Consider the following 115,343-nt stretch of genomic DNA (forward strand, 5'->3'; position numbering starts at 1 on the left):
CGGAGGCCGAGCAGGTCATGCTGCTTCATCGCGATGCAGCACGGCTGTCGCCGGGCGACCCCAGGAAGCTCCAGTAGCCCGCCTCAATCTGATCCGAATGCCTTTGGTATGCTGTCCTGTCGCCGGATAGCGCCACTGGCGCCCGTTTCGAATCCAAGTTGCTCTAGGCTGGCAATGCGCTAGTCTCGCTTTCTGGGTCTGCCGCCCGGCAGGGTCGGCAGCAGTAGGGCTGGGGTGAAAATGAATTCGGGCGTTGATCTACTGCGGATCGAGGATGTTGGCATCTCTTTTGCCATCATCGGGGGACCGTTGCATGCCGTCAGGCGCGCAAATCTTCGCGTCCTGCCCGGCAAGGTGACCGCGCTTGTGGGCGAGTCCGGTTCCGGGAAATCGGTTCTCAGCCAGGCAGTGATGGGCATTTTGCCGAAGACAGCCCATGTTCGCGGCCGTATCCTATTTTCGGATCCTGAAAAGCCCGGCACGACGCAGGATATCCTGCAAATGCCGCGCGATGGACCCGAGATCCGGGCGCTGAGAGGCAGCCGCATCGGCAAGATCTTTCAGGAGCCGATGACATCGCTGTCGCCGCTGCACACGATCGGCAACCAGGTCAGCGAATCCCTGCAGATTCATACGCCCATGGCTCGGGCAGAGCGCAAAGCGCGGACCGAGGAAATGCTCAGCCTCGTCGGCTTTCCTAATCCCAAGCGCGCCTATGACATGTATCCTTTTGAACTTTCAGGAGGATTGCGTCAGCGCGCCATGATCGCCATGGCGCTTATCTGCCGGCCCGCCCTGTTGATCGCCGACGAACCGACCACTGCGTTGGACGTCACCATCCAGGCGCAAATCTTGCAATTGCTGCGCGAGCTGCAGAGCAAGCTGAATATGGCGATGCTGCTGATCACCCACGATCTCGGCGTGGTCGCCAATGTCGCCGACGAGGTGGTCGTCATCTACCATGGCGAGATCATGGAAGCGGGACCTGTCGAGGCGATATTCCGCCGGCCAGGTCACCCTTACCTGAAGGGCCTGATGGCAGCTGTTCCGCATTTCGACCTGAAACCTGGCGAACGGCTAAAGGCGCTTCGCGAGGTGCCGGTGAATGTCGAGAACCTGCTCGGCAAGCAGACGGCGCCGGGATCGAAAGGGGCGGACGACATCCTGCTCTCGGTCAGGGATCTGGAAAAGGTCTACACCACCCGCAAGTCCGGATGGTTCGGCGGGAATCAGCAAACCTCTATTCGCGCCGTGGACGGCGTGAGCTTCGATATCAGGCGGGGCGAGTGCCTGGGTCTGGTCGGCGAAAGCGGCTGCGGCAAAACCACTGTCAGCAAGATCCTCATGCGGGCTGTCACCCCCAGCGGTGGCTCTGTGATCTTCAATGGCCGCGATGGACCGATCGACGTCTTGGAAGGCGAGAGAGAGGCCCTGCGCCTGCTGCGCGCGAAGATCCAGATGGTTTTTCAGGATCCGGTTTCGTCGCTTTCGCCTCGCATGACGGTGGAAAACATCCTGAGCGAACCGCTGGAAATCCATCAACGTGGCAATGCCGCGTCCCGGCTCGCCACGGTCAAGAGCCTGATGCAGGCAATCGGACTCGATCCGCGCTTCATCAAGCGGTATCCGCACAGTTTCTCCGGCGGGCAGCGTCAGCGTATCGGCATCGCGCGCGCGCTGGCCCTGGGACCCGAACTCCTGATCTGCGACGAGCCGGTTTCGGCGCTCGACGTCTCTGTCCAGGCGCAGATCCTGAACCTCCTCAAGGACCTGCAGAAGGAACTGGGCCTGACCTACCTGTTCATATCCCACAACCTGGCTGTGGTGGACTATATGGCGGATCGCATCGCGGTGATGTGCGGCGGGCGTATCGTCGAGCTTGCGCCGCGCGAAATTCTGCTCAGGAAACCGATCCACCCCTACACGCGCTCGCTGGTCGCCGCAGTACCTTTCCCCGATCTCGACAGGCCGATGGATTTCAAGACGCTGAAGCTCAGCGGCGCTTCCGACAGCAGCGCATGGGGACCGCAATTCCGTGACGAGGGCAACGAGGATGTGCTGTCGCCGCTCGATCTTGGCGGCGGCCACCTCGTGCTGGCCCGACGTTCGGCCAATGTCAGCGAGTTACGCCCTTGATCAGCCGGCGCACCGTCCTTGGGCTCATGGCTTCGGCATTTCTGCCGGGCACGGTGCGCGCTGGCGATCTGGAGCCGGAATTTCTTCAGCCGCTGTTGAAGGCCAGGGCACTGCCGGCCCTCGCCGAACGCTTGCCCAAGAACCCGCGCGCGATAAATCTCGCTGCGATGGGCCGGCAGCCCGGCCAATATGGCGGCACGCTGCGCACGATCATCGGCAGCCAGAAAGATATTCGGCTGATGACGATTTATGGGTATTCTCGCCTGGTCGGGTATGATGAAAAGCTCAATTTGCAACCCGACATTCTCGAGCGCTTCGACGTTGCGGATGATCGGGTCTTCACGTTCAAGATACGGGAAGGGCATAAATGGTCCGACGGTAGCCTGCTGACGTCGGAGGATTTTCGCTATTGCTGGGAAGATGTCTGGCTGAACGATGAGCTGTCGCAAGGCGGGCTCGCGCCCGCCCTGATGGCGGACGGCAAGCCGCCACGTTTCGAGATCGTCGATCCGTTGACGGTCCGCTATAGTTGGGATGCGCCCAATCCCGACTTCCTGCCTAAGCTCGCTGCCGCTTCGCCGCTATCGCTTGTCCTGCCGGCCGCCTATCTCAAGCAGTTCCACAAGAAGTACCAGGATCCATTCCGGCTCGCCGGCCTGATGAAGGAGAACCGGGCCCAGAAATGGACGCTCCTGCATATCCGCATGTCGCGGCAATACCGTCCGGAGAATCCGGAGTTGCCGACGCTCGATCCCTGGCAGAACCGCACCAAGCCGCCGGCCGAGCAGTTCGTCTTCGAGCGGAACCCTTTCTTTCATCGAACAGACGAAAATGGCAGGCAACTGCCCTATGTCGACCGGATCGTTATGAATGTCAGCTCCTCGGCGATCATTTCCGCCAAGACCGGTGCGGGCGAGAGCGACTTGCAATGCATGGGAATTGACTTCAGCGATTACTCCTTCCTGAAGGATGCCGAAAAGCGTTACCCGGTGAAGATGCACCTTTGGAAACGCACACAGGGTTCGCGGCTGGCGCTGTTGCCCAATCTGAATTGCTCCGACCAGGTGTGGCGCGGCCTTTTTCGAGACGTGCGCGTGCGCCGCGCACTTTCGCTCGCTGTGGACAGGCGCGAGATCAATTTGGCCGTGTTCTACGGGTTGGCGCAGGAAAGTGCCGATACGGTGCTGCCGGAGAGCCCTCTCTATCGGCCGGAATTCGCGAAAGCCTGGATCGCCCATGATCCCGACCAGGCCAATGCCCTGCTCGACGAGGTCGGGCTTAAGACGCGTGACGATGACGGGCTGCGGATACTTCCCGACGGACGCTCGGCGCAAATCATCGTGGAAACGGCCGGCGAAAGCACACTGGAAACCGACGCGCTCGAACTCATCACCGATCACTGGCGCAAGATCGGCATTGCTTTGTTCATCCGAACTTCACAGCGCGACATCTTCCGCAGCCGCGCACTTGGCGGACAGATAATGATGTCGATGTGGTCGGGCATCGACAATGGCGTGCCGACCGCCGACATGAACCCGAACCAGTTGGCCCCCACCATCGACGACCAGCTCCAATGGCCGCTCTGGGGTGCTCACTATTTGTCTAATGGCACGATGGGAGAGGCGCCCGATCTTCCTGAGGTGGTCGAGTTGATGGCTTTGCTCAAGCGGTGGAACGCATCGACCGGAGCCACCGAGCGCGCCGAAATCTGGAATTCGATGCTGTCGATTTACACCGATCAGGTGTTTTCGATCGGCACTGTGAACGGAACGCATCAGCCGGTACTTGTATCCTCGCGGCTGCGCAATCTGCCTGACAAGGCACTCTACGGCTATGACCCGACCGCCTATTTCGGTGTCTATATGCTGGATACATTCTGGCTTGGAGAGTCCTGAGCGTGCTTCGATATATTGTCTGGCGCATCGCCGTGATGGTTCCAACCCTGCTGATCATATCGGCGCTGGTGTTCACTATCATCGAACTTCCCCCAGGCGACTATTTCGATAGCTACGTTTCCGAGCTTCGGGCTCAGGGCGAGGCGGTGGATTCCGATCGCATCGAGATGATGCGGAAGGAATATGGTTTCGACAAGCCGCCGGTCATTCGCTACTTCTACTGGGTCGGAGGAATGCTGCATGGCGATTTCGGCTATTCCTTCGAGTATGAGCTGCCGGTTCGCGACGTCATCGGCGACCGAATGTGGCTGACCGTGCTGGTTTCCTTCGTCACGATCATCTTCACCTGGCTCATCGCCTTTCCGATCGGCATGTATTCCGCCACACATCAATACAGCTGGGGGGACTATGGGCTTACTCTCTTCGGCCTTCTCGGCCTTGCCATTCCGAATTTCATGCTGGCGCTGATCCTGATGTATTTCGCCAATATCTGGTTCGGCACGTCCGTCGGCCATCTCATGGACCCGCAATATCTCAGCGAGCCGATGAGCTGGGCCAAGGCCAAGTCGATCCTCGCCCATCTCTGGATCCCGGTCTTGATCATCGGCACCGGGGGCACGGCAAGCATGATCCGGCGGCTGCGCGCCAATCTGCTCGATGAACTGCACAAGCAATATGTCGTGACCGCGCGCGCCAAAGGCCTTCATCCCTTCAAGGCGCTGGTCAAATATCCGCTGCGCATGGCGCTCAATTTCTTCGTTTCCGACATCGGCTCTATCCTGCCGGCCATCATCTCCGGCGCCGAAATCACCGCGATCGTGCTGTCTTTGGAAACGACCGGGCCAATGCTGATCAGAGCACTGCAAAGCCAGGATATGTATCTGGCAGGGTCGTTCCTGATGTTCCTCGCCTTCCTCACGGTCATCGGCGTCCTGATTTCCGACCTGGCGCTGGCGCTACTTGATCCGCGAATTCGTCTACAGGGCGGCAGCACCAAATGAACACGCAATCGCCGCTGCCCGCTCCGGGTGCTCCACTGCAACACTACGTTTCCATCGCCCCCTTTGACCTGCAGTCGGTCGAAGCGATGACGTCGGAGCAGTCGAAGGTGTTTCAGGCGTCGCAGTTGCGGCTGATGTGGTGGAAATTCCGGATGCACCGGCTTGCCCTTGTGTCCGGAATATTCCTTGCGGCACTCTATTTCGGGATACTGATCTGCGAGTTCCTGGCGCCCTACAATCTGCACACGCGCAACATGGACTACATCTATTCGCCGCCGCAGCGGGTGCACCTGTTCCACGACGGGCAGTTCGTTGGGCCGTTCGTCTATGGCCGCCAGATGACGCTGGATATGGACACACTCAAGCGGAACTACAGCGAGAAGCACGATGACGTTCAGCGTATTCGTTTCTTCTGCAAGGGCGACAGTTACCGGTTCTGGGGCCTGGTCGAAGGCGACACGCATTTCGTCTGCCCTGCCGAAAACGGCCAGCTCTTTCTGGCCGGCACCGACAGGCTGGGGCGCGATGTGCTCTCTCGCATCATCTATGGCGCACGCATTTCACTGACAATCGGCCTCATCGGCATCAGTTTCAGCTTCCTGCTCGGCATCGTCATCGGCGGACTGGCCGGCTATCATGGCGGCATCTTCGACCTGATTGTTCAACGGATAATCGAAGTTCTGCAATCGATTCCCAGCATTCCGCTATGGATGGCTCTGGCCGCGATCATGCCGATAACCTGGAGTCCAATCCTGATCTATTTCGGCATCACCGTCATCCTCGGGCTGATCCACTGGACCGGACTGGCGCGGGCCGTGCGTTCAAAGCTTCTGGCCTTGCGCGAGGAGGATTATGTTCTGGCCGCGCAATTGATGGGCGCCACGAGCAGCCGCATCATCGGGCGGCACCTCATTCCCGGCTTCATGTCGCATCTGATCGCGACGGCGACGATCTCCATACCCGGCATGATCCTGGGCGAGACGGCACTGAGCTTCCTGGGGCTGGGCCTGAGGCCACCGACAACCAGCTGGGGTATCCTGCTGACCGAGGCGCGCAGCGTCAGCGTGATCGCGTTCTATCCATGGCTGCTTTTGCCGATGTTGCCCGTTGTTCTCGTCATCTTGGCATTCAACTTCCTCGGCGACGGCTTGCGGGACGCCGCAGACCCATACAAATGACATCGCCTATTCCGACGCCCGCCGGGCCGCCAAGTCCACCCGGTACGACCCTCGTTGGCAGCCTGTTTGGTGGTTGCAGTGTCCATCGTCGGCCTCTATATGCGGCGAGGCGTGATCGGAGTTTAATCGCGGGCATTACCGATTTCTTTATCTGGTTCAGGACACACAAAAGCATATGAGTCGTCTCGAGAATTTCATCAGCAGGATGACCGCACAGCGTGACATTCTCGATTACGTCTGCCCCGAGGTGGCGAAGATGGAAGGGTTGGTGCTCGAGCTCGGCCTCGGCAATGGCCGTACGTTCCACCATTTGCGCGAACGCCTGCCCGGGCGCCGGATCGTGGTGTTCGACCGCGAAGTCGGCGCACACGCCAGCTCAATTCCCGAAGCTGAAAACCTCGTGCTCGGCGAAATACGCGAAACGGGACGCAAGTTCATTGGCATCGACGCCGCCCTTGTTCATGCCGACATCGGCACCGGCTATGATGACCGCGATGCAGTGACCGCCACATGGCTTCCCGATTTGATCGCCAGCCTGCTTCGCGTTGGCGGCTTCGCTGTCAGTGGCACGCCGCTCGACCACCCGCTGCTGCAACGCCTTGCAGCGCCGACGTCGGAGCCCGCCGATCGTTATTTCCTCTGCAAGCGCTTGTGAGCGGCCGTAAGCGCGCTTCACGGAAATGCTGCTCCAGCTCTTTGTTTTTAACGCATTTGCCAAGCGAAAGCGTTACGCGCTTTTTCCGGGAAACCGTTTCACGCTTGTCCTGAAATTGCTCTGAAATTCGTCACGGGATTGTATACACCGCGATCTCCCGCTCAATGCCGCGCAGCGAGACTTCGTGAGGCACGGGCGTCAGCGCGTTCCTGCGCAACAGATCGGCGGTGAGATTGTCGTCGACCACCGCACGGGTGGCGAAGATCGCCTGTGCGTTGGCCAGGTTCTGGACCCGTGAAGCAATGTTGACCGTCTGGCCAAAATAGTCCTGCCGCTCGTTCATGGACACGGCGATGCAAGGGCCGGCATGGACTCCGATCTTGAGCAGCAGGTCCTCGCGCCCGCTTTTTCCATTGAGCCCACGCATGGCATCGCGCATCCTGAGGGCCGCGGCAACCGCACGATCAGGCGTCGCGAAGGTCGCCATCACCGCATCACCGATCGTCTTGACTACCGCGCCCGCCTCCGCCGAGACGATCTCGTGCAGCACTTGGAAATGCTCGCGCACCAGATCGAAGGCTGAAAGGTCGCCTACCCGCTCGTAAAGCTCGGTCGATCCGCGCAGGTCGGTGAAGAGGAAGGTCAGGCTGGTGATCTTCAGCCGCTGGTTGATGTCGAGCGTGTCCGTGCGATAGAGATCACGAAACGTCTGGTTGGTGAGCAGGCGCTTGGCGGTCAGGAAGGGCCGGCGCTTGCCCAGGAAATCATGCAATGCGTGACCGGCGATGAAGACCGTCGGCAGCACGCGGGTGTCGGTCCTGTTTTCCAGGGAAATGCGCAAAGGGCCTGGTTGCATCTCCAACGTCTGGTTTTGGACATGGTCGCGGTCGAAAACCAAGGAGAGGCTTCGGCGCTCCCTTGTTGGTTCGCCCTTAACGTCGATGAACTGCGCTGAATGCGTGACCGGCTCGAACACGATGACGAATTCAGACGGAAGCTGTATGGGCAGCACCGCCTTTTCACCGGGCGCAAGCTCGATATCCTCCAGCGAGAACGCTTCCATCTTCTCCGCCAAATCCTCTTCCGGCAGATCGGCGCCGGACGCCAAGTAGATCTGGCGGAGATATTCCACCAACGGCAGTTCATGTGGAGTGTGGGCGGCAATCTTGCGTATGCGTGGACTGACGGTGAATGTTACCTCGACCATCTCGTCGAGGGTTGGCGAATAGCCCTCGGAGCACAGCGCGCAGGTATATTCGTCCTTCTGCATGGTTTTCAGCGTGGCGTTGGTGTCGAGCACGCCGCCGCAGCCGGGGCACAGAACATTCCAGGAGATGTCGAAGATGCCCACCCGCGCTGCATGCAGAAAGGCGCTGATGGCGCGTTCCTCGTCGAGGCCATTCTTGCTGGCGAAGGCCAGCGCATTGATGCGGCAAAGCTCGCGGTCCTTGCCCTCGGCGATGGTTTGCCGGATCGCGTCGATTGCCTGCGGATCGACATCGGTCGATTGCCGCAGAAGTGAGAACAGATCCTGAGCTTCGGTCATCGTGCAGGCTCCGGAAAATGCGCCTCGAGGCGTGTTGGCCGGACCGGTCTTCGGTCCGCGCACTCCATCTTACGTCGAAAGGGATCGAACGGCCATTCGAATGGATAGATCTGATGACAGCTCAATTTGTATTCGGCGGATTTTCACCGACCGCAAGCGGCACTATGATGGTGCATGGCGAATTCATCTATGGGGCTTTCTCCCGTGCCGACATCCGACAACCCGCCATTTCCCGCGGCGCTACGGCTTTTCTCGGCAGGGGTCATAATCGTTCTGATCGTCGGCGCCGGCCTGTTTTTCGCGCCTGCGCTGGTCAAGCCGCGCTGGCCCTGGCCCGTCACGCCGTTCAGTGCCCGCTTTCTCGGCGGCTTCTACACCGCCGAAATGGCAGTGATGGCGGCGCTCTTGTTCTGGAATCGCTGGTCGCCGGGCAGGCTCGTGCTGGTCATGGCCTTCATCTTCACCCTCATAGTGTCGGGGGTTTCGTTGATCAATCTCGGCTATTTCAACCTCGAGCGAAAAGCGACCTGGCTGTGGTTTCTGGTCTACCTTGGGTCGGTCGCAGTATCCGGGTTGTTCCTGTGGCGGGCCAGGGGCCGTCCGTCAGCAAATGGCGTGACCACAAGCCCGGCATGGCGCAGCTACATGTTGGCGGAAACGGCGATCCTTGGGCTCTATGGTTTGGGCATGTTGCTGTTTCCCCTGATGGTCAGCAGCACCTGGCCATGGACCGTCGATCCTTTCCACGCGCAGGTCTACAGCGCCATCTTCCTCGCCGGCGCTGGCGGCACCTATCTCATCTGGAAAAGCGCGCCGCGCGAAGAATTGCTGGTGCTAGGCCTAGCGCAGTTTCTGGTCGGCCTGCTTTCCATCCTTGGCCTCGTTATCACCGACGGCGCGGTGCACCGGATCCAGTGGACGGCGGCTGCTACCTTGGGCTGGCTCGCCCTTTTCGGCTGGATCGGCATCAGCGGCGCCTTCAAACTCTACACCGCCTCCTGGTATTTTGGTTCGCAAACGGCAGCATAGGGCTGCAGAGACCGCTGGATTTTCAGGTGACGTTCGGTGCATCGTGCCGGGCCGATTGCCTTCGCCGGGAACGCCATGACCAGCACGACCTCGCCATCCGAGAAGATCCAGCCGCAGCTCCGGGCCGTCCGGCCAAGCGATGCGGAGGCGCTTTGCGCTATCTTCAACATGCCTGGCTTCCGCTGGGGCACGTTCAGGATGCCCTTCGAGACGGTGGATCAGGTTGAGCGGCGCATCGCCAAGTCCGGCCAGGAAACCACCTGGATCGTCGCCGAATTGGACGGCAAGGTTGTCGGCCATGGCAGCCTGGTCGTGCAAAGCTCGCCGCGCCGTTCGCATATCGGCGAGATCAATATCGGCCTAGACGATGACTTTGTCGGCAAGGGTNGTGCAAAGCTCGCCGCGCCGTTCGCATATCGGCGAGATCAATATCGGCCTAGACGATGACTTTGTCGGCAAGGGTGTCGGCTCTGCCATCCTTGGCGCACTGCTTGACGTGGCCGACAACTGGCGCGCCTTGAAGCGGGTCGAATTGAGCGTTTATGTCGACAACGAACCGGCCATCCATCTCTACACCAGCCACGATTTCAAGGTCGAAGGCCGGCATGTGAAGGCCGGTTTTACCGACGGGCAGTACCGCGACCTCCTGAGCATGGCCCGGCTGCGGTTCTAAGATCCGCTGTTTTGCCTTAGGTGTTCAGCCGACTCACGCGCCGGCCTTGGTCTCGCCATCGTACATCCAGCGAGTGGATCGTCTTCATCATGCGAGCGCAGCAGGGTCTGCACGGCTGGAACCCAGCTTGCGGAACAAACATCATTTCCAGACCGAGCGCGCGAGCAATATTCATGAGCGTTGTCGCACGTGCCGCAGCGGCTCCGGTTTCGATGTCGCGATAGCGAAGGCGCGAGATCCCTGCCAGATCAGCGATCTGTTCCTGTGTCATGGCAGCAGAGAGCCTCTGCCCGCCTGAGAAGCCCTCCAATGTCACGCAGAGCCTCAGATTCAGAAATCACATTATGTAAACAGGTCAAGAAGCGGCTGACACTAACTGCACTGGCGACGAGGCTTAGCCATGGCAAGTGCCTGTGGTTGAAGGCAACCCCATGATCAGATCGCAATTTTTAACCCCTCAAGGCCCAATGAAAAGTCATTCCATCTCAGATTCAGGCGACCCTCCCCCGAAGCGGGTTTCGTGCGCGAGACTGAGGTCCGGCGGCGGCTTTCTTGGTCTGACGGCGGACCTTCGACCAACGCTGCTGGCGACACGAGGGCGGTCGACAGCAGGTATCCTCGGAGTGCCGGGACAGCGACAACACGCAATCCGAGGCTCAATGCCTCATCTCGCGACCAGTCCATGGGGTTGACGTAGACAATGCGTGCCGGATCCACTCTCACTTGGCGTTTGCCCCGGAAGCGGGTAGACGAAAATGATGACAGGCGTTTTTGATCCAACCCCGGCGCCTCCGGTGGAAATTCTGGCCGTGCTGTCGCTGCTCTGCCCGGAAGTCGTGCGCGACATCGAGCAAAACTGGAATGCTCCGGTTTCCGACTACGCCCGCCATCTGTGGCGGCCGGTGGCAAGGCCTGCATCGGGCCCGGCGATCGCTGCCCGTTCGATCCTGCGCGAAGTCCTGCATCAGCGCCTCGGTGTAACTATGGAGCCCGAAGAGATCGGCAAGGCCCTCGACNTCGATCCTGCGCGAAGTCCTGCATCAGCGCCTCGGTGTAACTATGGAGCCCGAAGAGATCGGCAAGGCCCTCGACGAGTTCGAGAACAGACCGGTGATTCAGTCCGGTCTGCACTGCCTGCTTCTGATGGACCGGATCACCTTCGATGCCCTCCTGTTTGCCTGGCTCGGCGCGTTCGAAAACGGGCTGTCAGCCTTCGTCGGCTTCATGGGAACGACTATGACCATGGAGACAATTGGCCGGGAGGGGCCTGGATGGCTCGATGTCGGGGACGACAAGATCAACCTGTTTGGCATGGGGCGCCACAAGCTGTGCCGCAAAAGCGCATGCGCGGCCGGTCCCGTCTCCCTTAACAAGCGCGCGCTCGGAGCGGTGGGCGATGAAACGGATGCCAACCGCTGGCTAGGTACACTGCTTGCCAGCCAGGATACGGTCTTTGGAACCGCCGCCGATGCCATGACAGCGCTTAACGAGGATCTGGTCGCCACTTGGGATCGTTCCGGCATGGCCCTGCCGGTTTTCACCGATGATCGGCTCGCCGCGGCTGCCATGGCGCGGCATCTACAATATGACGGCGGTCTTCTTTCCAGGCTGCTCATCGAACCCGCAAGACGCCTGCGTCTCGAACATGCCTTGCAAGAGGCCGCATCGGGCCCATTCGGCAGATTCCTGCCCAATGCCACGGACTATTTCTGGGGCATCCGCGAGCAGCGCGTACGCAAGCTCGTTCTAGAGAACGGGCAGCTGATCGAGCCTGACAAGCCGCATGGTCTTTCCATCCCGTTCGAGCGGCCACATCTCAGGCAGGCGCTGCTGGACGGCGTTTTGCTGCCGGACTTGTTCCTGACGTTCCTCGTTCTTGCCATATTGCCCCGGGTGCGGGTTGTCGGTGGCCTGAGACAGATTGGCTATGTAGCGCTTTTCCACTCGATCCTCCTGGCTGCGTTGGACGAAACCGCACCGGAAGAGCGTGATCTGGCTGCGGAGCTGCAGGTAAGGGAAAATGCCTGGGGCACCCGGGTCATCGATGAAAAGGTCTCGGTCCGCGAGCAGCTTGCCGACCACCCCGAAGGGGCGCTCTTCGCGGACCTGCTCCGGCAATACCGTTCGCGGACGCTCGCCGAGGCCACCGACAACCTGAGACTGGTTCGTGAAAATGCGCGATGGCGCAAGATCGGCCAAGCCTACAGCCTCTGATCCGGCCGAATGGCCTCACCTGTCATTGCACTATACCGGCCTTGCGGAGCCCCTCCTCCACGAGTTCGAAATCCGCAGGGTTCTTGTAGGGCAGGACTTTGCGACGGTATTCCAGCGAATAGTCGGGATTGACGCGAAGCACCTCCTGCCATGCGGCCCGGGCCTCGGCGAAACGGCCCAGATGGCCGTAGCTGGCGGCCAGAAGCGCCCGCGAGACGTCGGTAACAGCGTTGCGAGCCAGCCGTTGCATCAAGAGGTCAGCGGCCTCTTCGTACCTTCCTAGTTGAAACAAGGCCAAAGCCTGAAAGTGCAGAAGCACATCCGGAAAATATGGATTCAAGATCTTCGCCCGGGCAAAACTCTCGAGGGCGTCTTCGGATCTGCCCGAATAGTACAGCGCCTCGCCGAGGACGACGTGCGCTTCGGCGAAGTTCGGATTGAGGACTAGCGCGCGCTCGGCCTCGTCGATGGCCCCATCGTGTCGTCGTGTGTACAGCCTGGCAATAGCCAGCGCCCAGTGCGCCCAGGGATCGTTGCCATCTAGCGTTACCGCAAGCGTCGCGGCTTCTTCGGCTTGCGCCATCGATTCCGGAGGCGACGCACTCCACCGGTTCAGGTAATCGAGGCCGTGCGTAAGGGCCAGGAATGCGTGGGCAGAGGCAAACTTCGGGTCCAGTTCGATGGCGCGTTGCAAGAGGTCGCGCGCCGCGACGTTCGTCTCCCTCCTAAGCCGGTGCCACAGCTCCCTGCCCCGCAGGAAATAGTCATACGCCTCCGTGTTGCGCGGGTACTCGGGCGCTAGCCGCTGCCGATCACCCGCATCCAGACTAAGCGCCAGCGCGCCGACAATCTGTTGCGTCACGTCATCCTGCACGGCGAATATGTCGGTCAGGTCGCGATCGAACCGCTCCGCCCAAAGATGGCCGCCCGAGGTCGCGTCGATGAGCTGCGCGGTGATGCGCACCCGGTTGCCCGACTTGCGTACGCTACCCTCAAGGACATACCGCACGCCGAGTTTCGTGCCCACCTCCTGCACACGGACGTTCTGGCCCTTGAAGGTGAACGACGAATTGCGAGCGATGACGAAGAGCTGCGACAGCTTGGACAGGGCCGTGATGATGTCTTCGGAGATGCCGTCGGCGAAGTAGTCCTGTTCGGCGTCACCGCTCATGTTCGCGAACGGCAGCACGGCGATCGACAGCTTCGGCGGCACTGGCGTAACCGGCCGGCTCGTCTCGGCTTCCGGGCCCGCGGCCGCCTTGGTCCCGGCGCTGCCAACTTGTAGCGAATAGACTCGGATAGGCTCGGCAATGTTCTTGAGTTGTGTGCTGCCGAGATCGCTGACCGAGAGGTCGAGCCTCGCCTTGACCTGGCGATAGGCATCCTCGGACAGGCAGATGGCGCCGGGCGTCGCGAGCCCCTCCAAACGCGAGGCGATGTTGACGCCGTCGCCCATCAGGTCGCCGTCGCTTTCTTCGACCACATCTCCCAGATGAATGCCGATCCTGAACTCGATACGGCGGTCCTGCGGCACGCCGGCATTGCGCTCAACCATACCATCCTGAACCTCTATGGCGCAGCGAACGGCATCCACCACACTGCGGAACTCAACCAGCGCCCCATCGCCAGTGCGCTTGATCACCCGGCCGTGGTGCACTGCGATGATGGGATCGATCAGGTCGCTGCGCAGTGCCCGCAACCTCGCCAATGTACGATCTTCATCCGCGCTCGCGAGCCGGCTATATCCGACCACATCCGCAGCTAGAATTGCGGCTAGCTTACGATTCTCGCTCAAGGGTCCGTCTCCTCATCTTCACGATAGCAGGAAGACCGAACCAAGAGGGAACTTTCGCAACCGACAGCCACGCAGAACCGATTTGGCCGCCCGCTGCCACAGGCCCCAGCCGATCGCTCGATGCGCAGTTGCACTGCCGCTTGCCCGCCGACGGCTATGGGTTCATGCTTGTGAATACCTTGGCCGTGAAGTTGCGTAGGGAGATCACGCCGTCACAGCCCCTAGTGAGGTCTGGCCCGATGGACTGCTCAGGCTGCGGTTTCGAGGTTGAGGGCGGTTACGCTTTCTGTCCAAGGTGCGGCAAGCGCCAGCCCGTGCCATGCGCCAGTTGCGGTTATAGATGCGCACCTGATTTCGAGTTCTGTCCGAAGTGTGGGGCAAGCGTCGGCGCACCCGCAAAAGCCGTCGAACGGCTTGCTCCGACACCAAGCCGAACCATTGTGTCGCCTTCCCAAACTCCGTCACTGCTTACCAACATCGATAGCGACGAAGGGCTGCAGCCCATCTCTGACGCCGATCGCCGGACGGTAACCGTCCTCTTTGCCGACCTTTGCGGCTTCACGACACTGAGCGAGCAGCTCGACCCCGAGGTCATGCAATCGCTGCAGAACGAACTGTTCAAGGAATTGACGGCGGCGGTGCGAAACTTTGGTGGTTTCGTCGACAAATTCATCGGCGATGCACTGCTCGCTTTGTTCGGTGCGCCGGTCGCGCATGAGGACGATCCGGAACGTGCGCTTCGCGCCGCTCTCGACATGATCGCCCGGACGGCGCGGCTGGGTGAAAGCACCTCCCACTCCGGCTCGCCTCTATTACTTCATGTCGGCATAAACACTGGCCCCGTCGTTACTGGACGATTAGGCATCGGCACCGCCAAATCCTATTCGGTGACGGGGGATACGGTGAATACAGCGCAACGCCTGCAATCGCTCGCCGCACCGGGTGAAGTGCTGGTAGGTGAACTCACCCACAGGCTGACCCGGCATGCCTTCTCTTACGAGTCGATGGGTGATGTCGTGCTTCGCGGCAAGGCTGGCAGTGTGCTCGTCCATCGTTTGGATGCACCGCTTGCCGCGCCGCGTGCAGCGCGTGGGCTCGAGGCGCTCGGCCTCAGCGCGCCGATGATAGGTCGTGCTGCGGAGCTCAATAGAATGCTGGCGAGCCTTGACCAGGCGTGCGGCGGCTCGGCCCAACTCGTCCGCCTCGTCGGAGAAGCCGGTATCGGGAAATCGCGGCTGGTGAAGGAGTTCGCCGCCCGTGTCGGCGACGAGGATCGATTTCGCACCGTCGCGGTGCGACAAGCCACGTGCTCACCGCTGGGCGAACAATCATTTGGCGCCTTGGGTGCAGTGGTGCGCAGTGCTGCCGGGATGATGCAAAACGACAATGGGGACCATATGCGGGGGAAGCTCGCAGGCTTGCTTGCCGATCTTGGCCTGCAGGGCGAGGAGGCGAAGCGGCTGATGCCTTTGCTCTACCATGTCCTTGGCCTTGGCGACCCCGATGCCACCTTGCAGCATGTAGAACCCGAGCAGTTACGGCGCCAAATTCTCTACGCGGTCCGCACCATCATCGAACGGCGGCTTGCGTTGTCGCCGCTGTTGATTGTCGTCGAAGACCTTCACTGGGCCGACGCCGTTTCGCTCGAGGCACTACGTTTCGTGATGGACAGGTTGGAACGCTCGCGGTTGATGGTGCTGGTCACGCATCGCTCGGCGCCGGAGAGCGGCCAGCTCGACTCAAGTCGGGTCAGTCACACGGCGCTCAGGCTTTCGCCGCTCAACAGCGATGAAGGACACAGCCTGCTGGCGGCTCTTTTCGGTGAGAGCTGGGTAAACTCCGCAGCAGGGCTCGTCGATCAGATCCTCGACCGAGCGGGCGGTAACCCTCTTTTTGTAGAGGAGATCGTTCGCGGCCTTATCGATCGCGGTGTACTGATGCGCGAGGGCCAGCGATGGCGGACTGTGGCAGGCGAATTCGCAACCGACATTCCCGCCACCGTCCAGGCAATGTTGCTTGCTCGCTTCGACCGGCTGCCACAAGAGGTGCGCCGGTTGGCCCAGGAAGCCGCGGTAATCGGCCCGCGCTTCGATGCCACCCTTCTGAGGACCGTGACAGCCGACCCCGCCCGGCTAGAGGCCGGCTGCGAACTGCTTTGCGATGCGGAAATCATCGAGGAAGTTGCCGGATCAGGCTCTGTCTCGTCGCAAAGCTACCGCTTTACGCAAACCTTGCTGCAGGACGTGATCTACCAGAATCTGCTCCGGCAACGGCGGACCGAAATCCACGGGCGCATAGGTGCTGCCTTGGAGCGACTGTGCGGCGATAATCCGGAACGGCTCGAGGATTTAACCGTGCTTGGTCACCACTTCGCACAGAGCGCGGAGCGGGAGAAGGGCGCGCATTACCTGCAAGCGGCCGGCGATCGAGCTCGCACGATATACGCCAACGACGACGCCCTTCGTTTCTACGAGCGAGCACTGACTGCGCTGGAGGCGACCGGGCAAACACCGCTCAAACTGACAATTGCCGAGACCATTGCCGATTTGAGCGGCTCGGCGGGCCGCCGCGAGATCGCGCACCACCATTACGAGGCGGCGTTGCAGGCATACAGCGAGTCGGCCGATCGTGTAGCGTCGGCGCGAGTTTTGCGTAAGATCGGTCGGCTGCTCTGGGACGTCGGCAAGCGGGACAAAGCAGAATCCCGCTACGCTGAGGCCGCGGCGCTCCTCGATGGAGCGGATGCTCCGGTCGAGCAGGCGCATCTCTGGCAAGAACGTGGCCGACAGGCGTTCCGTAGCGGAGATCACGCTCTCGCGGCAAAATGGGCAGACGCTGCGTTGGATTGCGTACGCACTCTGACAACAGAGCATGTCTCCGAGGTGGGGCGCGGTGCCACTCTCGTAACCGCCGAGGCACTCAATACGAAGGCTGTCGCGCTGGCTCGCCTTGGGCGAAACCGTGAAGCCGTGCGTCAAGTCGAGCATAGCATTGAACTGGCCGAAGCCGCCGGTCTGCTGGGCGCCGCCTGTCGCGGCTACACCAATCTCGGTGTGCTTTACACGACCATCGATCCGGCACAGGCGATGGAAGTCTGTCGACGCGGTCTTGAAGTCGCTCGCCATATTGGTGATTTGGGCTTCCAGGCGCGCCTTCTCGCCAATCTGGCGGTTGCATGTTGTACTTTCACGGATCGTTGTCCAACAGAGGGCGTGCCTGCTGCCGAGAAAGCCATCGAGATCGACCGGGCACTCGACCAGCGAGAGCACCTGCCGGTGCCGTTGATTGTGCTTGGGCAGATCCACCAGTGCAACGGCCGTCCGGAACTGGCCGTTGGCTTGTTCCACGAAGCACTGGAGGTGGCCCGCGAAACGGGCGAGCCCCAGCTGCTGTTTCCGTGCTATGATGGTCTGGCAACGCTTAATCTCGACTTCGACAATCTTGCCGAGGCCGAACGCTACTTTTCCTTGGCGCAGGGTATATGCGCCCAGCACGGGCTCGATCCGGAAGCGCTTGTGGTGCTGCCCTTTCTCGATTAGCCGGGTTGGAGGTTGGAAATGTCCGCGCGTAGTGACTTGATACCGCTTCAACCGGGCGACCGTGCGCCGAACTTGGTGCTCGACGCCATTACCCAGGATGGCAAGATCGCGCTAGACGACTTTCGCGGACAAAAACCGGTGCTGGTCGGTCTGTTTCGAGGTCTGCATTGTGCGTTTTGCCGGCGCCATATCGCCGCTCAGGCGCGGCTTGATCCGGAGCTGCGCGAAAAGGGCGTGGAGAGCCTGACGGTGGTCAACACGCCGATCGAACGGGCGCGTCTCTATTTCCGCTACCACCCGATGCCGAATCTGCTTGCGGCATCAGATCCTGAACGCGCTTCACATCGTGCTTTTGGACTGCCCAATCTCGAATTCACCCAAAACGAGACGAACTGGCCGTACAAGGTCTCGATCGCAGCGGCAAAGGATATGCTGGTCGACATGCCAAGCGAGTTGCCTCGCCCCATGGATCCTTTTGCCGCCACCGAAATCCTCAACAAGAGGGACAATTATGAAGTGACCGAAGCCGACGAGCAGATGATGGCGACGGGACACGGACAACTCATTGGTCAGTTCCTACTGGACCGGCAAGGGATCGTCCGCTGGAGCTTCACGGAGGTCCCAGAGGGTGGGCGATACATGTTTGGGGCGCCAAACCCGCAGGAGCTGATGTCAGCCGTGTCCCAAGTCGCCCAATAGAGTCCGCAGACTGCATTGCTGGCATTTGCAATGTGGACAATGAAGGCCAGGGGCAAAGCTTCGCGTGGCAACTGAGATGCGTTGGCTCCAGGATCGGCACTGTTGCGCGGCAAATCAGGCCGGGAGCCGCCACATTCGCACACGACCTGTACCACGCAATTCCGTTTCCTCGAGTGGGTCGCAAGAAAAATTTGGTCCAAGCATTTGGCGAGTTGCATCCGAAATACGGATTTCATCGGGCTCCGCGGACGTTTGAATACGCGAGGCGAGATTAACCGTCTCGCCCCACAAGTCATAGGCGAACCGTCTCTTGCCTATTACGCCCGCGACGATTGGGCCTGAGTGAATTCCAATTCTCAGTCTCAGCGGTTCTCCTGAAAAGCGTTCGCGCTTAACCGCCTTCCGCAGCTCAAGTGCATAGCGCGCAAGTGCCTTTGCATGATCGGGTCGCGCCGTGGGCAGGCCGGCGACCACCATCACACAATCGCCGATTGTCTTGATCTTCTCGCACCCGTATCGTTCCGAGAGCCGATCCGCCGCCTTGAAGAAGTAATTTAAAATTGCCAGCGTCGTTACGGCTCCGACGCTCCGCGCTCGTTCTGTAAAACCGACTATGTCGGCAAAAAGCACGCTCACTTCTGCGTGGTTGTCAGCAATTTTTTTGTGCGCCTTTAACCGCTCCGCGATTGACGCCGGAAGAATGTTGAGGAGCAGGGTTTCGGCGCGATGGTATTCACGCGCCAATCCCTCCTGGCTCTTCCTCAACGCCTCGTTCGTCGCTTGTAATTTCTCGTTGAGTTGACGCTCCCTCTCTTGCAGGAGGGTCATTTCATAAGCCTTTTGTTGAAGCCGCTGCCTATTGTCGCGTTCGGCGGTGGCGTCAAGAAAGAGCAGCCACACGCAGGCATTATCGGCAAAAAAATGAAGGTCGGCGACACGCCCTCCGGGCAGTTCGACCATGGCAATGTGAAATGGAAGCTCCGGGCAAGGCAGCAAACCTTCCATGAATTCAAGCTGCTCGGCAACAGGCTCGCCAATGCGAAGCGATGAGAGCCCGTAATGCTCAACATTACCGCCCTTCGCAGCCACGCAAAGCTGAGTGTCGATTTTTAGATACGCGACGGAGTTCCCATTGTAGAAGAAGTTGAAAATCCAACTGCTAACTTCTTTCGGCAATCCATGCATGGTCTACTTGGTTACCATCAAAGCAAGTTGACGAAACGCATCATCGACATTCTCGCCCGAGAGCGCACTCGTTAGATAGATTTGCCATCCACGCTGCCTAAGTTCGTTGATATCTCTATCCGATATTGCCCACCGATCGGCCAGATCGGATTTGTTGATCAGCACTATGAACGGCATGGCGCCGAATTCGGCCTCGGCCCGTTCGCGCAGCGTGAGCGCCACGGCAAGCGTCGCAGCGCGGGTTCCATCGACGACTAGCACAAGCCCGGTTGCACCTCGAACATAGCTGACGCGGAATGAGCCGATGTCGTCTTCCCCGGCCAAGTCCCACAAAATCAGATCCACGGTTTTATCCGGGAGTGCGACATTCTTCTTGTCAATTTTCACCCCCACCGTGGTCAGGTAGGTTTCTGAAAAAATGCTTTGCACNAACCTGCGAACCAGACTCGTCTTTCCGACAGCGAACCCGCCCAGCATGCAGATCTTTTTTTGCAACATCTTGGGCTCCACTAGTCCAGGTTTACCGAAATCGAAACCCGGCGATTGCTGGAGCTCCCGGCTTGACTGTTTTCAGGCACCAGCGGCTCAAAAGTGCCCGCGCCCCGAACCAGCAGCAGTTCCGGCGCGACACCGCGTTTGTTGAGAAGCGCACGAACTGTCTCGGAGCGGGCTGCACTGATCGACGCGTTGGCCGTTTCACGGCCCGTGGCGTCCGAATGCCCGGTCAACATGAACCGCGCCGTGACGCCTGACTTGCGGGCATTTTCGGCGAATTCCTTGATCTGATCCGCCAGCCTGTCGAGAACCGGCAGTTGCTCTGGCCCGGGCACAACTTTGCCGGAAGAGAAGAAGATGTCGGTCGTCTGGATGGCCTCTCTCAAATAGTTGAGTTCTTCAAGGTTCATTTCGCGCAGCTGCGAGACATCCAGAACCACTCCGTCCGCCGAAAGCTGTTCGGCGGCGGCCTGCGCCCGGTTGATCCAGGCCGCAGGAGCCTCCCCCACGACTAGGATGCGACCTTGGATGATCGAAAGCTGAACCGATTTCGGCGGGGAGAGCGACGCCGTGAGCCGCTTCACCACGAACTTTGGATCGAGGCTCTGAAAGAATTGCCACTGTGAATGAACGCGCGCAGGATCAACCTGCGTTCCAGACAGCAGAGCTTGCGGGTCGGCGGCAAGCGGGTCTCTCAGGCCGGAAATGTAGAATTGGCCGCCCCTGATCGTTTGTTGGGCGACGATGATTCCCGATTGGGCCTCAAGTCGCGCCACATAATACTGCCAGTGCTCCGCCTCGCGTGCTTCGGGTGTTACATCACGAACCTTGGAGATGTCGAATTCCGGTCCGCCTACCGAAAGCTGTCGGGCCGCGGCGCGCGCGCGATCTATCCAGGTGTCGGGAGCCTCACCCTCGGCAACGATGCGATTATCGACGATCGAAAGCCGAACCGATTTCAGCGGATACAGCGTCGCCGTCAGCCGCTTCAACACGAACTCCGGTTCAAGGCTTTGATATAATTGCCACTGCGAACGAACACGGGCAGGGTCAACCTGCGTTCCAGACAGCAGGGCTTGCGGGTCGGCGGCAAGCGGGTCTCTCAGGCCGGAAATGTAGAATTGGCCGCCCCTAGTCGTTTGTTGAGCGACGATGATACCCGGCTGGCTCTCCAGTCGCGACACGTAAGCTTGCCAGTGCTCCGCCGCGCGTGCTTCGGGGCTTACATCACGAATCTTGGAGATGTCGAATTCCGGTCCGCCCGCCGAAAGCTGTCGGGCCGCGGCGCGCGCCCGATCTATCCAGGTGTCGGGAGCCTCGCCCTCGGCAACGATGCGATTATCGACGATGGCAAGTCGCACTGACCCCGGCGGAGCCAGCGACGCCGTCAGTCGCTTCAGCACGAACTCCGGTTCGAGGCTCTCATAGAATTGCCACTGTGAATGGACCCGGGCAGGATCAACCTGCGTTCCAGACAGCAGAGCTTGCGGGGCGGCGGCAAGCGGGTCTCGCAGCCCAGCAATATAGAATTGGCCATCGCGTATCTTTTGTTCGGACACGATGATGCCCGGCTCGCTCTCCAGTCGCGACACGTAAGCTTGCCAGTGCTCTGCCGCGCGTGCTTCGGGGCTTACATCGCGGACGCTTGCGATATCGAATTCCGGTCCGCCTGCCGAAAGCTCTCGAGCCGCGGCGCGCGCCCGGTCGATCCAGGTGTCGGGAGCCTCACCCTCGGCAACGATGCGACTATCGACGATGGCAAGTCGTACTGACTCCGGCGGAGCCAGCGTCGCCGTCAGTCGCTTCAGCACGAACTCCGGTTCAAGGCTTTGATAGAATTGCCACTGGGAGTGGACCCGGGCAGGATCAACCTGCGTCCCCGACAACAGGGCTTGCGGGTCGGCGGCAAGCGGGTCTCGCAGGCCGGCAATATAGTATTGGCCATCGCGTATCTTTTGTTCGGCAACGATGATGCCCGGCTGGCTCTCCAGTCGCGACACATAAGCCTGCCAGCGCTGCCCGGATTGCCATGAAATAAAGAACCAACCGCCTGCCAGAACCATCAGCAGCAGGCCCAGGGCCACCACCAGCCACGGAAATCTCTGGTTTGATTCCTCCTGCTTTAGCTCGACGCAGGTCTGCAACTGCGCCTCTATGCCGGCCAACTGCGAACCGTCGCCGTCAAACTCCATTAAAGCCTGCGAGTATTCCTCATGAACACGAAGCAATACATCGCGAACTATTTCATGCAATCCTTCTGGGGGGTTTCCTCGGATCACCGAGACTAGGGTCGCAAACGGTCCTACCTCTGACCAGAGTCGAAGGTCGCCAAAACGAATAGTGTCAAGGCCGCTTTGTTCTTTCTCGTTGAATGAGTCCTTCACAAAGTCTTGAATTGCACTCAGCATAGAAGAAATAAGTTGAGGATCTTCGCTCGTCGCATTGTCGGCAGCTACATGCGCTATCAAAAGTCCAGAAGTTCTGTTAATCAGAAAGACGTGCTCAACACGATAGACAAGCGAATGCTTAAGCACAACTTCCGAGAAGCTGGCTCCGGTTCTCCAAGATTCAAGTCTCCACTTGAGCCCATGCCAGGTAAATATATGCCTTAAGGTTTCATTCAGCGACTGAAAGGTCTGATCGATCTTTTCCCCGATCGACTTGCGAATTGCCGGCAGAAACACAGGGTATAATATATCCGTCAGCGTGCGCGGGCTCTTCTGAATCGACCGTTGCACAGCCCTTTCGACAGCCGGCGCAAGCGCCTCGCCGAGCTGCGCATGAGGCGCTCGTGCGGCCGCACTGGGAAGCACGTCGCCCACTGCTGCCGCAAGCTGCTCGGGCTCGTCAAGCAGATGCGTAACTCGTGAAAGCTCTGAAATTTCGCGGCTGACCAGCAACTGGCGCAGAGTTTCCATGCGAGGATCGGCGGTTGGAACTCCGTCGAGACGCGCACGGTAGTCCGGATCAACGTTCCGGGCGATTTCGATCAAAAGACGGGCCAGAGCCTCGCGATCAATCTCTGTATCGTTCGAGGCTGTTCTTTGTGGAAGGCTGATTGGGTCGACGGTGGACGTCAAATCCGATCAACTCACTTTCCAGCTACGGTCCGAGTTGTTCTTGCTGCCGACTGGATCCTGATTCAGACATTTTGCAACCTCGACGAACAGGCCAGCCAAAAGATTTCGGTCGGTCTTGACGTTGCCGAGATCGGAAAACATTTTTTCCATCAGCATCTGAATGCCTTCATTCTTTTGCTTGATTTCCTCACGCAGCAAATGATCGTTTCGATTTATCCGGTCGGCAATTTCGCGCTCAAGCTCGTTCAATTGATCAGACAATGCGCGCACCTGCTTTTCAAGCGCCTGATTTTGTTCGCGAAGATTTCGGTCAATCTCCTTGTCGGCGTCGGCTCGCGCGTCTTTTTCGTTCCGCAACTGCGCCGCAAGCGAGTCGATCTGCTTTTTCGCATTTGACTCGTACATTTCAAGATTGCGCTTGGCCTCGGATTCGACATCCTTGAAGCGCTGCAAGACCCGTTCTTCAAGCTTGGAAAAGCGGCGGTCATAGTCTTGCATCTGGTTGCCGAACAGCAGATCCCGAATCTTGTCGACACCTACAGCGTCGCCGGGGGTCCCGCTCTCGCGCGCCTGACCCGCCATGAATGCGAGCCCGTTTGCGTCCGCATTACTTGTCAGATTTCCGTCCGCTTTATTTGCCGGAGAAGCGGTACTCGAAGATTCCTTGGCCATCCCTATACCCTTCATTTAAACAGCGTGCTAATTTAGCGACTAGTAAAGATGTCAGCAAAATACCCGGCTCGCAAGCCGGAATTCGCCTAAGCCGGTCACGCGTAAATTTGACATGCGGCTCGAGCTCGACAATCTGCCCCGTGAACAGACCCTTTTGCGCCATCATGCGCGTAGATTGGCGGCGCCATGATCAGCAACCGCGGCGCGCTCGCACGGCCGCGGTTCCGATTAGTTCGATCAGGATCAGCTTGCCCTCGCGTCTTCGCCCGCGATCATCTTTTTTGGTGAGGCCGCAGATCTAAGGTGTCGGGCATGTGCGCTTTGCCATTCAAGCCTGTCTCGAAGTCTTTTTTCTTGCCCTAATCGGCCCCGATCTTGACAGGGCAGTGCAGCCATCCGATGCCGTTATCCGGTTTTGACATTCGGTGACTCTCCGAAGAAGACGAAAGCTCGATGATCCAGAATAATGCTACCGCAAGGCGGTGTGGTATCGATGTTCAATGTCGAGCAAAACATTCGGCACAATGCATGCCGGCATCCGCCGGCAGACCTACCGGATATTGGATATAGTTATGGTCGACGATGGGCTCGAATGGATCGGGGTTGATCGCGACGGCTTGCGCCGACAAAGATCAACGCATTTGTTCTACCTGAACGAACCAGGCGCGGGTGAGACACGTGGCGCATAATCCATTGGTTTCGATCGTAGTTCCTGCGCACAACGCGGAGGTAACGCTGACGCGCGCACTCGATTGCCTTGTCGATCAGGAAACCGCGGATTGGGAGGCGATCATCGTCGACGACGCCTCCACGGACCGCACCCCCGCGATCATCGCGGCTTATGTGGAACAAGATGCCCGATTTCGGACCTTGAATTCTTGCGCGAATAGCCCCGCCGGCGCACGTAACAACGGGATTTCGGCGGCGCGCGGCCACTGGCTGATGTTCCTGGATGCCGATGACTGGCTGGATGCCAGCTTCCTTACAAAAATGCTGGCTGCACTGAAAGCCGCTCCCGATGCAGTGGCTTGCTATTGCGGCGCGCGGCGCGTGATGCCCGATGGCGCGCTGACCCCGGCGAGCATTGCCCCCGAGATCGCAACCCAGCCCTTCGAAACATTCGCCCGCCGGTGTGCCATCGCCACTCACGCGCTGCTGGTCGATCGCGCGACAGTCGTCGAGTTGGGCAGTTTTGATGCGTCGCTTTGCACCTGCGAGGGCTGGGATCTGTGGCAGCGCGTCGCACGTCTCGGCAAAAACTGGGTGATGGTCGACGAGCCGCTCGCCTTTTATCGGACCAGCCCCAACGCGCTTACCCGCAATTCGAAGCAGATGCTGGCAGACGCGGAAATCGTTATCGCCCGCGGCTTTTCCACCGACCCCAGGGTCAAGCACCCAGCGCCGGCGCATGCCAATGGGGCGATCTCGGCGGACGACCGCACCGCTTCCGAAGCACTGGCGTGGTTCGCTTTGTGGAACGCTGCGTCGGATTGCGGCAGCGGCGGCAGCTGGATCAACCCGCAATCCCTGCTCGCGCTCCCGGCAGGGCGTAAGTGGGCGCGCGAGATCGCCAAGGTGGCCTTCGATGGCCTGATGGTAGGAAGCCTATCGGTGCCAGCGCATTTGGCTGCCCGGTGGGACAGGTTTGGCGGCGCCCTCACCGAGTTGATCGTCGAACTCGGCAAGATCTGGGGCGATCCGGTCGCGGGTCGTCGCGTCCAGTATCATCTCGAGCAAATGCTGCTCGATGCCGACGATCTTGCCGCTCCTCGCAGGCTGGCGCGGACACTCGGAATTCGTGTCGACGCTCAAAATCCGACCTGGACCGAGCTTCCGGAAGGAGTCGATCAAATCTATGCACACCTGATAATGGACGACCAGATCGAGGCTGTCGTGCAGTTCGGCGTACTCGGGAAAGTAACAAGGCGCCATTGGATTGAACTGATCCCGAATTTCAAACCACAAAGGGACGGTGCTGATACGTCAAACACGCTTGCAGCCGAGGCACTGTCGCCCACAGCGGAACGCCAGCCTGATCCGGACAGCCACTTCGGCAGACTCGCGCAATTGGTCTCGGAAGCGCGGGAAATGGTTCGGTCGAGCGCCCAAGCCACGCAGCCGCTTCCAGCGCCGCGCCGTGCACCGGCCTCGGATGGCCACGACAAGGATCGTACGTCGTTCTGGAACCGCTATTTCGCGACAGAGGATCCCTGGAACTACAGCTCGCCCTACGAGCAGGAAAAATATGAGCGGCAGCTCGAAATTCTGCCCGCCGGTCCCATAGGACGGGCGCTTGAACTGGCCTGTGCGGAAGGCCATTTCACGCGACAACTGGCGCCCCGAGTGGGCCATTTGACCGCCACCGACATTTCCGCCGTAGCCATCGAACGGGCGCGCGCGCGCTGCTCGGACCAGCCGAATGTCGAGTTCGGCGTACTGGATTTTTTTGCGGACACGCTGCCCAGCGAGATGGATCTGATCGTCTGTTCGGAAGTGCTCTACTACCTAGATGATCTCGCCGGCTTGCGGCGCATCGCCAAAAAATTCGTTGAGGCACTGGCGCCTGGCGGCAGTTTCATCAACGCACACGCATTCGTGCTACGCGACAATATTGAAAGGACGGGCTTCGACTGGAACACATTCGGCGCACAAACGATCTCGCAAACCTTCGCAGAGACCGAAGGTCTCGTCCTTGCGCAATCGATCCAGACCGAACTCTATCGCATAGACCGCTTCCGCCGCCTGTCGCCGGACCACGTGGCGACGGAGCCGGTGATTGATCACGTGCCGGTCCGCGCACCCATCGGCATCGGGGTCGCGCGAAACATTGTCTGGGGCGGGGCACGGGTCTTGCGCCGCGCCGTCGCTCGTAGCGAGCGGCGGCAACGTATCCCTGTCCTCATGTATCACAGCGTCGCCGATGAAGGTCCGGCCGCGCTCGCCCGTTTCCGGCTCACGCCCGCCGCTTTCGCGAGCCAGATGGCATGGTTGCGCGCAAATGGCTTTCACGCGGTCATGTCCGAGCAACTGGAATGGTCCATCGCGAACCGTGAGCCTTTCGCCGGCCGCCCGGTGCTCATCACCTTCGATGACGGCTTCCAGAACTTTGCCGACCATGCCTGGCCGATCTTGCGTGCGCACGACTTGACCGCCGAAGTGTTCCTGGTGACGGACTTGGTGGGTGAAAGTGCAAAATGGGACGCCGTCAGCGGTCCGCCGACGCGGCTTATGGACGCCGGAACGGTGCGACGTCTCGCCGCCGAAGGTGCGTTCTTCGGAAGCCATCTGGCGACGCACCGCGCCATCGATGGTCTGTCGAGCTCTGATTTGGCCGCCGAGCTCCTGCGCTCTCGTATGTTCGTCGAACGGTGGACCGGCCGGCCAACCACGGCCTTCGCGGCACCCTTCTCTGTCACCGACCGACGGCTCGGCAGGCTGGCCAAGGAGTGCGGCTACCGGATCGGCTTCGGCGGCAGACACGGACCGGCGGACCTTAATAGCGACCCCATCGACCTTCCGCGCATCGAGATTCGCGGGGATCGCTCGCTCGACCACTTTGTTGCTACCATCGAGGCCCTGCTGGTTTGAACGATAAACAATGTCAGCATCTCCCAAGCGCTCTATTCCGCGCCAGGCGTGAGCGACCCCTTGCCGGGCCACGCATTGTCGCTTTCGATGCGCCTCTTCGAGGTGTAGAGGTCGATGCGGCTGTCTATCGCGTTATGCGGGGATAGACGCACACGGTGATGCTTTTGGCTGCCCTGATGTGTATAGCCTGTGTGAGGGTCCCAGATTTCCATCACATAGTCTCGGCCGGCGGTGCGCAACGCGGCATACGCGCGTTCTGCTCTACTGGAAGCCCCGTAACGCCCAGCGTCTTTGAATTGCGGATCACATGACTGATTTGCGTGACCACACCCTACGCAATTGTCTAGCTTGAACGGTGGACTCTTGTACCACAACATCGGCTCCTTCAACCTAGGAGCAATGGCGGGCATGGATGTCGTTGCTTGCCGATTTGACCGGAAGGTTAACAGCACGATGCGTCTCATCATTGGACGATTGGGAACCAGGAACCTGGCGCGCCCGACACAACCTCTCCGACACCTTGGCGCGATGTTCGTCCTGGTTGCCAGGCAGCTCATCTTTGGAATCGCCCTCTTGTTGGCTGGTCCAGCGCAGGCGCAGGCGCCGGCGACCGTCCCGCCTGAAAGGGTCAAACAGCTACTCGAACTGCTCGACGATGCGTCAGTGAAGGCCTGGATGGCTCAACAGCGAAATCAGGACGCCGGGTCAACGAGAGCGCCTGCCGGGGCAGGAGCTTCTCCGGCCGACGCATCGTCCGGCGCCGCCGCCGCATCAGGCCAGATGAATACGATGGCATCCTCGACGCTCGATATGATCAGGGATCATATCGGAAGAATCGTGCGAACTTTGCCCCTGCTGCCGGGTCAGTTCGCGCGCGTTCGGGTAGAGACCATGGAGGATATGTCCAGCAAGGGATCTGCCGGGGTACTCTTGCTGATTGCGATGTTCATCGCTGCCGGCCTGGCGCTTACTTGGGCAACGTACAAGTTGAGCCGTCCATTTCGTCTCTGGATTATCGCGCAACCGAAGGATACGCCCGTTGGGCGGGCCAAGAAGATTGGTGGCCGCACGCTTTACTCCAGCATGCTGATCGTCTCGTTCGCACTGGGCAGCGCCGGCGCGTTCATGCTGTTCGACTGGCCAATGCTTATCCGCGAGATTGTACTGACATTTTTGATGGCGGCAGTCGTTACATGGGGGGTGCGCATGTACGTCATGGCCATGCTCGTCCCTTCCTTCATGAACGTCGAGAACGCCGTCGAGGTTCGTGCTTTGCCGATCACCAATGAAGCGGCTGACCATTGGTCTTATTGGGTACCCCGGATCGTTGGCGTCTTCGCCTTCTTCGGCGCCGCGTTCATCCTCTTGCCAGGTCTCGGCATCGATCAGGACGGCATGATGGTCCTGTCGCTGGGCGCTGATTTCGTGCTGCTGTTGCTCTTGCTGGTGGCCATTTGGCGTCGGCCAAGAACGCGGCGAGACGGTGCGCGCGACAGCGGTCACACGGAAGCGACATGGCTATTGACGGCTTATTTCCTCGTCCTGTTCCTGCAGCGCATCGCGGGCCTTTATGTATACTTCTGGTTTACCTTCGCCGCACTCTTCCTGCCTTTGGCAATCGTGACGACGCAGCGCGGGGTTAACTTCGTCCTGCGACCAGGTTCGGTAGATCTTGGCCGGCCTACGATCCCGGCGGTGGCGATCGCTGTCATCGATCGCGGAATCCGAATGATTTTCATCCTGGCTGCGGCTTACTTTCTCGCGCGTGTCTGGGGTCTGGACATGCAATCCATGCGCGGCAGCGATACGACGACGACCTTCATATTGCGCGGCCTGATCAATGTCGTCGTCATTGCCCTCGCAGCCGATTTCGGCTGGTCGATCATCAAAGCCTTGATCGAACGAAAGCTGGGCATCGAAACGCCACACCCTGTGATCAGCGACGAAGAGGTCCCGATGCTAGATCCGCAGCAGGCGCGGCTGCACACGCTGTTGCCGATCCTCCAGAACATCCTGCTCGCATCGATCATCGTTATGGCAGCGCTTATGATGCTAGCCTCGCTGGGTATCCAAATCGGCCCACTGATCGCTGGCGCTGGCGTTGTCGGCGTCGCGGTGGGCTTTGGCGCACAAACCATCGTCAAAGACATCATTTCGGGCGTGTTTTTTCTGCTCGACGACGCGTTTCGTGTCGGCGAATATATTTCCTCGGGCAATTACAAGGGTACCGTGGAAAGCTTTTCCCTGCGCTCGGTGAAGCTGCGCCACCATCGGGGTCCGCTGTTCACCATACCTTTCGGTGAACTCGGGGCCGTCCAGAACCAGAGCCGTGACTGGGTTATCGACAAATTCAACATCACCGTCGGCTATGACACCGATATCGAATTCGCTCGCAAGCTGATCAAGCGGATCGGCCTCGAATTGGCGGAAGATCCCGAGTTCAAGCACTGGGTGCTCGACCCGATCAAGATGCAGGGCGTACAGGAGTTTGGCGAATACGGCATCGTATTGAGGGTCAAGGCCACAACCAGGCCGGGAGGCGCCTTTGGTATGAAACGCAAATTCTACGTACGCCTCCGCCAAGTCTTCAAGGAGCAGGGCATCGAACTCCCATTCCCGACCGTCCAGGTCCAGGGGCTACAGACTCCACATGGGGCAGGGAATGCGCCGTTGGACATCACACCCGCGTTGAAAATGGCCGTCGCGCAATCGCACACCATTCGTCGCAGAAAAAAAGCCAGCACGACGGAATAAGGAAAGAGCGGCGTCACCGGACCAACGTCGGGGATCGCCACTAAGCGACAGGGTTCGTGCGCGCCTCGTGCAACCGGCAATCCTGTCTCCACAGTGCCGCCGGCGCCGACGCCTGGCGTCCACGAGTTCGGTGGAAGGAGCGCCGTGACCTGGCCGAGACATCGCGGCGAGGTTTGCAGGTGGTTGCTTATATCGCATCCCATGAATGGATTGAGACGCGCCAAAACTTGTGATCACCGGATCGTCTTGGCAGTGCGGAGGGAGCTACGTTACTACCTCATAGCGCGGCACGGAAATCCGATAAGGGTCGATCCGGAAGAATGGGCAAATCGATGGGGCGACGCCAGCGCTCTGCGCAAAACGGCTATTGAGGCTGGATTCTCCAAGCCCCTTTTGCTAGCGAAACAGGATGAGCAACCGATTGCCGCCCGCATGGGCAAAGCACCTGCGGACCCCACCCTCGCCGAAGGCGGCATCACCGAAGGCTGCGTTATCCAACGCGCAGTCCAAGGCAGGCCCCCACCGCAGCCACGCCGACGACTTGCTTTTACGGCAGGCGCTCGAGTTGCAGCAGGCCGGATGTCTGTCCGAGGCTGAGGAACTGTGCCATAGGGTCCTGGCTCGCACGCCCAACCATCCGCTGGCCCTGTATATCCTGGGAACGCTCGGGCTCGATTTCGATAACGAAAAGTCACTGCGGTACTTTGCTCGGGCGGTGGCAGAGGATCCGCAGAATCCCTACTACCATCTTAGCCTCGGCGAGACCTATTTGAAGGTCAGCGAATTTACGCCGGCGATCAAGCACTTTCAGTACGCCCTGGACTTGAAGCCGGATCTGGTGGAAGCGCTTTGCGCCTTGGGCGATGCCTACAATGCGTTTGACAAGGGGGAGATGGCGCTGCCGCTCTTCGAAAAGGCGCTCAGGATCGACCGAGATCATCCCGTAGCCCGGATGGGGTTGCCCCGCGCGCTCGCAAGCCTCGGCCGTATGGACGAAGCCGCGGTTCATCTGAAAGAGGCAATAGAACGGCGCATCGCGGTACCGGCTGCCCACAACGCGCTTGTACGCACGCGCAAATTCGCTGAAGAGCCGCCAGAACTCGGGGCAATCCTGACGGAGCTTCAAGACCCGGGCCATGGGCCGGAGGGAGCGGCAGCGCTCCATCACGCCGCAGGAAAGGTTCTCAACGACCTCCGTCGCTATAAGGAGGCGATGGATCACTTTAAGAAGGGGAATGAAGCCGGGGGCCATACATTCGATCTGCGATCTTACCGCCGCTGGGTCGACGGCATGATCGCAACCTTCACGCCGGAACTGGTGGCTTCAAGAGCCGCGTACGGCAATCCCTCGGAGGCGCCTGTATTCGTCGTGGGCATGCCTCGTTCGGGCACGACATTAACAGAGCAGATCTGTGCCAGTCACCCCAATGTTCATGGCGCCGGCGAGCTCAGCAAACTTAGGCGAACAGCCAATGGACTCGGTGTCGCAGACCGCTCCAGCGTGAACTTCGGCCAATCCATCGCGACGATTACTCCCGATCTGACCAGGACTTTGGCCGAAGAGCACCTTGCTTATCTGCGCGAGCGGGCTCCCGACTCGCTGCGAATTGTCGACAAGATGCCTCACAATTTCGAGCTGATTGGCCTGGTTGGCCTTCTTTTCCCCAAAGCGCGTATCATTCATTGTCGTCGCGACGCTATCGATAATTGCATCTCCTGTTTCGTCCTGCAGTTCAATAAAGCCCACAGCTACAGTGCCGATCTTGAGACGCTGGGGCATTACTACAGGGAGTATGATCGCTTGATGCGGCATTGGGACAAGGTTTTCCCGGGTCGTATTTTCGAAAATCGCTACGAGACGTTGATCGAAAATCAGGAGGAGCAGTCGCGCCGGCTCATGGATTATCTCGGATTGCCGTGGGACGATGCCTGCCTGCGCTTTTTTGACAAAGGCGGCTCCGTAAACACCTACAGCAATTGGCAGGTCCGCCAGCCGATCTATACGTCGTCCGTCAAGCGTTGGAAGAATTACGAAAGCGAGATTCAGCCGTTGATCGAAGCCTTGGGCGATCTTGCTGAGATTTGACCGGTAGTGCCTGATGCTGCGCGCATTTTGGTTGCACCCAATCCCGCCGGCGACGCTTTCCGCCGATAGACCAGTCTGACAGGCTTTCCTCAGGCTGAACGCCGCGTTCCTTCCCCTTTCCCGCCGGCGTATCCTGGCCACAAAGCCTCCCGCCGTTTCGCGCGTCACTTGCCAACAGTTTGGCTTCCTCCTTTCCTTTCGCTGCGAGGGTTGTTCTTCCACGTCTGCAAGCGTGGTAGCAGGCGGGCGGCCATGCCATCGGCTGTCCAATGTTCCATACAGACGACATGAAAAAACCCGGCGGTTGCCCGCCGGGTTTTCGATTTTAATAAGGCAGCGCCTGTTAGAACGAGCGCTGGAAGCGAAGCATGCCGCCGATTGCGTCGTCATCGCCAGGAGTAATACCCGTCCAGTTCGACACGGAGTCGTCGCCGAGATGCGAGTAGTCGACTTCGGCCGTGATCGTGAAGCCGGGAACGATGTCATAGGCAACGTTCGCGGCGATGCCGATGTTCTTGCCTTCGTCATACGACGCCTGGAGGTTGAACGAGGTCTTTTCGTTGAACTTGTAGGTGCCGCCGCCCCAGACTGCCCAATTGCCGCTCCACGGCTTGTAGAAGCCGCGACCGCCAGCCGGGAACGCCCAGGTGCCGTCCGTCAGGTTGTCGTCGGAGCCGTAGCCGCCCATGATGAAGAGCGAAATCTGGTCGGTGGCGTTCACGTCCAAGCGAACCTTGCCGGAGACTTCTTCATAGTTGCTGTCGTAAGCGATGACGCCAGTGACCGCGCCCCAGCCCTGCGTCCACTTCACACCACCGACGACATGCGGAACGTAGCTGTCGATCGTGTCCGAGCCCGAGCCTTCTTCGAGAGAGACGACGGCCGAGAAGCCGTTGCCGGCGTCGAAGTAGTACTGCACCACGTTGGTGTCGAAACCGCCATAGGGAACCAACGTATCCTGGATGACGTTGCCGGCGTAGCCGATGAACGTATCGAAGGCCGATTCGTCCTTACCGACGCGGAGACCACCGAGCTGGATCCAGGCGAAGTTCAGCGAGACGGTGTCGCCGTTGGCAGCAGTATTGAGCGTTCCGAGCCTGCCCGAGTCACGGTTGTTGTTCTGGAAGTTGAAGCGGGTCTCGGTATAGGTCTTCAAGGTGCCGAGTTCGGTTTCCTGGCCGGTCCAGGTCTTCAGCGAGAAACGGGCATGCTTGTAGAAGGTGTCGTTGCTGCCGCCGTCCTCGTGATCGGCGCTTGTCGCACCGTCGAACGAACCGACGTCGCCGACGCCGATGTCGTAACGGATATAGCCGCCGATGCGCAGGCAGGTTTCGGTGCCGGGGATGTAGAAGTAGCCAGCGCCGTAGACGTCGCAAATCTTGACGTATTCAGCGGGCTCCGGCTCGGCGACGACGACGGCGTCGGCGGCGCGCGCACCGGAAACTGCGATCAGGGCCGCAGCGGAGCCGAGAAGAAGGCTCTTGATGTTCATTTTCTGACCTCCAGTCAAAAGTTAAAAAACGGGTCTGGGTATTCTTTGCTGAAGGACAGCGTTCCCTGCCCCATCCCCACTACCGAAAAAGATGCGCACCGCGCCGCTCCTTCAAATTCGACATTACCCATGAGCCGGCGGCGTTCAACAACGATCGTACCGGCGAAAGGACAGTTCGGCTGCTATCCCCGACCTGTGTTGCAGAAACGTCACGATTTGGCCTCACTTGGAAAGCTCTCGTTAACCATTGCGCCAGCCGCGACCGCCGGTCTCCGGCCTAATCCGGCGATCGGCCGACGGAATCATGGCAAGGACTGGCTCATCTGCCAAGGAATTGCCGCGGATCCGCCGACAGGCAGTTGGGCAGCCTTGCCATCGCGTCCTCCTCCTGACGAACACCGTGGTAGGTCAAGCCGTCGGTGCCGCGCCGTGCCGCTCGCGCGCGGTCTTGCGGATAATTTCCGCGATTTCCGGGCTGCTGCTGCATAGCATCTGGAAATCCGCCGCGTGCAGCGACAGGAGCGAGACCGCCGTCACTGCGCTGACGGTCGCCGTACGCGGTTCGCCGCTCATCAGCGCCATCTCGCCGAAGAAGGCGCCAGGGCCAAGCTCCACGGGGTTCGACATCACGACGCTCACCCGCCCCTCCACAACAAAGAACATCCGGTCCCCGGTCTCGCCCCTGCGGCAGATCACGGCGCCGGCCGGCAAACTGCGAGGCCTCAACGCGCGCACGATCTCGACCAGCGCGGCCGGCCCGAGCTTCTGAAACAACGGCACGGCGGCGACCAATTGCCAATTGCGGACGAAGTCCTCGCGACGGATTTCTTGATAGAAGCCGGAGGCAAGAATGCCGGCCCAGAGCGCGAAGACGCCGATGCCGCACATCATGACCGCCCCAGCAAGGACGCGACCGGCGAAACTTTGCGGAATGGCGTCGCCATAACCGGTGGTGGACAGCGTGACCACCGCCCACCACATTGCCTGGGGGATGCTGCCGAACTTTTCAGGTTGGATGTCGCGCTCGATGACATACGCCGCGAGCGCGACACCGAACAGAACGACGCCGAAAAGCGTGGTGACGCCGATCAGGTTGCGCGCTTCGTTGGCCAGCACCCTGCCCAGTACCGGGAAGAAAGTCGAGTCGCGCAGCGGTTTGAGCAGCCAGACGGCACAGTAGAGGCTCCGGTCGGGCGTGCCTTCGAGCAGAAATGCAGCGAGTGGAACCAAAACCGCGAGCATATCAATGGCGATTGCCGGCGTCCTGTCGCGAAGGTCTCCCGCCCAGCGCTTGAGCAGCGTCTCGGCCATCTGCAGGAGATAAGCGCCCCAAATGACCGCAAGCACGGCAGTCAGTGCCAGCCTGCTTCTACCGGACATGTCCGGCATGGTGAGCGCGGCCACAGCCAGCAGCCCAGGCGCAGCCAGCACCGCGTTCAGCGGAGCGTAAATTCTCAAGAAAGGCAGTACCGACATTCCATGCCCACGAGCGGATGCTATTCCTCCAGGATAGGATGCCTTCAAGGCAAGCGCAAAGGTGCTTACCTTTCGCTGCGCCATAGAGAGCCCCGGCCTCGTACATGACGGCGGCAATGGTGAGGCTGCCGGCGACACCTAAGAAGAAACGCTCAATCCGCCTGGTTTCACGAGCGTGCGGTTCTCCTCGGCCCGTTCCCCACCACCAAAACGTGTGCGGCACGCCAGGCTGCAGGAAGATCGAGCGGCCCGGCCGGCTGGTTATTATACCGTCGAGCCAAAACTCATGCTGGCCTTCCGGCACTTGCAGGGTCGCCTCGTACTCATTCTGATAAACGTGGACAGGGTGCCATCGGCTGCTTCCACGCGGCCCTCCAACATTTCCAACTGGTCGGCTGTATCGGCGCTGGTGAGCGCGATCCGGAATTTGGCACCCACCCAGGAGACTCTCGCCTAAGGGCGCAAACTGACGATTGCCATGTCCATGGCTGGTGCCTTTGGTTCGGCTTGGCATAAGTTCTTGCAGACCAAAGTACGGTGCGGGCCGGCGACTGGATTGGCCTCTGCCACAGCCCGGCGGTCAGGTCCGCAATTGCCGGCTGGGCCATATTACTCGAGAGGCGCTGTTCGTAGGCGGCGGCAATGGCATGGTTCCGACGTTGCGTGCGCCCAAGTCGCAGGAGCCGGTGATGTCACCGCTGGCGCAACTCGAGGACGCCCTGTCGAGGTCTTGCGGCTTGGATCCCAGCCGCTCTGAACCGACTTGACGTGTCCAAAGCGATGCGATCCATAGATCCGATTCTCTTGCAGTCGTCCCGCCCAGTCCAGAATGAGCCGGCCTACCTTGACTTTGTGGTCCAATGACTGAGTACCCGCGCCTTAAATACAGCATACAAGCCGTTCGCAACGCAGGCGACCGGCTGGCAAAACCTATGCAGTTCGGACAAGACACCACTGCCGGCCAGTACGTGGACACGCTGCGAATCTTCTCGATCACCAATAGCTGGCGCGACTCGCACTTTCTGCCGATGCGGAGCGTTCGGTTCTCTGTCGGTCACCACATCAAAGCCCTGCGATTGAAGGGCGATATGGCATCGCGTCCGAAGCGTATGGCATCCATCTGTCGGAAGCTTCGAGAGTCCACCACCAATTTGGACACCATGAACGACATCGGCGGCTGCCGAGCGATCATGCCCGACATCCAAAGTGTTCGCTTGCTTCTCGCATCGATGCGAGACAAGTTCCCCCATGAAATCCNTCCGGAACACGATGACCGAGTGCGGGAATTGCGGGATATCAACAGTCGTATAGGTGCGACAAGTGTACTGGAAGACATACCGAATCTTACTCTCCACTCAAAGAACGTCGCACAGTCAGCGCGGAATTTTCGGCACCTTTTGGTGGAATATAGCGCGGATCGGAACGTTGCCATCCAGCCATTCCGAACTCTTATGTTGGGTGCGCGGAAGTTGGAAGACATAGAGAAAAAAATCGCGCTACGGGGGGTTGATTCGACGGCTGTCTTGGTTGAGGTGGACAACGTCGAAAGGCTTGTCGAGATATACCCAAATTACTTCGGCGATGTTTCATTGTTCGCTCGTATTCTGAAATCCATCTGCTCGGGAAAGGCGGCCGTCGAATACAAAGCATCCCGCACCGGATGGTAGCTCCAAAAAAGGCGCCCAGCGCCAGCGAGACGCCGAACAGTTTTGCCGCGCCGAAGGCGACGCCGAGCGCTATTGCCAGCACCGAGAGGCGGAACAGTTCGCGCGACCCGGTATGGGCGACATAGTGCAGGANGACGCCGAGCGCTATTGCCAGCACCGAGAGGCGGAACAGTTCGCGCGACCCGGTATGGGCGACATAGTGCAGGAAAGTCCTTGGAAACGCCCGACAATGGTTTGGCTAGGCGTCGTTTCCGTTTGAAGTAGCCGGACCATTGGCCTTCCTCGACAGAATTCGCCGTATAACCCATTTGAAATCCTTACCGCTTTCATCAGCCTCTCGCTCACGGAAGGCCTCCTCAACCGCTTGGATTGTTCTTTCTGACTAAGCTCTCCGGCCTTTCGCGCTTTGGCTTTGGGGCAGAATTTGGCGCGCGAGGTGAACCAACCGGCTTTTTCCGGGTCACACCAAGGGGCCGGTGAAGCTCCTAGAGTTGACTCGGCGATTGTGTCCTCGGGAGCATTCACCGGATCGCAGGCCCCGTGTTCCGGGATGCCGACGGCGAGGTGCTGCTTGCACTCGGGGCGGCCCCCTCTCATCGAGAACCCAGCACACCCGGCACTGGCCGTGAGTTACCCGCTAGGGGAACTGGTTGGCCTGTTCAGGCGGCCGATATGCTGTCTGGAATACGGAACGATGGTCTTCAGTTCTTTCCAGCTTATGCACCTCATCGCGGTAGGTCCTGTTATTGAGCATCGCGATGCCCAATGGAATACAATCCAATTGACGCTGACAAAGTATCATTTCATCGGAAGCTTGGCGAGCGTTGGTCGGAACCGAGACGCACGGCAGCATGCGCCCGCTTCACGTCTGTCGAAGAGTGCTGAGGTTGGTTTCGTACTTGGCCATGGCGTCGCGCATTTCGGGGAGGTATTTATAGATGTTGGGCAATGTCCGATTGCGACTGCTTGGACACTGATTCATGAACTTTCCTACGATGAGCTGCGGACTTTGAGCGCGGCCATGTGAGTGCCTAGCGACCGCCACAAGTCATGAAGAGTGTACGGTCGAACTCGCTCGAGTTCTTCGTCAAAACAAAAGTTTGGCCTTCCATCCATTGAACGTCGTCGTTGGCTTTCCCCTCACGTGGTCGCGTGATGCAAGAAAAGGATTGTGCATTGCCGACGATCGGGATGCTTTCCAAGACAGGGTTGAACGCCTTGCACATGAGATCAAAGCGTGGAAGTCCGTTACCATCTCGACCGATGGTTGACGGCGCTGGTATGGCAAAGGAACCGAAAACGCTTGCTAACCCGCAAGTAACGGAGCGACGCCGCTCCAGAACCGAGCCAATCAACAGAAAAATTTTTGTTGGTATTTTTGTAGGTTAGCCCTGCTGTCGCCTGGGCGCCAACCATTTGGAAACAAAGGCAGATCTCCATCACTTGGATTCCACCTCTGGCACCATTATTTCAAAAATCCAAGCGCTTATGGACCACCTGATCGCTATCAATCGCATGCGCCTGTTGCAGGGCCTTCGGTGTCGTCGCTTCGGCTTTCTTGTCACCATTGGGATTTGGTGCCGGTGCCTCTCGCACGTCTCGCGGTGGCGGATCGACATGCTCAGGCTCTGACGGTGCTTCCTTGTCCGGCCGGCGGACGGGTGGCTGCGGGCCGGACTTCGGTGGTGGTTCTTGGATCTTGGCTGGCATATCCAGTTAACCGCAACCACAGGCTCCTGTTCCCTTGTATCTTAAAGAACCGGGAGGCTGAAGCCTTCTGTCAGCTTGGTGCGGGTGCCCGCCCTGTCACAAAGATCGATGGAAGGGAACGACTTTGCCTTCGCCGGGCTTGTGGAGGATTCAATTTGCTTGGTGATCCCACAACCCTAGGGCAAACTCCCTGCCGGGGCTGCAGGAGGTGAAATGAGAGCACGCGCAGCAACGCTTGGGGATCTCGAGGATGTCTTCCATGGCCTGTCGAAGCGGATGTCGGACGAGTACGCGGCGGCCGGCAAGAACAGCAAGATCGCCTACGACAATCTGATGATGAATTTGAAGGAAGGCCGCGCGCATGCGCTTGTCGAGGGCGAGAAGGCGGTGGCGATCATCGCCTGGCATGAAAACAGCGACGCCGCCGATACGCTGTTCGCCGCGCAAGAGGATTTCTTCCGCGGCCCGACCGTCCGTTTTTGCAAGCGGCATATCAGGCATATCCAGGCGCTTGCCGGCAACCTTCCCATCCACTCGCGCAGTTGGCTCCAGGGGCCCGATGTCGCCAGGTGGTTCGGCGTTATCGGCTATGTCGAGCGCGGCCAGGAAACCGGCGCAAAGCTGTTCGAACTGCCGCCTGCGCGCTGAACAGAAATTCTACCGCACCGGCGAACGCCGCCTGCACCGCCCGCTTGACGGTCACCGGCAGGATCGGACATGTGGTTTTCGCCTGCATGGCGTTCGAAGCTTGCCCGCGGGCCCGGAAGCGCGTCGAGGCGGTCCGCCATCGCCCTGGCGAATTCGTGGGTGCGGATGAGCTTTTTCTAGTCAAGGTTTTAAGATGAGACCGACGGCGACAAACCCAAGAAGGCAGGTGACGCGATCTGGCAACAGCTCCCAAAATCCGTCAGCAAACCATCCCGAAAAGGGGCTGAAGGCGGTGTCGGGCGCATCCGCCACGGCGTGATCGGGTTGCGCTCGGCAGGCGTTGATGGTTTGTTGCCGGTCAGCGGAGATCAAGTGATGCGAGAATCCATGGGTCAAGACGAATACGGGTCGGCGAACCCGTTCGATCCAGACGACCTGCCGAATTTGAACGCGATCGGACCAGGGATCGGCAATAACGACTTCGAGAAATACGCGGTCGCCGTGATCATCGTGTTCGGCGCCCTGATCATCGGCGGGCTAATGGCCGCGTCGATGACTTTCGGCCACCGCAACGGCTTCCTGTTCGCGCTGGGCGGCGCCACGTCGGCCTGGATATCGGGAAACGCGCTGCTGCTCGACCGACCACGCATCTATGCGCTGTTCGTTGGCATCGCTGCCTTGATGCTGATCGCCTCGACCATCACGCTGGTGACCTGACGGCTCCGAGCCATGAGGCAGAGGCCGGTTCCGAAAGGCGGAATCCGGCCTCATCCGGAAAGCAACGGTCTTGCGGCCTATCAATATCCGAGCGCTTCGCCCGATGCCGCGCGGCTGTCGATGGCGCCATTGTAGCGCGCGCCGCCGCCCTTCTCGATTTCCGCCAGGCTCTTGCCGCCGACGAGAATGCCCGCCGCCTGGCCCCAGCTCTGGTCGCTGAGATCGAGGTGATAGCCCATCCCGGCCAGCAGTCTTTCTGTATCCGGCGAAAGGCCGAACGGCTCGACATAGACGGTATCGGGCAGCCATTGGTGATGAATGCGCGGCGCGTCGATCGCCTCCTGGATGTTCATGCCGTGGTCGATCACGTTGACGATGGCTTCCAGCGTGATGGTGATGATGCGCGAGCCGCCCGGGCTGCCGATGACCATGAACGGCTTGCCATCCTTGGCCACCACGGTCGGGCTCATCGAGGACAGCGGCGTCTTCTTCGGCTGGATGGCATTGGCTTCGCCCTGGACGAGGCCATAAAGGTTGGGCACGCCCGGTTTCTGGGTGAAGTCGTCCATCTCATTGTTGAGCAGGATGCCGGTGCCGTCGGCGACGACGCCGGCACCGAACGAACCGTTCAGCGTGTAGGTGACCGCGACCGCGTTGCCGTCCTTGTCGATGATCGAATAATGCGTCGTCTCCTTCGACTCGCCAAAACCCTTCGGCATCAGATCCTGCGACACGCCGGCGCGGAACGGATCGATCTTGTCGCGGATGTCCTTGGCATAGGCTTTGTCCAGCAGCCTGGAAACGGGGTTGTCGACGAAATCGGGATCGCCGAGCGCGGAGTTGCGGTCGACATAGGCGTGGCGCATCGCCTCGACCATGACGTGGACGGTCTCGGCCGAGCCGGCGCCGAGATAGGACAGTGGATAGCCTTCCAGCACGTTGAGGATTTCGCAGATGATGACGCCGCCTGAGCTCGGCGGCGGCGAAGAGATGATCTCGTAGCCGCGATAGGAGCAGGTGACGGGCTTCAACTCGCGCACCGCGTATTGTTCGAAATCACCCTTGGCCAGGATACCGCCCTTGGCGCCGCTCGCCTTGACGATGGCGTCGGCGATGGCGCCCTTGTAAAAAGCATCGAGACCTCTCTCGGAAATGGCTGAGAGCGACGCGGCAAGGTCGGGCTGAACCAGCTTCTCGCCGATGCCGTAGGGCTTGCCATCGGTTTTGAGGAAGGCCGCCGCCGCCGCTGGGTCCTTCGCCAACCTTTCGGCGCTGCCGGCGAACGAAGCCGCATCGCCTTGGTTGAGAACGAACCCATCTCTGGCATAGGCGATCGCCGGCGCCATCAGGTCCTGCCTGGAGAAGGTGCCGTATTTCTGGCGCGCCATCTCGAAACCGGCCACCGAGCCTGGTACGCCGACCGCGAGATAGCCGTCCAGGCTAGCGCGCTTCACCGGGTTGCCATCCTTGTCCAGATACATGGTCTTGGTCGCGGCAAGCGGCGCCCGCTCGCGGAAATCGAGGAAGGTCGATTTGCCGTCCTTGAAGCGGATGGTCATGAAGCCACCGCCGCCGATATTGCCGGCATTGGGATAGACGACGGCCAAGGCATATCCGACGGCGACAGCCGCATCGACGGCATTGCCGCCCTTTTTCAACACCTCGACGCCGACTTCGGAAGCCAGATGCTGGGCCGTGACGACCATGCCGTTCTCGCCCTTGGCCGGTGCTGGCGACGCGGCGAAAGCCGATGACGAAAAGGCGAAGGCGATGGAAAGGCCGAGGGCGATCAATGTCCGACGGGTGAGATGCATGGCGGGTTCTCCAAGTGGTGCTTGCCTAGAAAAGCTACTTGGAGCGATCGAGTCCATCTTCAATGAAGACATTCACGGGTTGGTGACTGCTCGCTTGGGGTGGGAGACGCAGGGCAGAGGAGGCGTGAAGGATCGCCAACTTTCGGACGTTTGTTCAGGTTTGACTATGAGGTAACTGGAATCAGCTGAGACGTCGACGCGACAGCGTCCCCTCTGCCGGACATCTTCCCGCAAGGGGGAGGTCGGCTCTACCTCAAACGATCCCGCCGGAACCACCCGCGACGGCTGGCCGCTCCGCCGCGACCTTGGCGCGGTAGCCCGCCGCCCGGTATGCGGCGACAGGATCGATGGCGCCACCTGTCTTCAGCCGTGCCATGGCAAGGATCGGCTCGACATCGGTTCGATAAGCCGCCTTCAGCGTCTGCGTCGCCATCAGCGCGTCATTGCCGTCCTGGAACCCTTCAAGCGCCTTTCGGTCGACCAGCAGCGCCTGCGCATAGGCGCGCTGCACCTCCACAGCGGACAGCATCAAGCTTTCGATCGGATCGGTGACATTGTGGCTCTGGTCGAGCATATGGGCGGGGTCGAAACCCTTGGCGCCTGACAGCTCGGCATCGACCAGCTCGTTGAAAACCAGGAACAGCCGATAGGGGTCGATCGACCCGGCATCGAGATCGTCGTCGCCATATTTCGAATCGTTGAAGTGGAAGCCGCCGAGTTTTTTGAACTGGATCAGCCGCGAGACGATCATCTCGATGTTGACGTTGGGCGCATGATGGCCGAGGTCGACAAGGCAGAAGGCCTTGTCGCCGAGCTCCCTTGATATGATGTAGTTGGTGCCCCAGTCCTGCACGACGGTGGAGTAAAAGGCAGGTTCGTACATCTTGTGTTCGGTGAACAGCTTCCAGTCATCCGGCAGCCCGGCATAGATATCCTTCATGGCGTCGAGATAGCGCTCGAACGCCTTGGCGAAATTGACCTGGCCGGGGAAGTTGGAGCCGTCGCCGATCCACACCGTCAGCGCCTTTGAACCCAGCGTCTTGCCGATCTCGATGCATTCGAGATTGTGCTCGACCGCCTGACGACGCGTGCCGGCATCGGCATGCGACAGCGAACCGAATTTGTAGGAAAGCGTCTGGTCCTTCGTGTCGGAAAAGGTGTTGGAGTTCATGGCATCGAAGCCAAGCCCGAAGCGTGCGGCCGCCTGCTTCAGCCGGTTCGGATCGGCCTTGTCCCAAGGAATGTGCAGCGACACGGTCGGCGTCGCCTGCGTCAATTGCTGGATGACAGCGCAATCCTCGATCTTGTCGAAGATGTCGCGCGGCTCACCGGCGCCGGGAAAGCGGGCGAAGCGGGTGCCGCCGGTGCCGACGCCCCAGGACGGGATCGCCACGGCGAATTTCTCGACTTTGGCGCGGATGGAGTCGATGGCGATGCCGCGGCGGTCGAGGCGCTCGCCGAGCGAGGCATAGTCACGCTCGAGGTCAACCTTGCGCGCGGCGTTACTGCTGGCGACGATGTCGCCGGAGATGATGGATTCGGACACTGCTGTTCCTCCCAAAATTGCGTTCGGCTGACACCGCCCCTCATCCGCCCATCGGGCACCTTCTCCCGTGGACGGGGAGAAGGAAGGCTAGCGCGTGAAGCTCTGCGCATTGCCGGCGTCGACGTTGATGATGTTGCCTGTCGACTTGGCCGACATGTCGGAGGCGAGGAAATAGATCGCCTCGGCGATGTCTTCCGGGAAGACGGAGCGCTTCAGCAGCGAACGCGAGCGGTAGTGCTCTTCCAGATCGTCGGTCGACATCTTGTAGGCGGCGGCACGCTGTTCCTTCCACTCGCCGGTCCAGATCTTCGAGCCGCGCAGCACCGCATCCGGGTTGACGACATTGACCCTGATCTGGGCTTCCGCGCCCTCCAGCGCNAGGCAGCGGGCGAGATGAATCTCGGCCGCCTTGGCGGTGCAATAGGCGGCGGCGTTGGGCGATGCCGCCAGACCGTTCTTGGAGGCGACAAAGACGACGTTGCCGCCGATCTTCTGTACCCGGAACAGCCGAAATGCTTCCCTGGAGACCAGGAAATAGCCGGTGGAGAGGATGTCCATGTTCTTGTTCCACAGCGCCAGGGTCGTCTCCTCGATCGGCGCCGACGATGCCAAGCCGGCATTCGAGACCAGAATGTCGATGCCGCCGAACTCGACGGCCGTCTCGGCGAAGCCGGCGACGACCTGGTCCTCCGAGGTGACGTTGATGAGAACCGGGCGGACGAAATCCCTGCCATAGGCATTTGCCAGTTCCTCGTTGGCGCCGGCGAGTGCCGCCTCGTCGATATCGGCCAGCACGACGCAGGCGCCCTCGCGCAGCAGGCGGTTGGCCGTGGCGCGGCCGATGCCCCCGGCGCCGCCGGTGACCAGCGCGATCTGGCCGGCGAGAGACTTCGGCTTCGGCATGCGCTGCAGCTTCAAATCCTCGAGCAGCCAATACTCGATGTCAAAAGCCTCCTGCGCTGGCAGGCCAACATAGGACGAGACAGTGGAGGCGCCGCGCATGACGTTGATGGCGTTGACGTAGAACTCGCCCGAGATGCGCGCTGTCGCCTTGTCGCCGGCGAAGGTGAACATGCCGACGCCGGGCATCAGATAGACCACCGCGTTGGGGTCGCGGATGGCAGGCGAATCCGCATGCTTGCAGCTATCGTAATAGGCCTGGTAGCCGACACGATATTCGGCAATGTCGTCGGCGAGGCGCGCGATGACGGCGTCGACATCCGGTTTTGCGGGATCGAATTCGATCACCAGCGGGCGGATCTTGGTGCGCAGGAAGTGGTCCGGGCACGAGGTGCCGAGGGCGGCCAGCGAGCGCAAATTCCTGGAGTTGACGAATTCGAGCACGGCGGGCGAGTCATCGAAGTGGCCAAGCTTGTGGCTCTTTTCCGAGATCAGGCCGCGAATCCTGGGCATCAGCTTGGCGGCAATGGCGCGGCGATCGGCGGCGTCCATCGACTTCACCACCTCGCCACCGAAGATCGCCACGCCTTCGGAGCGGCGCTCGAACCACTCAATGGCCTGGTTGATCACCGAAATCGTCGTTTCATAGCATTCCTTCGGCGTATCGCCCCAGGTGAAAAGGCCGTGGCTTTCGAGGATGACGCCCTTGGCGGTGGGGTGTTCGAGGCAGAATTTCTCCAGCCACAGGCCGAGTTCGAAGCCCGGCCGCTTCCATGGCAACGAGCCGATGACATCGCCGAATATCTCCTTGGTCAGAGCCCTGGAATCCTTCGCGGCGGCGATGGCGATGATGGCATCGGGATGCATGTGGTCGACAAAAGGCTTCGGCACATAGGCATGCAGCGGCGTGTCGATCGAGGCCGCGCGCGGATTGAGGTTGAAGGTGCAGTGGGGAAGATAGCCCACCATCTCGTCCTCGTGCTCGGCGCCGCGATAAAGCCCCTTCAGCGCCCGCAGCTTGTCCATGTAGAGCGTTGCGAAGCCGTCAAGCTTGATCGAGGCGCTGTCGCCGCCCGAGCCCTTCACCCACAGCACTTCGACATCTTGGCCGGTGAGCGGATCCTTCTGCCATATCTTCGAGGAGGTATTGCCGCCGCCATAATTGGTGACGCGCTTGTCGGAGCCGAGCGTGTTCGAGCGATAGACCAGCAGCTCGGGCTCACTCATCCCCTTGGCTTTCGCATCGTCCCACAGATTGGCGAGGCGCGAGCCGGAGCGCTTGTCGAGCATAGGTAATCCTCCCTTGGAGCGCGCACCATGCGCTCCTTTTTCGCTCGGGAATGTCTACGCAAGAGGCGAGCTTGTCAATCACAAACGATCAATATCAATCATATTGCACTGCACAATGAAATTATATGATCGGAAATGATTGACACTGCTCGGTTTGGGTGCCTAGATGCTTAGGCAGGGAGGAACCATGCACGAAAAAGAGCGCCACAGGATCATTTTGTCCGCCGTCCAGGAAAAACCTGTGGTGACGGTGCAGGAAATGGTCGACCTGACGGAATCGTCCGAGGCGACGATCCGGCGCGACATCGCGGCTCTCCATGTCCAAAAGCGCCTGCGCCGGGTGCGCGGCGGCGCTGAAGCAATATCGCCGCCGCAGTTCATCGGGCTGGCCGGCCGGCCCTTTTCCGTCAACGAAACGCTCAACGCGGCGCAGAAGCGGGCGATCGCTCGTGAAGCAGTCGAGTTGTGCAAGGATGGCGAGCCGATCATCATCAATGGCGGCACCACCACCTTCCAGATGGTGCATTTCCTGGCCGGCCTCCGCATGCCGATCTTCACCAATTCGTTCCCTATCGCCGAGCACCTGCTCAAGCACTCCAAGAATACGGTCATGCTGTCGGGCGGCACCATCTATCGCGAGCAGAACATCATCCTGTCGCCCTTCGACAATGACGTGACGCGCAATTTCTACGCACGCCGCATGTTCATGGGCGCTCAAGGACTTGGGCCTCTCGGCCTGATGGAAGGCGATCCACTTCTGATTCAGGCGGAGCAGAAGCTGATCGACCAGGCCGACGAGTTGGTGGTGCTGGTCGATTCCTCGAAATTCCGCAAACGCTCCAGCCTGATCCTGTGCGGTCTTTCGCGCATCGCCACCGTCATCACGGACGATGGCATCGAGGACCGCGAAGCCAAGATGCTGGAAACCGCGGGGGTGACGCTGATCGTCGCCCGCAAGTCGACAAAGGAAGAATCTTCACTGCAGGCCTGAGACACCCTCACGCCGCAGCGGCGATGGAATGCAACACTCAAGGGAGGAAATTCGATGAGCTTCTTGAAGAAATTGATGGTGACCGCGGCTTTCTCGGCCGCCATGTTCGTGAATGCCGCCTATGCGGAAAACGTCAAGATCGCGCTCGTGGTGAAGTCGCTCGGCAACGGCTTCTTCGATGCCGCCAACAAGGGCGCGCAAGAGGCGGCCAAGGAACTCGGCGACGTCGATATCATCTACACCGGCCCGACCAAGGCGACCGCCGAAGCCCAGATCGAAGTGGTTAATTCGCTGATTGCGCAGAAGGTCAACGCCATCGCGATTTCCGCCAATGACGCCGACGCGTTGGTGCCGGTGCTGAAGAAGGCCATGGAGCGCGGCATCACCGTCATCTCCTGGGATTCGGGCGTCGCCAAGGAAGGCCGCCAGCTTCACCTCAACCCGTCCGACACCGGCCTGATCGGCGAGACCATTATCAAGCTTGCCGCCGACTATCTGCCGGAAGGCGGCGATGTCGCCATCCTGTCGGCTTCCTCGACCGCGACCAACCAGAATTCCTGGATCGAAGCGGCCAAGAAGGTGCTGCCGGAGAAGTTCCCCAAGATCAAGCTCGTCGCCACCGTCTATGGCGATGACGACTCGGCCAAGAGCACCGACGAGGCCAAGGGCCTGCTGAAGTCCTATCCGAACCTCAAGGCGATCATCGCGCCGACCACCGTCGGCGTCGTCGCCGCCGCCCAGGTCGTCACCGACGAGAACCTGATCGGCAAGGTCAATGTCACCGGTCTGGCGCTGCCATCGGAGTTCAAGAAGTTCATCGACAACGGCGCCAGCCAGGCGGTTGCGCTGTGGAACCCGATCGACCTCGGCTACTCCGCCGTCTACCTCGCCCATGACCTGGCGGTGAAAAAGGAAGAGGCCAAGCCGGGTGCGACGCTGTCGATCGGCCGCGTCGGCAAAGTCACGCTCGACGACACCAACTCGGCCGCGATGGCTCCGCCCTTCCAGTTCGACAAGAGCAACATCGAGAAGTTCTCCAAGATCTATTGATCTCTGGCTTTCAAGCTGGCGCGGCGGGACTCACATCCCGCCGCGACTTCAAACGGACCTAGTTTCAGGGCTTGACACGGAACGGATATGGACACGACGGCCCGACATAGCGAGACCGACGAGCGGCTTCCGGCCTCCGCTCCGCGCCTGGCGCTGTCCGGCATCTCCAAGAGCTTTCCCGGTGTCCGTGCCCTGCACAATGTCAGCCTGTCGCTCTATCCCGGCCAGGTGACGGCGCTGATCGGCGAGAACGGCGCCGGCAAGTCGACGCTGGTCAAGATCATGACCGGCATCTACCAGCCCGATGCGGGCACGATCAGCATCGACGGCCAAGCCGTCGCGCTGCCCAGCGCGCACGCCGCCTTTGGCCACGGCGTGACCGCCATCCATCAGGAAACCGTGCTGTTCGACGATCTCAGCGTCGCCGAAAACATCTTTCTCGGCCATGCGCCGCGAACGCGCCTCGGCACCATCGACTGGCGCACGATGCGCAAGAATGCGCGCGAAGTGCTCGACACCATGCATGCCGGCCATATCGATGCCGATGCGCGGCTCAGGGATCTCGGCATCGCCAACAAGCATCTCGTCGCCGTCGCGCGCGCCATGTCGATCGACTCCCAGATAGTCATCATGGACGAGCCGACCGCAGCCCTTTCGATGAAAGAGATCGAGGAGCTTTTCCTTTTGATCGAATTCCTCAAGGAGCAGGGCAAGGCGATCCTGTTCATCAGCCACAAGTTCGACGAGATCTATCGCATTGCCGACCGCTACACGGTGTTCCGCGACGGCGAGATGGTCGGCGAAGNCCTACACGACGCTCTTCCGATCTGTTCAGGGATATCGGCTTCGAACTGCACAAGGGCGAGATTCTCGGCTTCTATGGCCTGGTGGGCGCGGGGCGCAGCGAGGTGATGCAGGCGATTTCTGGCATTACCCGCGTAAGCGGCGGCACGATCATGCTGCATGGCAAGACGATCGCGCCGAAATCGGCCGCGGATTCGATCGAGGCCGGCATCGTCTACGTCCCGGAAGAACGCGGCAAGCAGGGTGTGGTTATCGGCCTGCCGATCTTCCAGAATGTTTCGCTGCCATCCCTCGCCCGCACCTCGAAATCAGGCATGCTGCGGCTGGCGGAGGAATTTTCGCTGGCCCGCTCCTACACGGAACGGCTCGACCTCAGGGCCTCCTCGCTCAGCCAGGATGTCGGCACGCTATCTGGCGGCAACCAGCAGAAGGTGGTCATCGCCAAATGGCTGGCGACGACGCCCAAGGTGATCATCCTTGATGAACCGACCAAGGGCATCGACATCGGCTCCAAGGCCGCCGTGCACGGCTTTATGGCCGAACTGGTGGCGCAGGGCCTGTCGGTGATCATGGTGTCGTCCGAACTGCCTGAAATTCTCGGCATGTCCGATCGCGTCATCGTCATGCGCGAGGGGCTTGTCGCGGCGGTCTACGACAACGAGGGACTGGATGCCGAGACGCTGGTCAGGACAGCAGCAGGGATCGCGGCATGAAAGCTTTCCTGAAATACCGCGAAATCTGGCTGCTCGCGGCCATCGTCGTCTTGATCGGGCTGATCTCGACGCGCTACCCCGCCTTTGCCGACCTCGGCAATCTGCGCCAGGTGTTCAACGACACCTCGATCCTGATGATCCTGGCGCTCGGCCAGATGGTCGTCATCCTGACGCGCTCGATCGACCTGTCGATGGCGTCGAACCTCTGTTTCACCGGAATGGTGGTGGCGATGCTGAACGCCGCCCATCCGGCGATCCCGATCCCGCTTCTGATCGTCATCGCGCTTGCAGTGGGGCTGATGCTCGGCGCTATCAACGGCCTGCTGGTGTGGCGTCTGAACATACCCTCGATCGTGGTGACGCTGGGCACGCTCACCATCTATCGCGGCGCCACTTTCGTCCTGTCCGGTGGCGCCTGGGTCAATGCCGATAAGATGAGTGCGGATTTCATCGGCTTCCAGCGCGCAGCTTTCCTCGGCATTCCGGTTCTGTCCTGGATCGCCATCCTGGTGATCGCGCTGTTCTTCGTGCTGATGACGCGCACCGCGCTCGGCCGCTCGATCCATGCCATCGGCGTCAATCCGACGGCGTCCGTCTACACCGGCATCGATGTCGGGCGGACCAAATTCATCGTCTTCTGCATCTCCGGGATGATCGGTGGCCTCTGCGGTTATCTCTGGATCTCGCGCTATGTGATCGCCTCGGTCGAGGTCGCCAACGGCTATGAGTTGAACATCATCGCCGCCTGCGTCATCGGCGGAATCTCGATCGCCGGCGGCATCGGCTCGGTCGGCGGCGCCGTGCTCGGCGCGCTGTTCCTCGGCATCATCTCCAACGCTTTGCCGGTCATCAACATCTCGCCCTTCTGGCAGATGGCGATTTCGGGCAGCGCCATCATCCTGGCGGTCGTGCTCAACGCGCGCGGCGAACGCCAGCAGGGCCGCATCATCCTCAAGAAAGTGGAAGCGGCATGACCGACGTCCCTGCCCCTCGCCACATTCCCGACCGGCTCGACAGACCGCTCTCTTCGGCGATCTTTTCCTGGGAAGCGCTGCTGGTCGTGGTGGCCATCGCCATCTTTGCCATCAACAGTTTCGCCTCACCCTATTTCCTCGACCCGTATTCGCTGTCCGATCTCACCTTCAATTTCACCGAGAAGGGCCTGATCGCGTTCGCCATGGCGCTGCTGATTATTTCCGGCGAGATCGACCTGTCGGTGGCCGCCATCATCGCGCTCGCCTCGACCATGATGGGCATGGCGGTGCAGGCCGGCGCCGGCACGCCGGGGCTTGTCCTGATCGGCGTCGTCGTCGGGCTCGGCTGCGGCGCCTTCAACGGACTGCTGGTCACGCGGCTCGGCCTGCCGTCCATCGTCGTCACCATCGGCACGATGAGCCTGTTTCGCGGCATCGCCTTCATCATTCTCGGTGACCAGGCCTACAAGGGCTATCCCGAAAGCTTCGCCTTCTTCGGCCAGGGTTATGTCTGGTGGGTGGTGTCGTTCGAACTGGTGCTCTTCCTCATCGCCGCGGTGGTCTACTGGTTCCTGCTGCACCGCACGAATTTCGGCCGCCGGGTCTTCGCGATCGGCAACAATCCGGTCGCGGCGCAGTTTTCCGGCGTGCGCGTCGGCCGCATAAAATTCATCCTGTTTTGCCTGACCGGCCTGATGTCGGGCATCGCCTCGGTGCTGATCACGTCGCGGCTCGGCTCGACGCGTCCGTCGATCGCACAGGGCTATGAGCTGGAGGTCATCACCATGGTGGTGCTCGGCGGCGTCAGCATCCTCGGCGGCGCCGGCAGCATCCTCGGCGTGGTGCTTGCCGCCCTGATCATGGGGCTGGTGACCTTCGGGCTCGGCCTGCTCAACGTGCCCGGCATCGTCATGTCGATCTTCATCGGCCTGCTGCTGATCATCGTCATCGCGCTGCCGATCGTCTGGCGGCGGCTGCGCGGGGGACGCCTGGCCTGATGCCCGAGAAATACGCATTCAAGATGATGCTCAAACCCGGCATGAAGGCCGAGTACAAAAAGCGCCACGATGAAATCTGGCCGTCGCTGGTCGCGTTGCTGAAGCAGGCCGGCGTCTCCGACTACTCCATCCATCTGGACGAGGAGACGAACATCCTGTTCGGCGTGCTGTGGCGGCGCGATGGCCACGGCATGGACGATCTGCCGAAGCATCAGGTGATGCAGCGCTGGTGGGCTGAAATGGCCGACATCATGGAGACGAAACCGGATAACGAGCCGGTGGCGGTGCCGCTGGAAATAATGTTCCACATGGGATGAGCGCGGTCCGCCACATCGCCGTCATCGACATCGGCAAGACCAACGCCAAGGTGGCGCTGGTCGATCTCGCCACATTGAGCGAGGTGACGCTGCGCCGGGTGGCGAACGCGCCGGCGCGACAAGCGCCCTACCCGCATCACGATGTCGACGCGCTTTGGGCGTTTATCCTCGACAGCCTTGCCGACCTCAATCGCGAACAGCGCATCGACGCTATCTCGATCACCACGCATGGCGCAACCGGCGTGGTGGTCGATGCCAGGAGCGAGCTGGTGCTGCCTGTCCTCGACTATGAATACGGTGGGCCCGATGGGCTCGCGGCCGACTATGACGCGATCCGCCCGCCCTTCTCCGAGACCGGCTCGCCGCGCCTGCCGCTCGGCCTCAATCTTGGCGCGCAATTCTTCTGGCAGCAGCAAAGTTTCCCGACGGAGTTCGCCCGGGCCGCCGCGATGCTGATGTACCCGCAATACTGGGCGCTGCGCCTGACCGGCGTCGCCGCCAACGAGGTCACCTCGCTCGGCTGCCACACCGATTTGTGGAACCCCTGGACGGGGGATTTTTCGGCGCTGGTCGATCGCCTGGGCTGGCGCGAGCTGATGGCTCCCGTGCGGCCGGCCAGCGATCGTCTTGGCTCGATCCTGCCCGCGCTTGCGCAGCGGACCGGGCTCGATCCACAAACCCCGGTCTTTTGCGGCCTGCACGATTCCAACGCCTCGCTGCTGCCGCATCTCCTGTCAGACGCGCCGCCCTTCTGCGTGGTCTCGACCGGCACCTGGGTGGTGTCAATGGCGGTCGGCGGCAAGACGGTGGCGCTCGATCCGGCAAGGGATACGCTGGTCAATGTCAATGCGCTCGGCGACCCCGTGCCCTCGGCGCGGTTCATGGGCGGCCGCGAATTCTCGCTGCTGACCGAAGGCTCGGCGCAGAGCTGGAGCGACAGCGATGTCACCACGGTGCTGGCGCGCAAGACTTTGCTTTTGCCTTCGATCCAGCAAGGCTCGGGGCCGTTTCCGCATCACACCACCGCCTGGCGCAAGGGCGAGGCGATCCCTCCCGGCCAACGCTTTGCCGCCATCTCCTTCTATCTGGCACTGATGACGGCGACCTGCCTCGACCTCGTCGGCGGCGATGGCCCGACGACCGTCGAGGGGCCTTTCGCGCGCAATCAATTGTTCACGCGGATGCTTGCCGCGAGCACTGGCCGCGCGGTCATCGCATCGGAGGCCGCTACCGGCACCAGCATCGGGGCTGCCCTGCTGGCATCCAACCAGCGCGCGGCGCATGGCAAAGGTCAAACACAGGAGCGGCCGGCCGATCCGGCCTGGGCGGAGTATATCATCTCGTGGCGGGCGGCCGTCGAGGCTATTGGCTGATCAGAGAATCCGCTTGCCAAAGGCGGACATGACGAAGTTGACCGCGTCGCTACCGATCCTGGGCTCCAGATCGGTACTCAGGCCGGAGACATCCATCGACAGCAGCCCGCCGGAAAGTGCGATCGCCTCCATCGCCTGATGCGTCTCGCGCACGGTGAGGCCGCCGGAGCCAGCCGCCCAGCCGGCGAATTCGGTCGCCGTGGGCGAATAGCTGACATGAAACCCTTGCGTGCCCGAGGTGGCGATGCGGATTGCCTCGTGCATCAGGTCGCGCATGCCCATGGCGTCGATATCGGTCATCGTGAAGGCCGAGACGCGCGAATCCTTCAGAACCCGCACTTCCGCCGGGTCGGCATGGCGCAGCCCGATGATTACGACGTTTTCCGGCGACAGCTGCGGCTGCAGCGCGCCGGCCTTGTGGTCGAGGCCAAGCGAGCGCGCCAGTACCGACGCCTCCGGCAGGTCGATGCCATCTTCGTCCTCCGGCATCAGCGCGGCGATGGAATCGATCCAGATCAGGCCGAAGGAGTGGGTCGCGCGGGCCGTTGCGGTCAGCGCCTTGTGCGCGATGCGACGATCGGCGCCGGCGGAGAACCGGATCAGGCCCGAGGGCGGCCGATCGATATCGGCCAGTTCGACGACGTCGAAATTCATCGCCTCCAACCGGGCGCCAGTTGCTTCGCGCGCGAGGATGCGAGCGGCTTCCGCTTCGGCCGAGATCGACACCATCTTGCGGCCGGAGAAATCCGCGACATCGTGCATAGGCGCCTTTTCGACATATTCCGAGGTCATCGCCAGCAGCATGGCGCCATAGCTCATGCGGAAGGCGACGCGGTCACCAACGGCGAGCGGCGGGTCCGCATCCTGCACATCGAGCAGCAGATGGTCACTGGAGGCTCCGAGCACCCTTATCCCCTTGGCGATCGGGATCAGCCCTTCGACCAGCACATCCTCGCGGCCGATATTGGCGATGGCGCGCAGCCTGTCGCCTTGGTCGAGAAAGATCGGCTGGTTGCCGAAGGCATCGTAACCAGAGGTGCCGATCGGCCGCGACGGCTTAAGCTTGACCTCGATGACGTCGCTGGTCAGCCGGCAGGCATCGGGTTCGAGTTCCGCCCATGGCACATCGCGGAAGGTTTCGACACCGCCCTGCAGGATCGCTTCGCCGACGCGCAAATTGTTGATGCCAGCCGGCAATTTGCCTTCAAGCAGCAGCGGCAGGGACGACGACGCGCCGCCGGAGATGAACTCCAGGCTTTTGCCGGACAGACGCTCGGTCTTGTAGGCATGGGCGACGAGCTGGCCGAGATTTTCCTCTGTCGGCATGATGGCGCCGAAGCAACCGAGATTGGTGCCGATGCCGGCGATGCGCACGCCCTTCATGTCGAGAATCCGCTCGACCGTGGGGATGAGGTCGTTCGGCCAGATGCCTTCGCGGAGGTCGCCGAGATCGATCATCAGCATGATGTCGTGGACGCGGCCCATACGCTCGGCGATACGCGAGATCTCGCGGATGATCGTCAGTTCCGACTGCAGGCTGACGTCGACGGTGCGCACCACCTCCTCGACGCGCGCCATAGGCGGGCTGCGCAACAGCATGATCGGCGCGCTGATACCGCTGTCGCGCAGCCGGCGGATGTTTTCGAAACGCGACTCGGCGATCCCGGAGACGCCGCCGCGCAGCATGGCGCGCGCCACTTGCGGCATGCCGCAAGTGCCCTTGGTGACGCCGAAAACCTTGATGCCCGAAAGCGCGCAGCGGTCCACAATGGTGCGGGCATTGCGCTCGATGCGGCCAAGGTCGATGGCGACTTGCGGTCCCGACATCTTATCCCCTGTAGACAAGCCCGTGCGGGTCGATCTCCGGCCTGCGGCCAGCGACGATGTCGGCGAGAAATTTTCCCGAGCCGCACGCCATGGTCCAGCCGACATGGCCGTGGCCGGTGTCGAGGTAAAGGTTACTGTATTTCGCCTGGCCGATGACCGGCACCGAATTCGGCATCATCGGCCGCAAACCCGCCCATAGCTCGGCCTTCCTCTGGTCGAAAGCACCGGGGAACAGGTCCTTGCCGGTCCTGAACATGGTGGCGAAGTCGCTGGGCTTGTGGGTGCGGTCGAAGCCGGTGAATTCGGCGGTCGAAGCCAACCGCAATCGATTGCCGAGGCGCGAATAGGCCATCAGCTGATCCTCGTCGGCGCCGCCCATGGTCGGGCCTTTGCTCTCATCCTCCAGCGGAATCGTCGCGGTATAGCCCTTCACCGGATAGACCGGCAGGTCGATACCGTAGCGCCGGCCGAGCAGGCCGCTCTCCGGCCCCATCGATATGACCACCGCATCGCCGGCGATCGGTCCGGCCGAAGTCATCACGACACGCACCCGGTCGCCTTCGATGTCGAGGCCCTCGACCGTCGTCCCATAGAGGAATCTCACGCCGAGCTTCTCGGCGGCATAGGCAGCGAGGTTCTCCACGAACTGCCGGGAATCACCGGTCTGGTCGATCGGCGAGTAGACACCGCCGGCGATCTTTTCCTTCACCCCGGCTAGACCTGGTTCAAGCTCGACCAGCCGGTCGCGGCCGACGATCTCGATCGGCAGGCCATGCTCGGCGAGATAGCGGTAATTGTCGGTGCCGGTGTCGAGACTGTGCTGCGAGCGGAAGAAGTAGAGAATGCCCTTCTTGCGCTCGTCGTAGTGGATGCCGGTATCGGCGGATATGGCGTTGATACAGTCGCGCGAATAGAGCGCCAGCCGCAGCTTGACCTGGCTGTTGGCCCGCAGGCGGGCCACCGTGCACTGGCGCAGGAAGCGCAGGCTCCAGGCGAGGAAATAGGGATCGAAGCGCAGCCGCACCTTGATGCCGAGATCATGATTGTAGAGCCCGCGCAGGAACGTCTTGAGTGCAGCCGGCGAGGCCCAGGCGGTGGCGTCGCCTGGAGACACCAGCCCGGCGTTCGACTGGCTGGTGCCTCGCGCCGGCGCGGCATGACGCTCGATGACGGTGACCTCGTGGCCGTCGGCGGCCAGATAGTAGGCTGCCGCCGTACCGACGACGCCGGCTCCAAGCACCGTTATCTTCATGCCATCCCCCAAACCTCTTCGCGGCACCGCGCCTCCACGCCGTGTCGCGAATACTTGCATAGCGCGTCGCCGCGCGCCTTGCGAGCCCTGGGCTTGTGAGCCCCCTGGGGAAAGCGCGCTCAGCCCCGCGCGGAGTTCTTGCTGGTCAGGATGCGTTCCCAGGCCAGCGCGTCGTTGACGATCTGGTCCAGATCGTCGCGCTGCGGGGTCCAGCCCAGTTCCGACCGGGCGAGATCGGAATTCGCAACCACCGCCGCGGCATCCCCGGGACGCCGGTCGCCCATCCTGACCTCGAAATCATGGCCGAAGGCGCGCCGCACGCTTTCGATCACCTCGAGCACCGAATAGCCATGGCTGTAGCCGCAATTGGCGACGAGGCTGGCGCCCCCGGCGCGCAGTCGCTGCAAAGCCAGGCGATGCGCTGCGGCCAGATCGCTGACGTGGATATAGTCGCGCATGCAAGTGCCGTCCGGCGTCGGATAGTCGGTACCGAAGACCTGCATGAAGGGTCGCTTGCCAAGCGCGGTCTCGCAGGCGACCTTGATCAGATGGGTGGCGCCCGGAGTGGACTGGCCGGTGCGGCCCTTCGGGTCGGCGCCGGCGACGTTGAAATAGCGCAGCGCCGTGTAGCTGATGTCGTGCGCAAGGCCTGCGTCGCGCAGCATCCACTCGCTCATCAGCTTGGACAGGCCATAGGGCGATTCCGGCGCCAGGCGCGCATCCTCGCGCACCGGCTCCAGCCCGGCGCCGCCATAGACGGCGGCTGTCGAGGAGAAGATGAAATTCGGCACGCCCTCGCGGACCGCGGTTTCGATCAACGTGCGAGTCTTCGAGGTGTTGTTCTCGTAGTAGGCGAGCGGATCGGCTACCGATTCCGGCACCACGATGGAGCCGGCGAAATGGATGATGGCGTCGACATGATTGTCCCGGATGATCCCGCCGACCAATTCCTTGTCGGCGACATCGCCGACAATCAGCTTTGCCTCTGGCGCCACTGCCCATTCGAAGCCGGTGGAAAGGCGGTCGAGAACGACCACGCTTTCGCCCGCATCCAGCAATTCCCAGACCATATGGCTGCCGATATAGCCGGCGCCGCCTGTCACCAAAACCGTCATCCCAAGTCCTCGCTTACCCAAGATTTATCCGAAACTGTCTCAACAACCGCCTTACTGGAAAGCCCGGCGGATGGCCATTAGAACGAGAGGTAACCGGCGTTCACTTGATGTGGAATCGTGCGGAAACAAAAGTGATCGACTGAGCGTGTCGTGAAGTGGAATAGGCCACGATCCGCCAACGTTAGAAACAGGTGCGGGGCGTGGCATTTTGACCAAAATGGCCCGGTGGACGGCCAAAAGGCCAATGATTATGATGCCGCGCAAAATTGGGAAGTCGACATGAACTATCAGCGGTTTTTCGAGGAAGCGATCGATCAGCTCCATGCCGAGCGTCGCTACCGCGTCTTCGCCGACCTGGAGCGTATCGCGGGCAAGTTTCCGCGCGCCATCTGGCGTTCCAACGGCCGCGCCGAGGAAATCACCGTCTGGTGCTCCAACGACTATCTCGGCATGGGCCAGCATCCTGACGTGATCGCCGCATTCCAGAACGCGGCCGGCAAGATGGGTTCGGGCGCCGGTGGCACCCGCAACATTTCCGGCACGTCCAACCCGCTGGTCGAGCTCGAGCATGAGCTTGCCGACCTGCATGGCAAGGAGGCGGCACTCGTCTTCACCTCCGGTTTCGTCTCCAACGAAGCCTCGATCTCGACCATCGCGCGGCTTTTGCCCAATTGCCTGATCATCTCGGACGAACTGAACCATGCCTCGATGATCGAAGGCGTGCGACGCTCGGGCGCCGAGAAAAAGATCTTCCGCCACAATGACGTCGCGCATCTGGAAAGCCTTTTGCAGACGGCGGGGCGCGAACGCGCCAAGCTGATCGTCTTCGAAAGCGTCTATTCGATGGATGGCGATATCGCGCCGATCAAGGAGATCGTCGAACTTGCCGAACGCTACAACGCCTTGACCTATATCGACGAGGTCCACGCCGTCGGCATGTATGGACCGCGCGGCGGCGGCATCACCGAGCGCGAAGGCCTGGCCGACCGCATCGACATCATAGAAGGGACGCTGGCCAAGGCGTTCGGGACGCTTGGCGGTTACATCACCGGCACCAGCGCCGTCATCGACGCGGTGCGCTCCTATGCGCCGGGCTTCATCTTCACCACCGCGCTGCCGCCGGCGATCGCCGCCGCGTCCACCACGTCGATCCGCCACCTGAAGCGCTCGCAGGCCGAGCGCGACGCCCAGCAGCAGCAGGCGAGCCGAACCAAGCAGATCCTGTCGGCGGCCGGTCTGCCGGTGATGGAGTCGCCGACACATATCGTGCCGGTGCTGGTTGGCGATCCTGAACTCTGCAAGATGGCGAGCGACCGCCTGCTCGGCGTCCACGGCATCTACATCCAGCCGATCAACTACCCGACCGTGCCACGCGGTACCGAACGGCTGCGTATCACGCCGACGCCGTTCCATTCCGATGCGTTGATCGCCGAACTGCAGGACGCGCTGGTCGAAACCTGGGACGCGCTCGGTATCCCTTACGGTTCGGCGGGACGGCCGTCGGTGGCCAAAAGCGACCGCATCATTCCACTGCTGGTGCCCAAGTCAGGCGGCTGAAGTCAGGCGGCTGAAGCCCGTTTGAAACTCCACTCCGACGGCCAGCGGACGCGGCTTTCAATTCAGGCTTCGTCAGCGTTCAGACAGTCTTCATCCACCTTGCCAGCCGGTTTGCCGCATCCTCGAGCTGGTCGAGGCGGCGGTGGAAGCACAGCCGCAGGAACGCTTCGCCACCGGGACCAAAGGCGGTGCCGGGCGCCAGGCCGACATTGGCCTTGTCGACGATTTCGAAAGCGGCTGCCCGCGAGTCCGTTATGCCGTCGACGGTGAAGAACAGGTAGAAGGCGCCCTGCGGTACGGTGAAGCGCGCCTTACCGGTTTCGCCGAGAATACCGCAGACCAGATCGCGCGCTTGCCTCGCCCGCTCCACCTGTTCGGCGACGAAAGCATCGCCCTCGTCGAGCGCCGCGACCGCGCCGCGCTGCATGAACTGGGCGACGCCCGAGTTCGAATACTGGATCAGGTTCTCGAACACCTGCTGCAGGCTTGGATGCGTCTTGATCCAGCCGACGCGCCAGCCGGTCATCGCCCAGTTCTTGGAGAAACTGTTGACGAACAGGATGCGGTCTTCCGCCTCCGCGATGTCGAGGAAGGACGGCGAGCGGCCGTGACCATAGTGGAACAGCGAATAGATCTCATCGGCGATGATCCACAGGCCCTTGGCGCGGGCGAGATCGAGGATCGCCCGCAAGGTCTCATGGTCGGCGGTCCAGCCGGTCGGATTGGACGGCGTGTTGATGAACAAGGCCTTCGTGCGCGGTGTGACCGCCGCCGCGATCTTCTCGACGTCGCATGACCAGCCATTTCCGGAATGGTCGAGTGTGACCGGCACCGGCATGGCACCCGCGATTGCCGCGGCAGCGTCGAAATTCGGCCAGGCCGGCGACAGGTAGATCACTTCGTCGCCGGGTCCCGCCAGCGCGTCGAGCGCCAGCTGGATGGCATGCATGCCGGAGCCGGTGACGATGAATTGCTCCTCGGCGAAGGTCTTGGCGAAGTGCCTTTCGTAGTAGCGTGCCAGGGCCTGCCTGAGATCGGGAATGCCCCTCTGCCAAGTGTAGAACGTCTCGCCGCCGGCCAGCGCCTTCGACGCCGCATCGGTAATGAAGGACGGCGTCGGCAGGTCGCCCTCGCCGGCCCAAAGCGGAATCAGGCCTTCGCGCAATCTCCCATAATTGACGACGGCCACGATCCCGCTTTCAGGCGCGGCCAGGGCCTCGGGGCGCAGGGTCTGGATCAAGGTCATGGGCAGGTCCATTGTCTCGGGGGCGTTCGTGGGTGCTGTTTACCAGATGCGAAAACAGAAAACCCCGGCCGCCAACGACCGGGGTTTTGGTCCAGAAGAACCCTATCCGTCTATCGCCTGGCCAGCAGATCGCGGATTTCGGTCAAAAGCTGCACATCGGCCGGCGGTGGCGCGGCCGCTGGCGCGGGCTTCTCGCGCTCAAGCCGCCTGCGCAAATTGTTCACAGCCTTGACCATGAGGAAGATGATGAAGGCGAGGATAAGGAAGTTCAACACCGCGGTAATAAAGCTGCCGTAGGCGAGCACGGCGCCGTGCGCCTTGGCATCAGCCAGCGTCGTAGCCTTGTTGTCCAAGGACAGGGGCAGGAAATAATTGTTGAAATCCAGTCCGCCGAAGATCGCACCGACAATCGGCATGATGACGTCGTCGACGAGTGACTTGACGATAGTGCCAAAGGAAGCGCCGATGATGACGCCAACGGCCAAGTCCATCACATTGCCCTTGGAAATGAATTCCTGAAATTCTCTCAGCATTCGACCCTCCTGTCCCGACCGGCCGTGCTGCCGTTCCGTCCTTACGGCATCGCCCTAGGGGCACCATAACAAAAACCTTGGGTTGCACCATTGGCTAAAAGAGGAAAACAACCGCTTTCGCCCTACCCCGAGGGCAACCCCCCGGAAAATCGCCGCCGCATGCGCCGAAAGCCGCGATGGACTTGGCGCCCAAGCTGTGGTTGCGTCTAACCCGGCCAGGTGAAAATCGGCGCAGGGAGGATCTTGCCGGCGTGCAGGGCTTGTTCATCGTCATCATCGCGATCGCCTATGTGACGCTGCTGTTCGCCATCGCCAGCCTGGGCGACCGCCGCTCTGCCTTGTCAGGGCCCAGCCGGGCGCGACCTTTCATCTATTCGCTCAGCCTTGCCATTTATTGCACGTCCTGGACCTTCTTCGGCTCGGTCGGCCTTTCCTCGGAACGCGGCCTCGAGTTCCTCGGCATCTATACCGGCCCGGTGCTGGTGTTCGTGTTCGGCTTTCCCTTGCTCAACCGCATCGTGCGGCTGGCCAAGACCGAGAAGATCACCTCGGTCGCCGATTTCCTCGGCGCGCGTTACGGCAAGAGCTTCACCGTGGCCGCGATCGCCACGCTGATCGCCACGATCGGCGCCGTGCCCTATATCGCGCTGCAATTGAAGGCGATCTCCGGCTCGGTCAGCCTGATGGTCGAGCATTATACTGGGTCGCCGCCGTCCTTCGATCCGTTTGTCAGCGACATCTCGCTGGTTGTCGCCATGCTGCTTGCGCTGTTCGCGGTCCTGTTCGGCACGCGCCATGCCGATGCCACCGAACACCAGGACGGGCTGGTGCTGGCTGTGGCGGTCGAGACCGTGGTCAAGCTTGCCGCCTTCCTGGCCATCGGCCTCACGGTCACCTTCCTGATCTTCGGCGGCCCCGGCGACATGTTCGACCGGCTGGCCGAGAACGGCCAGGTGCGGCAGGCAATGGGCTATTCGACATCGCTGGCCACCTGGCTGGTGCTGACGTGCCTGAGCGGCTTTGCCATCATCCTTTTGCCGCGGCAGTTCTACGTCACTATCGTCGAGAACCGCAGCGAGGCCGAACTGCGCACCGCGACCTGGGTGTTCCCGCTGTATCTCGTGGCGATCAACCTGTTCGTGCTGCCGATCGCCTTTGCCGGCCTGACGCTGGTCGGCGCGAGGACGAGCAGCGACCTTTACGTGCTGTCGCTGCCGCTGTTCAGCGGCCACGATTTCCTGGCCATGACCGCCTTCATCGGCGGCTTGTCGGCGGCAACCGCCATGGTCATCGTCGAGAGCGTGGCGCTGTCGATCATGATCTCCAACGACCTGATCATCCCGCTGTTCGTGCGCCGGCTGTTGCGGACGACCACTTCCGAGAACGAGGATTGGTCGACGCTCATCCTCAACGTGCGGCGGGCGTCGATCTTCATCCTTTTGTTCATCGCCTTTCTCTACTATCGCGAGAGCACCAACAGCGCCCGGCTGTCCTCGATCGGCCTGATGTCCTTCGCGGCGATCGCGCAGTTCGCCCCTGCCCTGATCGGGGGGCTGATCTGGCGCGGCGCCAATGGCCGCGGTGCCGCACTCGGCATGGTCGCCGGCATCCTGGTCTGGGGCTACACGCTGCTGGTGCCGTCGCTCGTCGCGCCCGATACTGGCATCATCGTCCACGGACTGTTCGGCTTCGAGGCACTGCGGCCGCAGGCATTGTTCGGCACCGTCGCCGAGCCGCTGAACCACGGCGTGCTGTGGAGCCTGTCGGTCAACGCGCTGTTCTTCGTCTTCGGCTCACTGTCGCGCGCGTCGGTACCGCTGGAGCGCATCCAGGCCTCGATCTTCGTGCCACGCGAAGCCGGACCGATGCCGAGCCTGCGCCGCTTCCGCACCGCCATCACCGTCAACGACCTCAAGGATACGATCGCACGCTATCTCGGCGTCGAACGGACCGAGCGGTCGTTTCAATCTTTCGAGAAGAGCAACGGTACCTCGCTGCATGGCAACGAGCAGGCCAGCATGGACGTCATCCGCTTTTCCGAGCAGCTTTTGGCCAGCGCCGTCGGCTCCTCCTCGGCACGGTTGATCCTGTCGCTGCTGTTCCGGCGCCACGACCGCGAATCCCGCGACGCCTTCCGCCTGCTCGACGACGCCACGGAAGCGCTGCAGCACAACCGCGACCTGCTGCAGATCGCGCTCGACCAGATGGAGCAAGGCATTACCGTCTTCGACCGCGATTTCCGGCTGATCTGCTGGAACCGCCAGTACCGGGCGCTGTTCGACCTGCCCGACGAGATGGGCCAGGTCGGCGTTTCGCTCGACCAGATCCTTCGCCATCTGGCCGAACGCGGCGACATTCCCACCGACCAGCGCGTGACGATGCTCAACCGGCTGACCAGCTTCGTCAGCCCCTGGCAGATGGAGCTAAAGACCAGCGGCCGCATCCTCGAACTGCGCTCCAACCCGATGCCTGACGGCGGCATTGTCGCCACCTATGCCGACATTTCCGGCCGCGTCGAACAGGATCTCGCGCTGAAAAGTGCCAATGAATCACTGGAGCAGCGCGTCAAGACCCGCACCATCGAACTGACTGGGGTCAACGAGGAATTGACCCGGGTCAACGAGGAACTGGCGCAGGCCCAGATGCTCGCCGAAGAGGCCAATCTCGGCAAGACGCGCTTCCTTGCCGCCGCCGGTCACGACATCCTGCAGCCCTTGAACGCCGCCCGGCTCTATTGCTCCTCGCTGATCGAGAAGGCCGGCAAGGGTCCGGCCGGCAAGGCGGCCATCAACATCGAATCCTCGCTGGAATCGGTCGAGACCATTCTCGGCGCCGTGCTCGACATTTCGCGCCTCGATGCCGGCGCCATGAAGCCGGACGATACCGCCTTCAACCTCGACGGGCTGCTCAGCCAGATCGGCAATGACTTTCGACCGATGGCCGCAGCAAAGAAGCTCGAGCTGATCATCATAGCGTCCTCACTGACCGTGATGACGGACCGCAACCTGTTGCGCCGCCTGATCCAGAACCTGATTTCCAACGCCATCAAGTACACGCGCCAGGGCCGCATCCTGGTCGGCGTGCGGCGGCGCGGCGAACTGGCGGAGATCCAGATCATCGACACCGGCATTGGCATCGCCGGTGACAAGCTGAACACCGTCTTCCATGAGTTCACCCGACTGGACGAAGGCGCACGCGAAGCAGAAGGTCTTGGTCTTGGCCTTTCCATCGTCGACCGCATCGCAAGGGTGTTGCGGGTTGAGATCCGTATCTTCTCCAACCCGGGCAAGGGCACGCGCTTTTCCGTCATCCTGCCGGTGGCGGCCGCGCAGGTGCCGCGACGCGAGGTCGAGACCAAGGCGCCTGCCCGCGCGACGGCTTCGCTCTCCGGCCTGAATGTGCTGTGCATCGACAATGACATCCGTATCCTCGAGGGCATGCGGCTGCTGCTCGAGGGCTGGGGCTGCAATGTAGCCACGGTGACCGGCTCGGAGGATCTGGAGAGGGCCGCGATCGACCGTCCGGACATCGTGCTTGCCGACTACCATCTCGACCGCGAAACCGGTCTCGACATCATTAGCAGGCTGCGAGCCACTCACGGCGACGACCTGCCGGCCGTTCTGGTCACGGCCGACCGTTCCAATGAGGTACGAGCAGCCGCGGCAGGCCTGGACATCCCGATGATCAACAAGCCGTTGAAGCCGGCGGTGCTGCGTTCGATGATGGCCAGGTTCAGGCCGATGGTGCGGGCGGCGGAGTGACGTCGAAGCGCCAGGATCAGATTTGGTGCCCCAGGGTTTTGGGATAGGCGCGGAACATGTCGGCGAGCGCCTCGGAATAGGCCGATGCGGCGAGCCGAAGGTAAGTTCCAACTGAGCCAAGCAGCCGGCACTCAGCCCGCCGGCCGCAGCGGGTCGCTGCCTATCTTGGACAGCAGGATCACCGCCTGGGTGCGACTGTCGACGCCGAGTTTTTGCAATATGGCCGAGACGTGCGCCTTGATCGTCGCCTCGGAGACGCTGAGTTCATAAGCGATCTGCTTGTTGAGCAGGCCCTCGGCCAGCATGCCGAGCACCCGGGTCTGCTGTGGGGTCAACGTCTGCAATCGTTTGATCAGGTCCGATATTTCGGGATCGCGTTCGACACCGAGATCGACGCCGACAGGTGCCGCGATATCGCCGGCAAGCACCGACTGCACGGCGCCGCGGATTTCCTCCATGCTGGCCGACTTGGAGATGAAACCGGAGGCGCCGAGATCGAGCGCGCGCCGTATGGTCGCCGGGTCGTCATGCGCCGACACCACGACCAGCGGCACCGCCGGATGGATACCGCGCAACGAGATCAGGCCGGAGAGGCCGCTGGCGCCGGGCATCGACAGGTCGAGCAGCACCAGATCGACATCTTCATTGGCCACGACCAGCGCCTTGGCGCTTTCGAAATCACCTGCCTCATGGATGGCGGCGACATTGCCGATGCCGGCAAGCGCCTCGCGCAGCGCGCCGCGAAACAGCGGATGATCGTCGGCGATGACGAAAGAATAGCCTGACGGCAAATGTCCCTCCCCGAATCCCCGATTTACTGCTTTTCGCGGGATCAGTTGGACGATTATGAGAGGCTGCGCACTGGTTTCAAGCGGCAAAGCCAGCGCGCCGCGTTTTCCCTTGTCTATGGCGCTCAGGTCTTCTGCGAATTGAGCCGGCCGCCGTCGCCACTGTCCTTGTCCATATCCTTGACGATGCCCATGAAGCTCTTCAGGAAGCGCTCCATGTAGCTCATCGTCGTGTTGAAATCCTCCTCGCTCGGCAGTTTCGATTCGAGACGGGCGGAGAGCGAATTCTCCAGCTTGGTGACGCGCTCGTCCATCGCCTTCATCGAGGCCTGCAAGCGATCGACCTCGTCCTGGTAGGCGGCGCGTTCGTCGGCCGCCATCTTGCAGACGAGCTGGCCCGAACGCTCCTCGCAGATCGACATCGCGCCGGTCTGCGTATCCATGCGGATATAGCCGGTGGCCGACTTTTCCAGCCGGTAGCGGTCCGTTTCTTCCGAATAAGCTGAAGCCGCGACCAGTGAAACGAGCGCGGCGGGGATCAAGATGTGCTGCAGACGCATGTTGTCCTCCATGGCCAAGGCCTCAAATATCGCATGTTTGCGCCGGAAATGGGGAAGACCCTTGGCGTGGCCTTCCCCGCGCGACTGGTTCGGATTATAGCGCAACCATGTCACAGATTATCTACAAGATAACTCCGCAAGCGCCTTGGCGCGAGGCCGAAGCCAAAGGCCGCTTCACCGGAGCGCCGATCGACATCGCCGACGGCTTCATCCATTTTTCGACGGCGGCGCAGGCCAGGGAAACCGCGGCAAAGCATTTCCAGGGCCAGACCGACCTTCTGCTGGTCGCCGTCGACGGAACCAGCCTGGGTGATGCGCTGAAATACGAGATCTCGCGCGGCGGCGCGCTGTTTCCGCATCTTTACGGCGTGCTCGACCTGAAAGCGGTGCTCTGGGTCAAGCCGCTGCCGCTTGGGGCCGACGGTACCCACCAGTTCCCGGTTCTGGAGGGGCTATGAGCGTGCTCGACCGGATCGGCCAGAAACTGCTGTTCACCTTCGATCCGGAAACCGCGCATGGCCTGTCGATCGCGGCACTGCGCTGCGGCCTGCCGGGCGGCGCGCGGACGGTACGCGATACAAGGCTGAAGGTCCGCCTTTGCGGTCTCGATTTCCCGAACCCACTTGGGATGGCGGCTGGCTACGACAAGAACGCCGAAGTACCCGACGCGCTGCTTGGCCTCGGCTTTGGCTTTGCCGAAGTCGGCACGGTGACGCCGCTGCCGCAGGCCGGCAACCCGAAGCCGCGCATCTTCCGGCTGACGTCGGATGAAGCAGTCATCAACCGGCTTGGCTTCAACAATGAGGGCCATGCGGCCGCCGAAAAACGGCTTGTGGCGCGAATCGGACGCGGCGGCATCGTCGGCGTCAACATTGGTGCCAACAAGGACAGCACCGACCGCGTCGGCGACTACGAGAGCGGCGTTTCTCGCTTTGCTGCTTATGCCAGCTATCTCGCCGTCAACATTTCCTCCCCCAACACACCAGGCTTGCGCACCATGCAGGCGCGCGAGCAACTCGGCGAATTGCTGTCGCGCGTCATGGCCGCGCGCACTGCAGCGTCCGCGCAGCCGCCGATTTTCCTCAAGATCGCGCCGGACCTGGCCGAGGCCGAGCTGGAAGATATCGCCGCCGAGGTCATCGAAAAGCAGATCGACGGCATCATCGTTTCCAACACAACCGTTTCCCGGCCGGTGCTGCGCGGCGACGATGCCGCGCGAGAGACAGGCGGGCTTTCGGGAAAGCCGCTATTCGAACGCTCGACCATCGTGCTGGCCAGGATGCGCAAGCTGCTCGGGCCCGAGATGGCGATCATCGGTGTCGGCGGTGTCAACTCAATGGAGACGGCTCTGGAGAAGATCCGTGCCGGCGCCGATCTCGTCCAGCTCTATACCGGCATGATTTATGGCGGACCGGCGCTGCCGGGCCGGATCGTCGCCGGGATGGCACGTTTTGCCGCGACGGAAAAACTCAGGTCGATGCGCGAGTTGCGCGACAGCCATCTCGACCGATGGACGTCGAAGCCGCTCAGTTGAACGCGGTTTGCATCCGCAGCCGCAAAATTGTCAGCAGGCTCAATCCCCGCACCAGCAGAAAGACGTGCAGCGCCGCCCACAGGCCGTGATTGCCGAAGGCGGGCGCCAACGTGATCAGCGCGGCGGCAAAGGCAAGGAATGACAAGAGCATCATGTTGCGCATGTCGCGCGACCAGGTCGCGCCGATGAAGACACCATCCATCTGGAAGGCGAGCACACCGCTCAGCGCGGTGAAAGCCGCCCAAGGCAGGTAGGTATCGGCCACGGCGCGGACCTCCTGCGCCGTCGTTACGACGGCGATCAGGTTGGTGCCGGCCATGAGCAGCACCAGCGTCGCGGCAGCGGCCAGACCAAGGCCCCAGAACAGGGTCAGCCGCACTGCCCGCCGGAAGGGCTGTTCGGCACGCGCGCCGACGGCACGGCCGGCGAGTTGTTCGGCGGCGGTGGCGAACCCGTCGAGGAAATAGCCGGCGACGAGAAAGAAGTTCATCAGCACCGCATTGGCGGCCAGAGTCACCGTGCCGAACTGCGCGCCCTGACGGGTGAACAGCGCGAAGGCGGCTAGCAGCGAGAACGAGCGGATCATGATGTCGCGGTTGAGCGACAGCATGCGCAGGAAGGCGCCCATATCGAGCAGGCGCTGCCGAGGCAAGGGCGGGGTGGATCGGAACCGGCGAACGACGATCGCGAGGCCAAGCAGCATGGCGAGCAATTCGCCGGTGACGGTTGCCCAGGCGACGCCGGAAACACCCCAGCCGAGCTCAAGGCCGAGCAGAAAGCACAGCGCGATGTTGGTGCCGTTCAGCACCAGTTGGAGGATCAAGCCGAGCCCGCCCTCGCCGCGCCCCAGCACGTAACCGAGGATGGCGTAGTTGATCAGGGAGAACGGGGCGGCAAGCAGCCTGATCCTGATGTAGACGCCCATCGCGTCGCTGACGCGCGGCCCGGCATCCATGAACCACCGGCCGCCAACGGCGATAAGCGGTGAAAGCGCTGCCAGCACGACGCCAGCGACGACCGCGATCAGCACGGCGCGCCAGAACACCGCCTGTTCCTCCAGCGCGTCGCCACGCCCAAAGGCCTGGGCGACTAGGCCGGTGGTGCCCGAGCGCAGGAAATTGAAGGTGGTGAAGACGACGTCGAAAGCCAGCGCGCCGGCGGCCAGGCCGCCAAGCAAGGCGGCGTCACCGAACTGGCCGACAACAGCCGTATCGACGAGGCCGAGCAGCGGCGTCGTCAGATAGGCGAGCGTCATCGGCACGGCGATGGCAAGCACCGACCGGTTGGTGACGGAAAATACTTTGGCGTCGGCTGGGATGGCGCCCTTGTCCAAAGGATTGCTGCCTTGCTGATTTGCGGCTTGATCGGGGAACCGATGTGCCCCATTTTCCGGCCACCGCGCAATCGCCCTTCCGCGGCGGCCAACCGAAATCCCGCTCTGGCGAGACCGTCCGACCCAGTTCATGCCCCTGCAGATCGTCCACCATCCCGACTACGACGCCGGCTTCGCGACCAGCCATCGCTTTCCGATGAGCAAATATCCGCTGCTGATGGAGACCCTGCGAGCACGCGGCCTGGCCGGAGCCGGGGCGCTCAACACAGCCGAACCCGCGCCTGCGTCGTGGCTTAAGCTCGCTCATGCGGCAGATTATGTCGAGCAGGTCATCAGTTGTTCGGTCCCGGAAAAAATCGAGCGCGAGATCGGCTTTCGGGTCGGCCCGCGCGTCTCGTTGCGCGCGCAGCTTGCCACCGGTGGCACGATGGCGGCGGCGCGGCTTGCCTTGCGTCACGGTATCGCCTGCAACACCGCCGGCGGCAGCCATCATGCGCGGCGCGCGCAAGGCGCCGGCTTCTGCACTTTCAACGACGTCGCCGTCGCCTCGCTGGTCCTGCTTGAAGAGGGCGCGGCACACAATATCCTGGTGGTCGATCTCGACGTGCACCAGGGCGACGGCACGGCGGATATTCTGGGCGACGAGCCACGCGTGTTCACCTTCTCCATGCATGGCGAGCGGAACTACCCCGTGCGTAAGATCGCCTCCGACCTTGACGTTGCCCTGCCCGACGGCACGGGCGACGCCGCCTATGTCGAAAGGCTCGATTCCATCCTGCCGGAGCTGTCGGCCGGGGCGCGTTGGGACATCGTCTTCTACAATGCGGGCGTCGACGTCCATGCCGAGGACCGGCTCGGCAGGCTGTCGCTTTCCGACAAGGGCCTGCGCGCCCGCGACAGGATGGTCGTCGGCCATTTCCGGGCGCTCGGCATTCCCGTGTGCGGTGTCATCGGCGGCGGCTATTCCATCGATGTGCCGGCACTTGCCGCGCGCCACGCCGTCCTGTTCGAGGTCGCATCGGGCTATGCCTGAAGATCACTTCCGGTAGTTGGCGATCCTGAGCAGGATGAAGGCCGGCACCACGATCGCGGCACCGAGCAGGATGTAGCCGAGGAAGCGGTCGATGGCGTGGAAGCCGAGATTCCATAGATCAATGAAGAACTTCTGGATGCCGTAGAACACGTCCATCGGCGACCAACCGAACGCGTTCATGACCAGGCCGACGAGAAAGGATACCACCAGCAGCTTCAGAATAATCCTGAGCGGCGAGTCGCCGAGAAAGCGCGTCAGTGCGGACAAAGCCGTCTCCCGATTGAGATGCCCGGACTCATGGGCACCGCGCAGAGATACGTGCTTGGCGGCCATCCATCAAGCCGCAGGGGCCGGTGCGGGGGAATTGATAAGCCGCGATCAGATGGTGGGCGCCATCGGGAGTCCCAACCGCTCAAGCGCCGGGCCGTGTGGCTTCCGGAAGGCCGCAATTCTTAAATACAGGTAAACAGTTTCAATTTAATTTATTGAAAACAAAGCACAAAATCGTCATTCTCCAGTTTTGCGCAATGTGCGTGCAATTTTCGCTTGCGAGATATCGGGCGTCTTTCAGGTGACGGACCGCACGGCGCTCTGCCCCGCCACAGCCGGTTAAATCCGGTCGCCGGAACCGCGCAGCCATCCCTGAAAGACGCCGATCGGAGCCTGACCCCGAAGGGTCAGGGTCCACAATAGTTAACCAGCGTGTCGGACACCGATGCGCGTTCGTGTTGGAGTAATGTAGTGTCCCCTCAAGCAAAGATCGTCCTGACGGCGAGTGCCATCGCCCTTTGTCTTCTCCGTCCGGCGACGGCCGCCGACCTTTCCCCCACCTACAATGATCCCCCCGCCTTCCAGTGGAGCGGCGCCTATGTCGGCATCCACGGCGGTACGGCCTTCACGAGGATGCCGAACCCGTTCGCCGGTCGAAACGGCTTCAGCGGCGGCGTCCAGGCCGGCTACAACCAGCAGATGGGCTCGGCGGTTCTCGGCGCCGAGATCGAAGGCTCCTATCTAGGCGGCGCCGAACACGATGTCCGGGGCGGCAAGATCAAGGAAAAATGGCGCGGAGCGGCCAAGGCGAAGGCCGGCGTGAGTTTCGACCAGACCCTGCTGTTCGGAACCGGCGGCGTGGCCATGACCAAGTTCGACAAGGGTGACGGCGTAAGGAGCAGCGACGACTGGAAGATGGGTTACCTCGTCGGCGCCGGCATCGAGCAGGGCTTCGCCGGCGGCCTCTCGGCCAAGGTCGAGTACGACTATGTCCGCACCCCCGGGGTGGAAACGACATCGGCGCTTGGCGGATCCAAGGAGACGATCGGCAGCCATGAGTTGAAAGCCGGCATCGACTACCGGTTCTAAACAGCAGGCGACCGACGTCGATCGCGCGATGGCCCCAACGGCATCGCGCGGTCTTGTTGTTGTCCGGACGCTGACGTTTCCTCGATGCAAGGAGCATTCCATGCTTGTCGCAATGTCGATGTAATGTTCGCAATCTAGGTTTCTTGCGTGAATTTTCACCATGGGAACAGCAATGTCCACGCATCGCCCCGGCCTACGGACGACCAAGCTATTGTTCATTGCGATCGCACTCGCCTTGGCGGGCTGCGCCTCCGACATCATGAAGAACTATGTCGGACGACCGGTCGAATCGGTCGTTCTGGATTACGGTCCGCCAACGGCGGTCATCGACCTCGGCCAGGGAGAGCGCGCCTATCAGTGGCGCCAGGTCTCGACGTCCGCGGTTTCCGGAACGTCCAGCGGTGAGGTTCGCCACACAAAACATGGAACCATCTATGAAGAGACCGACACGCCCGGCTATATCGAGCGTCAGGAATGCTTCTACACATTTTATGCCCGCGCTTCCGGCGACCGCTGGTTCATCACCAATTTCCGCCGGCCAAACCTGGAATGCGAATGAACGGCGGCGCTGCAAATCCTGTGGCGGCGGGTGAAGGAGAACGCCGATGCGCGTCCTGCTGATCGAGGACGAACCGGAAATGGCGTCCGTGCTGAAGGCCGCTCTGGAGCGTCTGGACATCATCGTCGATCATGCCGCTACCTTGGCCGACGCCGAGGCGGTGGCTCGTCTGGGCCATCACGACGCCGTGGTGTTGGATCGCCGGCTGCCGGATGGCGACGGCCTCAGCCTGATCCCGCGCCTGCGTGCCTTGCATCTGGATGTGCCTGTCATCGCGCTGACGGCGATGAGCGGGTTGGACGACCGGGTTGCCGGGCTCGATGCCGGCGCCGACGATTACATGGTCAAGCCCTTCGCCACGGTGGAACTCGTCGCGCGGCTCCATGCCCTGCACCGGCGCTCGTTCGCCTCGCGCGCCAACCAGACGAGGGTTGGCCGCCTCACCTATGATTTCCGCCATCGCGAGGCGCTGGTCGCGGATCAGACGCTCGATTTGCCACGGCGTGAAAGGCTGGTGCTTGAAACGCTTATCCGCCGGCCGGGCCGGACCATCATGCGCGGCGCACTCGAGGAGGCCGTCTACGCCCTGGACGACGAGATCGGCTCGAATGCGCTCGACGCGCACGTCTCGCGGCTGCGCCGCAAACTCGAAGACGTCGCGGCCGGCATCGAGATCCGGGCGATCCGCAACCTTGGTTACCTCCTGCGGGCGGCGTCGTGAAGAAGGTGCGCCCGCGCTCGCTGCAATGGATCCTGATCCGCCGGCTGATCCTGCTGCAGGCCGCGACGCTGCTCCTCTTCATCGTGCTTTGCGCGGCAGCCCTTTGGATCGCCAATCCGAGCCTGCTCATCGACAACGAGGCTGCCGTCGCGGCCGTCAAGGATGCCATCGAACGCGACAAGGACGGCGCCCTGATTGTGCGTGAAACGGAAGATCTTGCGGCGTTTCGCCGGAGCTTCCCCAATGTCTGGTACATCGTTCGCGACGATCACGGGCAGAGCGTCCGTTCCGGCACGATACCGGATGTCTACACCAAGGACTTCGGCGGCCTACTCGGCGAGGCAGACCACGCCACGATCGGATTCTCCGACAAGGACATGCGGCCGGAAGCCTATATCGAAAACGCTTCGACCAGGGCCGGCGCGGTCCGGATCATCGCCGCGACGCAGTCCTCGCGCCAGGAGACCGACGGGCTCGAGATCAACATTTCGGCCACGGTGGAGGTCGCCCGATATCCGGACGGCAGCAGGAATTGGGAGCGCGCGCTGCCGGCGCTTGCGCTCGTCGTCGCGATCCTGCTGTTGCCCATCGTCCTCGTCATGGGCGCGATCACGCTGGTGACGACACCGGCCGTCGTGCGCCGCTCCTTTGCCGGCCTGGTCGAAACCGTCCGCCAAGCTGCCCGCATCGATATCGGCACCCGCGCGATGCAGTTGCCGGTCAAGCACGTGCCGCAGGAAATCGCGCCGCTGGTGCATGCCTTCAACGATGCTTTGGCCCGCCTCGCGCAGGGGTACGACCGGCACAACCGTTTCCTCACCGACGCGGCCCACGAATTGCGCACGCCGATCGCCATCCTGCGCACCCGCGCCGAGTTGCTGCGGCAGGAGCCGCAAAGCGCGCGGCTGCTGCATGACATCGAGCGCCTGTCGCACCTTGCGCAGCAACTGCTCGACCATCAATTGCTCGACCGCCCATCGGACCAGCGCGAGATCGTTGATCTCGATGATCTGGTCAGACGGGTGGCGGCCGACTTCGCGCCGCTCGCCATCGAGGCCGGCTACGACCTTGCCTTCGAGCCTTCGCCCGACAAGACACGCGTCGATGTCAACGTGCTGCAGATCGAGCGGGCGCTCGCCAACCTCGTGCGCAATGCCATCGAGCATGGCGGCGGCGCCGGCACCATCACGCTTGCGATCGACAGGACTGGCGGCATCGAAGTGCGCGACGAAGGCCCGGGCATCCCCGTGGACGAGCGGGAGAATGTCTTCGAGCCCTTCTATCGCCTGCAGCCGCAGTCGCGCGGGGCGGGGTTGGGGCTGGACCTCGCCCGGCAGATCGCTCTGCTGCACGAGGGAACAATCCGGATCCTGGCGGGCTCATGGCGCGGTGCCCGCATCCGCATGGAACTGCCGGTTCGTTCGTGATACGTGCCACCGGCGGCCCCAAAAGCGTGGCGGCCGCGCGACCCCCTAGCTACCTGTTTTCTGTTTTCTAACCAATTGCCGCTATTGCCATTCCAAAGCGGGGAGCCAGGCTTTGGTGGGAACGGGAAAAATCGGCGCGCACCGCGCACCCATGTTGTCGGTCGTCGTGCCTTGCTACAATGAGCGCGACGGCGTGGCGGAGCTTCATCGACGCGTCAGCGCGGCATGCCTCGAGCAAAGCCTCTCCTACGAGGTCGTTCTCGTCATCGATGGAGCGACCGACGGCACCCGTGAGGCCATTTTCGAACTGGCCGAAAAGGACGACCATGTGGTCGCCATCGACCTTGCCCGCAACTACGGCCATCAGATCGCCTTGAGCGCTGGGCTGGAATTCTGCCGCGGCCAACGCATCCTCATTCTCGACGCCGACCTCCAGGATCCGCCCGAACTGCTTGGCGCGATGATGGCGAAGATGGATGAAGGCTTTGACGTCGTCTACGGCCAAAGGGTGAAACGGGAGGGCGAAAGCTGGTTCAAGCTGGCCTCCGCCTCGATGTTCTACCGCCTGCTCGGCCGGATGGTCGATGTCGAGATCGCGCCGGACTCCGGAGATTTCCGGCTGATGAGCCGCCGCGCGCTGGACCATCTTGTCGCGATGCCCGAACGCTACAGGTTCATTCGCGGCATGGTGAGCTGGATCGGGCTGAGGCAGGTCGCCTTCCCCTATGAACGGCAGCGGCGCTTTGCCGGCGCCACGCACTACCCGTTGAAGAAGATGGTTCTTCTGGCGGTCGACGCAATGACCAGCTTTTCGATCGTGCCTTTGCGCTTCGCTTCGCTGCTGGGCATGATGTTCGGCCTGCTCGGCCTGGTCGTGCTTGGCTATACGCTGTTCGAATGGTCTATCGGCAATGTTCTGCCGGGCTGGACGAGCCTTGCCGCGATCATGCTTATCCTGGGCAGCGTCCAACTTCTGGTGCTGGGCATTTTCGGCGAGTATCTCGGCCGCATGTACATGGAGACGAAGCGGCGACCGCTTTATTTCATCAACGAGATCGTTTCACGAAGCCAGGCGGCGGGCGAGGACCAGGACCTGCCAGTCCACCGCCTCCAGGAAATAGTGAAACGGGCGGCGCGTCGTTGAGGCAAGGGTCGACCGTGGGTAACGGCAACGCCATGGGCAGGATATGGTCGGCTGTTGCGGCCGGCTTTTCAAGAATGCTGCGGTTCGGCGCGGTCGGGCTGCTCAACACGGCTCTGGGCTATTGTCTTATCCTGGCTGGGCTGAAGCTGGGCCTTGGCGACATCGCCGCCAACATGACCGGCTATGCCGGCGGCCTTGTCCTTGGCTTCTTCCTCAACCGCCGCTGGACCTTCGGCCGTGCGGGCGGTTTTCGCTCCGGCACGGCCGTGCGGTATGCGCTTGCCTTCGTTGTGGCTTATACCGCAAATCTGACGATAGTGGTCGCCGCCATGTCCGCCGGCATCGTCGAAAATCCGTTTGTCCATCTGGCGGGAAACTGCCTCTACTCGGTCCTCTTCTATCTCGGCTCGGCCCGTTTCGTCTTCGTCGGCGCGGCAAAGGACACTGTCTTGATCGCGATCGACATGAAATCCCCTGGAGCGGCGACATGAACAAGGTCGAGGCAATCGTTCCGGTGTTCTCGCCGCTCGAGGACGCACAGCGCGCCAGGCTGATATTATGCCTGATCGGCGCGGGTGTCATGGCGACGGTTCTGGCAACCTTTGCCAGCGCAACCCTGCAGGACCCCGACAGCTGGTGGCATGTCAAAGTGGGGCTGGATTTCCTGGCAAACGGAACGCTTCCGACCGTCGACACCTATTCCTACACCTTTGCCGGCCAACCGTGGATCGCCAAGGAATGGCTGGGGCAGGTTCTGCTGGCCCTTGCCTACAGCGCGGGCGGCTGGAACGGCGTCGTCACGCTGATCATCGGCACGATCTGTCTCGCGGTCTTCCTGTCGGGATGGTTCCTCAGCGCGCATCTGAAACCGGTCCTGGCCGTAGCGCTGGCATTCGTCGCGGCATTCCTGATCAGCCCGATCTATACGGCGCGCCCGCACGTCTTCACCTTGCCGATCATCGTCGTCTGGACGACGATGCTGTTTCGTGCCGCGCGGGACGAGAAGGCCCCGCCGCTCTGGCTGCTCGGTCTGGTCGTATTGTGGGCGAACCTGCATGCCACGTTCACCCTGAGCTTCATCATCGCTGCCTTCGCCGGCCTCGATCTCCTGGCGCGCACCGGCCTGTCGAAACCCGCACTTTTGGCGAAGTGGGTGGCGTTTGGCCTGCTCTGTCCGTTGGTCAGCCTGATAAACCCTTATGGCGTGCAGGCCATCCTGGCCACGCTCACCGTCGCCTATGGCAATGAGGCTGTGCCGCTGATCCTGGAGTGGCGGCCGTTCAATGCCCAGGAACAGGTCCTCCAGGAAGCCGCGACACTGCTGGCCTTTTTCGGGCTTCTGACATCGAGGCTACGGATCGGCTGGGCCAAGGCGTTGTTCATCGTCTTCACCTTGCACGTCTACCTTTCGCATCTGCGGTTCGTCTATCTGTTCTTCCTGCTTGTTCCCCTGGTGGTCGCGGTCGAGGTCGCGCGCCAATATCCCACCCTGTCCGCAAGCGCCTGGCTGAATGAAGAGCGCGACGGACTGGAAAAATTCCTCGCCAGCCGGTTCCGTCTGCTCCGCGGCGCGACGGCGGTGTCGCTGGTCGTTGCGATCCTTGCGCTCAACAATGCCTACCAGGTCGCGCCGAGCCCGAAGACATCAGCCAGCGGCGCTCTTGCGTTCGCCAGGGATCACCACCTCGCAGGCAATGTGCTGAATTCCTACAATTTCGGCGGCACACTGATTTTCCACGACATCAAGACCTATGTCGACGGCAGGACGGACCAGCTGTTCCTGGGCGGGTTCACGAAAGCGGATGAGGCGATGGGGCAGACCGGGGGAAAACCACTGCTCGAGGCCCAGTTGAAGAAATACGCGATCGGCTGGGCACTGCTTACAGCCGCGGATACTCGCATCCCCTTCTTCGCCGAGTTGGGCTGGAAGCGGGCCTATGCCGATGACTATGCCGTGATCTACCTGCCGGCAACCTGATCGGCCGCATCCAAACCGGCTTCGCCGGCGTTCAAAGCACGGCGTTCCGGCTTGACACTCATGTTGCAGTGCAGCAAAATCGTTTCGCAGAGGAGAGCCTGTGAACCCCACGCGTCACGATTTTTCGCACAATCAGGGCATCGGCGCATGAGCGGCGTGGCGTGCTTCGCACGAGATCGGCGGGCGGCGAGCCGCGGACTGTCCGAATGAACTACAGGCGCGACATCGACGGCCTACGGGCCGTTGCGGTGCTACCCGTAGTGCTCTTTCATTTTGGCGTGTCCGCCATCCCAGGGGGGTTTACCGGCGTCGATATTTTCTTTGTCATATCGGGCTATCTGATCAGCGGCAGCTTGCTGGATGATCTCGAGCGCGGCCAGTTTTCGATCGGCCGCTTCTACTGGCGCCGCGCACGGCGCATCCTGCCGGCGCTGACCTTCGTCATCCTGCTTGCAAGCATCGCGGCATGGTTCATCCTCCTGCCGTCGGACATGCACGAATTCAGCCTCAGCGTGATCGCTGCCTCGACCTTCTGGTCGAACATCTATTTCTGGAAGACGACGAACTATTTTTCGATCGACGCCGAACTGCGGCCACTGCTGCACACATGGTCGCTTTCGGTCGAGGAACAGTACTACATCTTCGCGCCGATCCTGGTTTATCTGATCTACCGCTATGCCTCGAAGCGCTGGCTGACGATACTTCTGCCCATCACCATCGGCAGTTTTGCCCTGGCGGTGATGGCGACCACGCTGGCGCCGACCGCCGGCTTCTACCTGCTGCCGACACGCATCTGGGAGCTGGCGCTGGGCGCCATGCTGATGCTGAAAAGGCCGCCGCCACTTGCCAGCCGGCCGGCGACGGAACTGATTGGCCTGGCCGGCTTTGCACTGCTTGGCTTCGGCTTCCTGACGATTTCGGAGAGCGACCCATTTCCGGGCTATAATGCCCTGTTTCCCTGCGTCGGAACGGCCCTGCTGATCTATGCGGGCCAGAACCATGCGAACCGACCCGTGCCCCTCGCCACCCGTGTGCTTCAGTTCGCCCCGATGGTCTGGATCGGCTTCATCTCCTATTCGCTCTACCTTGTTCACTGGCCGATCAACTCCTTCGTCCACTACCTCTCGCTGAAAGCCATCTCGGTGCCGATGATCGTCGCGATGACGGTGGCCAGCGTCGCCCTGGCGACCTTCTCGTGGAAGTATGTCGAGCAGCCTTTCCGGCAGAAGCGGGCCTTCACCGCCCCGCTGCCGATCTTCGCCTTTTCGGCGACGGCGATCGCCCTGCTGTGCGTCGGCGGCCTGGCCGGTGTGCTGGGCAAGGGCTTTCCGCAGCGGTTCCCGGATTTCTCGACGCAACGGATCCTGGTGGGCGACTGGCGCAACGGTGTCTGCTTCAATGAGGGTGCGAGCCGGATCGAGGATTGGAACCTTGCCGACTGCACGCGCACGCACGGCTTTGCCACCAATGTGCTGCTGTGGGGCGATTCCTTCGCGGCTCACTACGTATCGGGCCTGGAAGCCAACGCGCAGAAAATCCAGGCCAACGTCGTCCAATATACCTATGCCGGCTGCCCACCCAACCTGAGCTATTTTTCCTATGCCCGGCCGGCCTGCACCCGCTTCAACGAACGGGCGCTGTCGATCATCCGCGATGCGAACATCCAGGCGGTGATCCTGAGCGGTCGATGGACCGACTACCAGGCCAGGGGCTTCGACGGACTGCAGACGACGATCGACCGGCTGCGCGCCATGGGCGTCAAGGTCTATGTCATCGGCCAGTCTCCGGAGTTCATCGCCGACGTCCAGAAGATCGCCTTCTTTGCAAAACACGAAGGCGCCGCGAATACGTCCTGGCCGATGGCCATGGATCCCGACATCAACAAGCAGGTGCAACTCTTCGCCAACGGCGCGACCTTCATCGACCCGCTCACCTATCTGTGCGACGCCACCGGTTGCTCCTATGCGGATGCCGGCAGCAAGCAGTTTCTCTATTTCGACTATGGCCATTTCTCTTCCGCCGGCGCGACGCTGGCCATCTCGAAATACTGGCCGAGCTTCGCCGCCGGCGGCGAAGTCGCAAAGGCCAGGGAACCAACGCCGACCCTCACCGGTGAGCTGGCGAAGCCCGCCTTGTGAGGCCGGTTTGCGATTGCCCGAAGCCATGCCGTCATGGTAACGAGGCTGCAGCGCGGGTATGATGTAATGGTAGCCTGTCAGCTTCCCAAGCTGAACGCGCGGGTTCGATTCCCGCTACCCGCTCCAGCTTGCGCTGCAAGGGCTCGAAGTAGATTCACAACCGCTTGCAGCGCTTTCCGACAGCCGGGCTGCTCATCCGGCTTCGAAAGCAGAATGTCTTTGACGGCAGCGATGGCGGATTTATCTTCGGTCATGGTCATGGTGGCGTTCCGTCGCGGGAATCAGGTGACGTTGAACATCACCAGCCTGCCATGACCGCCCTCTCTCAGCGAATTTGCAGAACTCTCAGCACACTACCGGCGGCGCTTGTACCTGGGCGGCGCCGCCCAGATCTCGGCGTCGAGTTTCTTTGTCGCCAGACCTCGTGCCAACGCCTCGGCGCTGCCGGCATTCTTGGACAGAGATGCCGCCTGTCGCTTGCTGATTACCAGTCCGTCGGCNTCCAGCCCTCCACCAGCCTCGCACCCGGTTCGAGAAACAGCAGCCAGTCACCCTTTGCCTGGCGGATGCCGGCGGCGATGCCGCCGCTCCCCACATAGTGGCAGCCGGCATGCTCGGCGACGCGATGCGTCTGGTCGCTGGAGCCGGTGTCGCAGACGACGACCTCGCGCACCACGCCCTCGACCGCGCCGCCAATCAGCGTCGACAGCGTACGGGCGAGCCCCTCCTCGTCATTGTGCGTTTCAATCAGAACACTGAGCATGATTAGCCGAATACCGGAAAGCGTCGATCGGCGCCAGTTTTCGCGGCCCACCATAGAAAGTTCTTGATTTGTTCTCATCGACGAAATAGGAATAATTTCATGAGCAGAGCGATTCGACACAACATGAACAGTCCTTGGGAGCGGGCGAAGATGGAACCGATCATGCGCGCCGACATTGCAGCCTTCGGAGCAGGACGAGCCGAAATGGCCAATGCAATGATCGAGCAGAGCGGCATGCGGGTCCGTCCGGACCGCAACCGCGGCCGGTCGGCAGGCATCAATCCGTCCGGCCGGTTCGAACCTGTCAGCCGGCATGTCTTCGACGACGGCTGGAGTTCGCTGGAGGAACTTCCTCCCTTCAAGACCGAGGTGCAGGTGGAAAAGCCGCGCACCATCATCACCCGCAACGAATCGCCCGACATCTCTTTCGACCGGTCGATCAATCCCTATCGCGGGTGCGAACACGGTTGCGTCTATTGCTTCGCGCGGCCGACGCACTCGTTCATGGGCCTGTCGCCGGGCCTGGACTTCGAATCCAAGTTGTTCGCCAAGCCCGACGCGGCACGCCTGCTCGACAAGGAATTGTCAAAGGATGGCTACCAGCCGCGCACCATTGCCATCGGCACCAACACCGATCCCTACCAGCCGATCGAGAAGCAGTACCGGATCATGCGCGAAATCCTCGAAGTGCTGGAGGCGCGCGGCCACCCGGTCGGCATCGTCACCAAGTCAGCCCTGGTCGTGCGCGACATCGACATTCTGTCGCGCATGGCGGAGCGGGGCTTGGCCAAAGTGGCGCTGTCGGTGACGACGCTTGACCGCATGCTGGCCAGGACGATGGAGCCTCGCGCATCGACGCCGACCAAGCGGCTGGAGGCGATCAGGCAGCTTTCGGATGCCGGTATCCCCGCCTCGGTGATGGTGGCGCCGATCATTCCGGGCCTGACCGACCAGGAGATGGAACGCATCCTCGATTCGGCGCACCATGCCGGGGCGCGCGAGGCTGGCTACGTGGTGCTGCGCCTGCCGCTGGAGGTCAGCCCGATCTTCAAGGACTGGCTGCTGCGCCACTATCCCGACCGCTACCGCCACGTCATGTCGCTGATCCGTTCGATGCGCGACGGCAAGGACTACGATTCGGAATGGGGCAAGCGCATGAAGGGCGCCGGACCCTATGCCTGGCAGATCGGCCGGCGCTTCGAAATCACCGCCAAGCGGCTCGGCCTCAATGCCGAGCGGCGTACGCTGCGGACCGACCAGTTCGTCGCGGCCGGCAAGGACCAGGAGCAGTTGATGCTGCTCTGAACCGAAAATCGCCTCGGCTGTTCATTGCCGCCGTGGCAAAGAAATCCCGTCCGGCCTGCCCCGGCCTGCAGACGGTGCCCTCCCGGTCCGGCGCCCCACCCGACCCGGAGGGACTTGCGGAGAATCGGAGCCGATGCGAACCTCGCCGCAACATGGCTCGCGCGCGTTCTGATTCTCCGCCTCTCTTCGAAATCGTCGAGAAACCCGATTTCTCCTTCGAGACGAAGGCGATGGCCGATGGTTTGTGGCCGGTCGCGGGGATGGACGAAGCCGGCCGCGGCCCGCTCGCGGGTCCTGTGGTCGCGGCGGCAGTGGTGCTCGACCCCGCCAATATTCCCGAGGGTCTCGACGATTCCAAGCGGCTTAGCCACTTGCAGCGCGAAGCGCTGTTCCTGCACATCATCGGCTCCGCTCTCGGCGTCTCGATGGCGTCGATCAGCGCCGAGGGCATCGATGGCAGCAACATCCTCAAGGCGAGCCTCGAAGCGATGCGCCGCGCACTGGTCGGGCTGCCGGTGCAGGCTAAGCTCGCGCTCGCGGATGGGCGCGACGTGCCGCCGGGGTTGCCCTGCGAGGGGCGCGCGCTGATCAAGGGCGACCAGCGCTCCCAGTCGATCGCCGCGGCCTCGATCGTCGCCAAGGTCATGCGCGACCGCATGATGCGCGGCTGCGGCAATCATCACGACCGCTACGGCTTCGAAGTCCATATGGGCTACGCCACGGTCCGGCACCGCACGGCGATCGAGGCGCATGGGCCAGTGGCTCGACTGCATCGCTCCTCGTTTGCGCCGTTCCGACTGGGCGGGACGGATGTGGTTGAGGAAGAGAGCTTGGCCGGGCTGGAGTAAGGCGACGGCAGTGGTAATGCCGTGCCCACGAGGGCGGAGATTGGCCGCTTTGACGCGCCGCTTTCTCCCAACAAAAAAAGCCGCCAGGTTGCCCGGGCGGCTTCATGTCAGCGACTGAAGAACGCTCAGTTCAGCTTGGCCTTCACGTCCTGCAGCGCGGACCTGAACAGGTCGGCTCCGGCCTTGGCGTCAACCTTGGCGGCGAGCAATGCGCGTGCCGCCTCGACGGCTATGTCGACGGCGCTGGCGCGCACTTCGGCAACCGCGTCACGCTCGGCTTGGCCGATCTTCTGCTCGGCAAGCGCGGTGCGCCTCGCAACGTAATCCTCGGTCTTCTTGTGGGCGTCAGCGGCCAGCAATTCGGCCTCGCGCTTGGCGGCCGCTACAATGTCGGCGGCCTCCTGCTCGGCTTCCTTGCGCTTCTTCTTGTATTGGCCGAGCAGTTGCTGGGCTTCGTCGCGCAGCTTGCGGGCCTCGTCGAGCTCACTGCTGATCCTGGCGGCGCGGGCGTCGAGCGCCTTGGCGATCATGCCGGGCACCTTGATGTAGACGGCGATGGCCAAGAAGATGATCAGGGCAATCGTGGCCCAGAGCGTTGCGAGAGATGTAGCGTCCATGATGCGCTCCTCACCGGGCCACGGATTTGACCGCGGCCGCGATCTCGGCCTTGCTGGCCTTGCCGCCAACGAGTGCCTCGACGATCGCCGAAGCGGTATCCTCGGCGATGCTGCCGACTTCCTTCATGGCATTGGCCTTGATGGAAGAAATGCGTGCCTCGGCCTCGCCAAGCTTCTCATCGAGCGCGGCCTCGATTTTCTTGCGCGCGGTGTCGGCTTCCGCCTTGGCCGCATCGTTGGCCTGCTGGCCGATCGAGTTCGCGTTCTTCTTGGCTTCCGCCAGTTCCTGCTCGTAAGCGGCAACGGCGGCGTCGGCCTCGCCCTTCAACTTGGCTGCCTGGTCGAGATCCTGGCTGATACGGTCGTTGCGGACATCGATGATGCCCCCGACGCGCGGCATCACGACCCGCTTCAGGAAAAGGTAGAACAGCCCGAACGTGATCGCCAGCCACAGAAGCTGCGACGGAAACGTCTCCGGATTGAATGGCGGAAACGTGCCGTGCGCTTCGGCAGGCACGCTGGTGCCGGAATGCGTGTCGCCTCCGGTCGCAGCGTGGCTGGTGTCAGCTGATGGCGCGGACTCTTGCGCGAAGGCAGATGTCACGAACATGGACTATCCCCAGATATCAGGCCCGCCGCTTGCGCGGCCGGCCTGTCCAATCTTCTCAGTACTCAGCCGAACAGGGCCAGAAGCGCGATGAGAAGCGAGAAGATGCCCAGAGCTTCGGTCACGGCGAAGCCGAAGATCAGGCGGCCGAACTGGCCGTCGGCAGCCGACGGATTGCGCAGCGCGCCCGAGAGGTAGCTGCCGAAGATGTTGCCCAGGCCAATGCCCGCGCCACCCATGCCCAGGCAAGCGATGCCGGCGCCGATGTACTTTGCTGCTTCTGCGTCCATTTGTTCAACTCCTTTGGATCTGAAATTCCGTTGCGATTTCCATCCGGCGCCAGTGTTGGAAACCCTTGGGCCGGAAACTCTTGGGGCCTTAGTGCCCGGGATGCAGGGCGTCGTTGAGATACATGCAGGTCAATACCGCGAAGACGTAGGCCTGCAGGAAGGCGACCAGCAATTCAAGCGCCGTCAGCGCCACCGCCATGGCCAGCGGCAGGACCGAGCCCGCGACGCCGACCGCGCCGAGTGCGGAGAGGCTGACGACGAAGCCGGAGAACACCTTGAGCGTGATGTGGCCCGCCAACATGTTGGCGAACAGACGAACCGAGAGGCTGACCGGGCGCGACACGAAGGAAATGACTTCGATCAACACAACCAGCGGCAGCAGGAACACCGGCACGCCATGCGGCACGAACAGTTTCAGGAAACCGAAACCATGCTTCATGAACCCGTAGACCACCACGGTTCCGATCACCAATGCGGCGAGACCGAAAGTGACGATGATGTGGCTGGTGACGGTGAAGAAATAGGGGAACAGGCCGAGCAGATTGGCGACCAGCACGAACATGAACAGCGAGAACACGAAGGGGAAGAACTTCATGCCCTGCGTGCCGGCGGCGTCGCGCAGCATGTTGCCGACGAACTCATAGGCCATCTCGGAGACCGACTGCAGCCGGCCGGGGACCAGGCTGCGGCTCGACGTCGTCAGCAGCAGGAAGGCCGCCGCAACGACCACGGTCGCGACCATGAACAGTGCGGAATTCGTGAAAGACAGGTCGTAGCCGCCGATGTTAATCGGAACCAGCTTGATGATATGGAACTGGTGGATCGGATCGACCTTGTCAGCTGCCACGTTCTAACCCCGTCAATGCCGCGTACGGCCAAATTTATCATTGCCGCGCGAGAGCGGCTATTTGCTGTTGTCCCGGTCAGGGCGCGATTTGTTGCCCTGTCCGAATTCCGCCACAACGCCAGCTGAACGCATGACATTGAGCACGCCGGCGCCAAAGCCAAGCAGCAGGAAAACGATCAGGCCCCACGGCGATGTCCCCGCCATACGGTCGATGATCCAGCCGATGCCGGCGCCTACCACCACCCCGGCGATAAACTCGCTGGATAGTTTGATCGCCTGACCGTATCCGGTCACTGGTCTCGCGTCGTCTTTCCCCTCGAGCCGGTTCGGCAGCCTTGTCGCAAGCGATGCTCCAAGTTCACGCCGACGTCGCTCAAGATCGTCGTCGCGGATTTCGGGGTCATGCTGCTTGCCGCGGCCGGTTTCTCCGGTTCCGTCTGGCCTGTTTTTCTCGGCCATCGCAACCCCCCCTGCCCGGGCAGACCGTCACCGTCCGTCCGTTTCTAAAGTCGCCGGCAACATAGTTAGAGGGTTTGCGCCCGTCAAGCCACGGAGGGAAGTTCCGCGCTGTGTATTTTACCTAGTAAAATCAAGTAATTAGAAAGGTGCGACATCGTGCCCTTTGCGATCGGCGGGATGCGCCGCGCGAATCCCCCCGACAATGGCTCTCCGATCGACCGTGCGACCGCGCGAAAACACGGGCGGCGGCGGACCGCTCAGCTCCAGCCACCACCATAGGTCCGGTAGAAGATATGCAGGCCGATCTTGGTCATCTTCTGCATCGTGCGCGCCCAGCCAGGATGGACGTAATTGGCATAGTAGTGGGTCGACGATCCCACTTCCGGAATGAAGATCTTGCCGGCGGTGACGGCCATGCCGACATCCTGAGCGGTCTTGTAGGCGACCGGATTGTCGATGCGCTTCTTCCTGCCGTCGCAGGCGAAGGAGAACTGGCAGCGGTTGAACCAGCTGTCGTTCTGGTAGACGACGCCGCAGATCGAATTGGGATAGGCAGGATTGCGGACCCGGTTGAGGATCACCTGGGCAACGGCGGCCTGACCGCGCACGGCTTCGCCGCGGGCCTCGAAATAGATGCCGTTGGCCAGGCACTTCTGCTCCGGCTTGGAGAAGACGCTGGCCGGAAGCGGATTCTGGATCCAGGCGTGGTCGCCCTTGGCCATCGGCGGAATGAAGCGGCCGCTGTTGGGCTCTTCATCCTGAAGCAGGGCCTCAAAGGGTGAGGCCTTGGCATAGTCGGGCGCGGATTGCGCATAGGCGGTCGCCAGCACATCGGGATGGTCGTTGTTGACCAGGGCGGCAAGCATGGCCGGCACGCCGGGATCCGGCTTCTTGTCCTCACGCGCATGAAATGCCGCGGCGATCTGGATTTCCTTGCCTTTGATCCGCGGTTTGGCGAAGGCCATTTTCAGGTCGCCGTCCATGCTCGGCCGCATCAGCGAGGAGGTCCGCTGGAAGATCGAGCCGGCATTGAAGTTCTTCGGTGGTGCCACGGGAGAGACCTGGACGATGCGGCCCTTCTTGTCGGCGCGCACGACGCGATCCTCGTCGGGCGACCCGCTGACCTTGCCGCCCTTGCCGCGAAACGAGACCGCGCCGACACCGGGAAGGCGAACGCCGGAACCCGAGATCGAACTGGTGACGTCGGAATCGACGAACGGCATCTCGGCGGCATGGACCGAACCGGCGACGGATTTCTCGACATAGGAATTCCAGCGCGTGGTCGGCGATTCAAGGCCGGAAACGAGGCTGGTCATGTCCTGGTAGGCAGCGACGGTCGGAAAGCCGATCCAGATACCGAGACCGATGATGAACGGAGACACAAGGCTGCGTTTCTCACCGGCGGCGGCCATCAGCCGCTTCAAGACACGTCGATGCACGGAACTCTCTCCAGGAACGCAACTGACCCCACTGGAGAGCAAAATGATGCATTAACCTTGATGGGACGTTAACGAGGTCGGTCAGGTTTTCTCGGTCGGCTGGAGGTCGTGGTTTCGAAGTCTGGCGATTTTGCGGCGGGAGGCTCAGTCCGCGGCAGGAAGATCGGCCAAGCGACCAGGGCGCAGGCGGCTGCCGACAGCCACACGCCAGGCCATGACCAGAGGTGCAGCAGCCCTGGGATGGCCACCGGAACCAGGAAGAAGCCGACAAAGACAAAGCTGTTGGCAAGGCTGAGCGCGGTTCCGACATGGCCGGCACCGGCAAGCGTGGCAAGCTCGGTATAGGCAACGCCGTGCCAGGCGGAGACCGAGATGCCGGCAACGACAAGCACCAGGGGCAGGACAGCGATCAGGATGGATTGGCTGGCAGGCATCGCGGGAGCGGCCAGAACCAGCAACCAGAGCACCACGAAGGCCAACGCGCTGTGCGCACTGCACAAGCGGAGAAATTGACGGCGGTTGCCGTGGCGGTCGGTAAAGCGGCCACTCCAGACACGCATGACCATGGCGCCGACCTGTACAGCGGCGAGGCTGGCGCTGATCGCCGTCGTGCCAAGCCCGGCGAAGTCGTGCAGGAACACCGACGCGAAAGTGAGGACCGCCACCTGCGGAAAGCAGAGCAGGCCGATGGCGGTCGAGATGCGCCAGACCTCGATGTTGCGCAACGGCGCCTGGCCTGCCGCTTCAGATGAAGCGGCGTGGCCGCCACCCGCCATCGGCGGTTCGTGCAGCCAACGCCAGGCGAACAGGGCGGAGAGAGCGGATGCCGCCGCCAAAAGCCCGAACACCGCGGCGAACCCGAAAGCCAGGGCAAGGGAAGGCAGGACGAGTGCGCCGAGGCCGCCGCCAAGCGGCACCGCCGTCTGCCTGATGCTCATGGCAAAACCGCGCTCATTCTCCCGGAACCAGGCCATGATGGCGCGGCCGCTCGAGCCATTGACACTTCCGCCGAGCAATCCCGTGACGAGCAGGCTTGCCGCCAGCAACGTGACATCGGGAATGCTTGACCTTGTCGGCACGACGAGCATCGCCATCGTCAGCAGCGAGGCCGCCGTTGCACCGAGGCCGATCAGAAGCACGCGGCGATCCCCCCAGCGGTCGGTGAGCAGGCCCCATGGCAGCTCACTGAGCGCAACCCCCAGTCCAAGAAGACCGAGCGCCAGGCCAAGCTCGGCATTGCTCAAGTGATAGCCCTGACGAAGCACGACCGCCGTTGCCGGTATGCCGGAGAAAGTAGCCGAGAAACCGGCATTCGCGGCAACTCCGATGCCCAAGACCTTCCAGCGGTGGTTGGGGCCGAAGGTCCGGCCGGCCGCGGTCGTGATGGTGCCTCGCCCGGATAGCTGGCAATCGTTGCGAATGACGGTGGCAGACATGATTCCATTCCCGTGACGCCGGTCGAGCGGCCTTGACGGGAGGCATGTAGCGCCATAGCTTCATCCATAAAATCAGGAATATTTTGATCGATAATCCTGAAAATAAGGATGATCTCATGCGCCGCGTCACATTCGATCTCGACGTGCTCAGGACTTTCGTCACCGGCATGGAACTGGGAAGTTTTGCCAGGGCAGCTGAGCGGCTTGGCCGCTCGACCTCCGCCGTCAGCGCGCAGCTGAAGAAACTGGAAGAGCAGGCCGATACACCGATCTTCCGTAAGGCGGGGCGCGGCCTGTCACTGACCGAAGCCGGCGAGACGATGCTCGGCTATGCGCGGCGCCTGATCGAGCTCAATGACGAGGCAGCCCTGGCGATCCGCGAGGTCGAACTAGAGGGCTGGGTGCGGCTCGGCTTGCAGGAGGATTTCGGCGAGGCCGTGTTGCCGGAGGTGCTCGGTCGCTTCGCTCGCGCCCACCCCAAGGTTCGGATCGAAGCACGGATTGGACGCAGCCACGAATTGGCCGAGCGTGTCCTTTCCGGCAACCTCGACATTGCGCTCGCCTGGCATGATGGCACGACGCTGCCGTATAGCCGGCATGTCGCCGACGTGCAGGCGCGCTGGATCGGGCCGGCGAAACCAATAGAGGCAGGCCCCCACAATGGCGAGGCGCTGCAACTGGTTGTGTTCGAGGCGCCTTGCCTGCTGCGCACCGTGGCGACCGAGACGCTGGATCGTGCCGGGCGGCCCTGGCGGATGGCGTTCTCCAGCCCCAGCCTTGGCGGCATATGGGCGGCGGTGGCGGCTGGCCTCGGGCTGACGATCCGCACCGACATCGGCCTGCCCGCGAATGTCCGGGCGCTCGCGCCCGGAATGCTCGGGCTGCCGCCGCTGCCGAAGATGGCGCTCCATCTGCATCAGAAGGATGCCGAGCTCGAGCCGGTCGCGGCGCGGCTGGCCGACATCCTGCTCCAATCGGCGTTCGAGGCGTTGCCCGAGGGCGCCGAGATGAAAGAGACCCTGCCAAAAGTCGCTTAGTGCAGCTCCCGACGGAGGGGGGTTGCCGCCTCCATCCTCAACGCTTCTTCGCGCGGCCGGCGAACGGATTGTCCGAAGTGCGCAGCGCGATGCGGATCGGCACGCCCGGCATGTCGAAGGCTTCGCGCAGGCTGTTGGAGAGATAGCGGACATAGCTTTGCGGCATCGCGTCCGGCCGCGAACACTGGACAACGAAGCCCGGCGGCCGGGTCTTGGCCTGGGTGACGTATTTGACCTTCAGCCGGCGCCCGGCAACGGCGGGCGGCGGGTGATGCGTCAGGATGGCTTCAAGCCAGCGGTTGAGCTTGCCGGTCGAAACACGGCTGTTCCAGACCTTGTGCGTCCTCAACACCGCATCCATCAGCTTGTCGAGGCCGCGTCCGGTCTCGGCCGAGACCGGCACAGCCTGGATGCCGCGCGCCTGAGGCAACAGCCGCTCGGTCTTCTCGCGCAATTCGGCCAACAGTTCCTGCGGGTTGTCGATCAGGTCCCATTTGTTGAACGCGATCACCGGTGCCCGGCCCTCGCGGATGATCAGATCGGCGATCTGCAGGTCCTGCTTTTCGAAGGGAATGGTGGCGTCGAGTACGATGATGACGATCTCGGCGAAACGGATGGCGCGCAGGCCATCCTGCACCGACATCACTTCCAGCTTTTCGTGGATCCTGGCCTTGCGGNTTTGTTGAACGCGATCACCGGTGCCCGGCCCTCGCGGATGATCAGATCGGCGATCTGCAGGTCCTGCTTCTCGAAGGGAATGGTGGCGTCGAGTACGATGATGACGATCTCGGCGAAACGGATGGCGCGCAGGCCATCCTGCACCGACATTACTTCCAGCTTTTCGTGGATCCTGGCCTTGCGGCGCATGCCGGCGGTGTCGAACAGTTTGATACGGCGGCCGCGCCAGTCCCAGTCGACCGAAATGGAATCGCGGGTGATGCCGGCTTCCGGTCCGGTCAGCAGCCGCTCCTCGCCGATCAGCGCGTTGATCAGCGTCGATTTGCCGGCGTTCGGCCGCCCGACGACGGCGATGCGCATCGGCTTGGTGTCGTCATAGGATGGCTCGGCGTCCGGATCGGCGATGTCCTCGCCGATCAGCACCTCGCTGGCGGCGGCCTCTTCGTCGTCTGTATCCTCGTCTTCACCGAAGGCGCGCGCCTCGCCGAGCGCTTCGATCACGGCGTCGCGCAGGTCGGGCATGCCCTGGCCGTGCTCGGCAGAAACCGGGATCGGTTCGCCAAGGCCAAGTTCCCAGGCCTCCAGCATGCCGCCCTGGGCACCCTTCGCCTCGGCCTTGTTGGCGACCAGCACGACCGGCTTGCCGGATTTTCGCACGATCTCGGCAAAGGTCCTGTCATCCGGCAGCAGGCCGGACTTGGCGTCGATGGTGAAAAAGATCAGATCCGCCTCGCGGATGGCGATTTCGGTCTGCGCGCGCATGCGGCCCGGCAAGGTCGAAGCTCCGGCGTCCTCGAAGCCCGCGGTATCGATGACATCGAAATGCAGATCGTAAAGCTTGGCGGCGTGGACGCGGCGGTCGCGGGTGACGCCCGGCGTGTCGTCGACGAGCGCCAGCTTTCTTCCCACCAGCCGATTGAAAAGCGTCGATTTGCCGACGTTAGGTCTGCCGATGATGGCGACTTTGAATGTCATCCGACCCTACATCTTCCATGCATGTCGTGGTCCCAAACCGCCGCGCGCCTTGGGAAAGAGGTCACGATGCACTGCCCGACCCGCGGATCAGCTCGGACATCAAGGTCGCCCGCTCGCGCGTGTTGCGTGGGGCGCCATCATCGGAGGCGATCTGATCGAACAGTTTCAGCGCATCCTGGGTCTTGCCTTCCTTCCAGGCGGCAAGGCCAAGCGCCTCGCGCGCGCTGTGGCGCAGGGTGTTAGTGTCCGATGTCAGCGCCTCGACGCGGCTCGACACGTCGGCGAAGGAGCCATGATCGACGAGCAGGAGCGCCGCCCTCAGCCGCGCCATGTCGCGCAGGCCCTGGGGAATGGCGGTGTCGGCGGCGACATCGTCGAAGTCCTTGACGGCGGCATCGACGTCGCCCTTGTTGGCCTTGACGGTCGCGGCGCGCATGCGGGCGAGTAGGGGATAGGCGCCGTAACCATCCTTTTCCAGCTGATCGAGCGCGGCCAGCGCGTCATCGTTCTTCCCATCATTGGCAAGCTTCAGCGCCTGCGAGAAGGCATCGCCGGAGCGATTGGCGCGCGTCTCGTCCCAATAGCGATAGCCGACGAAGGCCGCGGTGCCGAGCACCACAAGCACCGCAATGACAAGCAAGGCCGGGCCAAAACGGTCCCACAGCTTCTGCGCCTGCTCGCGACGCATCTCATCATTGACTTCGCGAATAAAACTGTCGTCGGACATCAATCAAACCATTCCTGCCCCGGGCCGGGGCGGTTCATGAGCCCGCGTTTTAGCGAAATTTTGTCGGCATGGAAGGGGTTCGGCCGGAAAATCGGCTATTCCCGGGGCAAACCAATGTTTGTCCCCGGGGCAAACCAATGTTTGTCCCCGGGGCAAACCCACGAAAACCCAATCGCACCGGCGCCACATTTGCGCGATAGCCGGCTTGCCGACCACCCGGAGCCCGTGAATTTGCCAGTGCCTTGTTTGTCCCGCGTTGTTTTGTTCTCGCTTGCCTCGCTCGCCACCGCCGGCGCGGCCCTGGCCGATCCGCCCGCGCCACCAGCACCGGCAAGGCCGAAGCAGATCGTGATCATCTCCTTCGACAGCGCGCGCGACATCTCGCAGTGGAAGCGCAGCCGCGCGCTGGCCCAGCGCACCGGCGCGCATTTCACCTATTTCCTGTCCTGTGTCTTCCTGTTGTCGCCCGAGACACGCGGCCAATACACCGCGCCTGGCAAGACGGCGGGCAAATCCAACATCGGCTTTGCCGCATCAAGGCAGGACGTGGCCGAGCGGCTGGAACAGATCGGCCTCGCCGCCCATGAGGGTCACGACATTGCCAGCCACGCCTGCGGCCATTTCGACGGCAAGGATTGGAGCAAGGCCGACTGGCTGAAAGAGTTCGCCTCCTTCGAGCACATTTTCGAGAACGCCTATGCCATCAACGGCATTGCGCCCGAACCCGAGGGCTGGCGGGAATTCGCGCGGCATGCGGTGGCCGGTTTCCGGGCGCCGTATCTGTCGACCGGCAAAGCGCTTTACGAGGCACTCCCGGCAGCCGGCTATCGGTTCGACGCCAGCGGCGTTTCAATGGGGCCTGCCCTGCCGCCGACCGTTGGCGGCATCACCAACTTTTCCCTGCCGCGGATTCCGGAAGGGCCAAAATCACGGCCGGTGGTCGCCATGGACTACAATCTGTACGTCCGCCATTCCGGCGGCTTCGAGCGGCCGAGCAACGCCGGCGAGTTCGCGGACCGGACCTACCAGGCGTTTCACGCCGCCTTCGACGCGCAATATCGGGGCAAGCGCATTCCGCTGGAACTCGGCTTCCACTTCACGCTGATGAATGACGGCGCCTACTGGAACGCGCTGGAACGTTTTGCGGGCGAGGTCTGCGTCAAATCAGATGTCGAGTGCATCAGTTTTCGCGATTACGTCTCGCGGCAGGATGGCGGCCAGAAGCAGGCGACAGTCGGCGGCTGACCCGCCAACCGGCGTTTCGTTCAGAGCGTCGTCAAGCCGGATCCTCGGCGCCCTGCCTTGCCAGATAGCGCTGATCAATATCAGGCAGGGGCTCGCCCTGCAGCGTCGCCTCGAAGGCGCGCAGGCGTTTGTGCACCGATTGCAGCTCGACGATGGTCGACCACGAGGTAAGCAGGAACTGCAGCGAACCCGTCACCTTGCCGAACGCGTTCGATATCTGGTTCAGCGCGCCGAACGTTATCTTGTGCGCGACCAGCGACGGACCCAGGATCAGCAGCGAGAAAATGTTGTCGGCCTGCAGGTAAGTGTACCGGACGACGTTGAAATAGATGTAGTGGAAATAGAGCCGGAAATAATTGTGCCGGACATTGGCGAACAGCTCGGCGGTGGTGGCGGGTTGCGCCCTGTCCGCATGATCCTCGCCATAGACCAGCTCCTTGCGGTAAGCGGCTTCGACGCGCTGGTTGCGGAACTGCAGGCCGGGAAGCTTCATGCCGGCAATCATCACCGAGATCGTGCCGAACAGACACCAGGCAAGTGCCGCGACCACCAATGGCTGCGGGATCGCGCCGATGATCGGCAGTTCGCTGATATGGGCCTGCAACTGGATCATCACCGGCAGGAAGGCGATCAGGGTCATGATCGACTGGACAAAGCTGGAACCGAGATCCTCCATGATCTGCGAGAACCGCATCGTATCTTCCTGTATGCGCTGCGAAGCGCCCTCGATATGGCGCAGCCTGCTCCAGTTCTCGATAAAATAATTGTTCATGGCTGTGCGCCAGCGGAAGATCCAATGGCTGACGACGAAGGCGTTGACCACTTGCACGTTCATGCCGACCAGGGCCAGCCATGAGAAGTCGGCCAATCCGGTATAGAACTCGGCGTCCGTCGACTTTCCGGTGCCCGACATCAGCCCCTGTACATAGTCGAAGAACGGGCCGTACCAGGCGTTGACGGCGACACTGACCTGCACGTTGAAATAGATGAAGAACAGGATGACCGCCGTCATCAGGATCGACCAGCGCTGCCATGGGTGCGGCGAATACCAGCTCCAGAACGCATAGAAGATGGCCACGCACAGCACGAAGTAGATGTAGAACCAGAGGAATGGCTTCGATACCAGAATGGCGATGCCGATGATGGGTGGCGCGCCGGGAGCAGCAGGAGGCATGCCGAAAACCGCCCCCAATTGCTCCCCGCCGAAAAACCAGAACAGGATCGCCGCAAGGCTCCAGATGGCGGCCGAAGAGAAGAACAGCTTCGGCTGCGGGAAGAAGGATACGAACACTGTGGCGAATTCCTCGATCTATGCGCAAATCAGGTGGGTTCGGCGGGCATAAGGTCACACATTAGGAGGAAAGAAAATGCCTGCCCGATGCCGGTGCAGAGCAAGACCACAAATCATGGCGATTTTGGCGCAGCCGACCATGTGACGGCGCCGGAGACGACCAGGACGGCCGCGGCGACGATCGAGGCGAGGAAGAAATCGCCCGACGCCTGGGCCAATAATCCGGCCGCGATCGGGCCGATGATCTGGCCAAGACCGAACGAGGCGGTCATCAGGGCAAAGATACGCCGGGGCGACGCTGGGGCCTGCTGCCTGGCGGCCTGCAGGCCAAGTGCGGTGATGGCTATGAACGTGCCGCCGAGCAGCACGCCGCCAAGCAGCGGCCCTATGCGCCCGCCGGCGGCGACGCTCGCGGTCACGCCGACAACTTCGACCAAGCATCCCAAGGCATAGGCGGCATAAAGACCGATCCGCGCCGCTATCTTCTGCCACAGCCAGACCGAAGGGAAACCGGCAAGACCGGCAACCATCCACACCACGGCCTCGAAGACGCGGCTGCCGCCGGCTTGGCGGACGATGGCGACGAGGAAGGTTGCCGTCACCACATAGCCGAAACCGAACAGGCCATAGGCGACGATCACCTTCATCAGCGACCGATCTTTCGGCAGCGCCGGTTCACGGCGGACCTCGCCGTTGGTGAGCGGACCCTGGTTCACCAGCAGCGCCACGGCGACGAAGCCGCAAGCCGAAATCGCCCCCGACCACAGCCAGCCCTGCGCCCAGCCGGCATGCTCGGTGACCAGCACCGCCATCATCGCCGCCGATATCGCTATGCCTAGGCCGACACCGCCGAAATGCCAGGCCTGCAGGTCGCCGCGCCCCACCGCCGCGATATGGCTGAAAACGATGCTGGCCATGAACACCATGACGAAAGCGCTCGCTAGACCGGCCAGAAAACGGATGGCGACGAAGGCGGCCATGGCGTCGGTCAGCCCCATCGAGGCGGCCAGCACGGCGCTGGCGCCGAGGGCGCCCAGCATCAGCAAACGCTCGCGTCGATGCGCCCAGCTGCCCGCCGCCACCAACGCGCCAACGAGATAGCCCAGATAATTTGCCGAGGCGATCCAGCCGGCATCGGCCGGCGACAGATGCAGTTCCTCCATCATGCCAGGCAGGATTGGCGTGTAGACGAAGCGGCCTATGCCCATGGCGACGGCCATGGCGATCATGCCGGCGAAGGCGTAACGCAGCGCTGTCGATTGGGGCGAAGTCATTGCAGTGCACAATAGATGTGCGAGCGGGTGAAACAATCCGCCTCGTGTTGGGCCAGGGCCTTGTTCGTGATCGCGCGCTCAGCAGCGCTCGCCGAAACCGGCGCTCGGTGAAACAGTCTCATGCACGGTCCGGCGCGCTGTCAGCCGGAACGGCACATCACCGAGTTCGCGCTCCGACATCACATCCAGCGCGGGATGGGCAAGCGGATCGGTGAGCCAGCTCAGCGTATCGAAGTCGCAGCGCGTGTCATCCGGCGAATTGGCCGCGACCAGGGCCCTCAGCAACATGCTCAGCATTCCGGCTCCGTGTGCCTGTTTCGACCCGTAAAGTCTGCCGTTTCGATATCTCTTTCAATTGAGATTTCGGCCGGATCGGTTTAGAAAATCTCAAATGGCCATGCTCAACCGCGTTCATCTCAACGGCCTTCGCGCCGTGGAAACCGTCGCCCGTCTCGGCTCGCTCGCGACCGCCGCCGGCGAACTCAATGTTTCCGTCAGCGCCGTAAGCCAGCAGATCAGCCGCACCGAAAAACAGCTCGGCCAGGCACTCTTCGAGCGCACGACAAGCGGCCTCGTGCTGACCGAATTCGGCGCCGTCTTCGCGGCCCGCCTTGGCGCCGGATTTCGCGAGCTTGCCCAGGCCGTGGCACTGGCCGACGAAGCCAGCCAATGCACATTGGTTGTTTCGGCGGCACCGGCCTTTGCCTCCAAATGGCTACTGCCACGGCTGTCGCGGCACTTCGACAGACATCCCAACGTGCTGCTGCGTATCGACGCTTCGGTGCGGCTGGTCAATCTCGATCACTCGGACGTCGACATTGCCATCCGGCTTGGCGACGGCAAATGGCCGGGTGGAAGGGCGGAGTTGCTCTTGGCGCAGGAAGTCTTCCCGGTCTGCGCGCCCGGGATTGCCAGAAAACTGACGTCGATCGGTGACCTCGCCCAGACCTGCGCCATCACGGACGAGCGGGCGATGATCAACTGGGAAAGCTGGTTCGCGGCCGCCGGGGTTGAACCCGTCACCTTCCAGAAAGGCGCCCGCTTCACCGATCCGATGCTGTGCCTGGAATCGGCGATCGCCGGCCATGGCGTGATGCTAGGCTGGCAATTGCTTGCGGCCGATGCGCTGGCCGACGGGCGCCTGGTGGCGCCGTTCGGAATCCGCGCCCAGAGCGGCCTCGGCTACTGGCTGGTGACCTCCACCACAAAGGCCGAAAGCCGCAAGGTCCGGGACTTCAAGGCCTGGATCAAGGAGGAGATCGCGGCGACGATGGCGCGGTTCGGATCGTCGGTCGCCGAGCCCAGCGGCACGATCGCGGTGGAAAGCACCGCGGCACCGGTCTATGTTCAATCAGACATCCCAAGACGACAGGCAGGATCATGACCACACATTCGCGCGGCGTTTCCGCAACGATCGACCCGGTGAAGCTCGACAGGCTGGCGGAAGTCGCCATCAAGGTGGGGCTGCAATTGCAGCCCGGACAGGACCTGGTGCTGACATCGTCGATCGCGGCCCTGCCGCTGACCAGGCGCATCGTCGAACACGCTTACAGGGCCGGTGCCGGGCTGGTGACGCCGATCTTCAACGATGACGAGATGACGCTGGCGCGCTACCGCTTCGGCGCCGATGCTGGCTTCGACCACGCCGCCGGCTGGCTCTACGAAGGCATGGCGAAGGCCTTCTCCAACAACGCAGCCCGGCTTGCCGTGCGCGGCGAGGATCCGTCGCTCCTGTCGGCGCAGGATCCGGCGAAGGTGGCGCGCGCCAACAAGGCCAATTCGATGGCCTACCAGCCGGCGCTGGAGAAGATCACCGGCTTCGACATCAACTGGAACATCGTCGCCTATCCTGATCTCGCTTGGGCAAGGCAGGTTTTCCCCGGCGATGCCGACGACGTGGCGGTTGCGAAGCTCGCCGACGCCATCTTCGCCGCCTCGCGGGTGGATGTGGAAGACCCGATCGGCAACTGGACGGCGCACAATGCGGCGCTGCGCGGCCGCACCGAATGGCTCAACGGCCATAATTTTCATGCCCTGCATTTCACCGGACCGGGCACCGACCTGACGGTCGGGCTGGCGGACGGCCATGAGTGGATGGGCGGCGCCTCGACCGCCAAGAACGGCATCACCTGCAATCCCAACATCCCGACCGAGGAAGTTTTCACCACCCCCCATGCGCGGCGCGTCGAGGGCCATGTCTCCTCGACCAAGCCGCTGTCCTACCAGGGCACGCTGATCGATGACATCTCGGTGCGCTTCGAGGGCGGCAGGATCGTCGAGGCCAAGGCGTCGAAAGGTGAGGACGTCCTGAGGAAGGTGCTCGACACCGACGAGGGCGCGCGCCGCCTGGGCGAAGTGGCGCTGGTGCCGCATTCCTCGCCGATCTCGGCCAGCGGCCTGTTGTTTTTCAACACGCTGTTCGACGAAAACGCCGCCTGCCACATCGCGCTCGGCCAATGCTATTCGAAATGCTTTGTCGAGGGCGCCTCGCTCAGCCAGGACGACATCGCGGCGCGCGGCGGCAACAAGAGCTTCATCCATATCGACTGGATGATCGGGTCGGACAAGATCGACATTGACGGCGTCGCCAAGGATGGCGGCCGCGTGCCGGTGATGCGCAAGGGCGAGTGGGCCCAACGGGTCTAGCCAGCGGAGGTGTGATGGCCTTCGATATCGCAGTCAAGCGCGTCTACGAGACACCCGGGCAGGCCGATGGCCAGCGGGTGCTGGTGGATCGAATATGGCCGCGCGGCGTCGCCAAGAAGGATGCCGCGTTGACCCTGTGGCTGAAGGAGATCGCGCCGAGCGACGCGTTGCGCAAATGGTTCGGCCACGAGCCGGCGCGCTGGGCGGAGTTTCAGAAGCGGTACCGTGGCGAGTTGGATGCGAATGAAAAGACCGTGGCGCAACTGCGCGCGATGCTCGGCCGTGGCAAGGTGACGCTGCTCTATGGCGCCCATGACGAAGCGCATAACAACGCCGTCGCTTTGGCGGGGTATTTGCGAGCCCACACGTAATATCGCGACGCCGGCGGGACAGCGGGGGGCGCAAAGGAGCGCGGTGAGAGTCGGTTCTATTTCCCGCCCACCGCCCCTTCATAAACATCCGGCTTGAAACCGACCAGAATTGTGTCGCCGACCTCCAGCACCGGCCGCTTGATCATTGTCGGCTTGGCCAGCATCAGCGCTTTCGCCTTCTTCTCGTCGAGGCCTTGCTTGTCCGCCTCCGGCAGTTCGCGAAACGTCGTGCTGCCCTTGTTGAGCAGCTTTTCCCAACCGACCTTGCCGACCCAGCTATCCAGCTTGCCCGCCTCGATCCCTTCGGCCCGATAGTCATGGAAACGATAGGGAACCCCATGGCCCTCCAGCCAGACGCGCGCCTTCTTGATCGTGTCGCAATTCGTGATGCCGTACATGGTGGTCGTCAAGACGCGCTTTCCCTAGGCTGACAGTCGAATCTTTTTCGCAGCCTAAAACCGCTCATTCCGCTTGGCCAGCATTACCGGAAACACTAAGGAAATTACCTAAGTGCCGCTAACGGCTTTTTGACGACCCGGGACTTTCGATGACCCGCCTCCACCCGCGACAACCATGAAAATGGGTTCTTCGACGGCTGGGGCACCGTGGCGATGAACTTGCGCAGTATGTGAAAGACAATTTGAGCGCCCCCAGCGGCCAGAGGATCGCTCTGGCCGCCGTACTCATTTTCAACCTTGCCGCAAAGAGAGCAAGTTAGGTAGGCCTGTTCCGGCCTCAGTAATAAAAGCGCTCTTCGGTGATCTTGCCGTTCTTGACCGTGTACAGGCCAACCTCATCCATGGTGACACGCTCGCCCGTGGCCTTGGGGGTTATGTCAAAGGTGAAGCGCACCGCGAACTGGTCGCCATTGACATAAGGGCCCTCTACCGAGCCGCCATGCACTTCGTGGTTCTCTTGCCACCACTGGCTTTTCTGCCTGAGGGCCTCCTTGCCATGGCTGACGGCCATCGGCCCTTCCATGGCTTCATAGCTGGCGATATCGTCGGCGTTGTATTTTTCGGCAGCACCATTGTTGTCTCCCTGCTTGAGGAGCTCGGTGAAATCCTTGGCAATTTCCGTAATGGTCATGGGTGTTCCTCCTGTTCAGACGCATTCGAAGTAGGGAAGCACTTGCTGGCCTGCCACCCCTGCCCGCACGACAGCTGACAAGGCGTGTCAGCACGATAGATATAGCGCGGCTATGTGACGACGATTTGAGGCAGATCGATCGGCGCGTCAAATCGCACTCAGCGGCCGACATCCCGGGAAAACGTACTTCTTCAGTCCGCGCAAACTGTGCACAAGAACGAACTGCCGGGCGACAAAGCTGATTGGGCCGATAGGCCGTTGCGGAATAAGTTTCTGGTCATAGGCCAGCGTCAAATGTGGAACGAAACCGTCTGAAGCTTTGAGGCCCTCGCGCAACATTTCAGCGCCGGGTTTCCTGCTCAATTCACAAACTGGTCCGTCATCGGCGAGAAGCACGAAAGGATGCCTGGCCGGGCGGGCCCTCGTTGCCGGGCGACCGGGAAAGCTCCTGAAATGACGAAAGATGACCTCAAACTCAGACATCGCGATGCGCCGCCCCGATCGGGCGGCAGCAAAGATGATTCCGAGATCGAACTCGCCTTGGTACATCCGCATACCCCACGCGCCGTAGCGATGATGCCCGTGACCTTCAGAAAATCGTAAGATCGCCCCAGTCGGCATATTCGCGGCCGTTGCCGACTGCTTGTAGCCGCCGAAACTATGCGGAGAGCATCGGGCAGTTGGCACCACGGCGCAGGCTGATATGCGCCACGTCGCCGACGTTGAATTGAAAGCCTTCGGCCTGGCGCGGGGCATCGATGACGACGGAGGTTCCCTGACCGATCTGGGCATGAAGGCGCAACGTGCGACCGTGGAAGACAACCCCGCTCACCCGCGCCGGCGCGGTGCCGTCGGCTGCTTCGGCGGCCGCCAGCAAATCCTCCGGGCGCACGCCGATGGTACGTGTATCGCCCGCGGCCGGCGTCTCGCCATTGTCGGAGGTAGCCTCCAGCGGCAGGTCACCGGCGGCAAAGCGCAAACGCTCGCCATCTCGGCCGAGAAAGCGCGACTGCAGGAGATTCATCGTGCCGATGAAGCTGGCAACGAACTTGGTCGCGGGCCGGTCATAGAGTGTTGCCGGCGGCGCGATCTGCTCGATGCGGCCCTTGTTCATGACGACGATGCGGTCGGAAATCGATAGCGCCTCGGTCTGGTCGTGGGTGACCATGACGAAGGTGGTGCCGAGCCGCGACTGCAGCCGCTTCAGCTCAATCTGCATCTGTTCGCGCAGGTGCGCGTCGAGCGCCGACAGCGGCTCATCGAGCAGCAGCACGCGCGGTTCGCAGACGATGGCGCGGGCGAGCGCGACGCGCTGGCGCTGGCCGCCCGAGAGTTCCAAAACGCGGGCGCGAAGCTTGTCGCCGAGACCGACCATGTCGAGGGCTTCACCGACGCGCTTTGCCTGCTCGGCACTGGTGAGTTTTCGCAGGGACAAGCCGAAGCCAACATTTTCGGCGACGTTCATATGCGGAAACAGCGCGTAGTCCTGAAACACGGTGTTGACCGGCCGGTCGAACGGCCTAAGGGCCGTGATGTCTCGGCCGTCGAGCAAGACTTTGCCGCTCGACGGGCTTTCGAAGCCGGCGATGACGCGCAGGCTGGTGGTCTTGCCGCAGCCCGACGGCCCGAGCAGCGTGATGAATTCGCCGCTGATAATGTCGAGGTCGACAGCATCGAGCCCGACGATGCCGCCTGGGAAAACCTTCGAGACGGCCTCAAGCCTGACGAGTGGATCAGGCGCCATCGCGAACCTCGGAGGGCTTCGTGGTGTTGACCCAGAGGATCTGGCATTGCTCGGCGCCGGGATTGCGGAAAGCGTGCAACAGCGTGCTCTTGAAGGCAAAACTGTCGCCGGTCTTCAGCCCGTATGTCGTCGAATCCACCACCAGTTCGACCTCGCCCGAAAGCACATAGCCGAATTCATGGCCGGCATGGGCGTAGGCTTCCGCCGTGCCGCCGCCGGCTTCCACGGTCACCAGCATGCCGGTGAGCGTCGCACCGGGCGGCGACAGCAGCGCCTTGGCGATGCCTTCCGATTTTACGGGAATCGCGCGGCGGCTGTTGGCGCGCACGCAATAGAGATCGTTGACGGCATCGTTGCCGTCGCTGATCAGCGCCGACGGCTCGATATCGAGTGCGGCGGCCAGCGGCCAGATCACCTTGACGCGCAGCGAGGACATGCCGCGCTCGATCTGGCTCAGCGCACCGATTGACACGCCGGCTTTTGCCGCCAGTTCGGCCAGCGACAGGCGGCGCTCAAGCCGCAGCGCCCGCACGCGCCGGCCGACGCGAACGTCGGCATCGTCCTTGGGTTTCTCGGCGGCTTCATCGACTATATCCATCCGTTGGTCCTTCGATTGCAGTCATCTGCGCCGACGGCTGACAAGTCCGGCATCAGAGTAGGATCGTATCTTGCCGGAAGCCGGCGCCGCCCCTCATCGCCCTGCCGGGCACTTCTCCCCGTATAGTGACGGGGAGAAGGGGCTGCCCCAGCGTCGTCTTTCTTCCTGCAACGCTGGCGATTGGCGAAATCTGCGATGACAGCGCCCCTCTCCCCGTCCCTATACGGGGAGAGGATGCCGGTAGGCAGGTGAGGGGCGGCACCAGCATCGGCGATTGGCCCTCAGCCCCCCGCTTTCACCTTCTCGAACATCTTCGCCATATCGTCATTCTGTTTCATCGGTCCGGTGAAGATCGTGCTCTTCAGCATGACATCCGGGTCGGCCGGCAGCTGCAGCTTCTCCAGTTCCTCCTTCGACACGCCGGCGAAAGCAGTGCTCAGCGAACTGCCATAGCCGTAGGACTGGATCAGGAACTTGCCCGAATCGGCGTCGAGCCGGCTGTTGATGAAGTCATAGGCGAGATCGACATTCTTGGCGTCCTTCAGCATGACGAAGCCGCAGGCCCAGGTCAGCATGCCTTCTTTCGGCTTCATGAATTCGACCGGCACGCCCTGTTTCTTCAGCGAGGTGGCCGACGCGTTCCAGGTCATGGCGGCGACCAGCTGGCCGCTGGCCAGCGCCTGTTCGACCGAGGTCATGTCGGTGGTGTAGTTGGAGAGCAGCGGACGCTGTTCGCGCAGTTTTGCCGCGACCTTGTCCATCTGAGCAGGCGTCATGTCGAACGGATTGACGCCAGCCAGAAGCGCGGCAACGATCGGCGTATCGTGCACGGCGTCGATGGTCGCCATGCGGCCGGCATATTGCTTGTCCCACAGAAGGTTCCAGCTGGCCTCGGGGTTCTTCACCAGATCGGTGCGGTAGAGGATCGAGGTGTTGCCCCAGTCCCATGGCACCATCCACACCTTGCCGTCGCCCGCCTGCAGATCAGGCAGGTTCTTGAATACCGGGAAGATCGAATCCCAGTTTTTGATGCGCTTGGTGTCGATCGGCTGCAGCAGGCCTTCCTTGTTCCAGCGCGCCACCTTGTCGTAGCAGGGATGGGCAATGTCGGGACGGAAGCCGGCCTTGACCTTGGTGAAGGCGTCGTCGTCGTCACCGAAGATAGAGGCCTCGACGCCGTCCGGGTGGGCGGCAAGAAAACTCTTGTTGAAATCGGGCAATTCGTAGCCCGACCAGGTGAAATATTGCAGCTTTTCGGCGGCCAGCGCCACGGTTGACGACAGTGCGAGCGCCAGTGCGGCAAGGCCGGCCCGGGCCTTGTGCCCTGATATGGATTTCAGGTGGAATGCCATTTTCGTTCTCCTCTCATTGTTGTGGTCAGGCTGGATTGCGGCGCGCGGCTCCGAGCCCGCGATGGCGCAGGATCTCGGCGGTGCCGGCGATGATGAAGGATACGGCCAGAATCACCGTTCCGAGCGCCATGACGGTCGGCAGCGAGCGGGGGAAGCGTAGCTGGCTCCAGATATAGAGCGGCAGGGTCGGCTCGGTGCCGGCAAGGAAGAAGACGACGATGAATTCGTCGAAGGAGATCAGGAAGGCGAGCATGAAGGCCGACAGCACGGCAGGCAGGCTGAGCGGCAGCATCACCCGCCGGAACGTCGTCCAGTCGGTGGCGCCGAGGTCGAGCGCCGCCTCGCGAATGGTTTTCGGGATGGCGGCGAAACGGCTGCGCATGATCACCACCGTGGTCGGCAGGGCCACGAGGATATGGCCGAGGACGATGGCGACGCGTGATGGCCCGAGGCCGATGAGGTTGACCAGGATCAGCAGCGATATGCCGACGATGACGCCGGGGATGAGGATCGGCAGCCGGGCGATGGCGCTGATGGTGGTTGCCAATGGCGAGCGGCCGTAGAGGTCCATGTAGGAAACGGTGATGCCGCACAGCGTGGCGCCGGAAGCCGCGATGACGCCGATGACGAGGCTGTTCAACAGCGCGCCCGACAGCGCCGGGTTCCCATAAAGCGTCTCGTACCATTGCAGCGTAAACCCCTGCAGCGGGAACGCCGCCTGGATGGAATCGTTGAAGGAAAACAGCGGGATCAGCAGGACCGGCAGATAGAGGAAGACGAGATAGGCAAGGACGTAGAGGGCGAGCCAGCGGCCATCCCGTTTCGTACCTGCGCGTTCGGCTTTCATGTGCGGCTGCCAAATCTGCGGTCGGCGCCGCGTGCGACCAGCACCACGACCAGGATGACCAGCATGACGCAGACCGAAAGCGCCGCGCCGAACGGCCAGTCATTGGCCTTGCCGAACTGCGACTGGATCAGCGTGCCGATCATGGTGCTGGCCGGGCCGCCGACCATAGCGGGAGTGACATAGTCGCCGACCGTCGGTACGAAGACGACGAGCGCCGCGGCCAGCACGCCTGGCATTGAATTGGGCAGCACGACGCGGCGGAAAGCGGTGAATGGCCGCGCGCCGAGGTCGGAAGCGGCTTCGAGCAGCGATTTCGGGATGGTGTCCAGCGCCACATAGATCGGCAGGATGGCGAAAGGCGCATAAGCATGGGCGAGCGTGACGACCACCGCCGCCGGCGTATTCAGAAAGGCCAATGTCGGCTGGGACCAGATGCCGCTTTCGATCAGCGCCGAGTTCAGCACGCCATTATAGGCAAGCACGATCTTCCAGGCGAAGACGCGCAGCAGGTAGCTGGTCCAGAACGGCAGCGTCACCAGGAACAAGAGCAGGCCGCGCCGCCGCCCGGCGTGGAAAGCGAGATAGTATGCGACGGGATAGGCCGTGACGACTGTTGCCAGCGTCACCAGGCTGGCGATGACCAGCGAGCGCAGCGTCACCGTCCAGTAAAGCGGATCGGTGGCCACGGCGACGAAGTTTGCGATGGTCAACCCAACGCCGAGCAGCGAGCCGTCATTGCCGCGGAAGGCGAGAAACAGCACCAGGCCAAGCGCAAACAGGATCAGCAGGAAAGTGACTAACGCGCCCGGCAGCAGCATGGCGAGCCGGAAGCCCGATGAAGAGCGAGCCTCCTGCGCTTGTGTTGCAACGACGGTCGACATCGACCTGCTCACCGAGATTTGAAATTGTCCAAGAGTTTTTCATATTCATGAAATCTGTCAAGCGGAATCCCGATGACGGGATGGTTGTGCTCAACGTCTCACCGAGGCCATCGCGACAGAGGTTGAATGCACCGCAAGCAAATCCATCGAGGTTTCATGCTCTTGAAAAATCCCTCCACTTCTCTCCTGCACATGACAGACCGGTCGCCGCGAATCCGGGATTTCGCAACCAAAAACACAGCACCTTTGATCACCATCGATGGGATAGACCTTTGCAAGGATTCCGGTGAAAGTGCCGCGCCGACCCGGCACGGCCGTATCTTTCGATGATCAAAGGAGCGCACACATGACCAACCCGACACATCTGCCCGCTGAAGGCCTTTTTGTCGGCCGCGCCAAAAGCGCCTCGCACCCCCTGGTGGTCACCGTGCGCGACGGCACCGTCTTCGACATCACATCGAGCGCGGCGCCCACCGTGCGCGACGTCTGCGAACTGGCCGACCCGGCCGGCCACGTGCGCTCAGCCAGGGGCAAGCCGATCGGCTCGCTCGACGACATCGCGGCCAACAGTTTTGCGGCCAAACGCGATCCGGCAAAACCCTATCTCCTCTCCCCGGTCGACCTGCAGGCGGTCAAGGCATCGGGCGTGACGTTCGTCGTCAGCCTGCTCGAGCGGGTGATCGAGGAACAAGCGCGCGGTTCGGCTGACAAGGCGGACGCCATCCGCGCCGACATTGCCGGGCTGATCGGCCACGACCTGTCGAAGCTCAAGCCCGGTTCGCCCGAAGCGATGGAGATCAAGGCCAAGCTGATTTCGCGCGGCGCCTGGTCGCAATATCTGGAAGTGGGCATCGGCCCGGATGCCGAGATCTTCACCAAGTGCCAGCCGATGGCCTCGGTCGGCTTCGGCGCCGATGTCGGCCTCCACCCGGTGTCGACCTGGAACAATCCGGAGCCGGAGATCGCCATGATCGCCGGCTCGAGCGGCAGCATCGTCGGCGCCACCATCGGCAACGACGTCAATCTGCGCGACGTCGAGGGGCGTTCGGCGCTGCTGCTCGGCAAGGCCAAGGACAACAACGCCTCGGCCTCGCTTGGCCCCTTCATCCGGTTGTTCGACGACGTGTTCTCTATCGCCGACGTGAAGCAGGCCGTCGTGCGCCTCAAGGTGGAGGGCGAGGACGGGTTTTCGCTGGAGGGGGCAAGCTCGATGGCCGAGATCAGCCGCTCGCCGGAGGAGCTTGTTGCCGCGGCGATGGGGCCGCACCACCAGTATCCCGACGGGTTGGCGCTCTATCTCGGCACGATGTTCGTGCCGTCGAAGGATCGCGGCGAAAAGGGCAAGGGTTTTACGCACAAGGTCGGCGACATCGTTACCATCTCGTCGGAAAAATTCGGCGCGCTGGTTAACCGCGTGCGGCTGTCGCCCGATTGTCCGCACTGGACCTATGGCGCCAGCCATTTGATGCGCGACCTGGCCAAGGCCGGCCTGCTCTAGGCGGCTCTTGGGGTTCTCGCCCCAAGTGACCGCCCAGACATGATCGGGACAGTCCGCCCGGTTGAGCTCTCGGCGACAATCATCCGACTGCCCGGGAAAAATCATCCCGACTGATGCGATCTGATGGGGTCGCTGATGGCGCCGCGTCAGGCGCCAACTACATCTGCAGATGGAGGCTTGCCATTCGCCGAAAAAGGGAATGCTCTTAGGCATCCGAGCGGCGCTGGCAAAAAGACGCAATCCGGCTGAAGCCGGAACAAAGGACGGATCATCTTCAACCGGGAGGAAATCAAATGCTGACGAGACTAAGACTTGTGCTCTACGGCCTGCTGATCGCGCTGACGGTCATTCCGGCAGCCGCGCAGGCCAAGACGTTCTACTGGATTTCACATGGCGGGCCGGCCGACCCGGTCTGGACCTACTTCCTCGCAGGCGCCAAGCAATGGGCCAAGGACACCGGCAACACCGTCAACACCTCGTTCCACAATGGCGACGTCGCCTCGCAGCAGGAGGCGGTCCGCGCCGCCCTCTCGGCCAAGGCCGACGGCATCGTCACCACCAGCCCCGATCCGGGCAGCCTGGTCGAGATCGTCAAGGAAGCGCGCGCGGCCAACGTCCCGATCATCAACTTCAACACGCCCGATCCCAAGGCCAATTTCAACGCCTATGTCGGCGGCGACAACGTCACTTTCGGCAAGCACTGGGCGCAGTATCTGGTCGACAAGGGCCTGGTGAAGAAGGGCGACTTCGTCTGGATGCCGGTCGAGATCCCCGGCGCCACCTACGGCGTGCAGGAAGAGGAAGGCATCAAGAGCGTCTTCGGCCCACTCGGCATCACCTATGAAGTGACCGAAGCGACGCTCGACCAGGCCGAGGTGATCAACCGCATGGTCGACTACCTCACCGCCCACAAGGGCAAGGTCAACGCCATCATCGGCCTGGGCGACCTCGTAACTGGTTCGATCAAGCGCGTGTTCGACCAGGTCGGCGTCAAGCCGGGCGAAATCCCGGTCGTCGGCTGGGGCAACTCGCTCGACACCACCCAGGAAGTGCTGAACGGCTATGTCAATGCCGGCCAGTGGCAGGATCCGCAGGCGACCAGCTATGTGGCGCTGTCGCTCGCCAACATGGCGGCCAGCGGCATTCCTCCGGGCTTCAACGTCATCACCGGCGCGCTCTATGAGAAGGACACCGCGGCGGTCTACGACAAGATCCTGTCCGGCAAATAATCCGCGATCCCCTGGCGCCGCGCGTTTTCGCACGGCGCCAGATATCTTCCTGTGCCGTGGCTCATCCACCCGATGCGGTGGAGCCCGCGGCCCGTCCCAACCATGTCGCGGGTTCCCAGTGGAAAATCATTCGCTCATCCAACGCCTGATCGCGCGGCCGGAATTCGGACCCTTCATTCTGCTCATCGTGGAGATTGCCGTTTTCTGGGGTTTCAACCACGACTTCCTGTCGCCGCAGAACATTTCCAATACGCTGGCCTTCACGGTCGAGCTCGGCCTGATCGCGCTGGCGATGACGCTGCTGATGACGTCGGGTGAATTCGACCTTTCCGTCGGGTCCCTGTTCGGCTTCTCGCCGGTGCTGATGTGGACGCTGTTCAATGCCGGCGTCACCTCGCTGGAAATGGGCTTCCTTGTCGCGCTGGTGGTTGCCGCCTTGATCGGCCTGGTCAATGGCTGGTTCGTCACGCAGCTCAAGATCCCGTCCTTCCTGGTGACGCTCGGCATGCTGCTCGTGGTGCGCGGCAGCGCGCTTTTCATCACCGACGGGTTTCCGCAGCGCACCTGGAGTGCCGAAGGCAGCTGGCTGGCGGAGGCTCTGGTCGGCGACTTCTTCATCGGGCCGTTCCGCATCTACATGTCGCTGTTCTGGTTCATCGCCGCGGCGATCGCGCTCGGCTATGTCCTGACGCAAAGCCGGACCGGCAACTGGATCCAGGCGGCGGGCGGCAATCCCAACGCGGCGCGTGCCCGCGGCGTCAATGTCAATCGTGTCAAGGTCGGCCTGTTCGTCCTGTCGTCGGTCATGGCCTCGCTTGCCGGCGTCATCTCCTCGCTGCGCACATCCGCCGCCAACCCCAACAGCGGTACCGGCTACGAGCTCGAGGTAATCGCCATGGTGGTGATCGGCGGCACCGCACTCACCGGCGGGCGCGGCACCATCATCGGCACCGTGCTCGGTATCCTGATCCTGCGCGTGATGCGCAACGGCATCGTGCTGGTCGGCGTGCCCGGCCTTGCCTACAACATCTTCATCGGCGCGATCATCCTTGGCATGATGGCGTTGCACTCATGGCTGGAACGCCGGCACCAGGCGGGGACTTGAATCATGGCCGAGCCATTGATCCGCATGCACAACATCCGCAAGTCCTACGGCCGCGTCCAGGCGCTGGTGGACGCCAATTTCCATGTCAACGAGCGTGAGATCGTCGGCCTGCTCGGCGACAATGGCGCGGGCAAATCGACGCTGATCAAGGTTCTCTCCGGCGCGGTGCCGCTGACCAGCGGCGATATCTTCATCCGCGGCAAGAAGGTCACCTTGCGCGATACCAGCGACGCCATCGCCCACGGCATCGAGACCATCTACCAGGACTCCGCCCTGGTCACGCAACTGTCGATCGCGCGCAACCTGTTCCTGGGTCGAGAACCGATCAAACCGCCGCGCTTCCTCAACCGCATGGACCAGGACGCCATGAACACGGTGGCCCGCGATCTGCTCAAACAGGTCGGCATCTCCAAGAACATCCCGCCGACGACGCCGATCGGTTCGCTCTCTGGCGGCGAGCGGCAGGCGGTGGCGATCGCGCGCGCCATGCATTTCGACAGCGACCTGATCATCCTCGACGAACCGACCAACAATCTCGGCGTGGCCGAGACTCAAGGCGTGCTCAGCTTCGTGCGCAACGCCCGCGATTCCGGCCACTCCTGCGTCTTCATCGCGCACAATATCCACCATGTCTTCCAGGTGGTCGACCGCATCGTCGTCATGCGCAGGGGCAAGGTTGTCGCCGACGACATCGATCCGAAGACGACAACCGTGACTGAAGTCGAGCGCATCATCACCGGCATGTCGGACAAGGACATCCGCGACGCCCTCGCCGACGGCAAGCCGGCGCACTGAGGACGTACGGATCGACGTGTAGGGCTGCGGCATGAAGGCTACCGTCTCCGACATCGCCAGGAACTGCGGGCTGTCGACCGCCACGGTCGACAGGGTGCTCAACAATCGGCCCGGAGCGAGTGCCGCCAACCGGCAACGCGTCATGGAGGCCGCCAAGCAGCTCGGCTATCTGCCGGTCGCCGACCAGGTGACGCTTCCCTCGAAGCCGGCAAACCTCGAATTCTTCCTGCCGATCGGCTCGAACGACTTCATGCACGACCTGGCAAAGCACATCGAGGACTACGCATCGCGCCTGCCATTGGTGGCGTCCTGCCGGATTCACAATCTCGCCGGTATCTCGCCCAATGCCTTGCAGAACGCGGTCGAAAAGCTGTCGCTGCGCGCCAACGGCGTCGGTGTCATCGCGGTCGATCATCCCAGGACACGCAACATCCTGCGCGACATGGTGGAGGCCGGCATCCGCCTGGTGACGCTGGTGTCCGATATTCCGGCCGCACCTCGCTCGGCCTATGTCGGCATCGACAACCGCGTGGCGGGACGGACCGCGGCACTTTTGATGGGACGCTTCCTCGGCGGCCGCGAGGGGCAGCTGGCGATGGTCGTCGGCTCGCGTTCCTATCGCGGCCACGAAGAGCGCGAGATGGGCTTCCGCTCCGTGCTTGGCGAAGAGTTTCCCAACCTCACCGTCAGCAGCGCCGTCGAGATCAATGACGAGCCCGATGCCAGCTATGCGGCAACCATGAAAGCGTTGCGCAACGAGCCGGAACTGCTCGGCATCTATTGCGTCGGCGCCGGGCGCTCCGGCATTGCCAAGGCGATCCGGGAAACCAGGCCCAACCGCAAGCCGGTGTTCATCTGCCACGACCTGACAAGGGAGACACGCGGCTACCTCGTCGACGACATCGCCGACGTCGTCATCGACCAGAACGCCAGGCTGATCGCGGAGCAGTCGGTCATCCAACTGCTCGGCTCGATCGCATCATCGGCGCCCTATCTCACCCGCAAATTCATCGAGCCGCGACTGATCTTCCGGGAAAACGTGCCCGTGCAGTGATATCCCGCATCTCCTGGTGAACCTGACCGCCCCGGCAAATCTGCACAGCAGCTATGCACAATTCATTGTTGCCGAATCATTGGGCAACTCGTAGGTTCTGGTTGTCGGCCATCTACTCCTCCCAGATGCGATGCCGACGCTGAATGGGGTGCACCTCCTCCCGCGCCACATTCGAAATCGAGCCCGCTGCCACCTCCTCCCGGCAGCGGGCTTTTTTCGTTCGGTCAATGGGAGATACGGTGCGGTCTGGTGAGATACCGTGCAGCCTGCAGGGCAGCCAAGCATCGTCGGTCACGCGACCGCAAATCACCAGCCACGGCAATACTTAACCGGCGGCAGTGCCCCGGAAGGAAACGATCAGTCCTTCAGCCATCCGCACGAACTGCGTGCTCGGCCCCTCGGCACCGACGGTCTGCACGCTGACCCGCGCGCCTTCAAACAGCAACGACAGCGTATCGGCGAGAAGCTCGGCCTGGCCGATGCCGGCATCCCGGCAGAGCCCGACCAGGCGTTCGCGCTGGGCTTCCTTGAGTTCCTTGATGACGCGCCTTGCCGGATGATCGGGTTCGGTCAGCTCGGCGGCGGCGTTGGCCATGTCGCAGCCACGGCCGTCGGTGTTGAGCATGGCGGCGGCCTTGCGAACCCAGGCATGAAGTTGAGCGAGTTTGTCGCCCGGATGCTCGGCCTCGAACGTTTCCCACATCGCGCCGGCTTTCAGTGCGTTGGCGCGCAGGCATTCGACGATCAGTTCGTCCTTGGATTCGAAGTGACGATAGAGCGTCATCTTGTTCGTGCCGGCAGCCTCGGTGATGGCGTCGACGCCGACGCCCTTGATGCCGTGCTTGTGGAACATGTCACGCGCCGTCTCCAGAATCCGATCCCGGGGACGAGAGCGCTCCACGACGCCATCTGTCATCATGATCTCCTTTCGTTTCCAAAAAACCCTCGGCCACCTCTTGACTAGGGTGTTACCGGTCTGTAACTTCCAGAATGTTACTTACTGGTAACACCTATAGCGTCCGTCGTCAATAACAAGGTCGTGAACTGGTCCTACCAGATCAGATGGACAAAAAGATTGCCAATCATGCGGCCTCGGCCGGTGAAGAGATGAAAAAACGGTTCGCGAGCATGGGCTGCGAATCGACAGACAAGGAGCCGGCCAATGCCACAGCGCCGCGATCTTACCATAGATGAGGCCGTCCGGGATCCGATGATCCGGCTGGTCATGAAAGCAGATGGGGTCGACCCCCGCGCGTTCGAGAACATGTTGCGCTCGCTTGCCGATGGGCAGCGTCGCGAGGTGCCGTTGCTGCGTTCACGGGAAGGGTCCCGGGACGGGCGCGGCCAGTTATCCAGGGTCGCCAGCGCCTTCGGGCGGGCAAGAGCGGCCGGAGAGGCGTGCGTGTCGTGGTAAACTTTTTCATCCATCGTCCGATCTTCGCCTCGGCGATCGCCATCATCATGGTGCTCGCCGGCACGATTTGTTATTTCCTGCTGCCCGTCTCGCAGTTCCCCGACATCACACCGCCACAAGTCGTGGTCAGCGCCCACTATCCGGGCGCCAGCGCGCAAGTGGTGGCAGACACGGTGACGACGCCGCTGGAGCAGCAGATCAACGGCGTGCAAGGCATGACCTACATGTCCTCGACGAGCTCCAATGACGGCTCGTCGACCATCACCATCACCTTCGATGTCGGCTATTCCCTGAGCACGGCCGCCGTCGACGTCCAGAACCGCGTCTCGCAGGCGGCCTCGTCGCTGCCGGCGATCGTCAACCAGGGCGGCGTGACGATCAAGAAGCAGAACCCGAACTTCGTGCTCATCGTCAACCTGACCTCGCCCGACCATTCGGTCGATCCGGTGGCGCTCTCCAACCTTGCCTATCTGCAGGTGGTGGACCCGCTGAAGCGGCTGCCTGGTGTCGGCGACGTGCAGATTTTCGGCGAACGGCGCTATTCGATGCGCGTCTGGCTCGATCCGGACAAGCTCGCCAATCTCGGCATCACCGCCGTCGATGTGCAAAATGCCATCGCCGAACAGAACGTCCAGGTGGCGGCCGGCAAGATCGGCCAGTCGCCGGCGCCCGCCGGCACCGCATTCGAGATGCAGGTCAACGCCGTCGGCCGGTTGAGCGACCCGAAGGAATTCGGCGACATCGTCGTGCGTGCCAACACTGATACCGGTTCGCTGGTGCGGCTGCGCGACGTCGCCCGTATCGAGCTTGGCGCGCTGCAATATTCGTCCTCGGCCTTTTTCGGCAAGGACCCGACCGTGGTGCTCGCCGTCTATCAGATGCCCGGCTCCAACGCGCTCGATCTGCAGCAGCGCGTCAAGGACAAGATGCAGGAACTTTCGGCCCGTTTTCCCAAGGGCGTCGACTATGCGATGCACTACGATACGACGCGCTTCGTCTCGGCCTCGATGCATGACGTGCTGATCACGCTCGGCGAAGCCCTGGTGCTCGTCGTCGCCGTGGTGTTCATCTTCCTGCAGAGCTGGCGAACGACCATCATTCCGACCATTGCCATTCCGGTGTCGCTGGTGGCGACGCTTGTCATCATGGAGATGATGGGTTTCTCGCTCAACATGCTCTCGCTGCTCGGCATGGTGCTGGCGATCGGCCTTGTTGTCGACGATGCCATCGTCGTGGTCGAGAATGTCGAACGACAGCTCGAGGCCGGACTGAAACCACTGGCGGCGACAAAGGCCGCCATGGCCGAGGTCACCGGCCCGATCATTGCGACCACCGCCGTGCTGATGGCGGTGTTCGTGCCGGTTGCCTTCATTCCCGGTGTTTCCGGCAAGCTATACAACCAGTTCGCGCTGACGGTGGCGATCTCTGTCGGCATCTCCGCCTTCAACTCGCTGACGCTTAGCCCGGCGCTCAGTGCAGCCTTCCTGCGCCATCGCGGCGAAACGCAATTCTTCCTGTTCCGCTGGTTCAATACGGGCTTCGACAGACTGTCGCATGCGTATGCCCATGGCGTGCGCATCCTTATCCGGCTGCGCTGGATCATGCTTGGCCTGTTCGCGGCCGGCCTGGTCGCCACCTACTTCGTCTGGCAAAAGCTGCCCTCGACCTTCCTTCCGGTTGAGGACCAGGGTTATTTCTTCGTCGTCATCCAGCTGCCCGACGGCGCTTCGCTGGAGCGTACCGATGCGGTGGCCCAGAAGGCGCGCGACATCCTGCAGGCGACGCCAGGCGTCGACATCGTCGGCTCGATCAGCGGCCTGAACTTCCTCACCAGCGCGGCGCAGTCGAACTCGGCGGTCGAGTTCGCCATCCTCAAGCCGTGGGAGGAGCGTGGCCCCGACCAGAGCGCCTCGAAGCTCGTCGGCGACGTGCGTGGCAAGCTGATGCAGATTCCTGAAGCTTTCGCGCTCTCCTTCGATCCGCCCTCCATCCCCGGCATCGGCACCACGGGCGGCTTCGAATTCGTCGTCGAGGACCTCACCGGCCGCGGCAGCACGGCCCTCAACGACGCCACGCAAGCGGTGATCGCCGAGGCCCGCAAGCAGCCTGAAATCAATCCGCAGCAGCTGTTTTCGCCGTTCTCGACCTCGACGCCACAGTTCAACTACGATCTCGACCGCGCAAAGGCGAAGCTGCTCGGTCTCAACCTGCCCGACGTCTTCAACACGCTGCAGATCTATCTCGGCTCGCTCTACGTGAACGACTTCAACCTGTTTGGCCGCACCTTCCGGGTGACCATCCAGGCCGACAAAGATTCACGTGCCGGTGCAGCCGACATTTCACGGCTCTATGTGCGCAATGCTTCCGGCGGCATGGTGCCGCTCAGCACGCTGGGAAAGCTGGTGCCGTTCGTCGGCCCGGAAACCGTGCCGCATTACAACAACAACGCCTCGGCCACCATCAATGGCGGCGCCGCTCCCGGCTTCTCGTCGGGCCAGGCGGTCGCCGCCATGGAACGGGCCGCGGCAACCGCGCTGCCCAGGGATTTCGGTTTCGAATGGACCGGAATCACTTTCCAGGAGCTCAAGGCGGGGTCGATCGCGTCGGTGGTCTTTGCCCTCGCCATCGTCTTCGTCTTCCTGATCCTGGCGGCGCAGTACGAGAGCTGGGCAATGCCGTTCATGGTGCTGCTGGCGGTGCCGCTCGCCCTGTTCGGCGCGTTCGCCGCACTTTGGGTGCGCGGCATGCAGATCGACGTCTATTCGCAGATCGGCTTCGTCATGCTGATCGGCCTTGCGGCCAAGAATGCGATCCTGATCGTCGAGTTCGCAAGACGGCGGCGCGAGGAAGGCCTCAGCATCGTCGAGGCTTCAATGGAGGCCGCCCGGCTGAGACTGCGGCCGATCCTGATGACCGCGTTTGCCTTCATCCTGGGCGTGGTGCCGCTGATGATCGCCACCGGTGCGGGTGCCGCCAGCCGCCAGTCCATCGGCACCACCGTGTTCGGCGGCATGGTCGCCGCGACCATCCTGTCGCTGGTGTTCGTGCCGGTCTTCTACGCGGTCATCGAACAGCTGCGCGAACGGCGCGGCGGCGACGAGCCCGCTTCTCAACACACTGAACCAACGGCCAAACCCGCCTTCCCCCCCTTGGCGGAAGCGGCCGAATAATATTGGAGAATCATTATGCGTAAATGGAAAATCGCGTTGGGAACGGCTGTCGCGCTGGGTGCGATCTCGGTGGCGAGTGTCCACCTGCTGGACATGGGCAATCTCAGCCTGAATGCCGGCACGGCCGGAGCCGCGCCGGCTCCAGCAGCGTTCGTCATGCCGGTGCCGGTAGCGAACGTGGTCAAGAAGACGATCCCGATCTATCTTGACTATGCCGCGCGGACCGAGCCGATCCGCAGCATCACGCTGCAGGCACGCGTCCCCGGCTATTTGCAGGAACAGACGGCGCAAGACGGCGCCGACGTGCGGCAGGGCGACCTACTCTACAGGATCTCGCCCGATGACTTCCAGGCCTCGCTCGACCAGGCGAAGGCACAGGTTGAGCGTGACACGGCGACCCTCGATTATGCACGTTCCAATCTCGGCCGCGGTACCGAGCTGGCCAAGAGCGGCTACCTGGACAAGGACAGCTTCGACCAGCGCACCAGCACCTTGCGCGAGGCGCAGGCGTCGCTGGCGCTGAACCAGGCGGCTGTGCACACGGCCGAGCTCAATTTGAGCTACGCTGAAATCCACGCACCGTTCGCTGGACGTCTGGGCCGCAACCAGGCTTCCGTGGGAACGCTGGTCAGCGTTGCCGGCACCGTTCTCAACACGCTGGTGCAGCTCGATCCGATCTACGTCACCTTCAATCCGAGCGAGACGGATCTGGCGCAGATCGAGGAAGCGCGTGCCACCGGCCCGATCGAGGTCGAGGTCCTGCTTCCCGGTGAGACGGAGGCCCACCAGAAGGGCGAGCTCACCTTTATCGACAACACGATCGATCACTCGACCGGCACGATCACCGCACGCGCCACCATCGGCAACGCCAAGTTCACGCTCTTGCCTGGCCAGTATGTTCGCGTGCGGCTGCACGTCAAGCAACAGCCCGATGCGCTGATGGTGCCGCAGGTCGCATTGGGATCAAGCCAGCTCGGCAAGTATCTCTATGTCGTCGGCAAGGGCAATACGGTCGACCAGCGGCTGGTTTCGCTGGGGCCGACCAGCGGCGACATGGTCGCCATCCTCAGCGGCGTCGCTGAAGGCGACCAGGTGATCACAGGCAATCTGCAGAAGATCGGCCCCGGAATGCCGATTTCGCCCCTGC

General features: G+C 62.0%; 92 protein-coding genes, 1 tRNA gene and 4 pseudogenes (2 of these 97 cut by a window edge). 52 read left to right on the forward strand and 45 right to left on the reverse strand.

Annotated features, from left to right (window positions below; genetic code table 11):
* From X742_RS162020 to X742_RS161995, 6 genes are all read left to right on the forward strand, one after another.
* Window positions 1-77 carry the 3' portion of an adenylate/guanylate cyclase domain-containing protein gene (locus X742_RS162020; RefSeq protein WP_023770947.1) on the forward strand. Its footprint begins 1,264 nt before the window's first position, so the window shows 77 of its 1,341 coding nt (coding positions 1,265-1,341); its start codon lies off the left edge, out of view; the stop codon is at window positions 75-77.
* Between the two features lie 163 nt (window positions 78-240).
* On the forward strand, window positions 241-2,136 hold the full coding sequence (locus X742_RS162015) for an ABC transporter ATP-binding protein (protein ID WP_023770948.1): 1,896 nt from the start codon (window positions 241-243) through the stop codon (window positions 2,134-2,136).
* Entirely contained in the window at window positions 2,133-4,031 is a 1,899-nt protein-coding gene (locus X742_RS162010; protein WP_023770949.1) for an ABC transporter substrate-binding protein, read from the forward strand. The genes X742_RS162015 and X742_RS162010 overlap by 4 nt, the downstream gene beginning before the upstream one ends.
* Window positions 4,032-4,033: 2 nt before the next feature.
* Entirely contained in the window at window positions 4,034-5,032 is a 999-nt protein-coding gene (locus tag X742_RS162005; RefSeq protein WP_023770950.1) for an ABC transporter permease, read from the forward strand.
* Window positions 5,029-6,210, forward strand: a complete 1,182-nt coding sequence (locus X742_RS162000; RefSeq protein ID WP_031247738.1) for an ABC transporter permease — start codon at window positions 5,029-5,031, stop codon at window positions 6,208-6,210. The genes X742_RS162005 and X742_RS162000 overlap by 4 nt, the downstream gene beginning before the upstream one ends.
* Window positions 6,211-6,385: 175 nt before the next feature.
* On the forward strand, window positions 6,386-6,865 hold the full coding sequence (locus X742_RS161995) for a class I SAM-dependent methyltransferase (protein WP_023770952.1): 480 nt from the start codon (window positions 6,386-6,388) through the stop codon (window positions 6,863-6,865).
* 130 nt (window positions 6,866-6,995) lie between these two features.
* Here X742_RS161995 and X742_RS161990 read toward each other — a convergent pair whose 3' ends face one another.
* On the reverse strand, window positions 6,996-8,411 hold the full coding sequence (locus tag X742_RS161990; protein ID WP_023770953.1) for an adenylate/guanylate cyclase domain-containing protein: 1,416 nt from the start codon (window positions 8,409-8,411) through the stop codon (window positions 6,996-6,998).
* A gap of 174 nt (window positions 8,412-8,585) precedes the next feature.
* Here X742_RS161990 and X742_RS161985 point away from each other — a divergent pair, with 174 nt between their 5' ends.
* The 3 genes from X742_RS161985 to X742_RS1000000176470 all read left to right on the forward strand — a co-directional run bounded on the left by X742_RS161985 (window position 8,586) and on the right by X742_RS1000000176470 (window position 10,113).
* Window positions 8,586-9,440: a hypothetical protein gene (locus tag X742_RS161985; RefSeq protein WP_023770954.1), complete on the forward strand. Its 855-nt coding sequence runs from the start codon at window positions 8,586-8,588 to the stop codon at window positions 9,438-9,440.
* Between the two features lie 75 nt (window positions 9,441-9,515).
* The gene (locus X742_RS1000000176465; protein ID WP_280800184.1) at window positions 9,516-9,887 is read left to right on the forward strand and encodes a GNAT family N-acetyltransferase; all 372 of its coding nucleotides are present in this window, start codon (window positions 9,516-9,518) and stop codon (window positions 9,885-9,887) included.
* Complete coding sequence (locus tag X742_RS1000000176470; protein WP_280800185.1) at window positions 9,808-10,113, forward strand: GNAT family N-acetyltransferase; 306 nt, start codon at window positions 9,808-9,810, stop codon at window positions 10,111-10,113. Before X742_RS1000000176465 ends, X742_RS1000000176470 begins: the two co-directional genes overlap by 80 nt.
* Here X742_RS1000000176470 and X742_RS01000000169815 read toward each other — a convergent pair.
* Window positions 10,110-10,454: pseudogene (locus X742_RS01000000169815) on the reverse strand (helix-turn-helix domain-containing protein). The gene X742_RS1000000176470 and the pseudogene X742_RS01000000169815 overlap by 4 nt on opposite strands.
* Before the next feature lie 718 nt (window positions 10,455-11,172).
* On the opposite strand from X742_RS01000000169815, the gene X742_RS01000000169820 reads away from it, so the two are divergent.
* Complete coding sequence (locus X742_RS01000000169820) at window positions 11,173-12,327, forward strand: hypothetical protein (RefSeq protein WP_245275498.1); 1,155 nt, start codon at window positions 11,173-11,175, stop codon at window positions 12,325-12,327.
* A gap of 22 nt (window positions 12,328-12,349) precedes the next feature.
* Here X742_RS01000000169820 and X742_RS161980 read toward each other — a convergent pair whose 3' ends face one another.
* Entirely contained in the window at window positions 12,350-14,122 is a 1,773-nt protein-coding gene (locus X742_RS161980; protein WP_023770955.1) for an adenylate/guanylate cyclase domain-containing protein, read from the reverse strand.
* A gap of 239 nt (window positions 14,123-14,361) precedes the next feature.
* On the opposite strand from X742_RS161980, the gene X742_RS161975 reads away from it, so the two are divergent.
* Both X742_RS161975 and X742_RS161970 read left to right on the forward strand, forming a co-directional pair.
* Complete coding sequence (locus tag X742_RS161975) at window positions 14,362-17,661, forward strand: adenylate/guanylate cyclase domain-containing protein (protein ID WP_023770956.1); 3,300 nt, start codon at window positions 14,362-14,364, stop codon at window positions 17,659-17,661.
* A gap of 18 nt (window positions 17,662-17,679) precedes the next feature.
* Window positions 17,680-18,360: a redoxin domain-containing protein gene (locus X742_RS161970; RefSeq protein WP_023770957.1), complete on the forward strand. Its 681-nt coding sequence runs from the start codon at window positions 17,680-17,682 to the stop codon at window positions 18,358-18,360.
* Window positions 18,361-18,474: 114 nt separating this feature from the next.
* Here the strand turns inward: X742_RS161970 and X742_RS161965 are convergent, their stop codons facing one another.
* The 4 genes from X742_RS161965 to X742_RS161950 all read right to left on the reverse strand — a co-directional run bounded on the left by X742_RS161965 (window position 18,475) and on the right by X742_RS161950 (window position 23,792).
* Window positions 18,475-19,545, reverse strand: coding sequence for an adenylate/guanylate cyclase domain-containing protein (locus tag X742_RS161965; RefSeq protein WP_023770958.1), 1,071 nt, complete (start codon window positions 19,543-19,545; stop codon window positions 18,475-18,477).
* A 3-nt stretch (window positions 19,546-19,548) separates the two neighbouring features.
* Window positions 19,549-20,043 (reverse strand): Rab family GTPase, encoded by a 495-nt coding sequence (locus X742_RS161960; RefSeq protein WP_023770959.1) that lies wholly within the window; start codon window positions 20,041-20,043, stop codon window positions 19,549-19,551.
* A gap of 11 nt (window positions 20,044-20,054) precedes the next feature.
* Window positions 20,055-23,120, reverse strand: coding sequence for an OmpA family protein (locus X742_RS161955; protein ID WP_023770960.1), 3,066 nt, complete (start codon window positions 23,118-23,120; stop codon window positions 20,055-20,057).
* Window positions 23,121-23,126: 6 nt separating this feature from the next.
* A complete protein-coding gene (locus tag X742_RS161950) occupies window positions 23,127-23,792 on the reverse strand; it encodes a hypothetical protein (protein WP_031240461.1) in 666 nt (221 codons plus the stop codon).
* Between the two features lie 678 nt (window positions 23,793-24,470).
* Here X742_RS161950 and X742_RS161945 point away from each other — a divergent pair.
* The 3 genes from X742_RS161945 (at window position 24,471) to X742_RS161935 (ending at window position 32,220) form a co-directional block, all read left to right on the forward strand.
* Window positions 24,471-27,380, forward strand: a complete 2,910-nt coding sequence (locus tag X742_RS161945; RefSeq protein WP_031247740.1) for a glycosyltransferase — start codon at window positions 24,471-24,473, stop codon at window positions 27,378-27,380.
* Window positions 27,381-27,743: 363 nt separating this feature from the next.
* Window positions 27,744-30,134, forward strand: coding sequence for a mechanosensitive ion channel family protein (locus X742_RS161940; protein WP_245273916.1), 2,391 nt, complete (start codon window positions 27,744-27,746; stop codon window positions 30,132-30,134).
* A gap of 409 nt (window positions 30,135-30,543) precedes the next feature.
* A complete protein-coding gene (locus X742_RS161935) occupies window positions 30,544-32,220 on the forward strand; it encodes a sulfotransferase (protein WP_023770966.1) in 1,677 nt (558 codons plus the stop codon).
* A 343-nt stretch (window positions 32,221-32,563) separates the two neighbouring features.
* Here X742_RS161935 and X742_RS161930 read toward each other — a convergent pair whose 3' ends face one another.
* The 3 genes from X742_RS161930 to X742_RS1000000173850 form a co-directional block, all read right to left on the reverse strand.
* The gene (locus X742_RS161930) at window positions 32,564-33,712 is read right to left on the reverse strand and encodes a porin (protein ID WP_023770967.1); all 1,149 of its coding nucleotides are present in this window, start codon (window positions 33,710-33,712) and stop codon (window positions 32,564-32,566) included.
* Window positions 33,713-34,120: 408 nt separating this feature from the next.
* Entirely contained in the window at window positions 34,121-35,188 is a 1,068-nt protein-coding gene (locus X742_RS161925; RefSeq protein ID WP_023770968.1) for a cyclic nucleotide-gated potassium channel, read from the reverse strand.
* A 3,137-nt stretch (window positions 35,189-38,325) separates the two neighbouring features.
* On the reverse strand, window positions 38,326-38,565 hold the full coding sequence (locus X742_RS1000000173850) for a hypothetical protein (protein WP_156939354.1): 240 nt from the start codon (window positions 38,563-38,565) through the stop codon (window positions 38,326-38,328).
* 213 nt (window positions 38,566-38,778) lie between these two features.
* On the opposite strand from X742_RS1000000173850, the gene X742_RS161905 reads away from it, so the two are divergent.
* The gene (locus X742_RS161905; RefSeq protein ID WP_023770973.1) at window positions 38,779-39,213 is read left to right on the forward strand and encodes a hypothetical protein; all 435 of its coding nucleotides are present in this window, start codon (window positions 38,779-38,781) and stop codon (window positions 39,211-39,213) included.
* Between the two features lie 180 nt (window positions 39,214-39,393).
* Here X742_RS161905 and X742_RS1000000173860 read toward each other — a convergent pair whose 3' ends face one another.
* Window positions 39,394-39,585, reverse strand: a complete 192-nt coding sequence (locus tag X742_RS1000000173860; protein WP_084056415.1) for a hypothetical protein — start codon at window positions 39,583-39,585, stop codon at window positions 39,394-39,396.
* A gap of 3 nt (window positions 39,586-39,588) precedes the next feature.
* Here X742_RS1000000173860 and X742_RS22115 point away from each other — a divergent pair, with 3 nt between their 5' ends.
* Entirely contained in the window at window positions 39,589-39,930 is a 342-nt protein-coding gene (locus X742_RS22115; RefSeq protein WP_015319229.1) for a hypothetical protein, read from the forward strand.
* An 80-nt stretch (window positions 39,931-40,010) separates the two neighbouring features.
* On the opposite strand, the gene ggt is transcribed toward X742_RS22115, so the two are convergent.
* From ggt to X742_RS161890, 3 genes are all read right to left on the reverse strand, one after another.
* On the reverse strand, window positions 40,011-41,744 hold the full coding sequence (gene ggt, locus X742_RS161900) for a gamma-glutamyltransferase (protein WP_023770974.1): 1,734 nt from the start codon (window positions 41,742-41,744) through the stop codon (window positions 40,011-40,013).
* Between the two features lie 253 nt (window positions 41,745-41,997).
* Complete coding sequence (rhaI, locus tag X742_RS161895) at window positions 41,998-43,290, reverse strand: L-rhamnose catabolism isomerase (protein WP_023770975.1); 1,293 nt, start codon at window positions 43,288-43,290, stop codon at window positions 41,998-42,000.
* 87 nt (window positions 43,291-43,377) lie between these two features.
* Entirely contained in the window at window positions 43,378-45,480 is a 2,103-nt protein-coding gene (locus tag X742_RS161890; protein WP_023770976.1) for a bifunctional rhamnulose-1-phosphate aldolase/short-chain dehydrogenase, read from the reverse strand.
* A gap of 187 nt (window positions 45,481-45,667) precedes the next feature.
* Here X742_RS161890 and X742_RS161885 point away from each other — a divergent pair, with 187 nt between their 5' ends.
* From X742_RS161885 to X742_RS161860, 7 genes and pseudogenes are all read left to right on the forward strand, one after another.
* Window positions 45,668-46,471: a DeoR/GlpR family DNA-binding transcription regulator gene (locus X742_RS161885; RefSeq protein ID WP_023770977.1), complete on the forward strand. Its 804-nt coding sequence runs from the start codon at window positions 45,668-45,670 to the stop codon at window positions 46,469-46,471.
* Window positions 46,472-46,525: 54 nt separating this feature from the next.
* A complete protein-coding gene (gene rhaS / locus X742_RS161880; RefSeq protein ID WP_015319234.1) occupies window positions 46,526-47,521 on the forward strand; it encodes a rhamnose ABC transporter substrate-binding protein in 996 nt (331 codons plus the stop codon).
* A gap of 87 nt (window positions 47,522-47,608) precedes the next feature.
* Window positions 47,609-49,038 (forward strand): annotated as a pseudogene (locus X742_RS01000000169825) (sugar ABC transporter ATP-binding protein).
* Window positions 49,035-50,012: an ABC transporter permease gene (locus tag X742_RS161875; RefSeq protein ID WP_023770978.1), complete on the forward strand. Its 978-nt coding sequence runs from the start codon at window positions 49,035-49,037 to the stop codon at window positions 50,010-50,012. The pseudogene X742_RS01000000169825 and the gene X742_RS161875 overlap by 4 nt, the downstream one beginning before the upstream one ends.
* Entirely contained in the window at window positions 50,009-51,010 is a 1,002-nt protein-coding gene (locus X742_RS161870; RefSeq protein ID WP_023770979.1) for an ABC transporter permease, read from the forward strand. Before X742_RS161875 ends, X742_RS161870 begins: the two co-directional genes overlap by 4 nt.
* The gene (gene rhaM / locus X742_RS161865) at window positions 51,010-51,327 is read left to right on the forward strand and encodes an L-rhamnose mutarotase (protein WP_023770980.1); all 318 of its coding nucleotides are present in this window, start codon (window positions 51,010-51,012) and stop codon (window positions 51,325-51,327) included. Before X742_RS161870 ends, rhaM begins: the two co-directional genes overlap by 1 nt.
* The gene (locus X742_RS161860; RefSeq protein WP_023770981.1) at window positions 51,324-52,700 is read left to right on the forward strand and encodes an FGGY-family carbohydrate kinase; all 1,377 of its coding nucleotides are present in this window, start codon (window positions 51,324-51,326) and stop codon (window positions 52,698-52,700) included. The genes rhaM and X742_RS161860 overlap by 4 nt, the downstream gene beginning before the upstream one ends.
* On the opposite strand, the gene X742_RS161855 is transcribed toward X742_RS161860, so the two are convergent.
* The 3 genes from X742_RS161855 to galE all read right to left on the reverse strand — a co-directional run bounded on the left by X742_RS161855 (window position 52,701) and on the right by galE (window position 56,894).
* Window positions 52,701-54,527 carry an alanine racemase gene (locus X742_RS161855; RefSeq protein WP_023770982.1) on the reverse strand — a complete coding sequence of 609 codons (1,827 nt, stop codon included), beginning with the start codon at window positions 54,525-54,527 and terminating at the stop codon, window positions 52,701-52,703.
* Window position 54,528: 1 nt separating this feature from the next.
* The gene (locus X742_RS161850) at window positions 54,529-55,779 is read right to left on the reverse strand and encodes a D-amino acid dehydrogenase (protein ID WP_023770983.1); all 1,251 of its coding nucleotides are present in this window, start codon (window positions 55,777-55,779) and stop codon (window positions 54,529-54,531) included.
* Window positions 55,780-55,898: 119 nt separating this feature from the next.
* A complete protein-coding gene (gene galE / locus X742_RS161845) occupies window positions 55,899-56,894 on the reverse strand; it encodes a UDP-glucose 4-epimerase GalE (protein ID WP_023770984.1) in 996 nt (331 codons plus the stop codon).
* A gap of 279 nt (window positions 56,895-57,173) precedes the next feature.
* Between galE and hemA the strand changes: the two genes are divergently transcribed.
* The gene (gene hemA, locus X742_RS161840) at window positions 57,174-58,451 is read left to right on the forward strand and encodes a 5-aminolevulinate synthase (RefSeq protein ID WP_023770985.1); all 1,278 of its coding nucleotides are present in this window, start codon (window positions 57,174-57,176) and stop codon (window positions 58,449-58,451) included.
* A 79-nt stretch (window positions 58,452-58,530) separates the two neighbouring features.
* Here hemA and X742_RS161835 read toward each other — a convergent pair whose 3' ends face one another.
* Window positions 58,531-59,697 carry a pyridoxal phosphate-dependent aminotransferase gene (locus X742_RS161835; RefSeq protein ID WP_023770986.1) on the reverse strand — a complete coding sequence of 389 codons (1,167 nt, stop codon included), beginning with the start codon at window positions 59,695-59,697 and terminating at the stop codon, window positions 58,531-58,533.
* Between the two features lie 110 nt (window positions 59,698-59,807).
* Complete coding sequence (gene mscL / locus X742_RS161830; RefSeq protein ID WP_023770987.1) at window positions 59,808-60,230, reverse strand: large conductance mechanosensitive channel protein MscL; 423 nt, start codon at window positions 60,228-60,230, stop codon at window positions 59,808-59,810.
* A 251-nt stretch (window positions 60,231-60,481) separates the two neighbouring features.
* Between mscL and X742_RS161825 the strand changes: the two genes are divergently transcribed.
* Window positions 60,482-63,991: a PAS domain-containing hybrid sensor histidine kinase/response regulator gene (locus X742_RS161825; RefSeq protein ID WP_023770988.1), complete on the forward strand. Its 3,510-nt coding sequence runs from the start codon at window positions 60,482-60,484 to the stop codon at window positions 63,989-63,991.
* Between the two features lie 131 nt (window positions 63,992-64,122).
* On the opposite strand, the gene X742_RS161820 is transcribed toward X742_RS161825, so the two are convergent.
* Both X742_RS161820 and X742_RS161815 read right to left on the reverse strand, forming a co-directional pair.
* Window positions 64,123-64,782, reverse strand: coding sequence for a response regulator transcription factor (locus X742_RS161820; RefSeq protein WP_023770989.1), 660 nt, complete (start codon window positions 64,780-64,782; stop codon window positions 64,123-64,125).
* Window positions 64,783-64,904: 122 nt separating this feature from the next.
* Complete coding sequence (locus X742_RS161815; protein ID WP_023770990.1) at window positions 64,905-65,339, reverse strand: hypothetical protein; 435 nt, start codon at window positions 65,337-65,339, stop codon at window positions 64,905-64,907.
* Window positions 65,340-65,446: 107 nt separating this feature from the next.
* Between X742_RS161815 and X742_RS161810 the strand changes: the two genes are divergently transcribed.
* Both X742_RS161810 and X742_RS161805 read left to right on the forward strand, forming a co-directional pair.
* Complete coding sequence (locus X742_RS161810; RefSeq protein ID WP_023770991.1) at window positions 65,447-65,797, forward strand: DUF952 domain-containing protein; 351 nt, start codon at window positions 65,447-65,449, stop codon at window positions 65,795-65,797.
* Complete coding sequence (locus X742_RS161805; protein ID WP_023770992.1) at window positions 65,794-66,873, forward strand: quinone-dependent dihydroorotate dehydrogenase; 1,080 nt, start codon at window positions 65,794-65,796, stop codon at window positions 66,871-66,873. The genes X742_RS161810 and X742_RS161805 overlap by 4 nt, the downstream gene beginning before the upstream one ends.
* Here the strand turns inward: X742_RS161805 and X742_RS161800 are convergent.
* Complete coding sequence (locus X742_RS161800; RefSeq protein ID WP_023770993.1) at window positions 66,866-68,206, reverse strand: MATE family efflux transporter; 1,341 nt, start codon at window positions 68,204-68,206, stop codon at window positions 66,866-66,868. The genes X742_RS161805 and X742_RS161800 overlap by 8 nt on opposite strands.
* 130 nt (window positions 68,207-68,336) lie before the next feature.
* Here X742_RS161800 and X742_RS161795 point away from each other — a divergent pair, with 130 nt between their 5' ends.
* The gene (locus X742_RS161795; protein ID WP_023770994.1) at window positions 68,337-69,239 is read left to right on the forward strand and encodes a histone deacetylase; all 903 of its coding nucleotides are present in this window, start codon (window positions 68,337-68,339) and stop codon (window positions 69,237-69,239) included.
* Window positions 69,240-69,242: 3 nt separating this feature from the next.
* Here the strand turns inward: X742_RS161795 and X742_RS161790 are convergent, their stop codons facing one another.
* Complete coding sequence (locus X742_RS161790; RefSeq protein WP_023770995.1) at window positions 69,243-69,506, reverse strand: DUF6460 domain-containing protein; 264 nt, start codon at window positions 69,504-69,506, stop codon at window positions 69,243-69,245.
* A 474-nt stretch (window positions 69,507-69,980) separates the two neighbouring features.
* Here X742_RS161790 and X742_RS161785 point away from each other — a divergent pair, with 474 nt between their 5' ends.
* The 9 genes from X742_RS161785 to X742_RS161745 all read left to right on the forward strand — a co-directional run bounded on the left by X742_RS161785 (window position 69,981) and on the right by X742_RS161745 (window position 78,691).
* Entirely contained in the window at window positions 69,981-70,598 is a 618-nt protein-coding gene (locus tag X742_RS161785) for an outer membrane protein (protein ID WP_023770996.1), read from the forward strand.
* 172 nt (window positions 70,599-70,770) lie between these two features.
* The gene (locus tag X742_RS161780) at window positions 70,771-71,157 is read left to right on the forward strand and encodes a hypothetical protein (RefSeq protein WP_023770997.1); all 387 of its coding nucleotides are present in this window, start codon (window positions 70,771-70,773) and stop codon (window positions 71,155-71,157) included.
* Between the two features lie 46 nt (window positions 71,158-71,203).
* Complete coding sequence (locus X742_RS161775) at window positions 71,204-71,878, forward strand: response regulator transcription factor (RefSeq protein WP_023770998.1); 675 nt, start codon at window positions 71,204-71,206, stop codon at window positions 71,876-71,878.
* The gene (locus X742_RS161770) at window positions 71,875-73,305 is read left to right on the forward strand and encodes a HAMP domain-containing sensor histidine kinase (RefSeq protein WP_023770999.1); all 1,431 of its coding nucleotides are present in this window, start codon (window positions 71,875-71,877) and stop codon (window positions 73,303-73,305) included. Before X742_RS161775 ends, X742_RS161770 begins: the two co-directional genes overlap by 4 nt.
* 115 nt (window positions 73,306-73,420) lie before the next feature.
* On the forward strand, window positions 73,421-74,449 hold the full coding sequence (locus X742_RS161765; RefSeq protein ID WP_023771000.1) for a glycosyltransferase family 2 protein: 1,029 nt from the start codon (window positions 73,421-73,423) through the stop codon (window positions 74,447-74,449).
* Window positions 74,450-74,463: 14 nt separating this feature from the next.
* Window positions 74,464-74,940, forward strand: a complete 477-nt coding sequence (locus X742_RS161760) for a GtrA family protein (protein ID WP_245273917.1) — start codon at window positions 74,464-74,466, stop codon at window positions 74,938-74,940.
* A complete protein-coding gene (locus tag X742_RS161755; protein ID WP_023771002.1) occupies window positions 74,937-76,427 on the forward strand; it encodes a hypothetical protein in 1,491 nt (496 codons plus the stop codon). The genes X742_RS161760 and X742_RS161755 overlap by 4 nt, the downstream gene beginning before the upstream one ends.
* A gap of 206 nt (window positions 76,428-76,633) precedes the next feature.
* Complete coding sequence (locus X742_RS161750) at window positions 76,634-78,565, forward strand: acyltransferase family protein (protein WP_023771003.1); 1,932 nt, start codon at window positions 76,634-76,636, stop codon at window positions 78,563-78,565.
* A gap of 52 nt (window positions 78,566-78,617) precedes the next feature.
* Window positions 78,618-78,691 (forward strand) — tRNA-Gly (locus tag X742_RS161745).
* A gap of 227 nt (window positions 78,692-78,918) precedes the next feature.
* Here X742_RS161745 and X742_RS01000000169830 read toward each other — a convergent pair.
* A pseudogene (locus X742_RS01000000169830) lies at window positions 78,919-79,328 on the reverse strand (glycosyltransferase).
* Between the two features lie 150 nt (window positions 79,329-79,478).
* Between X742_RS01000000169830 and X742_RS161740 the strand changes: the two are divergent.
* Both X742_RS161740 and X742_RS161735 read left to right on the forward strand, forming a co-directional pair.
* Window positions 79,479-80,633 (forward strand): PA0069 family radical SAM protein, encoded by a 1,155-nt coding sequence (locus X742_RS161740; protein ID WP_023771004.1) that lies wholly within the window; start codon window positions 79,479-79,481, stop codon window positions 80,631-80,633.
* 152 nt (window positions 80,634-80,785) lie between these two features.
* Window positions 80,786-81,481 (forward strand): ribonuclease HII, encoded by a 696-nt coding sequence (locus tag X742_RS161735; RefSeq protein WP_023771005.1) that lies wholly within the window; start codon window positions 80,786-80,788, stop codon window positions 81,479-81,481.
* Window positions 81,482-81,606: 125 nt separating this feature from the next.
* Here X742_RS161735 and X742_RS161730 read toward each other — a convergent pair whose 3' ends face one another.
* From X742_RS161730 to X742_RS161700, 7 genes are all read right to left on the reverse strand, one after another.
* Entirely contained in the window at window positions 81,607-82,098 is a 492-nt protein-coding gene (locus tag X742_RS161730) for a F0F1 ATP synthase subunit B (protein ID WP_023771006.1), read from the reverse strand.
* A 10-nt stretch (window positions 82,099-82,108) separates the two neighbouring features.
* Complete coding sequence (locus tag X742_RS161725; protein WP_023771007.1) at window positions 82,109-82,708, reverse strand: F0F1 ATP synthase subunit B; 600 nt, start codon at window positions 82,706-82,708, stop codon at window positions 82,109-82,111.
* A 62-nt stretch (window positions 82,709-82,770) separates the two neighbouring features.
* Window positions 82,771-82,995 carry a F0F1 ATP synthase subunit C gene (locus X742_RS161720; RefSeq protein ID WP_013896722.1) on the reverse strand — a complete coding sequence of 75 codons (225 nt, stop codon included), beginning with the start codon at window positions 82,993-82,995 and terminating at the stop codon, window positions 82,771-82,773.
* An 88-nt stretch (window positions 82,996-83,083) separates the two neighbouring features.
* Window positions 83,084-83,842 (reverse strand): F0F1 ATP synthase subunit A, encoded by a 759-nt coding sequence (locus X742_RS161715; RefSeq protein ID WP_023771008.1) that lies wholly within the window; start codon window positions 83,840-83,842, stop codon window positions 83,084-83,086.
* Between the two features lie 57 nt (window positions 83,843-83,899).
* Window positions 83,900-84,301 (reverse strand): AtpZ/AtpI family protein, encoded by a 402-nt coding sequence (locus X742_RS161710; RefSeq protein ID WP_023771009.1) that lies wholly within the window; start codon window positions 84,299-84,301, stop codon window positions 83,900-83,902.
* A gap of 257 nt (window positions 84,302-84,558) precedes the next feature.
* Complete coding sequence (locus X742_RS161705; RefSeq protein WP_023771010.1) at window positions 84,559-85,740, reverse strand: cell wall hydrolase; 1,182 nt, start codon at window positions 85,738-85,740, stop codon at window positions 84,559-84,561.
* Window positions 85,741-85,808: 68 nt separating this feature from the next.
* Window positions 85,809-87,176: an MFS transporter gene (locus tag X742_RS161700; protein WP_023771011.1), complete on the reverse strand. Its 1,368-nt coding sequence runs from the start codon at window positions 87,174-87,176 to the stop codon at window positions 85,809-85,811.
* Window positions 87,177-87,292: 116 nt separating this feature from the next.
* Here X742_RS161700 and X742_RS161695 point away from each other — a divergent pair, with 116 nt between their 5' ends.
* Window positions 87,293-88,213: a LysR substrate-binding domain-containing protein gene (locus tag X742_RS161695; RefSeq protein WP_023771012.1), complete on the forward strand. Its 921-nt coding sequence runs from the start codon at window positions 87,293-87,295 to the stop codon at window positions 88,211-88,213.
* Window positions 88,214-88,250: 37 nt separating this feature from the next.
* Here the strand turns inward: X742_RS161695 and der are convergent.
* Together der and X742_RS161690 are read right to left on the reverse strand one after the other, a co-directional pair.
* A pseudogene (der, locus tag X742_RS1000000173865) lies at window positions 88,251-89,866 on the reverse strand (ribosome biogenesis GTPase Der).
* A 61-nt stretch (window positions 89,867-89,927) separates the two neighbouring features.
* Window positions 89,928-90,593, reverse strand: coding sequence for a tetratricopeptide repeat protein (locus X742_RS161690; RefSeq protein ID WP_023771013.1), 666 nt, complete (start codon window positions 90,591-90,593; stop codon window positions 89,928-89,930).
* Between the two features lie 231 nt (window positions 90,594-90,824).
* On the opposite strand from X742_RS161690, the gene X742_RS161685 reads away from it, so the two are divergent.
* On the forward strand, window positions 90,825-91,838 hold the full coding sequence (locus tag X742_RS161685) for a polysaccharide deacetylase (protein ID WP_198019185.1): 1,014 nt from the start codon (window positions 90,825-90,827) through the stop codon (window positions 91,836-91,838).
* A 31-nt stretch (window positions 91,839-91,869) separates the two neighbouring features.
* Here the strand turns inward: X742_RS161685 and sbmA are convergent, their stop codons facing one another.
* The 3 genes from sbmA to X742_RS161670 all read right to left on the reverse strand — a co-directional run bounded on the left by sbmA (window position 91,870) and on the right by X742_RS161670 (window position 94,700).
* The gene (sbmA, locus tag X742_RS161680; RefSeq protein ID WP_023771015.1) at window positions 91,870-93,129 is read right to left on the reverse strand and encodes a peptide antibiotic transporter SbmA; all 1,260 of its coding nucleotides are present in this window, start codon (window positions 93,127-93,129) and stop codon (window positions 91,870-91,872) included.
* 113 nt (window positions 93,130-93,242) lie between these two features.
* Entirely contained in the window at window positions 93,243-94,403 is a 1,161-nt protein-coding gene (locus X742_RS161675; RefSeq protein WP_023771016.1) for a YbfB/YjiJ family MFS transporter, read from the reverse strand.
* A 78-nt stretch (window positions 94,404-94,481) separates the two neighbouring features.
* Entirely contained in the window at window positions 94,482-94,700 is a 219-nt protein-coding gene (locus X742_RS161670) for a hypothetical protein (protein WP_023771017.1), read from the reverse strand.
* A 94-nt stretch (window positions 94,701-94,794) separates the two neighbouring features.
* Between X742_RS161670 and X742_RS161665 the strand changes: the two genes are divergently transcribed.
* The 3 genes from X742_RS161665 to X742_RS161655 are packed head-to-tail and all read left to right on the forward strand — an operon-like array spanning window position 94,795 to window position 97,420.
* The gene (locus tag X742_RS161665; protein WP_023771018.1) at window positions 94,795-95,787 is read left to right on the forward strand and encodes a LysR substrate-binding domain-containing protein; all 993 of its coding nucleotides are present in this window, start codon (window positions 94,795-94,797) and stop codon (window positions 95,785-95,787) included.
* Complete coding sequence (locus X742_RS161660) at window positions 95,784-97,049, forward strand: aminopeptidase (protein ID WP_023771019.1); 1,266 nt, start codon at window positions 95,784-95,786, stop codon at window positions 97,047-97,049. Before X742_RS161665 ends, X742_RS161660 begins: the two co-directional genes overlap by 4 nt.
* 14 nt (window positions 97,050-97,063) lie before the next feature.
* Window positions 97,064-97,420 (forward strand): DUF488 domain-containing protein, encoded by a 357-nt coding sequence (locus X742_RS161655; protein ID WP_023771020.1) that lies wholly within the window; start codon window positions 97,064-97,066, stop codon window positions 97,418-97,420.
* A gap of 56 nt (window positions 97,421-97,476) precedes the next feature.
* Here the strand turns inward: X742_RS161655 and X742_RS161650 are convergent, their stop codons facing one another.
* The 8 genes from X742_RS161650 to X742_RS161620 form a co-directional block, all read right to left on the reverse strand.
* Complete coding sequence (locus X742_RS161650) at window positions 97,477-97,830, reverse strand: ArsC family reductase (RefSeq protein ID WP_023771021.1); 354 nt, start codon at window positions 97,828-97,830, stop codon at window positions 97,477-97,479.
* Between the two features lie 325 nt (window positions 97,831-98,155).
* A complete protein-coding gene (locus tag X742_RS161645; protein ID WP_023771022.1) occupies window positions 98,156-98,509 on the reverse strand; it encodes a SnoaL-like domain-containing protein in 354 nt (117 codons plus the stop codon).
* Window positions 98,510-98,656: 147 nt separating this feature from the next.
* On the reverse strand, window positions 98,657-99,058 hold the full coding sequence (locus X742_RS1000000171475) for a hypothetical protein (protein ID WP_198019186.1): 402 nt from the start codon (window positions 99,056-99,058) through the stop codon (window positions 98,657-98,659).
* 109 nt (window positions 99,059-99,167) lie between these two features.
* Entirely contained in the window at window positions 99,168-100,253 is a 1,086-nt protein-coding gene (locus X742_RS161640) for an ABC transporter ATP-binding protein (protein ID WP_023771024.1), read from the reverse strand.
* Entirely contained in the window at window positions 100,243-100,851 is a 609-nt protein-coding gene (locus X742_RS161635) for a cupin domain-containing protein (protein WP_023771025.1), read from the reverse strand. The genes X742_RS161640 and X742_RS161635 overlap by 11 nt, the downstream gene beginning before the upstream one ends.
* Before the next feature lie 281 nt (window positions 100,852-101,132).
* Complete coding sequence (locus tag X742_RS161630; protein ID WP_023771026.1) at window positions 101,133-102,203, reverse strand: ABC transporter substrate-binding protein; 1,071 nt, start codon at window positions 102,201-102,203, stop codon at window positions 101,133-101,135.
* Window positions 102,204-102,228: 25 nt separating this feature from the next.
* A complete protein-coding gene (locus X742_RS161625; protein ID WP_023771027.1) occupies window positions 102,229-103,050 on the reverse strand; it encodes an ABC transporter permease in 822 nt (273 codons plus the stop codon).
* Window positions 103,047-103,931 carry an ABC transporter permease gene (locus tag X742_RS161620; RefSeq protein WP_023771028.1) on the reverse strand — a complete coding sequence of 295 codons (885 nt, stop codon included), beginning with the start codon at window positions 103,929-103,931 and terminating at the stop codon, window positions 103,047-103,049. The genes X742_RS161625 and X742_RS161620 overlap by 4 nt, the downstream gene beginning before the upstream one ends.
* Before the next feature lie 346 nt (window positions 103,932-104,277).
* Between X742_RS161620 and X742_RS161615 the strand changes: the two genes are divergently transcribed.
* From X742_RS161615 to X742_RS161595, 5 genes are all read left to right on the forward strand, one after another.
* Window positions 104,278-105,429 (forward strand): fumarylacetoacetate hydrolase family protein, encoded by a 1,152-nt coding sequence (locus X742_RS161615; protein WP_023771029.1) that lies wholly within the window; start codon window positions 104,278-104,280, stop codon window positions 105,427-105,429.
* A gap of 293 nt (window positions 105,430-105,722) precedes the next feature.
* Complete coding sequence (locus tag X742_RS161610; protein ID WP_015318875.1) at window positions 105,723-106,658, forward strand: substrate-binding domain-containing protein; 936 nt, start codon at window positions 105,723-105,725, stop codon at window positions 106,656-106,658.
* Between the two features lie 118 nt (window positions 106,659-106,776).
* A complete protein-coding gene (locus X742_RS161605; protein ID WP_023771030.1) occupies window positions 106,777-107,763 on the forward strand; it encodes an ABC transporter permease in 987 nt (328 codons plus the stop codon).
* A 3-nt stretch (window positions 107,764-107,766) separates the two neighbouring features.
* Entirely contained in the window at window positions 107,767-108,558 is a 792-nt protein-coding gene (locus X742_RS161600; protein ID WP_023771031.1) for an ATP-binding cassette domain-containing protein, read from the forward strand.
* Window positions 108,559-108,589: 31 nt separating this feature from the next.
* A complete protein-coding gene (locus X742_RS161595; RefSeq protein ID WP_023771032.1) occupies window positions 108,590-109,612 on the forward strand; it encodes a LacI family DNA-binding transcriptional regulator in 1,023 nt (340 codons plus the stop codon).
* 325 nt (window positions 109,613-109,937) lie between these two features.
* On the opposite strand, the gene X742_RS161590 is transcribed toward X742_RS161595, so the two are convergent.
* Window positions 109,938-110,528 carry a TetR/AcrR family transcriptional regulator gene (locus tag X742_RS161590; RefSeq protein ID WP_015318879.1) on the reverse strand — a complete coding sequence of 197 codons (591 nt, stop codon included), beginning with the start codon at window positions 110,526-110,528 and terminating at the stop codon, window positions 109,938-109,940.
* 491 nt (window positions 110,529-111,019) lie between these two features.
* Here X742_RS161590 and X742_RS161580 point away from each other — a divergent pair, with 491 nt between their 5' ends.
* Together X742_RS161580 and X742_RS161575 are read left to right on the forward strand one after the other, a co-directional pair.
* Window positions 111,020-114,196, forward strand: coding sequence for a multidrug efflux RND transporter permease subunit (locus X742_RS161580; protein ID WP_023771033.1), 3,177 nt, complete (start codon window positions 111,020-111,022; stop codon window positions 114,194-114,196).
* Between the two features lie 15 nt (window positions 114,197-114,211).
* On the forward strand, window positions 114,212-115,343 hold the 5' portion of the coding sequence (locus tag X742_RS161575; RefSeq protein WP_023771034.1) for an efflux RND transporter periplasmic adaptor subunit. Its footprint extends 20 nt past the window's final position; the window shows 1,132 of its 1,152 coding nt (coding positions 1-1,132); it begins with the start codon at window positions 114,212-114,214; its stop codon lies beyond the right edge, outside the window.

This window comes from Mesorhizobium sp. LNHC229A00 (assembly GCF_000502415.1).
GTDB lineage: Bacteria > Pseudomonadota > Alphaproteobacteria > Rhizobiales > Rhizobiaceae > Mesorhizobium.

Bases quoted from the DNA above. Each gene is read 5' to 3' on its own strand.
- X742_RS161735 (WP_023771005.1), top strand. From the start codon at position 80,786: ATGGCTCGCGCGCGTTCTGATTCTCCGCCTCTCTTCGAAATCGTCGAG.
- X742_RS162015 (WP_023770948.1), top strand. From the start codon at position 241: ATGAATTCGGGCGTTGATCTACTGCGGATCGAGGATGTTGGCATCTCT.
- X742_RS161875 (WP_023770978.1), top strand. From the start codon at position 49,035: ATGAAAGCTTTCCTGAAATACCGCGAAATCTGGCTGCTCGCGGCCATC.
- X742_RS161675 (WP_023771016.1), bottom strand. From the start codon at position 94,403: ATGACTTCGCCCCAATCGACAGCGCTGCGTTACGCCTTCGCCGGCATG.
- X742_RS1000000173850 (WP_156939354.1), bottom strand. From the start codon at position 38,565: ATGCCAGCCAAGATCCAAGAACCACCACCGAAGTCCGGCCCGCAGCCA.
- X742_RS161625 (WP_023771027.1), bottom strand. From the start codon at position 103,050: ATGAAAGCCGAACGCGCAGGTACGAAACGGGATGGCCGCTGGCTCGCC.
- rhaS (WP_015319234.1), top strand. From the start codon at position 46,526: ATGAGCTTCTTGAAGAAATTGATGGTGACCGCGGCTTTCTCGGCCGCC.
- galE (WP_023770984.1), bottom strand. From the start codon at position 56,894: ATGACGGTTTTGGTGACAGGCGGCGCCGGCTATATCGGCAGCCATATG.
- X742_RS161740 (WP_023771004.1), top strand. From the start codon at position 79,479: ATGGAACCGATCATGCGCGCCGACATTGCAGCCTTCGGAGCAGGACGA.
- X742_RS161970 (WP_023770957.1), top strand. From the start codon at position 17,680: ATGTCCGCGCGTAGTGACTTGATACCGCTTCAACCGGGCGACCGTGCG.
- X742_RS22115 (WP_015319229.1), top strand. From the start codon at position 39,589: ATGCGAGAATCCATGGGTCAAGACGAATACGGGTCGGCGAACCCGTTC.
- X742_RS161640 (WP_023771024.1), bottom strand. From the start codon at position 100,253: ATGGCGCCTGATCCACTCGTCAGGCTTGAGGCCGTCTCGAAGGTTTTC.
- X742_RS161950 (WP_031240461.1), bottom strand. From the start codon at position 23,792: ATGGCCAAGGAATCTTCGAGTACCGCTTCTCCGGCAAATAAAGCGGAC.
- X742_RS161690 (WP_023771013.1), bottom strand. From the start codon at position 90,593: ATGTCCGACGACAGTTTTATTCGCGAAGTCAATGATGAGATGCGTCGC.
- X742_RS161925 (WP_023770968.1), bottom strand. From the start codon at position 35,188: ATGTCGGTACTGCCTTTCTTGAGAATTTACGCTCCGCTGAACGCGGTG.
- X742_RS161985 (WP_023770954.1), top strand. From the start codon at position 8,586: ATGGCGAATTCATCTATGGGGCTTTCTCCCGTGCCGACATCCGACAAC.
- rhaM (WP_023770980.1), top strand. From the start codon at position 51,010: ATGCCCGAGAAATACGCATTCAAGATGATGCTCAAACCCGGCATGAAG.
- X742_RS161755 (WP_023771002.1), top strand. From the start codon at position 74,937: ATGAACAAGGTCGAGGCAATCGTTCCGGTGTTCTCGCCGCTCGAGGAC.
- X742_RS161850 (WP_023770983.1), bottom strand. From the start codon at position 55,779: ATGAAGATAACGGTGCTTGGAGCCGGCGTCGTCGGTACGGCGGCAGCC.
- X742_RS161635 (WP_023771025.1), bottom strand. From the start codon at position 100,851: ATGGATATAGTCGATGAAGCCGCCGAGAAACCCAAGGACGATGCCGAC.
- X742_RS161595 (WP_023771032.1), top strand. From the start codon at position 108,590: ATGAAGGCTACCGTCTCCGACATCGCCAGGAACTGCGGGCTGTCGACC.
- X742_RS1000000171475 (WP_198019186.1), bottom strand. From the start codon at position 99,058: ATGTACCAAGGCGAGTTCGATCTCGGAATCATCTTTGCTGCCGCCCGA.
- X742_RS161655 (WP_023771020.1), top strand. From the start codon at position 97,064: ATGGCCTTCGATATCGCAGTCAAGCGCGTCTACGAGACACCCGGGCAG.
- X742_RS161630 (WP_023771026.1), bottom strand. From the start codon at position 102,203: ATGGCATTCCACCTGAAATCCATATCAGGGCACAAGGCCCGGGCCGGC.
- X742_RS161835 (WP_023770986.1), bottom strand. From the start codon at position 59,697: ATGACCTTGATCCAGACCCTGCGCCCCGAGGCCCTGGCCGCGCCTGAA.
- X742_RS161885 (WP_023770977.1), top strand. From the start codon at position 45,668: ATGCACGAAAAAGAGCGCCACAGGATCATTTTGTCCGCCGTCCAGGAA.
- hemA (WP_023770985.1), top strand. From the start codon at position 57,174: ATGAACTATCAGCGGTTTTTCGAGGAAGCGATCGATCAGCTCCATGCC.
- X742_RS161775 (WP_023770998.1), top strand. From the start codon at position 71,204: ATGCGCGTCCTGCTGATCGAGGACGAACCGGAAATGGCGTCCGTGCTG.
- X742_RS161645 (WP_023771022.1), bottom strand. From the start codon at position 98,509: ATGACCATTACGGAAATTGCCAAGGATTTCACCGAGCTCCTCAAGCAG.
- X742_RS161665 (WP_023771018.1), top strand. From the start codon at position 94,795: ATGGCCATGCTCAACCGCGTTCATCTCAACGGCCTTCGCGCCGTGGAA.
- X742_RS161725 (WP_023771007.1), bottom strand. From the start codon at position 82,708: ATGTTCGTGACATCTGCCTTCGCGCAAGAGTCCGCGCCATCAGCTGAC.
- X742_RS161815 (WP_023770990.1), bottom strand. From the start codon at position 65,339: ATGCGTCTGCAGCACATCTTGATCCCCGCCGCGCTCGTTTCACTGGTC.
- X742_RS161995 (WP_023770952.1), top strand. From the start codon at position 6,386: ATGAGTCGTCTCGAGAATTTCATCAGCAGGATGACCGCACAGCGTGAC.
- X742_RS161720 (WP_013896722.1), bottom strand. From the start codon at position 82,995: ATGGACGCAGAAGCAGCAAAGTACATCGGCGCCGGCATCGCTTGCCTG.
- X742_RS161710 (WP_023771009.1), bottom strand. From the start codon at position 84,301: ATGGCCGAGAAAAACAGGCCAGACGGAACCGGAGAAACCGGCCGCGGC.
- X742_RS161870 (WP_023770979.1), top strand. From the start codon at position 50,009: ATGACCGACGTCCCTGCCCCTCGCCACATTCCCGACCGGCTCGACAGA.
- ggt (WP_023770974.1), bottom strand. From the start codon at position 41,744: ATGCATCTCACCCGTCGGACATTGATCGCCCTCGGCCTTTCCATCGCC.
- X742_RS161990 (WP_023770953.1), bottom strand. From the start codon at position 8,411: ATGACCGAAGCTCAGGATCTGTTCTCACTTCTGCGGCAATCGACCGAT.
- X742_RS161795 (WP_023770994.1), top strand. From the start codon at position 68,337: ATGCCCCTGCAGATCGTCCACCATCCCGACTACGACGCCGGCTTCGCG.
- X742_RS161965 (WP_023770958.1), bottom strand. From the start codon at position 19,545: ATGCATGGATTGCCGAAAGAAGTTAGCAGTTGGATTTTCAACTTCTTC.
- X742_RS161600 (WP_023771031.1), top strand. From the start codon at position 107,767: ATGGCCGAGCCATTGATCCGCATGCACAACATCCGCAAGTCCTACGGC.
- X742_RS161805 (WP_023770992.1), top strand. From the start codon at position 65,794: ATGAGCGTGCTCGACCGGATCGGCCAGAAACTGCTGTTCACCTTCGAT.
- mscL (WP_023770987.1), bottom strand. From the start codon at position 60,230: ATGCTGAGAGAATTTCAGGAATTCATTTCCAAGGGCAATGTGATGGAC.
- X742_RS161590 (WP_015318879.1), bottom strand. From the start codon at position 110,528: ATGACAGATGGCGTCGTGGAGCGCTCTCGTCCCCGGGATCGGATTCTG.
- X742_RS161750 (WP_023771003.1), top strand. From the start codon at position 76,634: ATGAACTACAGGCGCGACATCGACGGCCTACGGGCCGTTGCGGTGCTA.
- X742_RS161610 (WP_015318875.1), top strand. From the start codon at position 105,723: ATGCTGACGAGACTAAGACTTGTGCTCTACGGCCTGCTGATCGCGCTG.
- X742_RS161615 (WP_023771029.1), top strand. From the start codon at position 104,278: ATGACCAACCCGACACATCTGCCCGCTGAAGGCCTTTTTGTCGGCCGC.
- X742_RS161855 (WP_023770982.1), bottom strand. From the start codon at position 54,527: ATGTCGGGACCGCAAGTCGCCATCGACCTTGGCCGCATCGAGCGCAAT.
- X742_RS161780 (WP_023770997.1), top strand. From the start codon at position 70,771: ATGTCCACGCATCGCCCCGGCCTACGGACGACCAAGCTATTGTTCATT.
- X742_RS161860 (WP_023770981.1), top strand. From the start codon at position 51,324: ATGAGCGCGGTCCGCCACATCGCCGTCATCGACATCGGCAAGACCAAC.
- X742_RS161700 (WP_023771011.1), bottom strand. From the start codon at position 87,176: ATGTCTGCCACCGTCATTCGCAACGATTGCCAGCTATCCGGGCGAGGC.
- X742_RS161935 (WP_023770966.1), top strand. From the start codon at position 30,544: ATGAGCAACCGATTGCCGCCCGCATGGGCAAAGCACCTGCGGACCCCA.
- X742_RS161730 (WP_023771006.1), bottom strand. From the start codon at position 82,098: ATGGACGCTACATCTCTCGCAACGCTCTGGGCCACGATTGCCCTGATC.
- X742_RS162000 (WP_031247738.1), top strand. From the start codon at position 5,029: ATGAACACGCAATCGCCGCTGCCCGCTCCGGGTGCTCCACTGCAACAC.
- X742_RS161695 (WP_023771012.1), top strand. From the start codon at position 87,293: ATGCGCCGCGTCACATTCGATCTCGACGTGCTCAGGACTTTCGTCACC.
- X742_RS161660 (WP_023771019.1), top strand. From the start codon at position 95,784: ATGACCACACATTCGCGCGGCGTTTCCGCAACGATCGACCCGGTGAAG.
- X742_RS161930 (WP_023770967.1), bottom strand. From the start codon at position 33,712: ATGAACATCAAGAGCCTTCTTCTCGGCTCCGCTGCGGCCCTGATCGCA.
- X742_RS161670 (WP_023771017.1), bottom strand. From the start codon at position 94,700: ATGCTGAGCATGTTGCTGAGGGCCCTGGTCGCGGCCAATTCGCCGGAT.
- X742_RS161905 (WP_023770973.1), top strand. From the start codon at position 38,779: ATGAGAGCACGCGCAGCAACGCTTGGGGATCTCGAGGATGTCTTCCAT.
- X742_RS01000000169820 (WP_245275498.1), top strand. From the start codon at position 11,173: ATGGAGCCCGAAGAGATCGGCAAGGCCCTCGACGAGTTCGAGAACAGA.
- X742_RS161975 (WP_023770956.1), top strand. From the start codon at position 14,362: ATGGACTGCTCAGGCTGCGGTTTCGAGGTTGAGGGCGGTTACGCTTTC.
- X742_RS161620 (WP_023771028.1), bottom strand. From the start codon at position 103,931: ATGTCGACCGTCGTTGCAACACAAGCGCAGGAGGCTCGCTCTTCATCG.
- X742_RS161810 (WP_023770991.1), top strand. From the start codon at position 65,447: ATGTCACAGATTATCTACAAGATAACTCCGCAAGCGCCTTGGCGCGAG.